The organism is Paraburkholderia sp. SIMBA_030 (assembly GCF_046535245.1).
Lineage (GTDB): Bacteria > Pseudomonadota > Gammaproteobacteria > Burkholderiales > Burkholderiaceae > Paraburkholderia.
This window is the reverse complement of record NZ_JAWRXB010000014.1, coordinates 1-112,683: the sequence shown is the minus strand read 5'-3', so window position 1 is coordinate 112,683 and position 112,683 is coordinate 1. Positions and strand designations below refer to the sequence as shown.

The 112,683-nt window shown below is 62.9% G+C and carries 108 protein-coding genes, 2 pseudogenes and 1 riboswitch (1 of these 111 only partly in view); of the genes and pseudogenes, 64 read left to right on the top strand and 46 right to left on the bottom strand.

The window, feature by feature from the left end; translation table 11 throughout:
- From SB772_RS24020 to fliR, 16 genes are all read left to right on the top strand, one after another.
- Positions 1-524: the 3' portion of a flagellar hook protein FlgE gene (locus SB772_RS24020; RefSeq protein WP_410835700.1), read on the top strand. It extends 988 nt beyond the left edge of the window; only the last 524 of its 1,512 coding nucleotides appear in the window; its start codon lies off the left edge, out of view; its stop codon occupies positions 522-524.
- A gap of 20 nt (positions 525-544) precedes the next feature.
- The gene (flgF, locus tag SB772_RS24015; protein WP_410835699.1) at positions 545-1,303 is read left to right on the top strand and encodes a flagellar basal-body rod protein FlgF; all 759 of its coding nucleotides are present in this window, start codon (positions 545-547) and stop codon (positions 1,301-1,303) included.
- Between the two features lie 42 nt (positions 1,304-1,345).
- Positions 1,346-2,134: a flagellar basal-body rod protein FlgG gene (flgG, locus tag SB772_RS24010; RefSeq protein ID WP_410835698.1), complete on the top strand. Its 789-nt coding sequence runs from the start codon at positions 1,346-1,348 to the stop codon at positions 2,132-2,134.
- A gap of 30 nt (positions 2,135-2,164) precedes the next feature.
- On the top strand, positions 2,165-2,863 hold the full coding sequence (gene flgH, locus SB772_RS24005) for a flagellar basal body L-ring protein FlgH (protein ID WP_410835697.1): 699 nt from the start codon (positions 2,165-2,167) through the stop codon (positions 2,861-2,863).
- Between the two features lie 2 nt (positions 2,864-2,865).
- Complete coding sequence (locus tag SB772_RS24000) at positions 2,866-4,053, top strand: flagellar basal body P-ring protein FlgI (RefSeq protein ID WP_410835696.1); 1,188 nt, start codon at positions 2,866-2,868, stop codon at positions 4,051-4,053.
- A gap of 12 nt (positions 4,054-4,065) precedes the next feature.
- Entirely contained in the window at positions 4,066-5,043 is a 978-nt protein-coding gene (gene flgJ / locus SB772_RS23995; protein ID WP_410835695.1) for a flagellar assembly peptidoglycan hydrolase FlgJ, read from the top strand.
- Positions 5,044-5,297: 254 nt separating this feature from the next.
- Positions 5,298-6,077, top strand: a complete 780-nt coding sequence (locus tag SB772_RS23990; protein WP_410835694.1) for a flagellar brake protein — start codon at positions 5,298-5,300, stop codon at positions 6,075-6,077.
- A gap of 96 nt (positions 6,078-6,173) precedes the next feature.
- The gene (gene flgK, locus SB772_RS23985) at positions 6,174-8,150 is read left to right on the top strand and encodes a flagellar hook-associated protein FlgK (RefSeq protein WP_410835693.1); all 1,977 of its coding nucleotides are present in this window, start codon (positions 6,174-6,176) and stop codon (positions 8,148-8,150) included.
- Positions 8,151-8,160: 10 nt separating this feature from the next.
- The gene (gene flgL / locus SB772_RS23980; protein ID WP_410835692.1) at positions 8,161-9,393 is read left to right on the top strand and encodes a flagellar hook-associated protein FlgL; all 1,233 of its coding nucleotides are present in this window, start codon (positions 8,161-8,163) and stop codon (positions 9,391-9,393) included.
- Between the two features lie 244 nt (positions 9,394-9,637).
- Positions 9,638-10,144 (top strand): flagellar basal body-associated protein FliL, encoded by a 507-nt coding sequence (fliL, locus tag SB772_RS23975; RefSeq protein ID WP_410835803.1) that lies wholly within the window; start codon positions 9,638-9,640, stop codon positions 10,142-10,144.
- A 65-nt stretch (positions 10,145-10,209) separates the two neighbouring features.
- Complete coding sequence (gene fliM, locus SB772_RS23970) at positions 10,210-11,208, top strand: flagellar motor switch protein FliM (protein ID WP_410835691.1); 999 nt, start codon at positions 10,210-10,212, stop codon at positions 11,206-11,208.
- Complete coding sequence (gene fliN, locus SB772_RS23965) at positions 11,201-11,659, top strand: flagellar motor switch protein FliN (protein ID WP_410835690.1); 459 nt, start codon at positions 11,201-11,203, stop codon at positions 11,657-11,659. The genes fliM and fliN overlap by 8 nt, the downstream gene beginning before the upstream one ends.
- Complete coding sequence (gene fliO, locus SB772_RS23960; protein ID WP_410835689.1) at positions 11,656-12,333, top strand: flagellar biosynthetic protein FliO; 678 nt, start codon at positions 11,656-11,658, stop codon at positions 12,331-12,333. Before fliN ends, fliO begins: the two co-directional genes overlap by 4 nt.
- A complete protein-coding gene (gene fliP / locus SB772_RS23955; RefSeq protein WP_410835688.1) occupies positions 12,333-13,178 on the top strand; it encodes a flagellar type III secretion system pore protein FliP in 846 nt (281 codons plus the stop codon). Before fliO ends, fliP begins: the two co-directional genes overlap by 1 nt.
- 83 nt (positions 13,179-13,261) lie before the next feature.
- Entirely contained in the window at positions 13,262-13,531 is a 270-nt protein-coding gene (gene fliQ, locus SB772_RS23950) for a flagellar biosynthesis protein FliQ (RefSeq protein ID WP_410835687.1), read from the top strand.
- 37 nt (positions 13,532-13,568) lie between these two features.
- The gene (fliR, locus tag SB772_RS23945) at positions 13,569-14,351 is read left to right on the top strand and encodes a flagellar biosynthetic protein FliR (RefSeq protein ID WP_410835686.1); all 783 of its coding nucleotides are present in this window, start codon (positions 13,569-13,571) and stop codon (positions 14,349-14,351) included.
- A 54-nt stretch (positions 14,352-14,405) separates the two neighbouring features.
- Here the strand turns inward: fliR and SB772_RS23940 are convergent, their stop codons facing one another.
- The 6 genes from SB772_RS23940 to fliF all read right to left on the bottom strand — a co-directional run bounded on the left by SB772_RS23940 (position 14,406) and on the right by fliF (position 21,565).
- Complete coding sequence (locus SB772_RS23940; protein ID WP_410835685.1) at positions 14,406-15,932, bottom strand: flagellar hook-length control protein FliK; 1,527 nt, start codon at positions 15,930-15,932, stop codon at positions 14,406-14,408.
- A gap of 62 nt (positions 15,933-15,994) precedes the next feature.
- Positions 15,995-16,444: a flagellar export protein FliJ gene (gene fliJ / locus SB772_RS23935; protein WP_410835684.1), complete on the bottom strand. Its 450-nt coding sequence runs from the start codon at positions 16,442-16,444 to the stop codon at positions 15,995-15,997.
- Between the two features lie 2 nt (positions 16,445-16,446).
- On the bottom strand, positions 16,447-18,108 hold the full coding sequence (fliI, locus tag SB772_RS23930; protein ID WP_410835683.1) for a flagellar protein export ATPase FliI: 1,662 nt from the start codon (positions 18,106-18,108) through the stop codon (positions 16,447-16,449).
- Positions 18,102-18,785 carry a flagellar assembly protein FliH gene (gene fliH / locus SB772_RS23925; RefSeq protein ID WP_410835682.1) on the bottom strand — a complete coding sequence of 228 codons (684 nt, stop codon included), beginning with the start codon at positions 18,783-18,785 and terminating at the stop codon, positions 18,102-18,104. Before fliH ends, fliI begins: the two co-directional genes overlap by 7 nt.
- Positions 18,772-19,767, bottom strand: a complete 996-nt coding sequence (gene fliG, locus SB772_RS23920; protein ID WP_410835681.1) for a flagellar motor switch protein FliG — start codon at positions 19,765-19,767, stop codon at positions 18,772-18,774. The genes fliH and fliG overlap by 14 nt, the downstream gene beginning before the upstream one ends.
- A complete protein-coding gene (fliF, locus tag SB772_RS23915; RefSeq protein ID WP_410835680.1) occupies positions 19,757-21,565 on the bottom strand; it encodes a flagellar basal-body MS-ring/collar protein FliF in 1,809 nt (602 codons plus the stop codon). The genes fliG and fliF overlap by 11 nt, the downstream gene beginning before the upstream one ends.
- 237 nt (positions 21,566-21,802) lie before the next feature.
- On the opposite strand from fliF, the gene fliE reads away from it, so the two are divergent.
- The 5 genes from fliE to SB772_RS23890 all read left to right on the top strand — a co-directional run bounded on the left by fliE (position 21,803) and on the right by SB772_RS23890 (position 24,988).
- A complete protein-coding gene (gene fliE / locus SB772_RS23910) occupies positions 21,803-22,150 on the top strand; it encodes a flagellar hook-basal body complex protein FliE (protein WP_410835679.1) in 348 nt (115 codons plus the stop codon).
- 233 nt (positions 22,151-22,383) lie between these two features.
- The gene (gene fliS / locus SB772_RS23905; protein ID WP_410835678.1) at positions 22,384-22,818 is read left to right on the top strand and encodes a flagellar export chaperone FliS; all 435 of its coding nucleotides are present in this window, start codon (positions 22,384-22,386) and stop codon (positions 22,816-22,818) included.
- Entirely contained in the window at positions 22,815-23,141 is a 327-nt protein-coding gene (locus tag SB772_RS23900) for a flagellar protein FliT (RefSeq protein ID WP_410835677.1), read from the top strand. Before fliS ends, SB772_RS23900 begins: the two co-directional genes overlap by 4 nt.
- 81 nt (positions 23,142-23,222) lie before the next feature.
- On the top strand, positions 23,223-24,626 hold the full coding sequence (locus SB772_RS23895) for a flagellar hook-length control protein FliK (protein WP_410835676.1): 1,404 nt from the start codon (positions 23,223-23,225) through the stop codon (positions 24,624-24,626).
- Positions 24,626-24,988, top strand: coding sequence for an EscU/YscU/HrcU family type III secretion system export apparatus switch protein (locus SB772_RS23890; RefSeq protein ID WP_410835675.1), 363 nt, complete (start codon positions 24,626-24,628; stop codon positions 24,986-24,988). The genes SB772_RS23895 and SB772_RS23890 overlap by 1 nt, the downstream gene beginning before the upstream one ends.
- A 160-nt stretch (positions 24,989-25,148) precedes the next feature.
- Here SB772_RS23890 and SB772_RS23885 read toward each other — a convergent pair whose 3' ends face one another.
- Positions 25,149-26,567, bottom strand: a complete 1,419-nt coding sequence (locus SB772_RS23885; RefSeq protein ID WP_410835674.1) for a coniferyl aldehyde dehydrogenase — start codon at positions 26,565-26,567, stop codon at positions 25,149-25,151.
- Positions 26,568-26,642: 75 nt separating this feature from the next.
- Entirely contained in the window at positions 26,643-28,328 is a 1,686-nt protein-coding gene (locus SB772_RS23880) for an isovaleryl-CoA dehydrogenase (protein ID WP_410835673.1), read from the bottom strand.
- Between the two features lie 297 nt (positions 28,329-28,625).
- Here SB772_RS23880 and SB772_RS23875 point away from each other — a divergent pair, with 297 nt between their 5' ends.
- Positions 28,626-30,284, top strand: coding sequence for a GMC family oxidoreductase (locus tag SB772_RS23875; RefSeq protein WP_410835672.1), 1,659 nt, complete (start codon positions 28,626-28,628; stop codon positions 30,282-30,284).
- A gap of 183 nt (positions 30,285-30,467) precedes the next feature.
- Here the strand turns inward: SB772_RS23875 and SB772_RS23870 are convergent, their stop codons facing one another.
- Positions 30,468-31,418 carry a LysR substrate-binding domain-containing protein gene (locus tag SB772_RS23870; protein ID WP_410835671.1) on the bottom strand — a complete coding sequence of 317 codons (951 nt, stop codon included), beginning with the start codon at positions 31,416-31,418 and terminating at the stop codon, positions 30,468-30,470.
- Positions 31,419-31,531: 113 nt separating this feature from the next.
- On the opposite strand from SB772_RS23870, the gene SB772_RS23865 reads away from it, so the two are divergent.
- The 8 genes from SB772_RS23865 to SB772_RS23830 all read left to right on the top strand — a co-directional run bounded on the left by SB772_RS23865 (position 31,532) and on the right by SB772_RS23830 (position 39,848).
- Positions 31,532-31,990: a CidA/LrgA family protein gene (locus SB772_RS23865; RefSeq protein WP_410835670.1), complete on the top strand. Its 459-nt coding sequence runs from the start codon at positions 31,532-31,534 to the stop codon at positions 31,988-31,990.
- A 37-nt stretch (positions 31,991-32,027) separates the two neighbouring features.
- Positions 32,028-32,750: an LrgB family protein gene (locus SB772_RS23860; protein ID WP_410835669.1), complete on the top strand. Its 723-nt coding sequence runs from the start codon at positions 32,028-32,030 to the stop codon at positions 32,748-32,750.
- A gap of 149 nt (positions 32,751-32,899) precedes the next feature.
- Complete coding sequence (locus SB772_RS23855; RefSeq protein ID WP_410835668.1) at positions 32,900-33,691, top strand: glycosyltransferase family 2 protein; 792 nt, start codon at positions 32,900-32,902, stop codon at positions 33,689-33,691.
- 53 nt (positions 33,692-33,744) lie between these two features.
- A riboswitch (S-adenosyl-L-homocysteine riboswitch) is annotated at positions 33,745-33,881 on the top strand.
- 33 nt (positions 33,882-33,914) lie between these two features.
- Positions 33,915-35,336 (top strand): adenosylhomocysteinase, encoded by a 1,422-nt coding sequence (ahcY, locus tag SB772_RS23850; protein WP_410835667.1) that lies wholly within the window; start codon positions 33,915-33,917, stop codon positions 35,334-35,336.
- Positions 35,337-35,456: 120 nt separating this feature from the next.
- Positions 35,457-35,810: a phage holin family protein gene (locus tag SB772_RS23845; protein ID WP_410835666.1), complete on the top strand. Its 354-nt coding sequence runs from the start codon at positions 35,457-35,459 to the stop codon at positions 35,808-35,810.
- Positions 35,811-35,821: 11 nt separating this feature from the next.
- Positions 35,822-36,652, top strand: coding sequence for a methylenetetrahydrofolate reductase [NAD(P)H] (gene metF, locus SB772_RS23840; RefSeq protein WP_410835665.1), 831 nt, complete (start codon positions 35,822-35,824; stop codon positions 36,650-36,652).
- Positions 36,653-37,090: 438 nt separating this feature from the next.
- Positions 37,091-39,451, top strand: coding sequence for a DUF6531 domain-containing protein (locus SB772_RS23835; RefSeq protein WP_410835664.1), 2,361 nt, complete (start codon positions 37,091-37,093; stop codon positions 39,449-39,451).
- A gap of 46 nt (positions 39,452-39,497) precedes the next feature.
- Positions 39,498-39,848, top strand: a complete 351-nt coding sequence (locus SB772_RS23830) for a DUF3658 domain-containing protein (protein ID WP_410835663.1) — start codon at positions 39,498-39,500, stop codon at positions 39,846-39,848.
- A 407-nt stretch (positions 39,849-40,255) separates the two neighbouring features.
- Here the strand turns inward: SB772_RS23830 and SB772_RS23825 are convergent, their stop codons facing one another.
- Positions 40,256-40,888, bottom strand: coding sequence for a class I SAM-dependent methyltransferase (locus tag SB772_RS23825; protein WP_410835662.1), 633 nt, complete (start codon positions 40,886-40,888; stop codon positions 40,256-40,258).
- A gap of 265 nt (positions 40,889-41,153) precedes the next feature.
- Here SB772_RS23825 and SB772_RS23820 point away from each other — a divergent pair.
- From SB772_RS23820 to SB772_RS23785, 8 genes and pseudogenes are all read left to right on the top strand, one after another.
- A pseudogene (locus tag SB772_RS23820) lies at positions 41,154-41,336 on the top strand (methylenetetrahydrofolate reductase); the annotation flags it as partial.
- 150 nt (positions 41,337-41,486) lie between these two features.
- Entirely contained in the window at positions 41,487-43,130 is a 1,644-nt protein-coding gene (locus SB772_RS23815; protein WP_410835661.1) for an ABC transporter substrate-binding protein, read from the top strand.
- A gap of 195 nt (positions 43,131-43,325) precedes the next feature.
- Positions 43,326-44,954 (top strand): ABC transporter substrate-binding protein, encoded by a 1,629-nt coding sequence (locus tag SB772_RS23810; protein WP_410835660.1) that lies wholly within the window; start codon positions 43,326-43,328, stop codon positions 44,952-44,954.
- Between the two features lie 132 nt (positions 44,955-45,086).
- Positions 45,087-46,097 carry an ABC transporter permease subunit gene (locus SB772_RS23805; RefSeq protein ID WP_410835659.1) on the top strand — a complete coding sequence of 337 codons (1,011 nt, stop codon included), beginning with the start codon at positions 45,087-45,089 and terminating at the stop codon, positions 46,095-46,097.
- 8 nt (positions 46,098-46,105) lie between these two features.
- Complete coding sequence (locus SB772_RS23800) at positions 46,106-47,023, top strand: ABC transporter permease subunit (protein WP_410835658.1); 918 nt, start codon at positions 46,106-46,108, stop codon at positions 47,021-47,023.
- A gap of 1 nt (position 47,024) precedes the next feature.
- Entirely contained in the window at positions 47,025-48,029 is a 1,005-nt protein-coding gene (locus tag SB772_RS23795) for an ABC transporter ATP-binding protein (protein WP_410835657.1), read from the top strand.
- Positions 48,026-49,045: a peptide ABC transporter ATP-binding protein gene (locus SB772_RS23790; RefSeq protein ID WP_410835656.1), complete on the top strand. Its 1,020-nt coding sequence runs from the start codon at positions 48,026-48,028 to the stop codon at positions 49,043-49,045. Before SB772_RS23795 ends, SB772_RS23790 begins: the two co-directional genes overlap by 4 nt.
- The gene (locus SB772_RS23785) at positions 49,038-50,186 is read left to right on the top strand and encodes a TraB/GumN family protein (protein ID WP_410835655.1); all 1,149 of its coding nucleotides are present in this window, start codon (positions 49,038-49,040) and stop codon (positions 50,184-50,186) included. The genes SB772_RS23790 and SB772_RS23785 overlap by 8 nt, the downstream gene beginning before the upstream one ends.
- Positions 50,187-50,234: 48 nt before the next feature.
- On the opposite strand, the gene SB772_RS23780 is transcribed toward SB772_RS23785, so the two are convergent.
- On the bottom strand, positions 50,235-52,040 hold the full coding sequence (locus SB772_RS23780) for a tetratricopeptide repeat protein (protein ID WP_410835654.1): 1,806 nt from the start codon (positions 52,038-52,040) through the stop codon (positions 50,235-50,237).
- Between SB772_RS23780 and SB772_RS23775 the strand changes: the two genes are divergently transcribed.
- Positions 52,032-52,478 carry a hypothetical protein gene (locus tag SB772_RS23775; protein ID WP_410835653.1) on the top strand — a complete coding sequence of 149 codons (447 nt, stop codon included), beginning with the start codon at positions 52,032-52,034 and terminating at the stop codon, positions 52,476-52,478. The two genes, SB772_RS23780 and SB772_RS23775, sit on opposite strands and share 9 nt — an antisense overlap.
- Positions 52,479-52,500: 22 nt before the next feature.
- Here SB772_RS23775 and SB772_RS23770 read toward each other — a convergent pair whose 3' ends face one another.
- The 8 genes from SB772_RS23770 to pxpB all read right to left on the bottom strand — a co-directional run bounded on the left by SB772_RS23770 (position 52,501) and on the right by pxpB (position 59,127).
- On the bottom strand, positions 52,501-53,193 hold the full coding sequence (locus tag SB772_RS23770; protein WP_410835652.1) for a hypothetical protein: 693 nt from the start codon (positions 53,191-53,193) through the stop codon (positions 52,501-52,503).
- A 2-nt stretch (positions 53,194-53,195) separates the two neighbouring features.
- On the bottom strand, positions 53,196-53,951 hold the full coding sequence (locus SB772_RS23765; RefSeq protein ID WP_410835651.1) for a glycine zipper family protein: 756 nt from the start codon (positions 53,949-53,951) through the stop codon (positions 53,196-53,198).
- The gene (locus SB772_RS23760; protein ID WP_410835650.1) at positions 53,948-54,499 is read right to left on the bottom strand and encodes a PAAR domain-containing protein; all 552 of its coding nucleotides are present in this window, start codon (positions 54,497-54,499) and stop codon (positions 53,948-53,950) included. The genes SB772_RS23765 and SB772_RS23760 overlap by 4 nt, the downstream gene beginning before the upstream one ends.
- A gap of 176 nt (positions 54,500-54,675) precedes the next feature.
- A complete protein-coding gene (locus SB772_RS23755; RefSeq protein ID WP_410835649.1) occupies positions 54,676-55,632 on the bottom strand; it encodes a DUF979 domain-containing protein in 957 nt (318 codons plus the stop codon).
- Complete coding sequence (locus tag SB772_RS23750) at positions 55,629-56,378, bottom strand: DUF969 domain-containing protein (protein WP_410835648.1); 750 nt, start codon at positions 56,376-56,378, stop codon at positions 55,629-55,631. Before SB772_RS23750 ends, SB772_RS23755 begins: the two co-directional genes overlap by 4 nt.
- Before the next feature lie 274 nt (positions 56,379-56,652).
- Entirely contained in the window at positions 56,653-57,405 is a 753-nt protein-coding gene (gene pxpA / locus SB772_RS23745) for a 5-oxoprolinase subunit PxpA (protein WP_410835647.1), read from the bottom strand.
- Between the two features lie 19 nt (positions 57,406-57,424).
- Positions 57,425-58,477 (bottom strand): biotin-dependent carboxyltransferase family protein, encoded by a 1,053-nt coding sequence (locus SB772_RS23740; protein ID WP_410835646.1) that lies wholly within the window; start codon positions 58,475-58,477, stop codon positions 57,425-57,427.
- Positions 58,474-59,127, bottom strand: a complete 654-nt coding sequence (pxpB, locus tag SB772_RS23735) for a 5-oxoprolinase subunit PxpB (protein WP_410835645.1) — start codon at positions 59,125-59,127, stop codon at positions 58,474-58,476. The genes SB772_RS23740 and pxpB overlap by 4 nt, the downstream gene beginning before the upstream one ends.
- A 205-nt stretch (positions 59,128-59,332) precedes the next feature.
- Between pxpB and SB772_RS23730 the strand changes: the two genes are divergently transcribed.
- Positions 59,333-59,845, top strand: a complete 513-nt coding sequence (locus tag SB772_RS23730) for a winged helix DNA-binding protein (protein WP_410835644.1) — start codon at positions 59,333-59,335, stop codon at positions 59,843-59,845.
- A 60-nt stretch (positions 59,846-59,905) separates the two neighbouring features.
- Here SB772_RS23730 and SB772_RS23725 read toward each other — a convergent pair whose 3' ends face one another.
- Complete coding sequence (locus SB772_RS23725; protein ID WP_410835643.1) at positions 59,906-60,448, bottom strand: 5-formyltetrahydrofolate cyclo-ligase; 543 nt, start codon at positions 60,446-60,448, stop codon at positions 59,906-59,908.
- A 77-nt stretch (positions 60,449-60,525) separates the two neighbouring features.
- Here SB772_RS23725 and SB772_RS23720 point away from each other — a divergent pair, with 77 nt between their 5' ends.
- The 4 genes from SB772_RS23720 (at position 60,526) to SB772_RS23705 (ending at position 65,440) form a co-directional block, all read left to right on the top strand.
- A complete protein-coding gene (locus SB772_RS23720; protein ID WP_410835642.1) occupies positions 60,526-62,493 on the top strand; it encodes a transglycosylase SLT domain-containing protein in 1,968 nt (655 codons plus the stop codon).
- 80 nt (positions 62,494-62,573) lie between these two features.
- Positions 62,574-63,527 carry a complex I NDUFA9 subunit family protein gene (locus tag SB772_RS23715; protein ID WP_410835641.1) on the top strand — a complete coding sequence of 318 codons (954 nt, stop codon included), beginning with the start codon at positions 62,574-62,576 and terminating at the stop codon, positions 63,525-63,527.
- A 30-nt stretch (positions 63,528-63,557) separates the two neighbouring features.
- Complete coding sequence (locus SB772_RS23710; RefSeq protein WP_410835640.1) at positions 63,558-64,211, top strand: glutathione S-transferase family protein; 654 nt, start codon at positions 63,558-63,560, stop codon at positions 64,209-64,211.
- Positions 64,208-65,440, top strand: a complete 1,233-nt coding sequence (locus SB772_RS23705) for a multifunctional CCA addition/repair protein (RefSeq protein WP_410835639.1) — start codon at positions 64,208-64,210, stop codon at positions 65,438-65,440. Before SB772_RS23710 ends, SB772_RS23705 begins: the two co-directional genes overlap by 4 nt.
- Positions 65,441-65,530: 90 nt before the next feature.
- Here SB772_RS23705 and SB772_RS23700 read toward each other — a convergent pair whose 3' ends face one another.
- Together SB772_RS23700 and SB772_RS23695 are read right to left on the bottom strand one after the other, a co-directional pair.
- Positions 65,531-65,725: a DUF2905 domain-containing protein gene (locus tag SB772_RS23700; RefSeq protein WP_410835638.1), complete on the bottom strand. Its 195-nt coding sequence runs from the start codon at positions 65,723-65,725 to the stop codon at positions 65,531-65,533.
- Between the two features lie 22 nt (positions 65,726-65,747).
- Positions 65,748-66,938 carry a class I SAM-dependent methyltransferase gene (locus SB772_RS23695; protein ID WP_410835637.1) on the bottom strand — a complete coding sequence of 397 codons (1,191 nt, stop codon included), beginning with the start codon at positions 66,936-66,938 and terminating at the stop codon, positions 65,748-65,750.
- A 13-nt stretch (positions 66,939-66,951) separates the two neighbouring features.
- Here SB772_RS23695 and SB772_RS23690 point away from each other — a divergent pair, with 13 nt between their 5' ends.
- From SB772_RS23690 to glmS, 5 genes are all read left to right on the top strand, one after another.
- Positions 66,952-67,770: an SDR family oxidoreductase gene (locus SB772_RS23690; RefSeq protein WP_410835636.1), complete on the top strand. Its 819-nt coding sequence runs from the start codon at positions 66,952-66,954 to the stop codon at positions 67,768-67,770.
- 89 nt (positions 67,771-67,859) lie between these two features.
- Positions 67,860-68,255, top strand: a complete 396-nt coding sequence (locus SB772_RS23685) for a dihydroneopterin aldolase (protein ID WP_410835635.1) — start codon at positions 67,860-67,862, stop codon at positions 68,253-68,255.
- A gap of 3 nt (positions 68,256-68,258) precedes the next feature.
- Positions 68,259-69,275 carry a tRNA 2-thiocytidine(32) synthetase TtcA gene (gene ttcA, locus SB772_RS23680; protein ID WP_410835634.1) on the top strand — a complete coding sequence of 339 codons (1,017 nt, stop codon included), beginning with the start codon at positions 68,259-68,261 and terminating at the stop codon, positions 69,273-69,275.
- A 145-nt stretch (positions 69,276-69,420) separates the two neighbouring features.
- Positions 69,421-70,782 carry a bifunctional UDP-N-acetylglucosamine diphosphorylase/glucosamine-1-phosphate N-acetyltransferase GlmU gene (glmU, locus tag SB772_RS23675; RefSeq protein WP_410835633.1) on the top strand — a complete coding sequence of 454 codons (1,362 nt, stop codon included), beginning with the start codon at positions 69,421-69,423 and terminating at the stop codon, positions 70,780-70,782.
- A gap of 59 nt (positions 70,783-70,841) precedes the next feature.
- Positions 70,842-72,659 carry a glutamine--fructose-6-phosphate transaminase (isomerizing) gene (glmS, locus tag SB772_RS23670; RefSeq protein ID WP_410835632.1) on the top strand — a complete coding sequence of 606 codons (1,818 nt, stop codon included), beginning with the start codon at positions 70,842-70,844 and terminating at the stop codon, positions 72,657-72,659.
- Positions 72,660-72,923: 264 nt separating this feature from the next.
- On the opposite strand, the gene SB772_RS23665 is transcribed toward glmS, so the two are convergent.
- The 3 genes from SB772_RS23665 to SB772_RS23655 all read right to left on the bottom strand — a co-directional run bounded on the left by SB772_RS23665 (position 72,924) and on the right by SB772_RS23655 (position 75,556).
- Positions 72,924-73,961: a GSU2403 family nucleotidyltransferase fold protein gene (locus SB772_RS23665; protein ID WP_410835631.1), complete on the bottom strand. Its 1,038-nt coding sequence runs from the start codon at positions 73,959-73,961 to the stop codon at positions 72,924-72,926.
- Positions 73,962-74,493: 532 nt separating this feature from the next.
- Positions 74,494-74,754 carry a DUF6723 family protein gene (locus SB772_RS23660; RefSeq protein ID WP_410835630.1) on the bottom strand — a complete coding sequence of 87 codons (261 nt, stop codon included), beginning with the start codon at positions 74,752-74,754 and terminating at the stop codon, positions 74,494-74,496.
- A gap of 154 nt (positions 74,755-74,908) precedes the next feature.
- Entirely contained in the window at positions 74,909-75,556 is a 648-nt protein-coding gene (locus tag SB772_RS23655; protein WP_410835629.1) for a glutathione S-transferase family protein, read from the bottom strand.
- A gap of 100 nt (positions 75,557-75,656) precedes the next feature.
- On the opposite strand from SB772_RS23655, the gene SB772_RS23650 reads away from it, so the two are divergent.
- The 4 genes from SB772_RS23650 to SB772_RS23635 all read left to right on the top strand — a co-directional run bounded on the left by SB772_RS23650 (position 75,657) and on the right by SB772_RS23635 (position 78,844).
- On the top strand, positions 75,657-76,082 hold the full coding sequence (locus SB772_RS23650) for a transcriptional regulator (RefSeq protein ID WP_410835628.1): 426 nt from the start codon (positions 75,657-75,659) through the stop codon (positions 76,080-76,082).
- Positions 76,083-76,294: 212 nt separating this feature from the next.
- Positions 76,295-76,945, top strand: a complete 651-nt coding sequence (locus SB772_RS23645; protein ID WP_410835627.1) for a lytic transglycosylase domain-containing protein — start codon at positions 76,295-76,297, stop codon at positions 76,943-76,945.
- A gap of 175 nt (positions 76,946-77,120) precedes the next feature.
- Positions 77,121-77,807 carry a DUF2242 domain-containing protein gene (locus tag SB772_RS23640; RefSeq protein ID WP_410835626.1) on the top strand — a complete coding sequence of 229 codons (687 nt, stop codon included), beginning with the start codon at positions 77,121-77,123 and terminating at the stop codon, positions 77,805-77,807.
- A gap of 785 nt (positions 77,808-78,592) precedes the next feature.
- Positions 78,593-78,844, top strand: coding sequence for a hypothetical protein (locus SB772_RS23635; protein ID WP_410835625.1), 252 nt, complete (start codon positions 78,593-78,595; stop codon positions 78,842-78,844).
- Here the strand turns inward: SB772_RS23635 and SB772_RS23630 are convergent.
- Positions 78,841-79,045, bottom strand: a pseudogene (locus SB772_RS23630) (EamA family transporter); the annotation flags it as partial. The gene SB772_RS23635 and the pseudogene SB772_RS23630 sit on opposite strands and share 4 nt — an antisense overlap.
- Positions 79,046-79,188: 143 nt before the next feature.
- Here SB772_RS23630 and SB772_RS23625 point away from each other — a divergent pair.
- On the top strand, positions 79,189-79,941 hold the full coding sequence (locus tag SB772_RS23625; protein ID WP_410835624.1) for an IclR family transcriptional regulator C-terminal domain-containing protein: 753 nt from the start codon (positions 79,189-79,191) through the stop codon (positions 79,939-79,941).
- 227 nt (positions 79,942-80,168) lie between these two features.
- Positions 80,169-80,381, top strand: coding sequence for a hypothetical protein (locus SB772_RS23620; protein WP_410835623.1), 213 nt, complete (start codon positions 80,169-80,171; stop codon positions 80,379-80,381).
- A gap of 193 nt (positions 80,382-80,574) precedes the next feature.
- Here SB772_RS23620 and SB772_RS23615 read toward each other — a convergent pair whose 3' ends face one another.
- Both SB772_RS23615 and SB772_RS23610 read right to left on the bottom strand, forming a co-directional pair.
- Positions 80,575-80,853, bottom strand: coding sequence for a hypothetical protein (locus tag SB772_RS23615; protein WP_410835622.1), 279 nt, complete (start codon positions 80,851-80,853; stop codon positions 80,575-80,577).
- 54 nt (positions 80,854-80,907) lie between these two features.
- On the bottom strand, positions 80,908-81,699 hold the full coding sequence (locus tag SB772_RS23610; RefSeq protein WP_410835621.1) for a Mut7-C RNAse domain-containing protein: 792 nt from the start codon (positions 81,697-81,699) through the stop codon (positions 80,908-80,910).
- 94 nt (positions 81,700-81,793) lie between these two features.
- On the opposite strand from SB772_RS23610, the gene SB772_RS23605 reads away from it, so the two are divergent.
- Both SB772_RS23605 and SB772_RS23600 read left to right on the top strand, forming a co-directional pair.
- Positions 81,794-82,663, top strand: coding sequence for an NAD(P)-dependent oxidoreductase (locus SB772_RS23605; protein ID WP_410835620.1), 870 nt, complete (start codon positions 81,794-81,796; stop codon positions 82,661-82,663).
- Between the two features lie 171 nt (positions 82,664-82,834).
- A complete protein-coding gene (locus SB772_RS23600; RefSeq protein ID WP_410835619.1) occupies positions 82,835-83,470 on the top strand; it encodes a LysE family translocator in 636 nt (211 codons plus the stop codon).
- A gap of 285 nt (positions 83,471-83,755) precedes the next feature.
- On the opposite strand, the gene SB772_RS23595 is transcribed toward SB772_RS23600, so the two are convergent.
- From SB772_RS23595 to SB772_RS23570, 6 genes are all read right to left on the bottom strand, one after another.
- Positions 83,756-84,580: an OmpW/AlkL family protein gene (locus tag SB772_RS23595; protein WP_410835618.1), complete on the bottom strand. Its 825-nt coding sequence runs from the start codon at positions 84,578-84,580 to the stop codon at positions 83,756-83,758.
- A gap of 171 nt (positions 84,581-84,751) precedes the next feature.
- On the bottom strand, positions 84,752-85,999 hold the full coding sequence (locus SB772_RS23590) for a DUF2957 domain-containing protein (RefSeq protein ID WP_410835617.1): 1,248 nt from the start codon (positions 85,997-85,999) through the stop codon (positions 84,752-84,754).
- Between the two features lie 100 nt (positions 86,000-86,099).
- Positions 86,100-87,533, bottom strand: a complete 1,434-nt coding sequence (locus SB772_RS23585; RefSeq protein ID WP_410835616.1) for a DUF2957 domain-containing protein — start codon at positions 87,531-87,533, stop codon at positions 86,100-86,102.
- Positions 87,534-88,020: 487 nt separating this feature from the next.
- A complete protein-coding gene (gene argC, locus SB772_RS23580; RefSeq protein WP_410835615.1) occupies positions 88,021-88,968 on the bottom strand; it encodes an N-acetyl-gamma-glutamyl-phosphate reductase in 948 nt (315 codons plus the stop codon).
- A 296-nt stretch (positions 88,969-89,264) separates the two neighbouring features.
- Positions 89,265-89,834, bottom strand: a complete 570-nt coding sequence (locus SB772_RS23575) for a flavodoxin family protein (RefSeq protein ID WP_341314073.1) — start codon at positions 89,832-89,834, stop codon at positions 89,265-89,267.
- Between the two features lie 220 nt (positions 89,835-90,054).
- Positions 90,055-90,657, bottom strand: coding sequence for a YbhB/YbcL family Raf kinase inhibitor-like protein (locus SB772_RS23570; RefSeq protein WP_410835614.1), 603 nt, complete (start codon positions 90,655-90,657; stop codon positions 90,055-90,057).
- A 267-nt stretch (positions 90,658-90,924) separates the two neighbouring features.
- Between SB772_RS23570 and SB772_RS23565 the strand changes: the two genes are divergently transcribed.
- Positions 90,925-91,614 (top strand): response regulator, encoded by a 690-nt coding sequence (locus SB772_RS23565; RefSeq protein ID WP_410835613.1) that lies wholly within the window; start codon positions 90,925-90,927, stop codon positions 91,612-91,614.
- 106 nt (positions 91,615-91,720) lie between these two features.
- Here SB772_RS23565 and SB772_RS23560 read toward each other — a convergent pair whose 3' ends face one another.
- The gene (locus SB772_RS23560; protein ID WP_410835612.1) at positions 91,721-92,407 is read right to left on the bottom strand and encodes an orotate phosphoribosyltransferase; all 687 of its coding nucleotides are present in this window, start codon (positions 92,405-92,407) and stop codon (positions 91,721-91,723) included.
- Positions 92,408-92,784: 377 nt separating this feature from the next.
- On the opposite strand from SB772_RS23560, the gene SB772_RS23555 reads away from it, so the two are divergent.
- Both SB772_RS23555 and SB772_RS23550 read left to right on the top strand, forming a co-directional pair.
- Complete coding sequence (locus tag SB772_RS23555; protein ID WP_410835611.1) at positions 92,785-94,017, top strand: MFS transporter; 1,233 nt, start codon at positions 92,785-92,787, stop codon at positions 94,015-94,017.
- Positions 94,018-94,308: 291 nt separating this feature from the next.
- Complete coding sequence (locus tag SB772_RS23550; protein WP_410835610.1) at positions 94,309-96,591, top strand: NADP-dependent malic enzyme; 2,283 nt, start codon at positions 94,309-94,311, stop codon at positions 96,589-96,591.
- A gap of 138 nt (positions 96,592-96,729) precedes the next feature.
- Here SB772_RS23550 and SB772_RS23545 read toward each other — a convergent pair whose 3' ends face one another.
- The gene (locus SB772_RS23545; RefSeq protein WP_410835609.1) at positions 96,730-100,326 is read right to left on the bottom strand and encodes an indolepyruvate ferredoxin oxidoreductase family protein; all 3,597 of its coding nucleotides are present in this window, start codon (positions 100,324-100,326) and stop codon (positions 96,730-96,732) included.
- Positions 100,327-100,684: 358 nt separating this feature from the next.
- Between SB772_RS23545 and SB772_RS23540 the strand changes: the two genes are divergently transcribed.
- Positions 100,685-100,882 carry a hypothetical protein gene (locus SB772_RS23540; protein WP_410835608.1) on the top strand — a complete coding sequence of 66 codons (198 nt, stop codon included), beginning with the start codon at positions 100,685-100,687 and terminating at the stop codon, positions 100,880-100,882.
- Between the two features lie 133 nt (positions 100,883-101,015).
- Here SB772_RS23540 and hppD read toward each other — a convergent pair whose 3' ends face one another.
- Positions 101,016-102,113, bottom strand: a complete 1,098-nt coding sequence (gene hppD / locus SB772_RS23535) for a 4-hydroxyphenylpyruvate dioxygenase (protein ID WP_410835607.1) — start codon at positions 102,111-102,113, stop codon at positions 101,016-101,018.
- 152 nt (positions 102,114-102,265) lie between these two features.
- Between hppD and SB772_RS23530 the strand changes: the two genes are divergently transcribed.
- Positions 102,266-102,763 (top strand): Lrp/AsnC family transcriptional regulator, encoded by a 498-nt coding sequence (locus SB772_RS23530; RefSeq protein WP_410835606.1) that lies wholly within the window; start codon positions 102,266-102,268, stop codon positions 102,761-102,763.
- Positions 102,764-102,850: 87 nt separating this feature from the next.
- On the opposite strand, the gene SB772_RS23525 is transcribed toward SB772_RS23530, so the two are convergent.
- From SB772_RS23525 to paaA, 8 genes are all read right to left on the bottom strand, one after another.
- Positions 102,851-103,519: a GNAT family N-acetyltransferase gene (locus SB772_RS23525; protein WP_410835605.1), complete on the bottom strand. Its 669-nt coding sequence runs from the start codon at positions 103,517-103,519 to the stop codon at positions 102,851-102,853.
- A gap of 232 nt (positions 103,520-103,751) precedes the next feature.
- A complete protein-coding gene (locus tag SB772_RS23520; RefSeq protein WP_410835604.1) occupies positions 103,752-104,360 on the bottom strand; it encodes a TetR/AcrR family transcriptional regulator in 609 nt (202 codons plus the stop codon).
- A gap of 14 nt (positions 104,361-104,374) precedes the next feature.
- Positions 104,375-105,187 carry a DUF1835 domain-containing protein gene (locus tag SB772_RS23515; RefSeq protein WP_410835603.1) on the bottom strand — a complete coding sequence of 271 codons (813 nt, stop codon included), beginning with the start codon at positions 105,185-105,187 and terminating at the stop codon, positions 104,375-104,377.
- Positions 105,188-105,337: 150 nt separating this feature from the next.
- Positions 105,338-106,426, bottom strand: a complete 1,089-nt coding sequence (paaE, locus tag SB772_RS23510) for a 1,2-phenylacetyl-CoA epoxidase subunit PaaE (RefSeq protein WP_410835602.1) — start codon at positions 106,424-106,426, stop codon at positions 105,338-105,340.
- Position 106,427: 1 nt separating this feature from the next.
- Positions 106,428-106,970, bottom strand: a complete 543-nt coding sequence (gene paaD / locus SB772_RS23505; RefSeq protein ID WP_410835601.1) for a 1,2-phenylacetyl-CoA epoxidase subunit PaaD — start codon at positions 106,968-106,970, stop codon at positions 106,428-106,430.
- 21 nt (positions 106,971-106,991) lie between these two features.
- Positions 106,992-107,795 carry a 1,2-phenylacetyl-CoA epoxidase subunit PaaC gene (gene paaC / locus SB772_RS23500; protein ID WP_410835600.1) on the bottom strand — a complete coding sequence of 268 codons (804 nt, stop codon included), beginning with the start codon at positions 107,793-107,795 and terminating at the stop codon, positions 106,992-106,994.
- An 8-nt stretch (positions 107,796-107,803) separates the two neighbouring features.
- A complete protein-coding gene (gene paaB / locus SB772_RS23495; RefSeq protein ID WP_007179854.1) occupies positions 107,804-108,088 on the bottom strand; it encodes a 1,2-phenylacetyl-CoA epoxidase subunit PaaB in 285 nt (94 codons plus the stop codon).
- A 93-nt stretch (positions 108,089-108,181) separates the two neighbouring features.
- The gene (gene paaA, locus SB772_RS23490; protein WP_410835599.1) at positions 108,182-109,180 is read right to left on the bottom strand and encodes a 1,2-phenylacetyl-CoA epoxidase subunit PaaA; all 999 of its coding nucleotides are present in this window, start codon (positions 109,178-109,180) and stop codon (positions 108,182-108,184) included.
- 214 nt (positions 109,181-109,394) lie between these two features.
- On the opposite strand from paaA, the gene SB772_RS23485 reads away from it, so the two are divergent.
- Both SB772_RS23485 and SB772_RS23480 read left to right on the top strand, forming a co-directional pair.
- Positions 109,395-111,020: an NAD(P)/FAD-dependent oxidoreductase gene (locus tag SB772_RS23485; RefSeq protein WP_410835598.1), complete on the top strand. Its 1,626-nt coding sequence runs from the start codon at positions 109,395-109,397 to the stop codon at positions 111,018-111,020.
- Positions 111,021-111,093: 73 nt separating this feature from the next.
- Positions 111,094-112,362 (top strand): SGNH/GDSL hydrolase family protein, encoded by a 1,269-nt coding sequence (locus SB772_RS23480; protein WP_410835597.1) that lies wholly within the window; start codon positions 111,094-111,096, stop codon positions 112,360-112,362.
- A 109-nt stretch (positions 112,363-112,471) separates the two neighbouring features.
- On the opposite strand, the gene SB772_RS23475 is transcribed toward SB772_RS23480, so the two are convergent.
- Positions 112,472-112,683: hypothetical protein (locus SB772_RS23475; RefSeq protein ID WP_410835596.1), on the bottom strand; the 212-nt coding region annotated here is incomplete at its 5' end.

The window sequence follows — 112,683 nt, the reverse complement described above, 5'->3', positions numbered from 1 at the left end:
GCACCACCGACACTACCGGCACCGCCACCACCACGCCGTTCGCGTTCAACTTCAGCATTCCGACCACCGACGGTTCGTCGACACCGCAGAATCTGACGCTGAACATCGCCGGCACGACGCAGTTCGGCGGCAAGGACGGCGTGAACTCACTGCAGCCCGACGGCTACGCGGCCGGCACGCTGACGAGCTTCACGATCGGCGCCGACGGCACGCTGACCGGCAACTACTCGAACCAGCAAACCGCGGCGCTCGGCCAGATCGCGCTGGCGAACTTCTCGAATCAGAACGGTCTCGTGAACCTCGGTAACAACGAGTTCCAGCAGACCTCCCAATCGGGCGTCGCGCAGATCTCCGTGCCGGGCGCGACCAACCACGGCACGCTGCAAGGCGGCGCGGTGGAAAACTCGAACGTCGACCTGACGAGCGAACTGGTGAACCTGATCACCGCGCAACGCAACTATCAGGCGAACGCGCAGACGATCAAAACCCAGCAGGCCGTCGACCAAACCCTGATCAACCTGTAAGCGACCGGGACGCACCCATCATGGATCGGCTGATCTACACCGCGATGTCGGGCAGCACACAAGCGCTCGAGCAGCAGGCTATCGTTGCCAACAACCTGGCGAATGCGTCGACCACCGGCTTTCGCGCGCAGCTGGCGACGTTCCGCGCCGTGCCGATGGCGTTCGGCGACGGCAGTTCGATCAACGACAACACCACGCGCACCTTCGTGCTGTCGTCGACGCCGGGGGCCGACTACACACCGGGGCCGATCCAGCAGACCGGCAACCCGCTCGACGTCGCCATTCAGGGACCGGGCTGGCTGGCAGTGCAAACCGCCGACGGCAACGAGGCTTACACGCGCGCCGGCAATCTGCACATCGACGAGAACGGCCAGCTGGTGAACGCCACCAACCAGACGGTGCTCGGCAACGGCGGGCCGGTGTCGGTGCCGCCGGGTGCGCAAATCACCATCGGCAAGGACGGCACGGTGTCGGCATTGACGCCGGGCGATCCGCCCACCGCGGTGGTGACGGTCGATCAGCTGAAGCTGGTGAATCCGGATCCGCAAACCATGACGCGCGGCGACGACGGTCTGTTTCGCACCGCCGACGGCAATCCTGCCGACGCCGATCCGGCCGTCACGCTGGCGCCGGCGTCGCTTGAAGGCAGCAACGTGAATCCGGTCAGCGCGATGGTCTCGATGATCACCAACGCACGGCAGTTCCAGATGCAGACCAAGCTGCTGGAAAGCGCCGACAAGAACGACCAGTCCGCCAACCAGCTGCTCAGCTTTAGCTAACGGGTTGCCCCGGGGGTCGCCCCGACATCCAGGAGAAGAATTGTGAATCGCTCGCTCTACATCGCCGCTACCGGCATGAATGCGCAACAGGCGCAGATGGACGTGATCTCGAACAACCTCGCTAACGTCAGCACCAACGGCTTCAAGGGCTCGCGCGCGGTATTCGAGGATCTGCTGTACCAGACCATCCGCCAGCCCGGCGCGAACTCGACGCAGCAAACCGAACTGCCGTCCGGCATCCAGCTCGGCACCGGCGTGCAGCAGGTCGCCACCGAGCGTCTGTACACGCAGGGCAACCTGCAGCAAACCGGCAACTCGAAAGACGTCGCCATCAACGGCCAGGGATTCTTCCAGGTGCAGATGCCCGACGGCACGACCGCTTACACCCGCGACGGTTCGTTCCAGACCAACGCGCAGGGCCAGCTCGTCACGTCGAGCGGCTACCAGGTGATCCCGGCGATCACGGTCCCGACCAACGCGACCTCGTTGACGATCGGCAGCGACGGTGTGGTGTCGATCACCGTGGCCGGTTCGACCAACAGCCAGCAGCTCGGCTCGATGCAGCTCGCCACCTTCATCAACCCGGCCGGTCTGGACGCGAAGGGCGAAAACCTGTTTTCCGAAACCGCTTCGTCGGGCGCGCCGAACATCGCGCAACCGGGCCTGAACGGCGCCGGCACACTGAATCAGGGTTACGTGGAAGCATCGAACGTGAACGTGGTGCAGGAACTGGTGAACATGATCCAGACGCAGCGCGCGTACGAAATCAACAGCAAGGCCGTGACAACCTCCGACCAGATGCTGCAGACCCTCAGCCAGATGCAGGTTTGAGGGACTGGGAATTAACAGGCGGTAATCAAGATGTCGCACTTCACTCGTAATCCGGTTCATTCGCGCACTGCCGTAGCGCTCGTGCAGCTAACGCTGCTCATGGCGCTCGGCGGTTGCGGCCTCGTGCCGAAGCAGCCGATCACCCAGCAGCCGATGACGGCCATGCCGCCGATTCCGCCCGCGGCGCAATCGCCGGGCTCGATCTTCAACCCGGGTTACGCGGGCCGGCCGCTGTTCGAAGACCAGCGGCCGCGCAATGTCGGCGACATTCTGACGATCGTGATCCAGGAAAACGTCAACGCGACGAAGTCCTCGGGCGCCGCGACCAACCGCAACGGCTCCACCAACTTCGACGTGCCGACCGCTGGCTTTCTCAGTGGCTTCTTCGGCAAGGTCAACCTGAACGCGACTGGCGCCAACAAGTTTACGGCGACCGGCGGCGCGAACGCGTCGAATACGTTCAACGGCACGATCACCGTGACGGTGACAGGCGTGCTGCCGAACGGCAACCTGATGGTGAGCGGCGAGAAGCAGATGCTGATCAACCAGGGTAACGAGTTCGTGCGCTTTTCCGGTGTGGTGAATCCGAACACGATTTCGAACCTGAACGCCGTGTACTCGACCCAGGTGGCCGACGCGAAAATCGAATATTCCGCGAAGGGTTATATCGACGAATCCGAGAACATGGGCTGGCTGCAGCGCTTCTTCCTCAACGTGTCGCCGTGGTGATCATGCGTACCGTCTTCTCCCGCTCCCGCCGCCTCGCGCGTTTCGGCCATTTCGGCCGCGCGCTGGCCTTCATCGCGCTCGTCTGCGCGGCGCTGCCGGCGGCGACGCTCGCCCACGCCGAGCGTCTGAAGGACCTCGTGCAGATCCAGGGCGTGCGCGACAACCCGCTGATCGGCTACGGCCTCGTGGTCGGTCTCGACGGCACGGGCGACCAGACCACGCAAACGCCATTCACCACGCAGACGCTCGCCAACATGCTGGCGAACCTCGGCATTTCGATCAACAACCAGGCTGCCGGGTCGACTAACTCGCAGTCGTCGCTGTCGAACATCCAGTTGAAGAACGTCGCCGCGGTGATGGTGACGGCGGTGCTGCCGCCGTTCGCGCGTCCCGGCGAAGCGATCGACGTTACCGTGTCGTCGCTCGGCAACGCCAAGAGCCTGCGCGGCGGCACGCTGCTGCTTACGCCGCTCAAGGGCGCCGACGGCCAGGTGTACGCGCTCGGCCAGGGCAACCTCGCGGTCGGCGGCGCCGGCGCGAGCGCGAACGGCAGCAAAGTGCAGGTGAACACGCTGGCGGCAGGCCGTATCGCCGGCGGCGCGATCGTCGAACGCGCGGTGCCGACCTCGGTGTCGCAAGCGGGCACCATGCAGCTCGAACTGAATGAAATGGATTACGACACCACGCAACGGGTGGTGGCGGCGGTCAACAACGCGTTCGGCGGCGGCACCGCCATGGCGCTCGACGGCCGCACGATTCAACTGCGTGCGCCGGCCGATCCGGAGCAGCAGGTCGCCTTCATGGCGCAATTGCAGAACCTCGATGTGAAGCCGGCGCAAGCCGCCGCGAAGGTGATCCTGAACGCGCGCACCGGCTCGATCGTGATGAACCAGATGGTCACGCTGCAAAACTGCGCGGTGGCGCACGGCAATCTGTCGGTGGTGATCAATACGCAGCCGGTGGTGAGCCAGCCGGGCGCATTCTCGAACGGCCAGACGGTGGTGGCCAAGCAGTCGCAGATTCAGATGAAGCAGGACAACGGCGCACTGAAGATGGTGACCGCCGGCGCTAACCTCGCCGATGTGGTGAAGGCGCTCAACGCACTGGGTGCGACGCCCGCGGATCTGATGTCGATCCTGCAGGCCATGAAAGCGGCGGGCTCTTTGCGCGCCGACCTGGAAATCATCTAAGGAAGACACAAGATGAATTCGGATACGACCAATTCCGCGAACGCGGCCAATGACCTGACTCAGCGCTTTGCGCTCGACGTGCAGGGTTTCGCGAAGCTGAGCGCGCAGGCCAAGGCTTCGCCGCAAGCCGGCATGAAGATGGCCGCGCAGCAGTTCGACGCGGTGTTCACGCAGATGATGCTCAAGAGCATGCGCGATGCGACGCCGCAGGACGGCCCGTTCGATTCGCACGACAGCGCCACCTTCACGTCGATGATGGATCAGCAGTTGTCGCAGCAGATGTCGCAGAAGGGCATCGGCGTGGCCGATGCGATGCTCAAGCAGATGATGCGCAATCAGGGCATGCAGGTGAGCGGCGGCGCGGCCGGCATGAGCGGCCTGGCCGGCGGCAGCGGCGGCGATGAAGGCCAGACCGCCGCGCTGAACGCGCTCGCCAAGGCTTACGGCAACGCGCAGGCCAACGGCCAGCTGGCGATGGGCAAGGGCTACTCGGCCAACAGCGCGCTGACCCCGCCGTTGCGCGGCGACGGCAGCTCGCCGAAGGTCGACGCGTTCGTCGACAAGCTGGCCGCGCCCGCGCAGGCCGCCAGCGCGGCGACCGGTATTCCGGCGCGCTTCATCATCGGCCAGGCCGCGCTCGAATCGGGCTGGGGCAAGAGCGAGATCAAGAAGGCCGACGGGACGAGCAGCCATAACGTGTTCGGCATCAAGGCGTCGAAGGACTGGACCGGCAAGACCGTCTCGACCGTCACGACGGAATATGTGAACGGCAAGCCGCAGCGCACCGTCGAGAAATTCCGCGCATACGACTCGTATCAGGAAGCGATGACCGACTATGCGAGTCTGCTCAAGGGCAATCCGCGTTATGCGCAGGTCATCAATTCTTCGCACGACGTGAACGGCTTTGCCAACGGCATGCAGCGCGCGGGTTACGCGACCGATCCGCATTACGCGAAAAAACTGATGTCCATCATGCAGAAAATGGCCTGAGCCGCCGTTAATTCAGATTTTGATGCGCCCGGTTTTCACTGGATGCCTATCGGCGTTTTAACGTTTGCGGCAAATATTTCATTACCGGCCCCTAAATTTTGGCCGGGCGCTGCCGCTAATGAGTTAGACCCGATACCGGAAGGCGTTGTAATGTCCGGTTGAATGCGTGTGCCGCGGCCTTAATGAAGACCGCGCGAAAGCCCCGGCAGGAGCCTTGGGCACGCGCCCGCAAGAACAAGCATACCGGCAAGCCCATGGATACTAACCAGTCGAACGGCCAGATCGAAGCGCCCGGCCAGCCGCACGCCGCGCCAGACGAAAGCGAGAGCGCTCACGATTTCGGCCGTCGCAATCCGCTGGAGATCGGCGTTCAGTTACGCAATCTCGTCAATCGCGGCGATTTCCTCACCGTTCAATACGCCGGCGGCCAGCTCGTCACGCGGCTACTCGACGTCGACGTGCGCGGCCGCACGTTCACTTTCGATTGGGGCGCGTTGTCGGAGCAGAACAAAGGCTTGCTGGCGGCGCCGCGTTGCCAGTTCCACGCGTCGCCGGACGGCGTGCGCGTCGAGTTTGCCACCGGCACGCCGCGCGAAACCCGTTACGAGGGACTGCCCGCATTCGAGGCGGACTTCCCGGACGTGCTGTTCTACGTGCAGCGCCGCGAATATTTCCGCGTCGATGCGCCGATTCTCGAACCGTATATGTGCAGTGGCCGCTTGCCCGAAGGCGATACGTTCCGCTTCGAAGTGCACGACCTCTCGCTCGGCGGCGTCGGCATGCGCACCGCGGATGTGCGCGTGGCCGAACTGCCGATGGGCACCAGGCTGCAAGACTGCGAACTGTCGCTCGGCGCGCTCGGCCGCCTGTCGCTCGATCTGCAACTGGTGTCGCACCGCTCGACCGCATTGCCGAACGGCACGCAGCGCTATCAACTCGGCTTCCGTTTTCTGACGCTGCCCGGCAGCGCCGAAAACACGCTGCAGCGGCTGATCACGCAACTCGAAATGAAGCGCCGCTCGCTGGTGCGTTGAGCGAAACGGCCCTCAATTTTTCTCCGCGGGGGCCGTTAAACAGGATGTTCAAGTAACGCGGCGGCAGGTGTCCGATGTCGCCCTTCAGGATGACGCATGTCGAGCTCCCTCATCAATCTCGGCCTCAGTGGACTGAACGCAGCCCAGTGGGGACTCACGACGACCGGTCAGAACATCAGCAACGCCTCGACGCCGGGCTATACGATTGAAACCCCCGTCTACGCCGAAACCGGCGGCCAGTACACCGGCTCGGGTTATCTGCCGCAGGGCGTCTCGACCGTCACCGTGACACGCCAGTACAGCCAGTATCTGACCACTGAACTCAACAATGCGCAGTCGTCGGGCAGTTCGCTGTCGACCTACAACACGCTGATTTCGCAGCTGAACAATCTGATCGGCAGCCCGACCTCCGGCATTGCGAGCGCGATCACCAGCTATTTCACCGGCTTGCAGAACGTCTCGAACGACGCCTCCAGTCTGGCCACCCGCCAGACCGCGATGAGCGGTGCGCAGACGCTCGCCAACCAGATCAACGCCGCGGGCCAGCAGTACGACGCGCTGCGCCAGAGCGTCAACACCCAGCTCACCAATACCGTTTCGCAGATCAACAGCTACACGCAGCAGATCGCCCAGCTGAACGGCCAGATCTCCGCGGCCAGCACGCAAGGGCAACCGCCGAATCAGCTGCTGGATCAGCGCGATCTCGCCGTGTCGAATCTGTCGCAACTGGTCGGCGTGCAGGTCGTGAACAGCAATGGCAGCTACAGCGTGTTCATGGGCAACGGCCAGCCGCTGGTCTCGGGCGGCAACAGCTACAACCTGGGCACGGCGCCTTCGACGGGCGACACCAGCGAACTGTCGGTGCAATACCTCGGCCAGGCCGGCGCGAATCCGGCGGCGGTGCCGCAAAACCTGCCCGACAGCAAGATCACAGGCGGCACGCTCGGCGGCCTCGTCGCATTCCGCAGCCAGACGCTCGATCCGGGCGAAGCGCAACTTGGCGCGATTGCAGTGAGCTTCGCTTCGCAAGTGAACGCGCAGAACTCGCTCGGTATCACGCTCGCCGGCGCCAAGGGCGGTGCGCTGTTCTCGGTGGGCGGCCCGACCGTCTACGCGAACACGCAGAACACCGGCAACGCGTCGCTGAACGTCTCGTTCGCGAATACCGCGCAGCCGACGACCGGCGACTACACACTCGCCTACAACGGCACCACCTACACGCTCACCGACAATTCGACCGGCAGCGTGCTCGGCTCGGCCACCAACCTGACCCAGCCGATCAACGGCCTGCAGTTTTCGACCACCGGCACGATGAACGCCGGCGACTCGTTCACGGTCGAACCGACCCGCGGCGCGCTGAACAGCTTCGCCACCGCGACCACGGACGCTTCGGCGATCGCCGCCGCGGCACCGGTGCTCGGCGCGGCCGCGTCGACCAACACCGGCACCGGCACGATCACGCAGGGCACGGTGACGGCCGGCTACACGATGCCGAACGCGACCACCACGCTGACGTACGACGGCACGGGTCTGTCGGGCTTCCCGGCGGGCTCGACGGTGACGGTGGCAGGCTCGCCCGCCACCACCTACCCGATCGCCAGCGCGGCGACCGTGGTGCCGTATTCGTCGAGCACGGGCGCGGCGCTGACGATCAATAACGCGACCGCCGGCCAGATGAACAACGTGTCGGTGACGATCAGCGGCGCACCGGCCGCCGGCGACAAGTTCACCATCGGCCCGAACACCGGCGCGACCAACGACGGCCGCAATGCGCTGGCCCTGTCGAACCTGTCCACCGCGAAGGCGCTGGCGGGCGGCACGGTCACGCTGACGGGCGCGTATGCGAACTACGTCAACCAGATCGGCAACCAGACCAATCAGATCCAGACTTCGAGCACGGCCCAGACCTCGCTGGTGACGCAGATCACCACCGCGCAGCAATCGGTTTCGGGCGTGAACATCAACGAGGAAGCAGCCAATCTGCTTCAGTATCAGCAGCTCTATCAGGCCAACAGCAAGGTCATCCAGACCGCGCAGACCCTGTTCCAGACGTTGCTTGGCATCTTCCAGTGAGGCGTTGAACATGCGCATCTCCAGCACGCAGTACTTCAGCATGAACGTCGCGACGATGAGCGATCAGCAAGCTCAGTTGTCGCAGTTGTACGCGGAGATTTCGAGCGGCGTGAGCCTTTCCACGCCGTCGGACAATCCGCTCGGCGCGGCGCAGGCAGTGCAACTGAGCTCGACGGCGACGACCCTCGCGCAGTACACGAGCAACCAGAGCACCGCGCTCGCCTCGCTGCAACAGGAAGACTCCACGCTCGGCAGCGTCAACACCGTGCTGCAAAGCATTCACACGCTGGTGCTGCGCGCGGGCGACGGCTCGCTGAACGACGGCGACCGCGGCTCGCTCGCGACACAGCTGCAGAGCATGCGCAGCCAGTTGATCACGCTCGCCAATTCCACCGACCCGCAGGGCAATTACCTGTTCGCCGGCTATCAGGGCACCGCGCAGCCGTACACCACCAATTCGTCCGGCGTCGTGACCTATTCGGGCGACACCGGCACGCCGGCCGTGCAGATCACCGATTCGCGCACCATCCAGACGGCCGACAACGGCCTCTCGATCTTCGGCAGCGTGGCGTCGATCGGCACCAGCGCGGTCCCGGCCGCGGCCACGGGCAACGGCGGCACCGGCGTGATCAGCGGCGTGAGCCTGACGAACCCGACCGATCCGACCAACGCCTACACATACTCGATCGCTTTCGCGGGCGCAGGCGCGGCGACCACCTACACGGTGACTTCGACCGATCCGGCAACCGGCACGGTCACGACGGGCACGCCGCAGACTTTCACGTCGGGCTCGGCGATCACGCTCGGCGGCCAGTCGGTGACGATCACCGGCGCGCCGAACGCGGGCGACAGTTTCACCGTGACGCCGGCCACGCAAGGCAGCACGGACGTGTTCGCGAATCTGAGCCAGTTGATCGCGACGCTGCAATCGCCGGTCGCGGGCGCAGCCGCGACGGCCAGTTTCCAGAGCGCGCTGACCACCAGCATGACCCAACTCGAAAACACGATGAACAACGTCGTGACGGCCCAGGCCGCGGTGGGTGGCCGTGAGCAGGAAGTGCAGGCGTTGCAGACGGTCACGCAGACCAACACGTTGCAGACCGCGAGCAACCTGTCGGATCTGACTTCGACCGACCTGACCAAGACGATCAGCAAGTACACGATGACGCAAGCCTCGCTGCAAGCGGCGCAACAGGCGTTTGTGAAGGTGCAGAGCATGTCGCTGTTCCAGTACCTGAACTAAGCGGGCTGGAGGCGATATGAAGAAGGGCGGAACCGGCGTGAGCCGGTTCCGCCCTTCTTTGTTTCGGCGGCAAAGAAAGTGAGTGCCCCCTGCCCCGCACAGGGGCGTGGCGGCAGGCAATCCCGCGCCTGAAAGGCAAAAACAAGAGATAGCCCGCATTAACCCTTCTTTTCGACCCATCGCGCCGCAGGCAAATCAACAACAATCACCATCACCAGCACTAAAGGCAAGCAAAGCACACCTCATGGCAACCACGACTGCAAACCAGCAAGCCGCGCCCGCCTCCCCGGGCCCCTTGAAGCGCATCATCCTGATCGTCCTCATCGCGATCGTCGCCGCAGGTGCAGCCGGCGCGGGTGTGTGGTTCTTCATGTCCAAACGCGCCCCGGCCTCCGCCTCAGCGGAAACAGCCAGCGCGCCGGCGCCATTGCCGGCGCCCCTCTTCTTCCCGCTTGAATCGATGACGGTCAACCTCCAATCGGACGACGGTCAGCAACACTTCCTGCGTATCGGCCTCACGCTCAAACTGGGCGACCCGAAAACCCAGCAGGAACTCACCGACCATATGCCGGAAGTGCGCAGCCGCATCCTGCTCGCGCTGTCGAACAAACACCCGGAGGAACTCGCGCCGCTCGACGGCAAACGCGCGCTGGCCACCGAACTCCGAACCCTGATCGAACAGCCGACCGAAAAGGGCGCCGCGCCGATCCACGTCCAGGACGTGCTGTTCACCGAATTCGTCGTGCAGTGACGTCCGCAGTGACGTTATTTAGCGCTGCCATCATCAACCGCCACGGGACGCACGAGGAATAAGGAATGGGCCACGAAGAGTTCATGTCCCAGGAGGAGGTCGATGCCCTCCTCAAGGGCGTAACCGGCGAGTCCGACTCGGTCGCCGAGCAGACCGATCGCACGGGCGTCCGCCCGTACAACATCGCGACGCAGGAACGCATCGTCCGTGGCCGGATGCCCGGCCTCGAAATCATCAACGACCGCTTCGCGCGTCTGTTGCGCGTCGGTATCTTCAACTTCATGCGGCGCTCGGCGGAAATCTCCGTCGGTCCGGTGAAAGTGCAGAAGTACAGCGAGTTCACCCGCAACCTGCCGATCCCGACCAACCTGAACCTGGTCCACGTGAAGCCGTTGCGCGGCACGTCGCTGTTCGTGTTCGACCCGAACCTGGTGTTCTTCGTGGTCGATAACGTGTTCGGCGGCGATGGGCGCTTCCATACCCGCGTCGAAGGCCGCGATTTCACGCAGACCGAGCAGCGCATCATCATGAAGCTGCTCAATCTCACGTTCGAGCATTACGCGACGTCGTGGAAGAGCGTGCGCCCGCTGCAGTTCGAATTCGTGCGCTCGGAAATGCACACGCAGTTCGCCAACGTCGCGACACCGAACGAAATCGTCATCGTTACGCAGTTCTCGATCGAGTTCGGCACCACGGGCGGCACGCTGCACATCTGCATGCCGTATTCGATGATCGAACCGATCCGCGACATCCTGTCGTCGCCGATTCAGGGCGAGGCGCTCGAAGTCGACCGCCGCTGGGTCCGCGTGCTGTCGCAGCAGGTGCAGGCCGCTGAAGTCGAGCTGACCGCCGACCTCGCGCAGGTGCCGGTCACGTTCGAACAGATCCTGAATATGCGCAAAGGCGATGTGCTGCCGATCAACATTCCCGAACACATCACGGCGAAAGTCGACGGCGTGCCGGTGATGGAATGCGGCTACGGAATTTTCAATGGTCAGTACGCGTTGCGGGTCCAGAAGATGATCAGCGCAACCGACACGATGAAGGAAGGTGGATATGAGTGACCTGAAAGCAAAGCCCGAGGCGGAATTGCCGGAAGCCGAACAACTGGCTGTCGCGGCATCCGCCGAGGACGACGCGGCGATGGCCGACTGGGCCAGCGCGCTTGCCGAGCAGAACGACAACACGGAAGTCAGCGCCACCACGGCCGGTGTGTTCCAGCCGCTGTCGAAGGTCGAGCCGACCTCGACGCGCAACGACATCGACATGATCCTGGACATTCCCGTCCAGATGACCGTCGAACTCGGCCGCACCAAGATCGCGATCCGCAACCTGCTGCAACTCGCGCAAGGTTCGGTGGTGGAGCTCGACGGCATGGCCGGCGAACCGATGGACGTGCTGGTCAACGGCTGTCTGATCGCACAGGGTGAAGTCGTGGTCGTCAACGACAAGTTCGGTATTCGTCTGACCGACATCATCACGCCGTCCGAACGCATCCGGAAACTGAATCGATGAAACGCGTTACCGGTCGCGCCGCGCTGCATGCGTCGCGCCATGTTCTCCAGCGCGCCGCGCTCACAGCGGCGGCAGCAGCCACTTCGGCGTTAATGGTCACGCTGACGCTCGCACCGTCGGCCGCGCACGCCGCCGACATGAACGCGGTCAACAACGCCGCGAAAATCGCTTCGGGTGTCGGTGCCGGCACGGCCGTTCCGGCGCTCGGCGTCGGCGCGGTGCTGCAAACGGTCGTCGGCCTGCTGGTGGTGATCGGTCTGGTATTCGCCTGTGCGTGGCTCGCGCGGCGCTTCGGCTTGCAGCCGGCGAAGCGCGGCGGCCTGGTGAAGACGATCGGCGGCGCCTCGCTCGGCGGCAAGGAGCGGGTCGCGGTGGTCGAGATCGGCGATACCTGGCTGGTGCTCGGCACGGCGCCCGGCAATGTGCGCCTGCTGCATACGATGCCGGCCGGTTCGGCCGCGGTCGATGCGGTTGCAGGCACGGGCGCGGGCACGGGCACGGGCACGGATACGGGACCGCAAGCGCCCGCCGCCAGCGCACGCGCGCCGTTGCCCGGCACGTTCGGCCAACGCTTTCGCGACGCTTTGAAAGGCGAAGTGGGCAAACGTTTCAAAGCACTCAACGGCGCCAACGCTATCAACGGTATCAACAGGCAAGGCAGCGGGGACCGGTAATGCAGTCCAGTCTTCAATCAGCGCATCGCGCGCCGTCCATTCGCATGTCTTGTGCCGCTTCGAAAGTTGTCCCTGGGCTGCGCCGTATCGCACCGGTGCTGCGCCGTATCGCACCTCTCGCACTGCCGGCGCTGATGCTCGCGCTGCCGACGCTGTCGTTCGCGCAAACCGCCGGCCTGCCGGCCTTCAACACGAGCCCGGGCCCGAACGGCGGCACCACGTACTCGCTGAGCGTGCAGACGATGCTGCTGCTCACGATGCTGTCGTTCCTGCCGGCGATGGTGTTGATGATGACGAGCTTCACGCGCATCATCATCGTATTGTCGCTGCTGCGCCAGGCGCTCGGCACGACCACCACGCCGCCCAACCAGGTGCTGGTCGGTCTGGCGCTGTTCCTCACACTGTTCGTGATGTCGCCGGTGCTCGACAAGGCCTATACCGACGGCTACAAGCCGTTCTCCGAAGGCTCGATGCCAATGGAGCAGGCGGTCTCGCGCGGCCTCGCGCCGTTCAAGACCTTCATGCTGCGCCAGACCCGCGAAAGCGATCTCGCGCTGTTCGCCCGCATTTCGCACGCCGCGCCGATGCAAGGTCCGGAAGACGTGCCGCTGTCGCTGCTGGTGCCGTCGTTCGTCACCAGCGAATTGAAAACCGGCTTCCAGATCGGCTTCACGATTTTCATCCCGTTCCTCATCATCGACATGGTGGTGGCGAGCGTGCTGATGTCGATGGGGATGATGATGGTGTCGCCCGCCACCATCTCGCTGCCGTTCAAGCTGATGCTGTTCGTGCTGGTCGACGGCTGGCAGTTGCTGCTCGGCTCGCTCGCGCAGAGCTTCGTATAACCGCCCGGCTGAGCCTGGCTTAATCTGGCTTAACTTGGGCTGAACGCGTTCGTTCAACCCTTCACGCTTCCGGTCGAATCGCCATGAATCAAGAATCCGTCATGACGCTGGCGCACCAGGCCATGTATGTCGGCCTGCTGCTCGCCGCGCCGCTCCTGTTGGTCGCGCTGGTGGTCGGTCTGGTGGTCAGCCTGTTCCAGGCCGCCACGCAGATCAACGAAAGCACGCTCTCGTTCATTCCGAAGCTGCTCGCGATTGCCGTCACGATGGTGATCGCCGGCCCGTGGATGCTGACGACCATGCTCGACTATCTGCGCCAGACACTCACCAACATTCCGGCGCTCGTCAACTGAGCGTCGCCCCGGCCTCCCCTCACCGGTCCCCGCCGCGATGTTTTCCGTCACCTACGCGCAACTGAACGCCTGGCTCACCGCGTTCCTGTGGCCGTTCGTGCGGATTCTCGCGCTGGTCGCCACCGCGCCGCTGCTCGGCAACCGTTCGCTGCCGACGCGCGTGAAAGTCGGCCTCGCGGCCTTCATCACGATCATCGTTGCGCCGACGCTCGGCGCACTGCCGCAAGTCACGGTGTTTTCCGCCGAAGGCGTGTGGATCATCGTCAACCAGTTCCTGATCGGCATCGCGCTCGGCATGACGATGCAGATCGTGTTCCAGGCGATCAGCGCCACCGGCGATTTTGTCGGATTGGGCATGGGCCTCGGCTTCGCGACTTTCTTCGATGCGCAGGCCAGCAGTTCGAGCCAGGTGCTGTCGAGCTATATGAACACCATCGCGATGCTGGTGTTTCTGGTGATCGACGGACATCTACAGATGATCAGCGCGTTGCTGACGACGTTCCAGTCGGTGCCGGTGTCGGCGAACATCCTGGGCGCACCCGGCTGGCGCACGCTGGCAGGCTTCGGCGGCACGATCTTTTCGGCCGGTTTGCTGTTGTCGCTGCCGGTGGTCGCAGCCCTCCTGATCACCAACCTCGCGCTCGGCATTCTCAACCGCGCCGCGCCGCAAATCGGCGTGTTCCAGATCGGTTTTCCGCTCACGATGCTGATCGGCATGCTGCTGTTGCAGCTGATGATTCCGAACATGATTCCGTTCTTCACGCGCATGTTCGACATCGGCATCGATCAGATGGGGCGCGTCGCGGCGGGTTTGAAGTAGCGCATTGCTCCGCGCCGGCGCACGGACATAAACCGCCGCAAAGACAAAAAAACATCAAGCAAAAGTATCAACCAACCCCACAGCCCGCCGCACGGCAACATTAGCAACAGACGCAACAGAAGAATCCCCAGCGCCGCCGGCAAAAGAACCCGCACCCTTCCCGCCGGATCGGCCAGAATCCGCACTCTGCTGCTGCCCACTGCCCTGACGGGCAAAACCGTCACTAACACTAGCGCTACCAAGCCCAATGCCATTGGACTGCATCGCTTCGCGAAGCTTCGGCAGGGCTACCTCGACAGCCTCCCGCACCTGCTGATGCTGGGAAACAAACAGCGCATGCGCATGGTTATCGGCAACCTGCAACACGACCTGCAACGGTCCCAAATCCTTCGGATTCAAAGTCAGCTCGGCGCTTTGCGAATGCGCATTCGATAAAAACACCACCTTCTGACTCAGTGCGTCTTCCCAGTCAGTCGTGCCCACATGCGGCGCCAACGTATTCGCGACCTCGGCCGCGCCAGCATTGCCAGTCGGCTGCACAGCCGCAGTCGTGCTAGCGGCGCCAGCCGCCGCCTGCGCGGCAGCCAGCGCAGCCGTCGCCGCATCAGCAGCACTCTTGAAGGACGCCGGGTCGTCAGCCTGGACACCGCCGGCAGCCGTCGCCGTCAACGCGTTAGTTGCCATCGTCGCTGCCGCGGACGGATCCGCCACAGTCGTGGCCAACGATGTCAACGAGGTGCCCTTGGCAGCATTCGATCCCTTGCCGTCGCCGAACAAACCGGCTCCCAGCGTCTTGCCGCTTGCCGCGGCGCTCAATCCGCTACTCGCATCGCCAGCGAGACCGCTTGCGCCGTTCGACGCACTCGACACGTTCGCCGCCGCGCCGCTCGCCAGCGCCTGGGCCTGTGCCGGAACAGCGCCCAGGGCGTCCGCCAGCGCGGCCAACGCCGCCTGCAAAGCGTCCTGCGCCGACTTCGGATCGGTTGCGCCGGTCTTTTTGCCTGAGGTGCCGCCAGTCGTGGTGTCCGTGGTCGCGCCGGCCAGCGAGGTCGCGGCGTCGGTCAACGCAGTGGCAGGGTCGGTAGCGGCCGGGACGGCCGCGCCGTTCGCGTTGGCCTGAGCCTGAGCTTGCGCCTGGGCGGCCGCCGCAGCAGCGGCGCCGGTGTCAGCCGGCGTAGCCGTGCCGCCGGACTTCGCCGGCGTCGCGGCAGTCTTGTCCGTGGCGGCCTGTGGCGTATTGCTGGACGCGGCGGACGACGAGGCACCGGACGATGCCGCGCTCGCCGTGTTGCTGTTGCCCTTGTTGCCGCTTGCGGCGTCCGTACTTTGGGTCGACGGATCGGACGGCGGCGGCGCGTCATGCACGCTCGACGAAGCCGGCGACGACGCCGGCGCCGAGGAAGCCGAAGATGCCGATGCCGGCTTGCTCGCGCTTTGCGCGGCTGCATCGTTTTGCGACACGATGCTTTGCTTGAGGGTCTGCGAGAACGGCTGGGCGTTCGCCGCAGCGGCCATCGCCGCACTGCTGGACGTGCTGCTGGCGGAGCCGAGCAGCGAGCCGATCGGTGAAAGTGCTGACATAGATGATCCTGTCAATCCGTCAAAACGGTGTGTTCGTTCAGCCGAAACTGCGCTCGGGCGCGTCAGATGCCCTCGGCGCGCATCCGCAGTATTCGGGCGGCATGTTCGTCGGCGTCGCGCTGGTCGCGCCGCGCCGTTTGTTTGGCTTCGACAGCTTCGCCGCGCGCCTGCAACACTTCATACGAGCCGAGTTTCTGCTTCTGGCGCTGCCAGTCGGGCTTGGCGGCCTCGACGCGCGCGTTGGCCGTCACCAGCAGGTTGCGTTGCTGTTCGATGGCGGTGTCGAGCGTGTCGATGAACGCCTGGAAATTGCGCATGTTGCCGGCGGGCATGCCCGTTTGGGCGGTCGCCGTGAAGCGCGCGTGATATTCGTCGCGGTACTGCACCAGCGAGTCGAACTGCGCCTGCACGTCGCCGCGTTCGCGCTGCGCGCGGCCGAGGCGCTGAGCGGCGGCGTCCACATCGTCCTTTGCCAGGCCAATGAGCGTCTTGATCGGAAAGTGTTTCGCCATCGTCAGCCTCCTTGGGCAAACAGCGCGTCCAGCATCTCGAGACTCGGTTCAAAGTTTGCGCACTCGCGAAAACCTTGCTGCAAAAATGCTTCCATCCGCGGATACAGCGCGATTGCGCGGTCGAGCAGCGCGTCGCGCCCGCTCGAATAGGCGCCGACATTGATCAGATCGCGGTTGCGCTGATAACGCGACAGCATCTGCTTGAACATACGCGTTTTGTCGAGATGGTTTTCGTCGATCAGCGCGGTCATTGCCCGGCTAATCGACGCTTCGATGTCGATCGCCGGATAGTGGCCGGCCTCGGCCAGCGAGCGCGACAGCACGATATGGCCGTCCAGAATCGCCCGCGCCGAGTCGGCGATCGGATCCTGCTGATCGTCGCCTTCGGTCAACACGGTGTAGAAGGCGGTGATCGAGCCGCCGCCTGCCGGGCCGTTGCCGGTCCGCTCGACCAGCGCCGGCAGCTTGGCGAACACCGAAGGCGGATAGCCCTTGGTGGCGGGCGGCTCGCCCACGGCCAGCGCGATTTCGCGCTGTGCCATCGCGTAGCGGGTCAGCGAATCCATCAGCAGCAGCACGTGCTTGCCCTGATCCCGGAAATATTCGGCCAGCGAGGTCGAGTACGCCGCCGCCTGCATCCGCAACAGCGGCGAAACGTCGGCCGGCGCGGCGACGACGACCGAGCGCGCCAGACCTTCTTCGCCAAGAATCTGTTCGATGAATTCCTTCACTTCACGGCCGCGTTCGCCGATCAGGCCGATCACGATCACTTCGGCGCTGGTGTAGCGTGCCATCGTGCCGAGCAGCACCGATTTACCGACGCCGGAACCGGCGAACAGGCCCATCCGCTGCCCGCGACCCACGGTCAGCAGCGCATTGATCGCGCGCACGCCGACGTCGAGCACCTTGTGAATCGGTTCGCGGTTCAGCGGATTGATCACCGGCGCGGACAGCGGCGCGTCGGCGTGCGCGCCGAGCGGGCCGAGGCCGTCGAGCGGACGGCCCGACGCGTCGAGCACGCGCCCCAGCAATTCCCAGCCGACCGGCAAGCGCTTGGCGCCCGCCATCGGATCGGCGATCGGCGCGCTTTCGAGCGGATAAACCCGCGCGCCGGGCAACAGGCCGATCACTTCGGTGGTCGGCATCAGAAACAGTTTGTCGCCGGAGAAGCCCACCACTTCGGCTTCCGCCATCGGCAGCGAACTGCCGGGCGGCAGTTCGATCATCACCTCGGCGCCCACCGACAGGCGCAGGCCGACGGCTTCGAGCACCAGACCGGCGGCGCGCGTCAGGCGTCCGCAGGCGCGCATCGGTTTGGCGATCGCGTTGCGCGCGCGCAGCGCGTCGAGCCGGCCGCGCCAGGCCTGCATGTGCGGGTTGCTGTCGAGCGCGGGATCGTAGGGGGCGGGGAGGGATGCGGGGCTCGAAGCAACACTTGAAGCAGCTAAAGCGGCAGACTCGCGGCTCGCCGCTGTGCCCGTCGCAGGGTGACCCTGGCCCGGATCGCGCAACACGGCCTCGATGGCCGCGACCGCTGCCGCAGCAGGCGTCACCGCCGCCGGCTGGTCCGCCAGTGCCTCGGCACCGAACGACGCCAACGCAAGCTCGCGTTCGAGCGGCGTCAGATCGCTGGCGCGGATCTCTTCGAGCGTCGGCTTCACCATGTGCTCACCTTGCCGAGCGCGGCGGCAACGCGCTGCCAGCGCGTGTCGATGCCGGCATCCACTTCGCCGCTGCCGGCCTGCGCGCGGCAGCCGCCGCGTTCGACCGACGCATCGGTGCGCACCGTCCAGCCGCGCGTTTGCAGTTCTTCCATCAGATAGGCTTCGACGACCGGCAAGTCGGCCGGACTGACGATCAGCGCCGGCGCGCCGACCAGCGCCGGTTCGGTGGCCAGCACCTCACGCGCGGCGGCGATCAGCGCGGTCGGATCGTGCTGCACGTGCTGGCGCACCACCTGCTGCGCGATGTCCAGCGCCAATCCGACCAGCATCTCCGAGATTGCGCCCTGGGCGCCGTCGAGCGCCGCCTTGAACGTCTCGGCGAGCGCGGCGAGGCGCGCCGCTTCTTCGCGCGCTTCGCTTTGGCCTTGCGCGAAACCCTGCGCGTGACCTTGCTCGTAACCGGCCTGGTAGCCGAGCGCCTGCCCGGCCACGTGACCGGACGCGGTGCCCTGTGCATGCGCGGCCTCGCGCAGACGGTCGAGTTCGGCTTCGAATGCGCCGTCGTCGACTTCGGGTTCGGGCGGCGCGGGCCGCACCGGATCGAACGAGGCCATCTCCCAGCGCTGGTAGGCCGAGAGACTCGCCTTCGCCGCGGAGTTCCGATTAGACATAGGCATCTTCCGCCTTGCCGCCTAGAACAACCTGGCCGCTTTCCGCCAGGTTGCGCACGATTTGCAGGATGCGGCGCTGTTGCGTCTCGACTTCGGACACGCGCACCGGACCGCGCGCGTCGAGGTCTTCGGCGAGCAGTTCGGCGGCACGCTGCGACATGTTCGACAGGAACTTCTGGCGCAGTGCGGGTGGCGCGCCCTTCAGCGAAATGATCAACGCCTCGGATTCGACTTCCTTCAGCAGCAGCTGGATCGCGCGGTCTTCCAGATCGAGCAGGTTCTCGAACACGAACATCTGGTCGATGATCTTCTGCGCCAGTTCCGCGTCGTATTGGCGAACGTTCTCGATGACGCCTTCTTCATGGTTGCTCGACATGAAGTTGAGAATTTCGGCCGCCGTGCGGATGCCGCCCATCGGGCTGCGCTTGAGGTTGTCGCTGCCCGACAGCAGGCCCGTCAGCACGTCGTCGAGTTCGCGCAGCGCGGCGGGCTGGATGCCGTCGAGCGTCGCGATCCGCAGCAGCACGTCGTTACGCAGCCGCTCGGTGAAGCAGGCGACGATTTCCGACGCCTGGTCGCGGTCGAGGTGAACGAGGATCGTCGCGATGATCTGCGGATGCTCGTTCTTGATCAGCTCGGCCACCGCCGCGGAATCCATCCACTTGAGACCTTCGATCCCGCTGGTATCGCTGCCCTGCAGAATCCGGTCGATGATCGCGCCGGCCTTGTCGTCGCCGAGCGCCTTGGTCAACACCGAACGGATGTAGTCGCTCGAATCGAGCGACAGCGCCGTGTGCTTTTCGGCCTCGCGCACGAACTCCTGCAGGACATCGTCGATCTGTTCACGCGTGATGTTCTTCAGCGCGGCCATCGCGACGCCGATCTTCTGGACTTCGCGCGGCCCGAGGAACTTGAACACCTGCGCGGCTTCCTCCTCGCCGATCGACATCAGCAGGAGCGCGCTCTTCATTACGCCTTCAGCGCTCATCGGACACCCAATTTTTCACGACGGTTGCGACGATCTTCGGATCCTGGCGCGCGATGTTGCGCGCGAATTCCAGGTTCCGTTCGTACTTGTGTTTCGAGTTTTCCAGCGCAAGCAACTCGTTGTCGCCTTCCAGTTCGGCGACGTCGGCCGCACCGGCGCGCTCGGCGGCCGGGATGCCGTCCAGCAGGATCGGTTCGTCCGGCGACGGCAGCGCCGCGGCGGCGACCGGCTGCGGCGGCGGGAAAGCGCGGCGCAGCGCCGGCTTCACTATCACGAAGTAGAGGAACAGCGCGACGGCGCCGATTCCGAGGTAGGTCGCGAGCTGCCTGGCGAGCGCGATCATGTCCGGCGTGCGCCACCACGGCAGGTCGGCGCTCGGGTCGAGGTCGGCGCTGAACGCGCTGTTGACCACGTTGACCGAGTCGCCGCGCGCAGCGTCGAAGCCCATCGCGTCCTTCACCAGCTGATTGACCTGCGCGAGCTTGTCGACGGTGACCGGCTGCATCGTCGCGTGGCCCTTGGCGTCCACCACCTTCAGATAGTTGACCACCACCGCCACCGACAGACGCTTGATGCCGCCCATCGGCTGCTCCAGATGCTGCACGGTCTTGTTGAGTTCGTAGTTGGTGGTCGAATCCTTGCGGTCGCTGACCGGCGTGGCGGTCACGCCGCTCGCGCCGTTGCCCGCCGTGATCGGCGCGGAAGCCGGCTGCGGCGGCTGGTTCGACAGCGCGCCGGGCACGCCCGAGGCGGCCGCCTGCGACATTTCGGTGGCGGAGCTCGATTGCTGGCTGCGGATCGCCGCCTGTTGCGGGCTGCCGTTCGGGCCGTAGTTTTCCGAGGTCTGCTCGCTGCGCGAGAAGTCGATATCGGCGCTGACCTGCGAATGCGCATTGCCGGCGCCGAATAGGGGCGCGAGGATCGCGTCGATGCGCTGCTGGGTGTTGCGCTCGATCTGCTGGCGATACTTCAGTTGCGAAGCGTCCAGACCGCTGCCGGAGGACGGGTTCGTCAGCAGGTTGCCGTCCTGGTCGAGGATGGTCACGCCGCGCACCGGCATGTCCGGCACCGCCGAGGACACCATATGGGTGATCGCCAGCACCTGGCCTTCGTCGAGCGCGCGGCCCGGATACAGGTCGACCAGCACCGAGGCGGAGGGCGCTTCCTTGTCGCGCACGAACACGGACGGCTTCGGAATCGCCAGATGCACACGGGCCGACTTCACCGACGAAATCGATTCGATCGTGCGCTGCAGTTCGCCTTCCAGGGCGCGCTGATAGTTGATCTGCTCGGCGAACTGGCTGATGCCGAACTTCTGGTTGTCCATCAGTTCGAAGCCGACCGAGCCGCTCTTCGGCAGGCCTTGCGAAGCCAGCCGCAGACGCATTTCATGCACCTGCTCGGCCGGCACGAGGATCGCGCCGCCGGCGTCGGAGAACTTGTAGGGAATGTTGGCCTGCTGGAGCGCGGTGATGATCGCGCCGCCGTCGCGGTCCGACAGGTTGCTGTAGAGCACCTTGTAATCCGGCGCGCGCGACCACAGGAACAGACCGGCCACGATCGCGACCAGCAGCGCGACGGCAAAAATCAGCGGGGCACGCGGGTTGCCGCGCATTTGCGCGAGGCCCGACAGGCGCTGGCCGAAGTTGCCGCTCATGCCGCCAAGGTTGCCGCCCAAGCCGCCGAGGTCCGCCGCGCCGCCGGGCTGGCCGGCGCCGGGCGCACCGGCGCCCGGCTGCGCGCCGGCGAGGCCCATGCGGACGTCGGGGTTGATCAAAGAGTTGGCTGACGAATCCATGCGTCGGGTATCTCCGGGATGCCTTTGCGTTCTGCCGCCCGGCCGCACCGAGGGTCGGCGGGCGCACGAACAGAGACTTTCACCATTGAAATTATCCGCAGGGGCGCTTAACCCGATTGCTTGAATAGAGCCGGGTTTTCCCCCTAGTTTCGGGGCTTTCCCTAAAGGCCCGCTGCTATGCTTTCGCTCAGATCGGTACGGCTTGGGTGCGCCGATCACCATTCCCCTGGAGAGAACATGACTTTGCCCGTGAACGCGCTCTCGTCGGCGCTGCAACAGATGCAGTCGATGGCGGCGCAAGCGGCCGGCAGCAATCCGGCGGCCGGCGTTACGGCGGCCGGCCAGTCCGGCGCGGCGACGGCCGGCGGTTTCGCCTCGGCGCTGAAGGCTTCGCTGGACAAGATCAGCGGCGATCAGACCAAGGCGATCGGCGAATCGCAGGCGTTCGAGCTGGGCGCGTCGAACGTGTCGCTGAACGACGTGATGGTCGATATGCAGAAGGCCAACGTCGGCTTCCAGTTCGGCCTGCAGGTGCGCAACAAACTGGTCACGGCCTATAACGACATCATGCAAATGTCGGTGTGAGCGCGGCTCGGGCGGCGAGTTCAGGCGGCAAGGCGATTGCGCCCGCCTGTGTCCGCACGCCCGGGCAGCGCCTGGCCCGCGTGGCTCGCCCCATTCGCCCCTTAATCCTCCTTACATCGGCCTAAAGCTTTCCCGCTGCCTATCCGATAACCAGGTACAGGCAGAGATCGGCGCGGCAACGCGCCCGGACGGGCTGCCACGACCAACCGCAATGCAAGACAGGAGGAGCGCCGATGTTTTCCCCAGGACACTCTGGAGCCAATGCGTACGCACGCGTGGGTGTCGAGACAGGGGTGATGGGCGCGAGTCCGCATCGTCTGATCGTGATGTTGTATCAGGGCGCCCGGCAAGCCATCGCGCAAGCGCGCATGTACGTGCAGCAAGGCAATGTGCCGGCGCGCGGAGAAGCGATCGGCAAGGCGATTCAGATCGTCGAAAGCGGGCTGCAGCAGTCGCTCAATATCGAGGCGGGCGGCGAGATTGCGGAGCGGTTGAACGCGCTATACGGCTATATGTCGCGCCGGCTGCTCGAAGCCAACATAAAACAAAGCGAGGCGATGCTGGTCGAGGTCGATGGCCTGCTGGCGACGCTCGAAGAAGCCTGGATCGGGATTGCCCCGGAGATCGCGCGGATGGCTGTCCAGCCGGCCGCGGAAAGCATGAGATGACATCGAACACAGAATATTTCGCCCGCTACGAGGCGATTGCAGCGATTTCCCGCCGCATGCTGACGGCTGCGCGGTGCGCCCTGTGGAGCGATCTGGTACGCCTGCAGGAGGAATACCGGGTTCTGGTCGACGCGTTGCGGGATGCGGAAACCGGCGTCAAGCTGGACGAACCCGAGCGCCTGCGCAAATACGCGCTGATCCGGCAGATCCTCGCGGACGATGCGGCGATCCGCGATCTGGCGAATCCGCGCATGGCCAACCTGTCGGCCCTGTTCGCCGGACGGCAGACTCGCGTGCTCAAGGAACTGTACGGGGCGAACTGAGTTTGCCTGCGGGCAACACGCCGCATGAGTCCGACTGACTGTATTTGAGCGCGTCGCTGCCAATGTGACCAAGGAATCGGTATGAACGGAATCGACGCGGTCGTCACGTCGCTACTTGCGAACCGGGTCGACAGTCTGCTCAATCTCGCGCCGGGCAGTGCGACGGCCTCGCAGACTGGCGCGGCGGGTGTCGATACCGCGCCTGCCACCGCCTCACCCGTCACGACACCCATGCCACCGCCGGCTTCTGCGCAAACCGCGCTGTCCGCCGTCGCGCTGACGCTCAATGCGATCGTGAACTCAGGCGGCGAGGCGACGCCTGCCGTGCTCGGCCAGGCACCGATCTGGCCGGCCGCTCCGGCGCTCGACGTCGAGGCCGGCGCTTTGCCGCTCTTCGATACGGCTGCCACGCCCGCTGCTTCGTCTGCGAATCCGAATACCGCCGGTACCGCGGCTACCGCGTCCACCGCGAACGTGGCAGCGGCGCAGGTGCCGGTCGCCGCGCTGGCGGCCGCGCTCGAACAGACGGTCGGCGACAGCGGTTTGTTCTACGAAGCCCATCTCGCGCAATGGCTGGCCGGCCAGCGCCCGCCCGCCGCTCTCGCCGGCGAGGCGCAAAACAAGCTGGTGGCCGCTGCCGCGCAATTGCCGCTCGACTGGGCGAGCGATGCCGAGCCGTCTTCGTCCGCGAATGCCGCGCCGCGTCAGGGTATGGGCGCGCCGCCCAATGGCGCGTCCGACGGCAACGCCGCCGCACACGCCACGCCGGCGATCCAGACGGCGCAGGCGGCGCGCTTCGTGGCCGGCGAAGTGCTGGCGCACTCGCTTGCCGATCTGAACAGCCAGCCCGCGCACACCTTGCACAGCGCCGCGGCGTCTTTGGCCGACGGCGCGCCGCCGCAAAACGCACAATCGATGGCTGCCGCGGTTCATCCCGCGACGGTTCCTTTAGTGCGTCAGCAACTCGATCTGCTCGCGACCGGGCAGTTTCGCTGGACCGGCGAAGCATGGCCGGGCGCCAAACTCGACTGGACGATCGAGCAGGAAGGCGACGAATGGGATCGCAGCGGCGGCGGCGCGGCGAGCGAGGACGATCAGCCGTGGCGCACGCGTCTGACGTTGTCGCTGCCGACGCTCGGCACCGTCGATGCGGAATTGACGCTGACCGGCACGCGGCTGGTGGCGCGCGTGCAGGCGAGTCCGGGCGGCGCGGCGCGACTGGCGATGCAGGGTGAGAGCTTTCGTCAACGGCTGGCGGCGGCGGGTATCGAACTGAACGGACTGACGATTCGCGAGATCGGCGGCGGCATGCCGGCTACCGCGGCGGGCGCTGCGGTAGCCGGGCAGGCGGCGGCTTCGGCGTACGCGCGCTCGGCTTCGGCGGCATCATCGGCCTCTGCGGCTGACAAGGCGGCGGGGCGCCGCGTGGCCCGTGTTACCCGCCCGGGCGCCGCACCGCTCGACGATTTCGATTGGGATATGTGATGAGCCGCAAACATCGCCGCAGCGCGGCCGCGCTCGTCTACGACGCAAACGGCAGCGACCCCGCGCCGCGCGTGGTCGCCAAAGGCTATGGGCTGCTGGCCGAGATGATCGTGCAGCGCGCCAGGGAGGCGGGGCTGTACGTGCACGAGGCGCCGGAAATGGTGTCGCTCCTGATGCAGGTGGACCTCGATACGCGGATTCCGCCGCAGCTTTATCAGGCGGTGGCGGAGTTACTGGCCTGGCTGCATCGGATGGAAAGCGGCGCGGAGAATGAGCCGGCGGACGGCGGCGCCGATGCCGGCAAGCAGGACGTGACCGACGTGGTCGCCACCGAGATCGGCGGCAGCACATCCACGGGCTGAGCGGGCTGGTTTCGCCGAGTTCACCCAGCGCGGTTCCGGCCAACTCCGCCGCGCGCTGCCGGTCCCGCTCGTCGCCGGCTGCCAGTCGCCCGCCAGCTTTCCCCGGTTGCCAGTCACCCGCTGGCCGTCCCCGGCTGGCCGTCTCCGGTTAGCCGTCCCCTCAGAACCGCATCATCAGCTTCAGCAGCGCATTCACCCGCTTGCCATACGGCGGCGAGATCAGTCCGCGCGCGTTCAGACGCGCCTGCGTCAGCACCGGCTTCATCTTCGAGAAGGTGACGAAGCCTTCGTAGCCGTGATAAGCGCCCATCCCGCTCGCACCGACCCCGCCGAACGGCAGGCTTTCGCACGCCAGATGCATCAGCGTTTCGTTGATCGCCATGCCGCCCGCGATGGTTTCGTGCGTGACGCGCTCGACGGTGGCGGCGGCGTCGGCGTACAGATAGAGCGCGAGCGGCCGAGGCCGCGTGTTGATCCACGCGATCGCGTCGTCGAGCGTGTCGTACGGGACGATCGGCAGCAGCGGCCCGAAGATTTCCTCCTGCATCAGCGCGCTGTCATCCGGTGCGTTGGTGACGGCGATCAGCGGGAAGCGGCGGCTGGCCGGATCGGGCGAGGCGTCGGTCAGCGCGTGGAGTTGCGCGCCGGCGGCCCGCGCTTCGTCAGCGAGGCGTTCCAGGCGCGCGAAATGGCGTGCCGAGATGATCGACGTGTAGTCGCGGTTGTGCGCGAAGTCGGGATACATCTTCGCCATCCGCACGCGCGCCCGTTCGATGAATGCCTGCTCCCGGCCGCACGGTACCAGCACGTAATCCGGCGCGATGCAGGTCTGGCCGGCGTTGAGCGTCTTGCCGGCGACGAGGTTGTCGACCGCGTTGTCGAAGCGCGCATGCGTGCCGATGATGGCCGGCGACTTGCCGCCCAGTTCCAGCGTCACCGGCGTCAGATGCCCGGCGGCTGCGTGCATCACTTCGTGGCCGACCTTGGTGGAGCCGGTGAACAGCAGATGGTCGAACGGTTGCGAACTGAACGCGGCGGCCAGCGCCGCATCGCCGTTCACCACGGCAACGTGATCGCGCGCGAAGGTCTGGCCGATCAACTGCTCGAACAGCGCCGAGGTGCGCGGCGTCAATTCGGACATTTTGACGATCGCGCGGTTGCCGGCGGTCAACGCGCTGATCAGCGGGCCGACGGCCAGCAGCACCGGATAATTCCACGGCACGATGATGCCGACCACGCCGAGCGGCTGCGGCACGACTTTCGCGCGCGCCGGCAGCAGCGATTTGTTGGTACTGCGGCGCTGCGCTTTCATCCAGCGCTTGCCGTGTTTCAGCGCGGCGTCGATCTCTTCCTTGAGCAGCAGGAATTCGGCGAGCAGTACTTCCTCTTTCGCGCGGTTGCCGAAATCGGCGTTCATCGCATCGGCGAGCGCGTCGCGGTTGTCTAGCATTGCCGCGCGCAGCGCTTTCAGATGCGCGGCGCGCGTTTCCCACGACGGATACGGCGCACGCAAGTAAGCATGGCGTTGATCGCGGAGCAGCGCTTCGAGCGCGGCGACCTCGGGCAGATCGTTCTTCATCTGTGTCCACTCCCTGATGGATGTCGGTGCGCGTAGGCCGCGCTTATCGGTCTGTTGTTGTCCGGCTGGCCGGTATCAAGCGGCAAACGCCCGCTCGACGATCGCCGCATGGTCGAAGGTGGCGGGCAGCGTGCCGTACACGCGGCCGCTTTCGCCGCAGCCGTCGGCGAGCCGCGTCGCGATGAAGGCGTCGGCGACTTCGGACGGCGCATGCCTGACGAGCAAGCTTGCTTGAGCAATCAGCACGAGTTGCTGCGCGATACGCCGCGCCGATGCTTCCCGCTGTTCGGCCGGTCCGTCGAGCGTGGCGGCGAGCTTGCCGAGCGCGGCGCCCAGCGCCGGGTGGCCCTGCGCATCCGCTTGCCACGCGGCGAACAACGCCTGCGCTGCTTCGGGTTCGCGCTCCATGGCGCGCAGCACGTCGAGGCACATCACGTTGCCCGACCCTTCCCAGATCGAATTCACGGGCGCTTCACGATAAAAACGCGCCATCGGCGCAGTCTCGACGTAGCCATTGCCGCCCCAGACTTCCATTGCCTCGCCGGTGAATTCGAGCGTGCGCTTGCAAACCCAATACTTCGCCGCCGGCGTGACGATGCGCCGCCATGCGCGCTCAGCCGGCGAGGCGTTAGATGAATCGGCCGATTCCTCGAAAGCACGCGCGAGCCGCATGAACAGCACGGTCGCCGCCTCCGACTCCAACGCGAGATCGGCCAGCACGTTGCGCATCAGCGGCTGGTCGGCGAGATGCCGCCCGAACGCGCTGCGATGGCGCGCGTGATGGATCGCCTGCACCAGCGCCGCGCGCATCAACGCCGCGCTGCCGATCACACAATCGAGCCGCGTGTAGTTCGCCATTTCGATGATCGTCGGCACGCCGCGGCCTTCGTCGCCGATCAGGATGCCGAACGCGTCGAAGAATTCGACTTCGCTGCTCACGTTCGAGCGGTTGCCGAGCTTGTCTTTCAGACGCTGGATCTGCACCGCGTTCTTGCTGCCGTCCGGCGCGAAGCGCGGCACGAAGAAGCACGACAGGCCCCCGTGATCGCCGGTGCGGGCGAGCACCAGATGCGCGTCGCATTGCGGCGCGGAGAAAAACCATTTGTGGCCGACGAGGCGGTATTCGGCGCCGCGGCCGCTGCCGTGCGTCGCATAGGCGCGCGTCTGGTTGCTGCGCACGTCGGAGCCGCCTTGCTTCTCGGTCATGCCCATGCCGATCATCGCCGAGCTTTTCTGCGGGAGCGGGACATCGCGCGGATCGTGTTCGCGGGAGTAGAGCTTGTCGCGCAGCGTCTCGAACAGGGCGGGTTCGCGCTGCAACACCGGAATGCTCGCGAAGGTCATCGTCAGCGGGCAAAGCGAACCGGATTCGAGTTGCGCGTGCAGGAAGTAACCGGCGCAGCGCGCGACCATCGCGCCGCGCTGCGGATCGGAGAACGGCAGCGCGTGCAGGCCCTCGCGGCGCAGCAGCGACAGCAGCGTATGCCACGACGGATGAAACTCCAGCGCGTCGATGCGTTCGCCGCGCGGGCTGTGCGTGAACAGTTCAGGCGTGTGGCGGTTCGCCAGTTCGGCAAGCGCGAGCGTTTCCGGGGAGGTGAGCGCGGCGCCGTCGCGCAGCAGCGCGTCGCGATGCCACGCGGCGCCTTCGCGTTCGAGGGCGGCCGATAATGCGGCGTCGCTCGAAAACAGGTTGTAGTCCGCCAGCAGTGGAACCTGGTTTGTCACGTCGTGGGTGTGGCCGATGCTGAACCGTTCCATCTGCTGTCTCCGTTCGCCGGATGCGCTCCGGCGCTGATCGACGGTGTGCTGTTTTATCGCTGCGTGTCGTGCCGCACGCTGACGGGAAGGCGCGCGCGGCGCCGTGTTTGAATGCCGCATTCACCGCCTCGGCAGGCGCATGCGCGTCTTTCATCATAGGGTCGCGGCGCCGTTTTCGTTTAGAGGGATCGCTCTGACCGGAACGCGCCGTGGCGGCGCAACGCTCCCTACAATGCCGAAAAACACACGTAGACAGAGACAGGGTCCGCAAGCAACGCGGCCCATCAGGAGGAGCGGATGCAATACGACTACATCATCGTCGGTGCAGGCTCGGGCGGCTGCTCGCTTGCGAGCCGCCTCGCGGATAGCTGCCCCGACGCGACGATCGCGCTGATCGAAGCCGGCCCGCACACGGACCGCAATCTGTTAGTCAATATGCCGGTCGGCGTGGCGGCCATCGTGCCGCACAAACTCAAGACCAACTACGGCTATCTGACGACACCTCAGTCCGGGCTCGGCGGACGCCAGGGCTATCAGCCGCGCGGCCGCGGTTTCGGCGGCTCGAGCGCGATCAACGCGATGATCTACACACGCGGCCATCCGCTCGATTACGACGAATGGGCGCAGCTCGGCTGTGACGGCTGGTCGTGGGCCGAGGTGCTGCCGTATTTCCGCCGCGCCGAGGGCAACGAGCGCGGCGCCGACGCGTGGCACGGTGCTGACGGTCCGCTGACGGTGTCCGATCTGCGCTATCGCAATCCGTTTTCGAAGCGTTTCGTGCAGGCCGCGATCGAAGCGGGCTACCGGCCGAACAGCGACTTCAACGGCGCGGAACAGGAAGGCATCGGTTTCTATCAGGTGACGCAGCGCGACGGGCGCCGTTGCAGCGTCGCGCGCGCTTATATCTACGACCGCCGGCGGCCGAATCTGCACATGATCGCGGATGCGACCGTGCTGCGCGTGAGCTTCGACGGCAAGCGCGCGAGCGGGGTCGAGATCGTGCGCGGGGGGCGCACCGAACAGCTTGAAGCGCGCGCCGAAGTGGTGCTGGCAGCGGGCGCGTTCAATTCACCGCAACTGCTGATGTGCTCGGGGATCGGGCCGGCCGCGCATCTGCAATCGCTCGGCATTGCGGTGCTGCACGACGCGCCCGAGGTCGGCCAGAATCTGATCGACCACGTCGACTTCACGATCAACAAACGGGTGTCGTCGATCGAACCGACCGGCTTTTCGGTGCGCGCCATCGCGCGGATGCTGCCGCAATTCGTCACCTTCATGCGGCACGGGCGCGGCATGCTGTCGAGCAACGTCGCGGAAGCGGGCGGCTTTCTGAGGAGCCGGCCGACGTTCGAGCGGCCGGATCTGCAACTGCATTTCTGCGCGGCGCTGGTCGACGATCACAACCGCCACATGCACTGGGGTCACGGCTATTCGCTGCACGTGTGCGTGTTGCGGCCGCATAGCCGCGGCACCGTAACGCTGGCGAGCGCCGACGCACGCACGGCGCCGGTGATCGATCCGCGTTTTTTCAGCGATTCGCGCGATCTGGACCTGCTGGTGGAAGGCGCGCGGATGGCGCGGCGCATTCTCGACGCGCCGTCGCTCGCGCTGCACGGCGGCAAGGAGTTGTACACGCATCCCGGTCAGACGGAGGCGGAACTGCGCCGGACCATCGCCGAGCACGCCGACACGATCTATCACCCGGTGGCGACCTGCCGGATGGGCGGCGACGCGCAATCGGTGGTCGATCCGCAACTGCGGGTGCGAGGCGTGACGGGGCTGCGGATCGTCGATGCATCGGTGATGCCGACGCTGATCGGCGGCAACACCAATTCGCCGACCGTGATGATCGGTGAACGCGCGGCCGAACTGATCGTGACAGCGCGGCGCGGAGCGGAAACGGTGCTGTCTACGGCGCCGGCGGGTCGTTCGGGCCTGGCGGCGAGCGCGGCTTGAGTGGGGTGTCGTACTTGCTCGCCGGGCGCCGCAGAGTGCGGCTTGAGCGGGGCCTCGCACTTGCTCGCTGAGCGCCGCATCGAGTTCGTCGCGCAGCAGTAGCGGCGAGCGTCTGCCGCGTTTACCCCCGCGTTCGACCTGCTAATCGAACATACCGCCCGATTTGCACCGGGCGGCATGTTTTCACCTGGAAAGAGGCGCGGCGATACCGGTCATGCCGACGTCCGGCCCCACCATGAACTCGTCGCCGGCTTGGCCCGGCAATGCCTCACGCGCAACCTCGAGCCACGCGCGTGCCGCATGCGACAGATAGCCATTGCGACGCCAGCCGATCGCCATCTCCCACGGAATTTCCGGTTCGACGACCGGCCGGCAAGTGAACTGCGCCGCATCGAGCCGTCGGCAATACGGCGCCGGCAGCAGCGCAATGCCGACCCCGGCCAGCACCAGCGCCGCCATGAAATCCCAATGCCCGCTGCGCCCGACGATAGTCGGCGCAAAGCCGGCCGTGCGGCACGCGTTCAGAACGACGTCATTGAGTGCAAGGCTTTCGCCATAGAACACGAACGGCTCGCTTGCCAACTGGCCGAGCGGCACCTCGTGCAGGTCGTCCCAGCGCGAGCCGGTGCGCGCGACCAGCCAGAGCAATTGCCGTGTCATCGGCAGCACGTCGATATTCTCGGGGTCGACCGGTTGCAGCACGCCGCCCAATTCCAGTTCGCCGCTGATTAGCGCCGCTTCGATCGCGCGCGAACCCTGCTCGAACAGCTTCAGGTCGATTTTCGGGTAGCGCTGGCGGAATGCGGCGATCGCGGGCGTGAAGAGCGAACCGCCCATCGGCGGAATACCGATGGTCAGCTCGCCGCGGCCGAGCGTGTCGAGATCGTTCAGCTCGGCCTGCAACTGCGCATGCGCGGCCAATACGTCCTGGCCGCGCTGATAGACGATCCGGCCGGCGTCGGTCAGCACCATCTGGCGTCCGTCGCGCAGCAGCAGCGGCGAGCCGATTTCGTCTTCCAGCGACTTGACCATTTTGCTGATGGTCGGCTGCGTGACGAACATCTGCTCGGCGGCGGCGGTGAAGCTCTGTTGACGCACCACTTCGACGAAATAGCGCAGCGCACGTAGTTCCACGATCTCAGGCTCCGAAATTCCAAATTGGAATGGTTTTGATAGTAGTAAGTCATTATATTTATGTTGCGTTGCAACCTATACTGACTTCCATCAAAAGTCACCTGGGGATTGCCATGACGACGCAGCTTCTCTCACGATTCGCCCACGCCGGTCGCGCAAGCGGCGCGATGCGCGTTGCGCGGATCGCCGTGCAGAGCGCCGCGCTTGCCGGTCTCTGGCTGGTCGCCGATTTCGTCGTGCGTCGGCTTCACTTGCCGGTGCCCGGCGGTGTGGTCGGCCTGGCCGCGTTGCTCGCGCTGCTGTTTTGCGGCGGTGTCGCGCCGCGCTGGATCAAAGCCGGCGCCGATTGGCTGTTGTCGGACATGCTGCTGTTTTTCATTCCGGCGGCGGTTGCCGCGGTGCAATACGGCGGGCTGTTTCGCGAGGACGGCTGGCGTCTCGCGCTGGTGGTGATCGCCGGCACGTTGATGGTGATGATCGCGGTCGCCGTTGCGGTCGAGCAGGCCGCACGGTTCGAGCGCCGGCTGGCGCTGCGCCGCGTGATGGTCGCGCGGCATGCGGCGCGCGCCTGATTTTTCCTCAACCTCTATTCCAGTCTGAGACCCGCTCATGAACGCGCTCTACACGTCCCTGTTTGCCGACGATGCCTCGCGTCTGATCGCGGCGGGCTGTTTCGTGCTGACGGTGGCGCTGTATTTCGCGTCCAAGGCGCTGTACGCCCGCTTCAAGTCGCCGTGGCTGACGCCGCTGGTCGCCGTGCCGGCCGTGCTCGCGGCGATTGTCGTGCTCGCGCATATTCCGTATCCGGTCTATTTTCAGGACACGCGCTGGTTGATGTGGCTGCTCGGGCCGGCCACGGTCGCCTTCGCCGTGCCTATTTATGAATACCGCGAGTTGCTCAAACGGCACTGGATTTCGCTGACGGTCGGTGTGACGGTAGGCATTGTGGTGGCCGTCGGCGGTTCGCTGATGCTGGCGAAGCTGCTGCATCTGTCGCCGGAATTGCAGCGCAGTCTGATGACCCGCTCGGTATCGACGCCGTTCGCGCTTGCCGTCTCCGACAGGATTCACGCACCGAAGGACCTGACCGCGCTGTTCGTGATCGCGACAGGCGTCTGCGGGATGCTGTTCGGCGAACTGGTGTTGGGGCTCGTGCCGCTGCGCACGCGGCTCGCGCGCGGCGCGCTATTCGGCGCGGCGGCGCACGGCGTGGGCACCGCGAAGGCGCGTGAACTCGGCAGCGAGGAGGGCGTGGTCGCCAGTTTGACGATGATGATCGCCGGCGTGGTGATGGTGCTGCTTGCGCCAATGCTAGGGTCTGTTCACATGTGAACAGGCCTTGGGGTTGTTGGCGATCTGACTGACACGAGCAGTTGGAGGGCGCGGGGCGGCGCGCATGCCGCATTTCAGGATGGGCGCGGCCGGGGGCGGTCTAACATCGAAGGTTTTCTACCGTTCGGCCCGCTTGCCTGTCTCACTCCATGACACCCGTCTCAATCATCATTCCCTGCTACAACGGCGCAGCGACGCTTGCCCGTTCGCTTGAAAGCTGCCTGATTCAGGCCGAAGCCGCGCAGATCATCGTGGTGGACGACGCCTCGACCGACGCGTCGGCCGACGTGGTCGCCCACTATGGACGCCGCGACCCGCGTGTGGGTCTGCTGCGGATGCCGTACAACGGCGGCGCGGCGCGGGCGCGCAACTGGGGCGCCATGCATGCGTCGCATGAACTGCTCGCCTTCCTCGATGCCGACGACGAATACCTGCCCGGCGCATTGGCCGCCGCGAGTGCGTTCCTTACGCAGAACCCGAACGAAGTATCGGTGCGGCTCGACGTCGACTACACGGATTTTCCGGCCGAACTCACCGGTCACGCCGATTTCGATCAGCACGCCGCGACGCTCAGCAATACCGTGCCGAGCAGCCTCATCATTCGCCGCGCGGCCTACGCCGCACTCGGCGGCTTTCCGATGGACGACCTGTTTCGCCGCATTGGCGGAGAGGACGGCGCGTTTTCGTGGGCCTTGCGCGCGATCTTCGGCAACCGGCGTTTGAAAGATGCAAAGCGCGTGCGCATGCATTACCACGCGGGCATCCACGCGGAACGCTATTTCCGCATCGCGCTAGGCATGCAGAAGCCGGATCCCGTCGACCTGGCCGACGCGTTCCGCGTGTCGAAGCAGTTCGTCGAGACCGCGCGCGCGGGCATCGCGCAATTGCGCACGGCAAGCGCCACGGCCGAGGTGGCCGCACCGGCTGTCCCGGCCGGATAGCGCCGCAAACCATCACACCCCGAAGCCATCTCGATTTGCTACAATCGCCGTTCGTCTTCGAGGAGCGTTGCGACGGGTACCGCGAATCAGCATATTCGCCGGCCGCCCGCCAGGCTCGAAGGCTTCAATCGGCAGGCTCGGATGCGCTTTGCGCTTTCCCATCCACCGCATCGAACCGCGCTCACGTCAAATTTCTAGTCAATTTCTTAGAAAGGAGGGCGTGATGAACGCCGCAGTTATCGATTCTCAAGCTTCCAAAGATTTCATCGTTGCCGACATGTCGCTTGCCGACTGGGGCCGCAAGGAACTCAACATCGCCGAGACGGAAATGCCCGGCCTCGTGCAAACGCGCGAAGAATACAAGGCGCAGCAGCCGCTGAAGGGCGCGCGCATTGCAGGTTCGCTGCACATGACGATCCAGACCGGCGTGCTGATCGAGACGCTGACCGCGCTCGGCGCCGACGTCCGCTGGGCCTCGTGCAACATCTTCTCGACGCAGGACCATGCAGCCGCGGCGATCGCCAGGGCCGGCACGCCCGTGTTCGCATTCAAGGGCGAATCGCTCGACGAATACTGGGAATTCTCGCATCGCATTTTCGAATGGCCGAACGGCGAATTCGCCAACATGATCCTCGACGACGGCGGCGACGCCACGTTGCTGCTGATCCTCGGCTCGAAGGCCGAGAAAGACCGCTCGGTGATCTCGAAGCCGACCAATGAAGAAGAAGTCGCACTGTACAAGTCGATCGCGTCGCACCTCGACGCGGACCCGGTCTGGTACTCGACGCGCCTCGCGCACATCAAGGGCGTGACCGAAGAAACCACGACCGGCGTGCACCGTCTGTATCAGATGGAAAAGGAAGGCCGTCTGCCGTTCCCGGCGATCAACGTCAACGATTCGGTCACCAAGTCGAAGTTCGACAACCTGTATGGCTGCCGCGAGTCGCTGGTCGACGGCATCAAGCGCGCGACCGACGTGATGATCGCCGGCAAGATCGCGGTGGTCGCAGGTTACGGCGACGTGGGCAAGGGCTGCGCGCAATCGCTGCGCGGTCTGGGTGCGACGGTGTGGGTCACGGAAATCGATCCGATCTGCGCACTGCAAGCGGCAATGGAAGGCTACCGCGTCGTGACGATGGAATACGCGGCCGACAAGGCCGACATCTTCGTGACGGCGACCGGCAACTACCACGTGATCGGCCACGATCACATGAAGGCGATGCGCCACAACGCGATTGTCTGCAACATCGGTCACTTCGATTCGGAAATCGACGTCGCGTCGACCCGTCAGTACCAGTGGGACAACATCAAGCCGCAAGTCGACCACATCATTTTCCCGGACGGCAAGCGCGTGATCCTGCTGGCCGAAGGGCGTCTCGTGAACCTGGGTTGCGCGACGGGCCACCCGTCGTTCGTGATGTCGAACTCGTTCACCAACCAGACGCTCGCGCAGATCGAACTGTTCACGCAAGGCGACAACTACGAGAACAAGGTGTACGTGCTGCCGAAGCATCTCGACGAGAAGGTCGCGCGCCTGCACCTGGCGCGCATCGGCGCGAATCTGACGGTGTTGTCCGACGCGCAGGCCGGCTACATCGGCGTCGACAAGAACGGTCCGTTCAAGCCGAACCACTATCGCTATTAAGCACGCTTAAGCACGCGGGCGGTCTGACAGCATGAGCCGGGGCGGCGCACAAGGCGCCGCCTGGTTCACCATGGCCGCCTCTTTTCGTTCTACGGACATCCTGCTTACAAGGAGCTCTACATGACCGTGCTGCTGACCTGGCTGATCAACGCGCTTGCGCTTCTGATCATCACCTACCTCGTACCGTCGATTCATATCCGCAGTTTCGGCACCGCATTGATCGTCGCGGTGGTGCTCGGGTTGATCAATACGATCTTGCGACCGGTGCTGATCCTGTTGACGCTGCCTGTGACGATCGTCACGCTCGGACTCTTCATTCTGGTGGTCAATGCGCTGTGCTTCTGGCTGTGCGCGTCGCTGCTGAAGGGCTTCGAGGTGTCGGGTTTCTGGTCGGCGTTCTTCGGCTCGATTCTGTACAGCGTCGTTTCGTGGCTGTTGTCCGCGCTTATTTTCGGCAACCGCAGTATCGGTTGATCTACTGAACCATGAACCCGATCGAACTTTCATTCGAATTCTTCCCGCCGAAGACGCAGGAAGGTGTCGACAAGCTGCGCGCCACGCGTGCGCAGCTCGCGGCGCTCAAACCCAAGTTCGTATCCGTCACGTTCGGTGCGGGCGGCTCGACGCAACAGGGCACGCTCGATACCGTCGTCGAGATGGCGAAGGAAGGGCTCGAGGCAGCGCCGCACCTGTCGTGCATCGGCTCGTCGAAAGAGAGCCTGCGCGCGATTCTCAACGAGTACCGCGCGCACGGCATCCGCCATATCGTCGCGCTGCGCGGCGATCTGCCGTCCGGCATGGGCGAAGTCGGCGAACTGCGCTACGCGTCGGAGCTGGTGAGCTTCATCCGCGCCGAGTTCGGCGACTGGTTCTGGATCGAGGTGGCCGGCTATCCGGAGTACCACCCGCAGTCGCGCTCGCCGCGTCAGGATCTGGAAAACTTCGCCCGCAAGGTGAAGGCCGGCGCCAATTCGGCGATCACGCAGTATTTCTTCAACGCGGACGCATATTTCCGTTTCGTCGAGGACGCAAAGAAGCTCGGCGTCGACGTGCCGATCGTGCCGGGCATCATGCCGATCACGAACTTCTCGCAGCTGATGCGTTTCTCGGAGATGTGCGGAGCGGAAGTGCCGCGCTGGGTCGCGCGCCGTTTGGAGAGCTTCGGCGACGACCGCGAGTCGATTCGTGCGTTCGGGCTGGATGTGGTGAGCGATCTGTGCGGGCGTCTGATCGAAGCGAAAGTGCCGGGACTGCATTTCTATACGCTGAACGGCGCGGCGGCGACCAAGGCGATCTGCGAGCGGCTGGGCGTTTAACGCTTTCAATGTGTTGTATGGAAACCGCGCGGCTTAAACAGCCGCGCGTTTTTTTGCTTGGACTGTACCGTACGGGCAATTGGGAGATGGGGAGGAAGGCGATTCGGTCGGTGATCCGTTCTTCCCTGGTTAGTTCGAGTGAATCGTTGATCGTGTCGTGGTCGATGATGACACCTCCCACGAGGTCGGCTATCCGTTGTAAATGGCCGATCGTATGATTCACCTCACTCCATTAAGTACCCGTGTTCGGGCGTAAGCAGTGTAGTACGCGCCCCGTCAGATTTCCGCCTTCTCAGACAAAGACTACGGCGCTTTACTTGCCGAAATTTCCGGCTTTTCCGCGCGTCTGAATTTTCCACTTTCGTGACCCGTGTTGTCTCCCTACAGTTTCATCGGTCATTACATATGGCTAACGATGAACTAAGTAGAAGGAGAAACATGAAAGCTTCGAGACGTTCCAATGGGCTAACGGGGATGCTGGCCCGTCTTCTTTCCGCGTTCACGCTGCTGTTGGTTGCATTTGGCGTCAACGCCGACATTGATTGCCCTTCACTCTACATGGCGGCAGGCGCGATTCCAGGCGACCGGTGGTGTCAGTTGAATGCGTCGGCGGCGAGTGTCGGCATGGGTTCAAATGTTTGTACTGCGAGCACAGACCTTATCGAGGCTTACTGTTCCTCACCGCCGGATGGGAATCCGGAAGACAGCTGTCCGATTGCAGATCCCGTATACCCGGCGACCGGTTCGACCGTAGTGAAGGAACAGGATTTCATTAGCGGCGGTGACGTACCGTTTGCCTTCGTCCGCACGTACCGTGCGCAATCGCTTGCCCGTAATGATGCTGGTTTCGGGAATCTATGGGGGCATAATTGGCAGCGCAAATTAGGCCTTGCCGCCGCAAACACCAGCACGCCGCAGGTCATCGCTTATAGAGAGGGCGGTGACCGTGTCACTTTTGCCAATTCGGGTGGAGCGTGGCGCAGCACACGCGGAACTGGTCTGGCCTTAGGTCAAAGCGGATCTGGATGGACGGTCACCGATCTAACCAGCGACGATGTCGAATCGTATTCGCCGCAAGGCGTTCTGCTGTCGGTGCGGACTCACAATGGGCGCACCATCACGCTAACCGATAGCGATGCGAACACCCCGAATAGTGTCGCGCCCGCTGCAGGCATGTTGATAGCGGTTACGCAGCATGCCGAAGGTTACAACGCATACAGCGATTTGGTTATCCGCCTCGCCTACGATTCGAAGAGGCGCATAACGCAGATGACCGACCCGACTGACGCAGTTACGCAGTACGTCTACGATTCACGTAGCAACCTCGTGTCTGTTATATGGCCGGACGGCAATGTCAGGCGTTATGTCTACGACAATCCCAAGTTCGCCGCAGCACTGACAGGCGTAATCGATGAGATGGGGTCGCGCATTGCGACATGGTCATATGACGCGAAGGGGCGTGTTACTGCTGTCGACCACCCCGACACGACGCGCAACGTGCAGCTTTCATATGGCGCGGGAACGACGACGGCCACCGATAGCACGGGTTGGACTACGTTGACCTTTTCGTCTATTGATGACGTGCTGCGACTGACTGGAAGCCGTTCAGCGGCAGATGCTACAGTGATCACGCGGGACGCGTCAGCTAACGTAATAGCGAACACGGGCAATAACGCTACCGCTGAATACACTTACGACGATATGGGGCGACCTATAGCGGCCATTACCCGGAATTCGTCGGGCAAGTCGATGACTTCGATACGTTACGCGGACGGAACGACTTTGCACCCGTCGCTGGTGGCGGCGCCCGGCAAGATGCAAGCCTTCGTCTATGACGCGCAAGGCAACCCTGTCGGCGTGAGCGAGTTCACTACGGGCGATCCTACTGGCGAGAACGGTTTCGATGCTTCCACGGCAGAAGGATCTAAAACCACATGGGGCGCGACCTACGACAGTAACAATAACCTTAGCTATCTGGAGGTCCATCAGAACGGTGTATTGACGGCAGCGTGGTCAATCACTCGCGGAATCACCGGCGATTTCCGGTCAGTTACAAACAGGGTGACTGGCGTAAGCTCTTCGGTTTCAAGCCGTGACAAAGCTAATCGGATTATTCGCATTTGGGCCGACGAAGACAGCGTCAATCCGATTTACGATGCGCGTGGTCGTCTGGCGCAATTCCTTGTCTACGAAAGCTCCAGCGCAAGAAATGGGGGCGTCAAGCGCACGTTGAAAGTGACCTACGACTACGCGCCGAACGGCAGGCTGTTGTCGCGGAGCGGAACCGTGGCCACTAATGGCGGAGCGGATACGCCGATCAGTGACGACGATCTAGGCCGCTGGTTGAACAACTACGAATCCGGACGGGTTCCTATTGGACCGCCCGCCAATCTGCTCGGATTGATTAAATCGCAGGGCACGAACTCACAGGCTGACATTGGTCCGGTCTGCGTAGAGTGTTTCGTGTATGCGCAGGCATCGCTCGGATGGACCCCGTACTCCCGTCAGGTCTACTATGCGGCGCGCAGCGGTCAGCTTGAGGGTGGCGCTGTCGATGCCATAGACCAAAAGGGGCTTGCTGTTCTGAATGGATGGGAACAAATTGGCGTTAGGGTTATGGGCGCCACAGTTGGCGAGCAGACTTGTGGCGATGGATGCGCTGGGGAACGGGCATCATGTCGTCAATTGTGTTCGGATTCCCGATACGATCCCGACCGAATTAATGTCTATTACTGGAGGTTTATGAAGTGTATGAAGGGCTGTCTTCCTGCTCGCTGTGCGGGAAACCCAGTGGGCTGATGTCGAGTCCCATTCCTGACAATTTGCAATCTAAGAGGCCAGACAAATGAACGATTCAAACATCGGCGGCAATTATGATTTCGATGACGACGATGATCGCGACGATCCCGCGTTGACTGCCGATGAGTTAGCGTTGGTCAATAGTCTGACCGACGAAGAACTGCGAAACATTGACGCTGTTATCGTCCAAAACGTCAAGCGAGACTACAGGAAGGTGGCGATGGTCGTCGGGCTCGCGATAATGGGCAACAAAAAGCACATCAAGGGCGTTAAAGACATTTTCTACGCTGAACGTGTGAGGCTTATGGTCGAGCAAGGCACGCTCGAGTCGGTCGGCAATTTGCGACGCATGCGATACAGTGAGGTGCGACTACCACAGTCTACCGACGATTCATGATGATAAAAGGCGCGGTGATTTGTGTAATTCGCGCCTTTTTTGGCAGGTGGCACTTACAGCGGATGAGTGGAAAAGCGTGTGGCCAGGTTGCTGGCCACACGCTTTGTCTCAGGTCGCTAACGATTTCGGCTTCAGGTTCTGGAACTGTGTCAATGACTGCGCTGAGAGCCGGAAACGCCCGAGAATATAGTGAGTGGCAGACGAGACGTCTCGAATACTGGTTCCGGATTTATGATACCGTAACGACAGGTGCGAAGAACGTTTTTTGAGGCTAGGAGTTATCAAAAGCGATTGTGGATAAGAAAGTTGCCTTGGAAGTCAGCACGCGTATGCTGCAGATAAGCGGTCTGATCAATGAAGCAATCATTTGGTTTGGTGCAGGAGCGGTGCGGTCCAGGCTAATACAGCTAATCCGACAGCTTTTGAGCGTACAGCTGATAAAGTGGCGCTGAAAGAATCCGAAGCTTTCGGAAATTCAGATTGACGAATGCGTCGATCGCCGGCTTGGGGCATCGAAGCAGATCTTTGCCCGACGGAAGGTCTTCAGACCAAATGTAGTCGTCGAAAGCTATGACCCCTCCTATCTTGAGCAGCTTGAACCCGAGAATGGCATCGCACAGGACATCGGGCGCCTGATGCGACCCATCGACATAGACAAAGTCGAAGTAACCCTTCTTCCCCTCGGCGATCAGGCGCGACAGGCACTCATCCGAATATCCCTTATGCACCACGAGTTCGACGCGATCGGAAGAGTGGCGGGTAGCCAGCCGGACGTTGTGATAAAACCGTGATTCGACAGAACTCATGTCGGCCTCGGCAGTTCCGCCCGCCTGATGCTCTATCCCGCCTTCCCAAGTGTCGACGCAATGTATCTCGATGGCCTGCTCTTTCGCGAGCGTTTCAATCAGATAGCATGCGCTTGCACCTTCATAAGAGCCTATTTCAAGGATTTTTTCCGGTTTAATTTGTGGAATAAGCTGATCCCATACTCCTTTCGCCGCAGCGCCAAACCAGTTGTTCGTGAATTTAAATAGGCTCATGGCAATAATCCGGGTTTATCCTGAGCGAGCCATTATGCCGCGTCGGCGCCGCCTGTAGCACTGCTGCTTCGCTACACTGCGAAAGAACTGTTGCAGAACGTTAATTCGGCAACGATGGTTAGCACGAGTTGAAACGGAGTATTGTGCTGACGATGATCAAAGCGCAGTTGACTCCGCTTCTGTGCGGAGGACGCCATGACAGTCTCAGCCATGCAGTTTGTGGTTCGCCCAGTTTTGCCGTGGCCGTTGCCGCAGCCTCTGTCACGCCAATTCGGCGATCACGCAGTATTTCTTCAACTCGGACGCGTATTTTCGTTTCGTCGAGGACGCAAGGAAGCTCGGCGTCGACGTGCCGATCGTGCCGGGCATCATGCCGATCACGAACTTCTCGCCGCGGATACGTTTCTCGGAGATGTGCGGAGCAGGCATGGCGCGTCCGACCGCGCGGTTTTTTTCGCCCTGCGAAAACCGTTGCTGCATTGCAACGGTACGTGCCCGTGAGCTATCTTGCTTGCGGCGTGTAAGCCCGCATTGAACCCGATTTTTGTGCTGTCTATGATCGAAGTGCAGCTGACGTGGCTGCTGTGCGGAGAACGTTATGACAGTATCCAAGTTGCTGTTTGCGGTTCGCCATGCCTGTCTTCCCGCTTTGAGCGCCTGCGCGGTTCTGGCTGCCTGCTTTTCACCCGCTGCGGTTCAGGCGGCCACACTGCCCGACAAAACCCTCGTGTTCTGCTCCGAGGGCAGCCCGGCGGGCTTCGACACCGCGCAATACACGACCAGCGTCGAATTCAGCGCCGGCTCGTACACGGTCTATAACCGGCTCGTGGAATTTGCGCACGGCAGTACCGATATCGAACCAGGCCTCGCCGAGAAATGGGACGTGTCGCAGGACGGCTTGCAATACACCTTTTATCTGCGCCACGGCGTGAAGTTCCAGACCACCTCGTTCTTCAAGCCGACGCGCGAATTCAATGCCGACGACGTCGTCTTCACCTATCAGCGGATGCTCGATCCGGAGCAGCCGTTCCGCAAGGCCTACCCGGTGCCGTTTCCGTATTTCTCCGATCTCGGCCTCGCGAAGAATATTTCGAAGATCGAGAAGCTCGATCCTTATACGGTGCGTTTCACGCTGAAGGAGGTCGACGCGCCATTTCTGCAGCAGATCGCGATGCCGTTCGCGTCGATTCTGTCGGCGGAATATGCGGATCAGTTGCTGAAAGCCGGCAAGGCCTCCGACATTAATCAATATCCCGTCGGCACCGGCCCGTTCATTTTCCGCAGCTATACAAAAGACGACACGATTCGCTTCGACGGCAATCCGGATTACTGGAAACCGGGCGTCGCCAAAGTCAGCAAACTGATATTCGCGATTACCGTGGATCCGGCGGTACGACTGCAAAAGCTCAAACGTGGCGAATGCCAGGTCATGGCTTATCCGCGTCCCGCCGATATTCCGGCGGTCAAAGCCGACGCGTCGTTGGCGATGCCGAGTCAGGTAGGTTTCAATCTCGGCTATATTGCCTACAACACCACGAAAAAGCCGCTCGACAATGTGATGGTACGTCGCGCACTCGATATGTCGATCAATAAGAAAGCGATTATCGACTCGGTATATCAGGGCGCCGGTCAGGCGGCAACCAATCCCATGCCGCCGACGCAATGGGGTTACGACAAGAATCTGAAGGACGCTCCATATGATGTCGACAAAGCGAAAGCGCTGCTCAAGCAGGCAGGTTATCCGGACGGTTTCGATCTCACCTTATGGGCGATGCCGGTTCAGCGCCCCTATAACCCGAACGCACGTTTGATGGCTGAAATGCTGCAATCCGACTGGGCGAAGATCGGCGTCAAGGTGAAAATCGTCACTTACGAATGGGGTGAATATATTCGCCGTGCCCATTCGGGCGAGCATGAGGCAATGTTGATCGGCTGGACCGGCGATTACGGCGACCCGGATAACTGGTTAGGCGTATTGCTCGGCTGCGACGCGGTGAACGGCAGCAACTTTTCCAAATGGTGCTACAAGCCTTACGACGATTTGATCAAGAAAGGCCGCAGCACCACGGACCTCCCGGAGCGCACCAAGGCGTATACCGAGGCCCAGGAACTCTTCAAACAACAGGTTCCGTTCACGCCGATCGCCCATTCCACGGTCTATCAGCCGATCAGCAAAGACGTCACGGGTTTCAAAATCGACCCGTTCGGCCCGACGCAATTCCTGAGCGTCGGACTGAAATAACGGCAAACGGGCCGTTTTTTTCGAGCCCGCCTTCTAAAGCCGCACGCTCCAACCAGCGCCAGCGTGCGGCTTTCCCTATGCCTGAAAGGTTTCCGATCGTCAACAAAAAGTATTTTCCTCCGCTTGTTGGGGTGAGCCAAGCTCAAGTAAGATCGCGCTACACCGGCGGGAGCCGGCCCCGAACCTGGAGGAAACATGAAGCAAAACAATCTGTTGCGCGCCGCGCGTGTTACGACGCTCGTCGCTGCTGCAGCGGCATCGATGGTGGGCGCAAGTGTCGCGCGCGCCGAGATTCCGAATAAAACCCTGGTCTACTGCTCAGAAGGCAGTCCCGCGGGTTTCGATCCTGCCCAATACACCACGGGCACTGATTTCACTGCTAATACGTTCACCGTCTACAACCGCCTCGTGGAATTCGAGCGTGGCGGCACCAAAGTCGAGCCGGGCCTCGCCGAAAAGTGGGACGCGTCCCCGGACGGCAAGACTTATACGTTCCATCTGCGTCATGGCGTGAAGTTCCAGACCACGTCGTTCTTCAAGCCGACGCGTGAATTCAATGCCGACGACGTCGTGTTCACGTTCCAGCGCATGCTCGACACGAACCAGCCGTTCCGCAAGGCCTACCCGGTGCAGTTTCCGTACTTCACCGACATGGGCCTCGACAAGCTGATCACCAGCGTCGAAAAGGTCGATCCGTACACCGTCAAGTTCACGCTGAAGGAAGTCAACGCGCCGTTCATCCAGAACATGGCGATGGAATACGCGTCGATCCTGTCGGGCGAATACGGCGATCAACTGCTGAAGGCCGGCAAGGCAGCCGACATCAACCAGAATCCGGTCGGCACGGGCCCGTTCATTTTCCGCAGCTATACGAAGGACGCGACGATCCGCTTCGACGGCAATCCGGATTACTGGAAGCCGAACACCGTGAAGATCTCGAAGCTGATCTTCTCGATCACGCCGGATGCCGGCGTACGCGTGCAGAAGATCAAGCGCGACGAATGCCAGGTGATGAGCTATCCGCGTCCGGCCGACATCGCGCCGCTGAAGGCTGAAGCGAACATTACGATGCCGTCGCAGCCGGGCTTCAACCTCGGCTACCTCGCGTACAACGTGTCGCACAAGCCGGTCGACAAGCTCGAAGTGCGCCAGGCGCTCGACATGGCGATCAACAAGAAGGCGATCATCGAGTCGGTGTACCAGGGCGCAGGCCAGGCCGCGACGAATCCGATGCCGCCGACGCAATGGTCGTACGACAAGAACCTGAAGAGCGCATCCTTCGACACGGACAAGGCCAAAGCGCTGCTGGCGAAGGCCGGTTACCCGAACGGCTTCGACATCACGCTGTGGGCGATGCCGGTGCAACGAGCGTACAACCCGAACGCCCGTCTGATGGCGGAAATGATCCAGGCCGACTGGGCCAAGATCGGCGTGAAGGCGAAGATCGTCACGTATGAATGGGGCGAGTACATCAAGCGCGCGCACGCAGGCGAAGACGACACGATGCTGATCGGCTGGACCGGCGACAACGGCGATCCGGACAACTGGCTCGGCACGCTGCTCGGCTGCGAAGCGGTGAATGGCAACAACTTCTCGAAGTGGTGCTACAAACCGTTCGACGATCTGATCCAGAAGGGTCGCGTCACGTCCGATCAGGGCGCGCGCACGACGGCTTACATGCAAGCTCAGCAGATCTTCGCGCAACAGCTGCCGTTCTCGGCGATCGCTCACTCGACGGTGTACCAGCCTGTCAGCAAGAAGGTGGTCGACATGCGTATCGAGCCGCTCGGCTACGCGCGTTTCGACGGTGTTAGCGTCAAGTAAAGGTAATACAGTCAAGCTTACGCAGTAGCTTTTCGCACGGTTAGAAAACTGGTCGAAATGGTCCGGCGACCGGGGTCATGAGCCCTCGTCGCCGGTTGCGTTTTTTCTTCATCAAGACCATAGGGACAAACCATGTTCCGCTTCGTTTTGCGCCGCGTCGGCATGGTGATACCGACATTCATCGGCATCACCATCCTCGCGTTTGCGCTGATTCACCTGATACCGGGCGACCCCATCGAAGTGATGATGGGCGAGCGCGGCGTCGATCCGGCAATGCATGCCGCCGCGATGCACCGGCTGGGGCTCGACGAGCCGCTGCCGATGCAATACATCCACTACGTCGGCCGCGCCCTTCACGGCAACCTCGGCACCTCGATCATCACCAACACCAGCGTGATGGGCGAATTCCTCGCACGCTTTCCCGCCACCGTCGAACTGTCGATGTGCGCGATGCTGTTCGCGCTGATCGTCGGCTTGCCGGCGGGCGTGTTCGCGGCGCTCAGGCGCGGCACGGTGGTCGACCACGGCGTGATGGGCACGGCCCTGACCGGCTACTCGATGCCGATCTTCTGGTGGGGTTTGATCCTCATCATGATGTTTTCGGTGAAGCTCGGCTGGACCCCGGTGTCCGGCCGCATCGCGGTCGAATATGACATTCCGCACGTGACCGGCTTCATGCTGATCGACGCGATGATGTCTACCGACGAAGGCGCGTTCAAATCCGCGCTAAGCCATCTGATCCTGCCCGCGATCGTGCTAGGCACGATTCCGCTGGCGGTCGTCGCGCGGATGACGCGTTCGTCGATGCTCGAAGTGCTGCGCGAAGACTACATTCGCACCGCGCGCGCGAAGGGCTTGTCGCCCGGGCGCGTGATCGTCGTGCATGCGTTGCGTAACGCGCTGATTCCGGTGGTGACCGTGATCGGCTTGCAGGTCGGCACGCTGCTGGCAGGTGCCGTGCTCACGGAGACACTGTTCTCGTGGCCGGGTATCGGCAAATGGCTGATCGATGCGATCGGCCGGCGCGACTATCCGGTCGTGCAGGGCGGTATCCTGATGATCGCCACGCTGGTGATCGTCGTGAACCTCGTCGTCGATCTGTTGTACGGCGTGCTGAATCCGCGCATTCGCCATACGAGGTAATTACGACCATGGCAGACATTCAAAATACAGTCCCCCAGGCCGTCACTCCTCCGAGTGGCCGCGCCATCGCCGCCCGCGAATTCTGGGCGAATTTCTCGCGCAACCGTGGCGCTGTCAGCGCCGGCATCGTCGTGCTGGTGCTGATCTTCGTCGCGATCTTCGCGCCGCTGATCGCGCCGCACAGTCCGATCGAACAGTACCGCGACTTCGTGAAGATTCCGCCAGCGTGGCTCGACGGCGGCAACTGGAAGTTCATTCTCGGCACCGACGAAGCGGGCCGCGACATCCTCTCGCGCCTGATGTACGGCGCGCGGCTGTCGTTCTGGATCGGTTTCGTCTCGGTGGTGCTCGCGCTGATTCCGGGCGTCGTGCTCGGTCTGATCGCGGCGTTCTTCGAGAAGTGGGCCGATACGCCGATCATGCGCATCATGGACGTGCTGCTTGCGTTGCCGTCGCTGCTGCTGGCAGTCGCGGTGGTCGCGATCATCGGTCCGGGTCTCGTCAATACGATGCTGGCGATCGCGATCGTCGCGTTGCCGGGCTATGTGCGTCTCACGCGTGCTTCGGCGCTGGGCGAGTTGCAGAAAGAGTATGTGACGGCCTCGCGCGTCGCGGGCGCCGGCACGCTGCGCCTGATGTTCTCGCAAGTGCTGCCGAACTGCACCGCGCCGCTGATCGTGCAGGCCACGCTCGGCTTTTCGTCGGCGATTCTCGATGCGGCCGCGCTCGGCTTCCTCGGGCTCGGCGTGCAGCCGCCATCGGCGGAGTGGGGTGCGATGCTGGCCTCGGCGCGCGACTACATCGACAGCGCCTGGTGGATCGTCACGATGCCGGGTCTGTCCATCCTGATCTCGGTGCTCGCGATCAATCTGCTCGGCGACGGGCTGCGCGACGCACTCGATCCCAAACTGAAACGGATGGCATGACATGAGCAACTTATTGACCATCCGCAATCTGGCGGTGAATTTCAGCGGACTGCCCGCAGTCGACCGGATCAACCTCGATGTCGCGCCGGGCGAAGTAGTCGGCGTGGTCGGCGAATCGGGCTCGGGCAAGAGCGTGACGATGATGGCGCTGATGGGCCTGATCGACGCACCCGGCAAGGTCACTGCGGATGAAATCACTTTCAACGGCAAGAACCTGCTGAAGGCATCGGCGAAGGAACGCCGCAAGATCATCGGCAAAGAGATCGCGATGGTGTTCCAGGACGCGCTCACCAGTCTGAATCCGAGCTACACGGTCGGCTATCAGATCAAGGAAGTGCTGAAGCTGCACGAAGGACTGCGCGGCGGCGAGCTGGACAGGCGCGCGCTCGAATTGCTCGACCAGGTCGGCATTCCAGACCCGAAAGGCCGCATAGGCTCGTTCCCGCATCAGATGTCGGGCGGGATGAACCAGCGCGTGATGATCGCCATGGCGATTGCCTGCAATCCGAAGCTGCTGATCGCCGACGAGCCGACCACCGCGCTCGACGTGACGATCCAGGCGCAGATCATGGAGCTGCTGATCAAGCTGCAGAAGGAGCGCGGCATGGCGCTCGTGCTGATCTCGCACGATCTTGCCGTGGTGTCGGAAGTCGCGCAGCGCGTCGCGGTCATGTACGCTGGCGAAGTGATCGAAACCAACCGCGTGCCCGATATCTTCGCCGCGCCGCACCATCCGTACACGGAAGCGTTGCTGGCGGCGATTCCCGAGCACAATGTGGGCGCAGTGCGGCTTGCTGCGTTGCCCGGCATGGTGCCCGGGCGTGACGACCGGCCGAAAGGCTGCCTGTTCGCCCCGCGCTGCAAGTATGTGGTCGACGACTGCATGAAGGCGCGGCCGGCACTGGCGCCGATGCAAGGTCACGCTGAAGTAGCGCGCGTGCGCTGCATCAAACCCCTGAACCTGAGCGGCGACGCCAACGTTCACACCCATGGAGGCGCACGATGAACGCAGTACTCGAAACGCGGCGCCAGTCGGACCATGCGGGCGATCACGTGCTGGTCGCCGACAAGCTGGCGCGTTACTACACGGTGAAGCGCGGCATGTTCGCTCAGGGAACGGTGAAGGCGCTCAACGGCGTGTCGTTCGCGCTCGAACGCGGCAAGACGCTGGCGGTGGTCGGTGAATCCGGCTGCGGCAAATCGACGCTCGCACGTCAGCTGACGATGATCGAAACGCCCACCGCGGGCCGCTTGCTGATCGACGGCGAAGATGTGGCCGGCGCCGATCACGCGAAGATCGCGGCGCTGCGCCGGCGCGTTCAGATGGTGTTCCAGAACCCGTTCGCATCGCTCAATCCGCGCAAGACCGTCGAGCAGACGCTCGGCGAACCGCTGGCGATCAACACGCAGTTGAGCCCGATTGAACGCGCCGAACGGATCGCGCAGATGATGCGCACTGTCGGCCTGCGTCCGGAACATGCGAAGCGCTATCCGCATATGTTCTCCGGCGGCCAGCGGCAGCGGGTGGCGATTGCGCGCGCGATGATTCTCGATCCGCAGATCGTCGTCGCCGATGAACCGGTGTCCGCGCTCGACGTGTCGATCCAGGCGCAGATTCTGAATCTGTTCATGGACCTGCAGGAGCAGTTCAAGACCAGCTACGTGTTCATCTCGCACAACCTGTCGGTGGTCGAGCATATCGCCGACGACGTGATGGTGATGTACTTCGGCGGCGTGGCGGAGCTCGGCGACAAGAAGCGGATTTTCTCGAAGCCGCGGCATCCATACACGCGTGCGCTGATGTCGGCAACGCCGTCGATCTTCGAAGCGGATCGCAGCATCAAGATCAAGCTGCAAGGCGAGATGCCGTCGCCGCTGAATCCGCCGCCGGGTTGCACCTTCCATCAGCGTTGTCCGTATGCGATCGACCGGTGCCGCAGCGAAGAACCGAAGCTGCGCGAAGTGGATGGCCGTCAGGTGTCGTGTCACCGCGCCGAGGAGGTGGGGGACGTGGATGCCTGATGGGGTGGCGGCGCGTCGTATTACGCGCCGCTCGCGTGACGGCGGCTACGCCGCTTTCGCGCGGCGCTGGAGGGCGCGTGCACTGACGGGTGCCGCGCTCTTCGGCGTTTGTTCTGTTTTTAATCTGGCCGGTGGGCCGATCGTCGCGGCGCACGCCGCGGGGGCCGCCGCTAACTCGCCCGCTCAGGCGGCGCGCCCGGCATTGCCGGTGCCCAATCTGCCGGCGCCGCCGCGCGCGACCTTGCCCGGCTTCAAACCGCCGCCCGCCGCGCCAGGTACCACGGCCAGCGGCCCGGTACGCACGCAGCCGGCACGCATGCCGTTCTATGTCGCCACGCGCGGCACCACCACGATCTATGTGCTCGGCACGTTGCACGTAGGCGACCCCGCCGACTATCCTCCCGGGCAACCCTTCCGCCCGCCGATCCTCGGCGCACTCGCCGCCTCAGGAACGCTCGCGCTCGAACTGTCGCCCGACGAACTGCTGGTCTCGCAAGACGACGTGTCGAAATACGGCGTATGCCGGCGTGACTGCCTGCCCGGCTTATTGCCCGATCCGCTGTGGCGCAAGCTTGCCTTTCGTTTGCGCGGCAATCCTGCCGCGCGGGATGAAATCAAGAAGATGCGGCCGTGGCTCGCATCCTTGCTGATCGAAACCTACGATTCGTTGAGTGCCGGCTTGCAGACCGAGTACGGCACGGAAGCGCAATTGCAGAACGTCTATATCAGGACGCGCGGCAAGATCGTGGGACTGGAGACCTTGTCACAGCAGATGCGCGCGTTCACCGGGCTGTCGCTTGCGCAGCAGCGCGAAATGCTCGCGCAGGACCTGGTGCAGACGCCCGCGGAAAACATCGACGACGTGCGGACTTTGCATCGGCTGTGGAGAGTGGGCGATGCCGACGCGATCGCGGCATGGCAGACGGCGAAGTCGGAAAAGCTGGCGCGCGACAAGCGGATCTCCGCTTCGATCGACAACAAGATCGTGTACGAGCGCAACCGGCGCTTCGTCTCGCGGATGCTGCTGATTGCCGCGCCGAACAAGCCGGTGTTCGTGGCGATTGGCGCATTGCATCTGGGTGGGCGTAAAGGCGTGCTGCAGCTTTTGCGGCAGCACGGGTTTGTGGTTCAGGCGGGGTGAAAGCGGCGACGCAGGACGCGTGCGTTGACGAATCGATCTTCGCGGATCTTATACGCCGCCGTCGTGAAGTGCCTCGGACACGCGTTCGACCACCGGCGCCCAGCCCCCCAACACCGTTTGCCGGAATAGCTTCATGGTCGGATACCACGGCGAGTCGCTGCGGTGTTCGAGCCAGCGCCAGTCGGCGTTGGCGGGCAGCAGCACCCACACCGGCTTGCCAAGCGCGCCTGCCAGGTGCGCTGTAGCCGTATCCACGGCAAGCACCAGATCGAGATTCATGATGAGCGCGGCGGTGTCGTCGAAGCTATTCAGATCGGCGGTGAAATCATGTGCACGGAAAGCTTGCGGCCCGTCGGCCAGCTGTGCGTGCGCGGGGCCTTTCTGCAGCGAATACCAGGCTACGTCCTTTACCTCGCTGAGCGCGGACAGGTCCGCCAGAGCCGCCGAACGATAGCGGTCGTTGCCAAACGTCGGACTGCCGGCCCACACCAGACCCACTTTGCGTTTCGATTTGCCGCCAGCGTCCACCCGTTTGCGCCATGCCTTGATCTTCGCTTTGTCGGCGAACAGATACGGCCCTTCAGCCGGAATCGTCGTCAGGTTCGTGCCGACGCAGGATGGCACGCTCGTCATCGGCACCCAGAAATCGTACTCGCCGGCAGGCTTGCCGCTGAACGCCCGGCGCACGCCCGGTACGCGTTCAGCCAGTGGCAACAGCGGCTCCCGCACGCAGGTGTCGACGGTCGCGCCGAGTTGCTCGAGCACGCGCGCAAAGCGCAGGAACTGGAACTGGTCGCCGAAACCCTGTTCGCCGACCAGCAACACGCGGCGTGAGTCGAGCGGCTCGCCGCGCCATTCGGCAACGCCCGGAAGGGCGATCGCCTCATAGTCGCTCGTGCGCCAACGCTTCGCATGCTCCGCCCAGCCTTGCTTGTAATCGCCGCGCTTGAGCAGGTGCCACGCGAGATTCTGGTGCGCGTCCGCGTACCCGGGATCGAGCGCCAATGCGTGACGGTAGAAGCCTTCCTCTTCGTCGAGGCGGCCTTGCGCGCCGAGCGATCCGCCGAGGCAAACCAGATGGGTCGGGTTCGGCTTGAGGGCGACGGCCTGCCGATAGTGGGTTTCGGCGCCGGCGTAGTCGCCGAGCTTGCCGATCAGGCTGCCGAGGTTGACATGCGCTTCGGCGTAATTGGGGCGCAACAACAGCGCTTGCTGAAAGCTGGCGATGGCGGCGTCGTGGTTGCGCTGCGCGTTGTGCGCATTGCCTGCGTTGAAGTGTGCTTCCGCCGATTGCGGATCGAGTGCCAGCACCTCTTGATAGCGCGCCAGTGCTTCGTCGTAGCGGTCGAGCTTGCTTAACGCGGTGCCGAGGTTCAGAAGCGCGTCGATGAACAACGGATTCACCGCCAGCGCCAGACGATATTGCCCGATCGCTTCGTCGAACGAGCCTTGCGTTTGCAGCGCGACACCGAAGTTGTTGCGCGCGTCGGCGAAATCCGGCTGCAATTGCAACGCCTGGTCGTAGCAGATCATGGCTTCGTGAGGATGGCCGAGGGCGGCGGCCACGAGGCCGCGGTTGCTCCAGCAGGCGGCATCGGTGCGATCGAGTTTGAGTGCTTCGCTCATCAGCTCGGCGGCGAAGCGATGGTTGCCGCGCTGATGTTGCAGCACGCCGAAGTAGTGCAGCGCTTTCGGATGCGCGGGATCGAGCGCGAGGGCCTCGCAGTAGAAGGGCTCGGCGACATCGAGCCGGCCAGCCTGGTGTGCTTCGAGTGCGGTGTCGACCAGCGAGGCGAGGTAGGTGGAGGGCGGCGCATCGGCGCGCGCGGTGTCGAGATGGGAGGGTTGTTCCATGAGAACCTGCTGGAGAGCGCCGGCGGTGCGCGTTGCGCGCGCCGGCGCGTGTGGATGGGAGACGATCCACCAGCTTATGTTCAGATACTCAACCTGACGATCGGACGCTTCCGAATTCGGTGGCGTTCATTTGCTCTTCCCGCCTCTTACTCGGATTTCAATTCATGTGCTATTGAGAGTCCGGCCGTATTCCGGTGCGTCGTCTACCCGGCACCGCTTGATATGCATGGCGACCGCGCGAAAAGCGGGGCTGTACTGCAAGGCTCCTTTTTGTACGTCGTCATGACCGAACCGCTTCCTTATCCCTTCTCAGACGCGATCGAGGCAATCCTCGTCGACAAGACCGGCAAGCGCGCGCTGCTCCTCGACGTGCTCGCGTCGACTGTTCACCCGGACATGGTGTGCATGTCTGTTTGCCTTACGCGCGAGCCACAATGATAAAGGAGCGATATATTGCGTTTTATTCTTCGCGCCGATATTCCTGCTTCAGTTGCTCTCGATATCTCGGATCACGGGTTCTGATAGCTTCGACCCAATCGTCCCAATCACCTATGCTTTCCGGCTTCTTTTTCGTGAGGAAGTCTGACTGTTCAGTCATGCTCAGGCTTTCCCAATATGGGTCCCAAACCTGTTCGTACCAGTATTGGGCATCGCCTTGCAGATCGAAAACCAACGGGCCGCTCTCGGGGCAAGCGACCCATGGGGCAGGCGGATTGAAGCGAGCCGCCGCCAACGTATTCAGTAGTTCCACGTCATTGGTAAGGAGACGTACCATGTCGCCCGAGAACTCTGGCTTCGTCGACACCAGCACGTGGCGGAGATAGGTGTCATGTAGTTTGGAGATAAAGTGGCCGGGACCGGCAGACTGCCGGCCGGCCTGTATCAGCTCCATGTAGGCACGAAGCTGATGAGGCTCAATGGCTTGGGTCTGCACAAATGCCCTGATACCAACGTCCCCGAGCCAGACAGCACCCGGATAGCCTGGCAAGCTCGCCTCTTTCATGCGGTCCGGAGTGCCCTCAAATACTTCCTTGAGGTGCGTCAGATCGACGCCAAACGCACTCTCCAAAGCGGCAACACGCGCCTTGTCAAAGCTGGCTTGAGCCTCTTTTTCCTGCTTTTCCTGACGATGGCTGCGAAGAAATGAAAACATGATTATCTGTTCGGGATCTCGTTAGCGACAACCCTACCACCGAAATAGCCGACCGCGCCGCCCATAATGCCGCCAATCGCCCCTGTGATGACGGATCCGGGTCCTGTCTCGATGCCAACCAGGGCACCGGCTGAGGCACCGATTCTTGCTCCCATGATTGCGCCACCCCAGCCACCTGTTTGACGGACTACTTCCTTTTCTATCGGGCGAATGCTCTTTGCCTTGAATGATCTGGTCCCTGAAAAGTGGACGCCATAAGGTTGATAATCAGCCTTGTGGAGGATGCGATTCTTCAGGTGCGGATTCTCCTGTGCATACTGCTGGAGGGACTGCTTGATTTCCTGTGTGGTAACGAGTTTGGCACCTGCACGTTTGGCTTGGGCGATATCCACATAGATAACCTTGCCCTGCATGCGGCCGGCGCCCTCGGGGAATTCGGAACTGGTGGAGGCATACCGTGTGATTTTCTCGTATCCCATCACATGCTCTGCAACGCTGGCCGTCGAGTTTGGACCCTTGCCCCAAAGCCCATACTTTTCCGGGAATACTTCTCGCTCCAGTTGCAGCGGATCGAGCTGGAGTTTCTGAAGATACGGATCCTCAATGGAGGTGTAGCAGCGACGGACCAGATAGCCGTCACGCCCCGGCTCTTCCACCACCACAAAAAAGAAGATTCGGGCAGGCATGAGATGCCCGAGAACATCGTATCGTGAGTCTGGCTTGTTGTTTGTCGGGGTCTGATAGACATAGGTGCTCATTTGGTCCACCGTTCCAATGCCTTCATGCCAACGGCAATATTCAGTTGTTGTGCGTCCTTGGTATAGACACGCGGACAGTAGCCGGACAGATCCGTGAGGCCCTTGAATGTGGCGCCGCTTGCTGTCTTGATATGGTAGGGAACTCCACAGAGCGGCCGGCCTTCTTCGTCAAGAATCCGTACCCGCTCATCAAAGGCCCCTTTATAGTCGTCCACGAGCGGATTGCCAGTCGGACCAAATCCCTTCTCTTTGAGTTCGTGAGATTCAAATGAATGAAAGGCGGTGTCTTGACTCGCAACCATGACGGGAGTCGGATGGCATTTGCAAAGACATAGATCGCCTTCCAGCGCAGCTTCCTTGCCCATCATCGTATCGATCCACCGCGGGCCTTGGGCGACGATACGACCAGTTGAGCCACACGCAGAGCAGGAGACCAGAGCACCAACAAAGGTCAAGGGCGTTCCGTGATGGGTGCACGTTTCGATACCTTCAGTGACGACTCCACCCGTCGAGGATTTGTCGCCCTTCTTTAGCTTGTTGCGTCGCATGCTTCATCGCGCCCCACTGTTCATGAAGCTAGATAAGTAGCACGATCAAAGCGGGATCGACAATCAGATTGATCCGGTTTTTTGTCAAAGAGTGTCTCCATGCGTCTCCACGTCACCGACGCAACGCAGAAATCCTGCGTTACGCCGGTGTCCGCCACGCAGCAACGGCAACACACCTACATGAACATCAGGAAATTCAACAGGAAGATGTTCACGATCAGCAAGGTCAGCGCGGTCGGCACCTGCACCTTGATCACCGCATTCTTATCCGGCAACTCCAGCAGCGCAGCCGGCACCATGTTGAAGTTCGCGGCCATCGGCGTCATCAGCGTGCCGCAGTAGCCCGAGAACATGCCGATCGCGACCATCACCGCCGGATTGCCGTGAAACACGCCGACCAGAATCGGCACGCCGACGCCGCCGGTCATCACCGGAAACGCGGCGAAGCCGTTGCCCATCACCATCGTGAACAGCGCCATGCCGATGCAGTACACGGCCACTGCGACAAACCGGTAGTCGAGGCTGATGTAGGCCGTGGTCACGTGAGCGACGGCCTTGCCGACGCCGGCATCCGAGAACACGAGGCCGAGCATGCCGAGCATCTGCGGCAGCACCGCGGCCCACGACAACGCATCGACCAGCCGACGCGCTTCCTTCATCGATTGACCGACGGTGTCGCGCGTCAGCACGCAGGCAATCGCGAGCGCGATCACGCAGCCGATCCCGAAGCCGATCAGCGTGACGTTGGCCTTTTCGATCAGCGGCATGCCACCGAAGATCAGATGGCTGGCCGACAACGTGATGATCACGGTGATAACCGGAATCGTCAGCGCGGGCACGAACAGCTTGTTGCCCAGGCGCGCGGCGCTGGCCTTGCGCGCTTCGAGCGACAGCAGTTTCGGCCTCGCCGCGGTCACGCCGCCGAAGCCGGCGATCAGCGCCATCACGATCACCAGTACACCGACCACGGCGGGCGGCAGCTTGTCGCCGATCAGGAAGATCAGCGCGTAGAGAATCCAGAAGCCGCCGGCGGTGAAGCGGCGCGGGTGCGCCTTGTCCGTGACGATCATGCCGCCGACAACGAGCAACACCACGCCCAGCAGCCAGAAGAGATAGGTAATCGTGAGCGTCATGCTTGGTCTCCTGCGGCGGGTTGCGCCGGCGTAACGGCAGCGGCGCTGGCGGCTGCATTGCCGCGTAACTCGCGTTCGAGTTTGCGGTCGAGCAGATACAGGCGGAAGCCGTGAATGATGAACGCGCAGATCGCGGTCGGAATGCCCCAGACAGCCACGTGAATCGGTTCGACGACGATGCCCGCTTCTTTCAGGAAGGTCGTCATCAGCACGATTGCGCCGAAGGCGACGAAAATGTCCTCGCCGAAGAACAGGCCGACGTTGTCGGTCGCCGCGGAGAATGCGCGCAGCTTGAAACGCACCGCATCGCTGATTTTGCCGAAGCGGGTTTCGGTCGCGCCTTCGGCCATCGGCGCGATCAGCGGACGCACCATCTGCGGATGGCCGCCGAGACCGGTCAGGCCGACGGCGGCGGTCAGTTCGCGCACCAGCAGATAGACGATCAGCAAACGCCCCGCGGTGGCGGCCTTGATGCCGCCGATCCACGCTTGCGCGCGTTCGCGCAGGCCATGCCGTTCGAGCAGACCGATCACGGCGAGCGGCAGCAGGATGATCAGTGGGATATTGCGCGTCTTGATAAAGCCGGTGCCGATTTCAGCGAGGATCTTTTCAGGCGGAAAGTGCGCGGCCAGACCCGTGACGATCGCGGCGGCCGCCACGATCAGCATCGGATTGAACCGTAATAAGAAACCGGCGATGATGACGGCCACGCCAATGAGCGGCCATAGACTGACAGTTGTCTGCATCTGGATCTCCAAACAGGGTTTCAACCTCGCCGCTCGTGGCGGCTAACGTGGGCCGGCGCCGGGTGTGATCCATGCGCCGTCATGCTGCCGCGGCTCTTGATGGCCGCGTTGCTTCGACTACACCTGCACCTGCACCTGCGCTTACACCTGCTGCTTTACCGCGGGTACTACGACGTGAGTCCTGCGCCTGGCAAACGCCCCGCGTGGAGCGGGGCGTTCGGGGCTGCGCAAGGGGGCTATTCGCGCTGCCTGTCTGGTTCGCGTTGGCCGACGCTCAGACGCGGGCGGCGCCGGCCGCGTGAACTTCAATGCCGGCGTCTTCCAGCGCGCGGCGGATGCGCCGCGCAAACGCCAGCGCGTGCGGACCGTCGCCGTGCAGGCAGATGGTTTGCGCGTTGAGCGGCACCCAGTGTCCGTCGACGGCCTGCACGCGGCGCTCGCGCACCATCGCGAGCGTGCGGTTCAGCACCAGTTCTTCGTCGTCGAGCAGCGCGCCTGGCTCCTTGCGCGGCACCAGCGAGCCGTCGGCGCGATAGCCGCGGTCGGCGAATACTTCTTCGATTGCGGTCAACCCCGCGTTGCGCGCGGCCGTCACGAGGCCACTGTTGGCGAGCGCGAACACCGCCACCGACGGGTCGAAATCGTGGACCGCGGATACGATCGCGTCGGCGATCTTCGCGTCGCGCGCGGCCTGGTTGTAGAGCGCGCCATGCGGTTTGACGTGCGCGATGCGCCCGCCTTCGGCCTGCGCGATCGCCGACAGCGCGCCGAGCTGATACAGCACGCCTGCGTAAATGTCGCTGGCCGGCAAGTCCATTTCCTTGCGGCCGAAATTCTCCGGATCGTTAAAGCTTGGATGCGCGCCGATCGACACGCCTTTTTCCACCGCCCAGCGCACGCAGTCGCGCATGGCGTTGGCGCCGCCCGCGTGCCAGCCGCACGCGATGTTTGCCGAACTGACGAGGTCGAGCAGCGCCTCGTCGGAGCCGCAGCCTTCGCCGAGATCGGCGTTCAAATCGATTTCCATGGTGTTCCTCTGCTCCGTATTACAGCGCTGCGACGGCCAACTGGCGCGCGCAGCGTTCTTCATGCATGGCGATCGCGGCGTCGATCTGCCGCAGATACGTGCGTTCTTCCAATAGCGCCTGACGCGCCTCATACGGCGTTGTCGGGATGAAACGAACGGCGGCGTTCAGGCGCACCTGGGCGAGCTTCCACAGATCGGCCTGGATCACCGCGCCGATCTTCGGATAACCGCCGGTGGTTTGCGCGTCGCTCATCAGCACGATCGGCTGGCCGTTGGGCGGGACCTGGATCGTGCCCGGCAGCACCGCGTGCGACAGCAGATCGGTTTTGCGGGTGCGCTTCAGTTCAGTGCCCGCGAGGCGGTAGCCCATGCGGTTGCTGTTCGGCGTGACGAGCCATTCGGTGGACCAGAAGCTTTCCTGAGCGTCGGGCGTGAAGCTGTCGTATTCCGGTCCTTGCAGCACGCGGATCGGCACGGCCCACGGCACGCCCGACGGATGCCGGCCGCGCCGCGCCGGCTCGTGAACCAGTGCGAACTTGCACCATGCGGGCGCCTTCACGCCGAACTCCGGCGCCTCGGGGCTGAAGCCGAGCTGGCCGCGCTGCGGCGGCGCGCCGACCGGCAGACGATCGCCGTCACGCAGCGCCCGGCCGCCGAGTCCGCCGAAATGGCTGGTGAGATCGGTGCTGCGCGAGCCGAGCACCGGCAAAACGTCGATGCCGCCGGCAATGCAGACATAGCCGCGCATGCCGCGCCTGGCCGCGTGCAGCACCAGCTCCTGGCCTGCTTGCGCCGGCAGGCTCCACCACGAGTAAACCGGCTTGCCGTCGAGCGTCGCGCCGAATTCCGTGCCGGTGATCGCCACCCGTGTGGCGCGCAGAAAACGCAGCACGGTGGGGCCAAAGGTGATTTCCAGGCCGGCGGCATCGGGCCGGTTGCCGACCAGCCGGTTGCCGACTTCGAGCGCCAGGCGGTCGAGCGCACCACCCATCGCGACACCGAGATGCCGGTGGCCGTGACGGCCGAGATCCTGAATCGTAGTCAGCAGACCCGCGCGAATCACATCGATCATGCGTGTATCCCCGCGATGGTGAAGCGCACCCGGTCGCCCGGTTGCAACAGCGTGGCCGGGCGGCGCGCCGGATCGAACAGCGGCAATTCGGTGCGGCCGATCAACTGCCAGCCGCCGGGCGAGGTGGCCGGATAGATGCCGGTCTGCTCGCCGCCGATGCCGACCGAACCCGCCGGCACTTCGAGCCGCGGCGACGAACGGCGCGGCGTGTGCAGCGCCGCATCGAGCCCGCCCAGATAGGCGAAACCCGGTTGGAAGCCGAGGAAGAACACCACGTATTCGCCTGCCGAATGACGCTGCACGACGTCCCGCACCGTCAAGCCGGTGTGATTGGCGACCACTTGCAGATCGGGGCCGAATTCACCGCCGTACTGCACCGGGATCTCGACTTCGCGGCCCGGCGCGGGCGCATCGCCTACCGCCTCCCAGGCGGCTCGCAACTGGCCGGCGAGCGTCTCGGGGTCGGCTTCGAGCGGATCGAAGACGAGCGTCAGGTTGTTCATACCCGGCACGACCTCCAGCACATGCGGCCAGTCGCGCGCAGCCTCGGCGGCCGCCCACACGCGCCGCTGGCATTCCAGTGTCGCAGGCGGCAACGCCTCGCAGACGAGCGCGGTATCGCCGAGCGGAAAGATTCTTGGTTGGCTCATCGGTTGCCGGCCCAGGTCGAGTTGGAGAATTCGGGCACGTCGCCCCTATGGATAGTTATCGGCATCGGGTGCACGATGTTTGAAGCGTACATTATCAATAAAATATCAACAATTTCTCAATAAGAGTTTTTGCCAGGCTCCCGGGAATCGGCGGCTCGTCGTACACTCCCGACACCTTCCCATCCTGTTTTCGAGAATCTTCACCATGTCGCGCCACCCCACCAAGATCGTCTCCTCGGAACACCTCGTGTCCGAGACGAGCGCGGAACTGTCCGAGCTGGAGTACGCGCTCATCATGGCGGGCAATGCATTCAACCGCTGGATGGTGCGCTGCATGTCGGCCGCCGGCGATAAGGACATGACCGCCATCGAAGTTTCGCTGCTGCACCACGTCAGCCATCGCGAGCGCCGCAAGAAACTGGCGGACATCTGCTTCGTGCTGAACATCGAAGACACGCACGTCGCCACCTACGCGTTGAAGAAGCTCGTAGCTAGAGGGTATGTAAAAAGCGAAAAGACCGGCAAGGAAGTGTTTTTCTCGGCGACCGGTGTGGGCCGCGAACTCTGCCTGAAGTATCGTGAAGTGCGCGAAAGCTGCCTGATCTCGACGCTGAAGGAAAGCGGCTTGACCAATGAGCAGATCGGCGAGGCTGCGCAGTTGATGCGCAACGCGTCAGGGCTGTACGACACGGCCGCGCGGGCGGCGGCGTCTTTATAACGGTTTTCGCTGCTGCGTCTGGGCGCGGGTGCGGGGGGCGCACGGCGAACGCTTGACCGTTTAATTCGCCGCGCGTGCATAGAGGCCCGCTTCGGTCACGACCAGATCGAGCGGGATGTCATGGGCCTCGCGTTGCAGCGCTTCGGTGCGGCACGCTTCATAGGCGATGCCGACCGTGACCGGCTTCGTCGGACCCGGCCACGCGGCCAGCGTGCGGTCGTAATAGCCAGCGCCGTAACCCAACCGGTAACCGGCTTCGTCGAAGCCGACGCAAGGAACGAACAGCAGATCGGGAATCACGACACGCCCCGAAGTCGGCTCAGCGATCTTGTGATGGCCGATTTTCATCGGCGTATCGGGCGTCCATGCGTGGAATTCGAGTGGCGCGCCGCGGTCTTTGACGACCGGCAAACTCGCTTCGCGTGGTGCGCCCGCCGCAAGCCAGACCGCGATCGCGGCGCGTGCGTCGAACTCGCCCGCCAGCGGCCAGTAAAACCCCACGCCGTTCACGTTGTAGCGTTTGAGCGCATCGAGTACGCGGCGGCTCAGCGCGACATTGCGCGCGGGCTCGGAAGCCGCTTGCAGCCTTGCTTCCAATAGCATTCGACGCAGCGCCTTTTTCGATTGCGCGACAGGGTTGCATGCTATGCTTGGGTTCAATTCGCGCTCCAGAAACAACGATGTCAAAACGCCTTTACCGAGTATATCGCGCGGCCGGTCTGGCGCTTGCCGCCGCGGCGCTCGTCGCGTGCAGCACAGCTTCCGCCGTCAAGCCCGTTCCCCTTTCGCAACTCTCGAACGACGACCAGATCTTCGTCCAGCTTCGCGAGGCCGCCCGCAATAACGATGCGGCGCGCGCAGCGCAGTTGGCGAGCATGATCCCGAGCTATCCGGCGCCGTCATATCTGGAGTATTTCCAGATCAAGCCGCAGCTGTTCGATTCCACCGGCCATGCGCGAGTCGACGCGTCCGATGAGCCGGTGCTGGCATTCTTGCAGAAGTACGACGGCCAGGCGATCGCCGACCGCCTGCGCAACGACTACCTCACCGTGCTCGGCACGCGCCACGACTGGCGCAACTTCGATCAGCAATACGCGCGCTTCGTGCTGAACGACGACACGCAAGTGAAGTGCTACGCGCTCGAATCGCGCGCCTCGCGTGGCGAGAATGTCGCCGAGGCGGCGCGTGCGCTGCTGGTCGATCCGAAAGTGTATGGCGACGGCTGCGTCGATCTGATCACGGCGCTGGCAGCCAACCAGCAATTCAATGCTGACGACGTGTGGCAGCAGATCCGTCTCGCCTACGAGCAGAACTACACGAATACCGGCAGCAAGCTCGTCGACGCGCTCGGCAATCAGGCGCCCGATCCGGTGCTGTTCGGTCAGGCCACGAGCACGCCGCCGCTGTTGCTGGCGCGCGGTGTCGGCCCCGATTCGCAGTCGCATCAACTCGCGTTGCTGGCGATCACGCGGATGGCGCGCAACGACCCGGCCATGGCGGCGGCCACATTCGCGTCGGTGGCGCCGTCGCTGAGTTCGCCCGAGCGTGCGATCGGCTGGGGCACGATTGCCTATCAGGCTGCTGCGAGGCAGATGCCGGGCGCGGTCGACTGGTATCGGCTGTCGGCGAATGCGCCGCTGTCGAATCCCGCGTACGAATGGCGCACCCGTACCGCGCTGCTCGCGGGCGACTGGACGATGGTGCGCTGGTCGACGGAACAGATGCCGGCGCCGCTGCGCAATCAGCCGTCGTGGGTGTATTGGCATGCGCGGGCGCTGAAGCAGGGCGGCGACACGACACAGGCAAACCAGGAATTCGAATCGATTTCTCAGGGCTTCAATTTCTACGGCCAGCTTGCCGCGGAAGAACTTGGCCAGAAGATCACGGTGCCGCCGAAAACCGGCGTGACCGATGCCGAAGTCCAGCAGGCGGGCACTACGTCGGGTTTCGATCTGGCGCAGCGTTTCTATGGGCTGAATCTGCGGCTCGAAGGCAATCGTGAATGGAACTGGCCGCTGCGCAATATGAGCGACCGGCAACTGCTCGCCGTCGCCGAATACGCGCGCCGTATCCAGCTGTATGACCGCACCGTCAACACGGCGGACCGCACGAAGAGCGAACACGATTTCTCGCTGCGCTATCTGTCGCCGTTCCGCGATATCGTCGAGCGCGATTCGCAGTCGAATGGGCTCGATATCGAATGGGCGTATGGGCTGATTCGCCAGGAATCGCGCTTCATCATGAACGCGCGCTCGGAAGTCGGCGCGAGCGGCTTGATGCAGTTGATGCCGGGCACCGCGCAACTGGTCGCGAAGAAGATCGGCCTCGGTCCGATTTCGCACGAGCAGATGAACGATATCAACACCAACATCCTGCTCGGCACCAACTATTTGTCGATGATCTACAATCAGTTCGACGGATCCGCCGTGCTGGCAACCGCCGGCTACAACGCCGGGCCGGGCCGTCCGCGCAACTGGCGGGAGTCGTTGCAGCGCCCGGTGGAAGGCGCGATTTTCGCCGAGGCGATTCCATTCCAGGAAACGCGCGACTACGTTAAGAATGTGCTGTCCAACACGGTCTACTACGCGGCATTGTTCGAAGGCCGTCCGCAATCGCTGAAGGCGCGTCTGGGTTACATCGCACCGTAAGCGCCGTGCCGCCGCCGCATCCTTCGATGCGGCGGCGCGCCACGCCAGCCGTTGCCGCGGCTTCCACCAGGGAGTCGAAAATGCGACATCAAGCCATTGCGATCATCGGCGGCTCCGGTTTTATCGGCAGCCATCTCGTCAACGCCCTAGTCGAAATGGGCAAAGACGTGCGCATCGCCACCCGTCGGCGCTACAACGCCCGCCATCTCACACTGCTGCCCATCGATGTGATCGAAACCGACGTGTTCGATCCGGTGCAACTCGCGCGTTTTGTCGAGAATGCCGATGCCGTGATCAACCTGGTCGGCACGTTGCATGGCAAACGCGGCAAGCCGTACGGCCCTGAGTTCGCGAGGGCGCACGTCGAGCTGCCGACCAGAATCGTCGCGGCCTGTGAAGGCAAAGGCGTGCATCGGCTGATTCATCTCAGCGCGCTCGGCGCCGACATGAATGGGCCGAGCATGTACTCGCGTTCGAAGGGCGACGGCGAAAAGGCCGTGCATGCGGCCAACGTGGCGTGGACGATTTTCCGGCCATCCGTGGTGTTCGGCCCGGAAGACGAATTCCTCAACAAGTTCGCCTTCCTGCAGCGCGTCTTTCCGATCATTCCGCTTGCGATGCCCGATGCGAAGTTCCAGCCGGTGTACGTCGGCGACGTTGCCCAAGCGATCGTCAATGTGCTCGATCTCGATGCGGCCGGCGGCCGTACCTACGAGCTGGGCGGCCCCACCGTCTACGCGCTCGAAGACCTTGTCAAGTTTTGCGGCGACGCGATCGGCCGCCATGCGCGAATCATCCGTCTGCCGGACGCACTCGCGCGCTTGCAGGCGTTGACGTTTGAAATGGCACCCGGCGAACCGGTCATCTCGCGCGACAATCTCGATTCGATGAAAGTCGATAATGTGATGAGCGGGCCGATTGCGCCTGAACTGGGCATCGAGCCGGCCAGCATCGAGACGATCGCGCCGGTGTATTTGACTGGCGCGTCGGCGCGCTCGCGCTTCAACTCGTTTCGCGCGAACGCGGGACGTTGAACCTTTTTCCCCTTTCCATTGATGCCAGGCATGAAACTGATTATCGGTGACAAGAACTATTCGTCATGGTCGATGCGTCCGTGGCTGCTGCTGAAGCATTTCGGCATTCCCTTTGAAGAAGTGTTGATCCACCTGGGCGAGCCTGGCACGAAGGCCGCCATTCTGGCTCACGCGCCGACCGGTGCGGGCAAGGTGCCGTGTCTGGTCGATGATGACGGGCTGCCCATCTGGGACTCGCTCGCGATCGCCGAGGCGCTGGCTGAGCGCTTCCCCCAGCACGCACTATGGCCTCGCGATGCGGCGGCGCGGGCACGCGCACGCAGCATCAGCGCCGAGATGCATTCGGGCTTCGGTGAATTGCGCTCGAACATGTGGATGAACATTCGCGCGTCGTTTCCGGGCAAGAATGCGACGCCGGGCGCGCTGGCCGACATCGCCCGCATCGACGCGCTCTGGCGCGAGTGCCTCGACGCACACGGCGGCCCGTTCCTGTTCGGCGAATTCAGCATTGCGGACGCGATGTACGCACCGGTCGTGATGCGCTTTAACACGTGGCAACCGGCGCTATCGGAAGCCGCCGCGGCTTATGTCCGTCGAATCACGACGTTGCCGGCCGTGAAGGCGTGGATCGGCGACGCGCTATGCGAAACGCACGCTATTCCCTATCAAGACGTATGCCCATGAAAATCTACGCGGTAGGTGGGGCGATTCGCGACGAGTTGTTGGGCGTACCCGTGCAGGACCGCGATTACGTGGTGGTCGGCGCGACGCCCGAGCAGATGGCGGCGCAAGGCTATCGGCCGGTCGGCAAGGACTTCCCGGTGTTTTTGCATCCGCAGACGCACGAGGAATACGCGCTCGCGCGCACCGAGCGCAAGACGGCGGCGGGCTATCACGGCTTCCAGTTCTTCTACGCGCCCGACGTCACGCTTGAAGAAGACCTTGCACGCCGCGACTTGACGATCAACGCGATGGCGCGCGAGGTGCGGCCGGACGGCGAGTTGACCGGACCGGTGATCGACCCGTTCAACGGCCAGGCCGATTTGCAGGCGCGGCTGTTCCGTCATGTCAGCGATGCGTTTCTTGAGGATCCTGTGCGGATTTTGCGGATCGCGCGGTTCGCGGCGCGGTTTGTCGATTTCACCGTGGCGCCCGAGACGATGGCACTGATGCGCAAGATGGTCGCCGATGGTGAAGTGGATGCGCTGGTGGCCGAGCGCGTGTGGCAGGAAGTGTCGCGCGGCTTGATGGAGAAGAAGCCTTCGCGGATGTTCGACGTGCTGCGCGAGTGCGGTGCGTTGGCGCGGATTCTGCCGGAGATCGACGCGTTGTTCGGCGTGCCGCAGCGGGCCGATTATCACCCTGAGATCGATACGGGCGTGCACGTGATGATGGTGGTCGATCATGCTGCGCAGCAGGGATATGCGTTGACGGTCCGGTTTGCTGCGCTTACACACGATCTGGGTAAGGCGACGACGCCGGAAGATGTGTTGCCGCGGCATATCGGGCATGAGGGGCGCAGTGTGGATTTACTGAAGCCTTTATGCGAGCGGCTGCGGGTGCCCAATGAGTGTCGCGATCTGGCGCTGCTGGTCGCGCGGGAGCATGGGAATATCCATCGTGTGACGGAGATGAGCGCGGCCGCGCTGGTGAGGTTGCTCGAGCGCAGCGATGCTATTCGGAAACCTGCGAGGTTCGCGGAAGCCTTGCAGGCTTGTGAGGCCGATGCCCGTGGCAGGCTGGGGTTCGAGATGCGGGCGTATCCGCAGGCTGAGCGATTGCGAATTGCGCTTCTGGCTGCGCGTGCGGTTGATGCCGGCGCCGTGGCCAAGCGGCTTGTTGACTCGCCGGCCGGGATTAAAGATGCCGTGCATCAGGAGAGAGTTCGGGCTGTTGAAATGGCCATTACCTGAATTTTTTTGCCCTTCTGGCGGTTCTGCTTTTTGCCTGCGCGACCAACGCCGCAGGCATAACAACCCATACCGCCGCCCAAGCCAAAGCCCCTACAAAACCTTGGCAAGAAGCGACAAAACAATCGACAAAACAAGCGTAGACATAAAAGGAAAAGGATACTCGCGCCCGAATAATCGCAAAGTCACATCACCGGGCATCCGCCCAATCCCGATCTTCCTGAGCCACGGCCAGCAGGCCGACAACACCGCCACGGCAATAAACGTAGTCAACAGCCAGCGGATCATCGCGAATCCTCAAGCAAAAAAATCAAAGCGTATGTGACCGGTCGCCACTCGAAAAAGCCATCAGCGTGTCATCCAGCCCACGCGAAAACGCAATCACCTTGAACAGCTCCCCCATCTCCGCCTCGGACAGCAACTTCTGCACCGCATTCGCCGCAGGCAAAAAACGCGTCGTATCTGAAGGATCGATCTCCGATAACGCCTCGGTAATCCCGGCATTCAACAAAAACCGTGCTTGCGAAGTAAACCCCAGCAAATCCGCCCCAGCTTCAACCCCGGCTTCGGCGATTCCGGTAAATTCCACGTGCGCGGTAATGTCCTGCAAGCCAGGATAAACAAACGGATCACCATGCGCCCGGTGCCGGTAATGACACATCAACGTGCCCTGCGCACGCTGTGCATGGTAGTACTCGTGACGCGGAAATCCATAATCGATGAAAAAGGCCGCGCCGCGCGTCAGCATCGTGCAAATGGTTCGCGTGAAAGCCGACGCCGCTTCGTGCGTCTCTGTCACGTAATCGTCGCCGGCAGTTTCGATCCCGGCGAGAAACGCGACGTCCGTAGCCGCGGAAACAGGACGGTCGCCGAAGGCAAAAGCCTCATCGCGCCAAACCACGCCGCGCTCGTGCCAGGCGCCGCCGGTAAAAGCAAACAGCCGCACCGGCATCGCGTCCAGCACCTCGTTGCCGATCACCACGCCCTCGAACCGCTCAGGCAACGCGTCGAGCCAGCGCACCTTCGCGGCCAGCGCCGGCGCGACGGCTTCGATCGTTTCGCGTTGGCGCTCACGCAATTCGCCCGACAGGTCCACGATCGAGTAGCGATCGAACGCGACGCCCAGCGCGTCGAACGCGTTCAGCAACCCGGCGGCCAGTTTGCCCGTACCGGCGCCGAATTCCATCACGTCACGCGTGCCGCTCGCCTGCAAGGCTTCGGCGAGCGGGCGTGCCAAAGTCGTTGCAAACAGCGGCGACAGTTCCGGCGCGGTGACGAAGTCGCTGCCATCGTCGGCGCGGCGGCCGAATTTGCGGGCGCCGCCGCTGTAATAACCGAGCCCCGGCGCGTACAGCGCGCGCTCCATGTAGCGGTCGAACGGCAGCCAGCCGCCGGCGGCTTCGAGTTCCGCGCGGATCTGCGCGACCAGCGCTTCGGACTGCGCAAGCGCGCTCGTGCCGGGAGCAGGTAAACTATCAGGTTGGTGAGCTTTCGGATTCATCCCCGCATTGTAAATGACCGCCTCTTTCGACACCGCCGCCGCCCGCGCGCCTGAAACGCCGCGCGTCGTGCTGATTACCGGCGCCGCCCGGCGCATCGGCCGGGCGCTCGCGCTCGGCTTTGCCGCGCGCGGCTGGGACGTGGCGGTCCACTACGGCGCGTCGCGCGTGGAGGCCGACGAAGTGGTCGCGGAAATCGTCGCGCAGGGCCGGCGGGCGGTCGCATTGCACGCGGAACTGGCCGACGAGGCTCAGGTCGAGCGGCTGCTGCCGGACTGTATCGCCGCGCTGGGCCGCCCGATGTGTATCGTCAACAATGCGTCGAGCTTCGAAGAAGACACGGCGCAGGACGTCGGCTACGAGCGTCTCCTGAAGCTGACGGCGATCAATCTCGGCGCGCCGCTCGTGCTGGCGCGTATGCTGTTCGAGGCGACGCCCGAGGCGGCGCGCGCCGACGAAAGCCAGCGCGGCGTCGTGATCAATGTGCTGGATCAGAAGCTGTACAACATGAACCCGGATTACCTGTCGTACACGCTGTCGAAGGCGGCGTTGCAGACGGCGACGGTTGCGCTCGCGCAGGCGTTGGCGCCGAAACTGCGTGTGGTCGGGCTCGCGCCCGGCCTGACAATGCAATCCGGCGATCAGACCCCGGCCAGTTTTGCAGAAGCTCACCGTACGACGCCTTTGGGCCGTGCGTCGCGGCCGGAGGATATTGTCGCCGCCGCGCTGTATCTCGCCGATGCAGCGGGCGTCACCGGAACGACGCTGGTGGTCGACGGCGGGCAGCACCTCGTGTCGCTGCCGCGCGACGTAATGTTTTTGACGGGCGCCTGAAGCGTGCGCAGCCTGCCGATAATGGCGGTTGCCCCGCTGTGAAGCATCCCCCTTGCGTGCCCCGCACGCTTTTTTCGACTGGAACGAACATGTTTGCCGCTCTTTCGCATCCCCGGCTCGCCGATTGCCGCCGGCTCTTTCTGCGCAATTACGAAGTGCACATCAACATCGGCGTGCACGACTTCGAAAAGCGCGGCGAACAGCGCGTCGTGATCAACGTCGAACTGTTCGTGCCGCTCGCGCTGTCCACGCCGCTCGAAGACAAGCTGCGCGAAGTCGTCGACTACGATTTCATGCGTTCGACCATCGCGCGCCGCGTCGAGCAAGGGCATATCCACTTGCAGGAAACGCTCTGCGACGACCTCGTCAAGACGATGCTCGACCATCCGCAAGTGCGAGCGGCGCGTGTATCGACCGAAAAGCCGGACGTCTATCCTGACTGCGACGCGGTGGGCGTCGAAGTCTTCCGTATCAAAGAGGATTGAGCCATGAATGCTCAGGAACTCCTGAACGACAACGACAGCGCGGCGGCACAAGCCACTGACGTTGCGCAAGCCGCCGCGCACGCCCCGGCGGGCAAAACGCCGCTCACGCGCCGCGAGCAGAAAGAAGCGTACGAGAACAACAAGCTGTTCAAGCGGTTAGCGCGCCAGGTCGGCGAGGCGATCGGCGACTTCAACATGATCGAGGATGGCGACAAGGTGATGGTCTGCCTGTCGGGCGGCAAGGATAGCTACGCAATGCTCGACATCCTGATGCGGCTGCGCGAACGCGCGCCGATCAACTTCGACATCGTCGCGGTGAATCTCGACCAGAAGCAGCCCGGCTTTCCGGAGCATGTGCTGCCAGAGTACCTGAAGCAACTCGACATTCCGTTTCACATCGAGAACCAGGACACGTACAGCATCGTCAAACGGCTGGTGCCGGAGGGCAAGACCACCTGTTCGCTGTGTTCGCGGCTGCGCCGCGGCATCCTGTACCGCGTCGCCGGCGAGCTCGGGGCGACCAAGATCGCGCTCGGCCATCATCGCGACGACATCCTGCAAACGCTGCTGCTCAACCTGTTCTACGGCGGCAAGCTGAAGGGCATGCCGCCCAAGCTGCAATCGGACGACGGCAAGAACATCGTGATCCGGCCGCTTGCCTACGTGAAAGAGACCGATCTGGAAAAGTACGCGGAGCTGCGCGAATTTCCGATCATTCCGTGCAATCTGTGCGGCAGCCAGCCGAACCTGAAGCGCGCGGAAATGAAGGCGCTGATTCGCGATTGGGAGAAGCGTTTCCCGGGCCGCGTCGAGAACATGTTCAATGCGTTGTCGAACATCGTGCCGTCGCATCTGATGGATCACAAGCTGTTCCCGTTTGCCGGTCTGCGCGCGAGCGGCGAGGCCGACCCGCAAGGCGATATCGCGTTCGACGAAGAACCGTGCTCGACCGATACCGGCGACGGCGCAACACTCAACAGCGCGAAGCCGATCTCGATCGTCCAGTTCGACGATCTTTGAGCGGCTCGCAATAGCTCGGAAACCGCAGCCCGGAAACCGCGTGTTTCCGGCTATTTCAGCCTGTAACAAGGCCCTGCCGGCGGCCTTGCCGTCAGAAGCTGCATGATAGAATTGCCGGCTCCAAACTCGTCTCTTTGCCGACGCCATGAACATCGTGATTTTGGCGGCAGGCACCGGTAAGCGCATGCGGTCCGCGCTTCCCAAGGTGCTCCATCCTCTGGCTGGCCGGCCACTCCTCGCTCACGTTATCGATACCGCTCGCACGCTCAAGCCCACGCGTCTGGTCGTGGTGATCGGCCATGGCGCCGAAGCGGTGCGTCAAGCCGTGGCGGCGCCGGACGTCCAGTTCGCCGTGCAGGAGCAACAGCTCGGCACCGGCCACGCGGTGCAGCAGGCGCTGCCGCTACTCGATCCTGCCTTGCCCACGCTCGTGCTGTACGGCGACGTGCCGCTGACCCGCGCCAGCACGCTGCAGGCGCTGACCGACCGTGCGAGGCAGGGCGGCTATGGCGTTCTCACCGTGACGCTCGACGACCCGAGCGGCTATGGCCGTATCGTGCGCGACGCGCAGGGCAAGGTCTCGCGCATCGTCGAACAGAAAGATGCGACGCCTGAACAACTGGGCATCGCCGAAATCAACACCGGCATCATCGTCGCGCCGACCGGGCGCCTCGGCGGCTGGCTCGCTTCGCTGAAGAACGACAACGCGCAAGGCGAGTTCTACCTGACCGATGCTGTCGAACTGGCAATCGAGGCAGGGCTTGAAGTCGTGACCACGCAGCCGGACGAAGCGTGGGAAACGCTCGGCGTGAACAGCAAGCAGCAGCTTGCCGAACTCGAACGGATTCATCAGCACAACGTCGCCGATGCGTTGCTGGTCGCGGGCGTCACGCTTGCCGATCCGGCGCGGCTCGACGTGCGCGGCACGCTCGAATGCGGGCGCGACGTGTCGATCGACGTCAACTGCGTGTTCGAAGGCCGCGTGACGCTGGCCGACAACGTGACGATCGGGCCCAACTGCGTGATCCGCAACGCGACCATCGGAGCCGGGACGCGCGTCGATGCGTTCACGCATATAGAGGGCGCCGAAGTCGGCGCGAACGTCGTGCTCGGGCCGTATGCGCGGCTGCGTCCTGGCGCGTCGTTGCAGGACGAATCGCACGTCGGCAATTTCGTCGAGGTGAAAAACGCGGTGCTCGGTCACGGTTCGAAGGCGAATCACCTGACCTACATCGGCGACGCGGATATCGGCGCGCGCGTGAATATTGGCGCAGGGACCATCACCTGTAATTACGACGGCGCAAATAAATTCCGCACGATCATCGAAGACGACGTGTTCGTCGGCTCCGATACGCAACTCGTCGCGCCGGTGCGCGTGAAGCGTGGCGTGACGATCGCTGCGGGCACGACCGTCTGGAAGGACGTCGAAGAAGACATGCTGGTCCTGAACGACAAGACGCAAACAAGCAAGACGGGCTATGCACGCCCGACTAAAAAGAAAAGCTGATGGGCATGCCGCGCGTGAGGCGCGCTCCTTGAAACCCAGCACTGAAAAGGAATTAAGCCATGTGTGGCATTGTCGGCGCGGTTGCGCAACGTAATATCGTTCCTGTCCTGATCGAAGGGCTGCGTCGCCTCGAGTATCGCGGCTACGACTCGTGCGGCGTCGCCGTGCTCGGCAACGACGGGCCGCGCCGCGCACGCAGCGTTGCGCGCGTGGCGGATCTCGACGAGCAGGTGCGCGAAAGCCGTCTTGAAGGCATCACCGGGATCGCGCACACGCGCTGGGCGACGCACGGCGCGCCGGTGACGGACAACGCGCACCCGATCTTCTCGAAAGATGCGCTAGCGTTGGTACACAACGGCATCATCGAGAACTACGAGTCATTGCGCGAAATGCTGCGGGGCAAGGGTTACGCGTTCGTGTCGCAGACCGATACAGAGGTTATTGCGCACCTGATCCACAGCCTGTATCGCGGCGACCTGTTCGCCGCCGTGCGCGAGGCCGTCGGGCAGTTGCACGGCGCGTACGCGATCGCGGTGCTGCACAAGGATCAGCCGCATACGGTGGTCGGCGCGCGGCAAGGTTCGCCGCTAGTCGTGGGTCTGGGTAACGGCGAGAACTTCCTCGCTTCGGATGCGTTGGCGCTGGCCGGCAGCACCGAACGCTTCATTTTCCTCGAGGAAGGCGACGTTTGCGAACTGTCGCTCGACGGCGTTCGCATCGCCGATCGTGACGGCAACGAAGTGCAGCGCGACGTGCGTCAGGTTGCTGCGTATGGCGGCGCGGTCGAGCTCGGCCCGTATCGCCACTTCATGCAAAAGGAAATTTTTGAGCAGCCGCGCGCGATCACCGACACGATCCCGCCAGCCGATTCGTTCGACGCTTCGCTATTCGGCGAGGGCGCGGACAAGGTGTTCGCGGACATCGATAGTCTGCTGATTCTGGCGTGCGGAACAAGCTACTACTCGGGGCTGACCGCGAAATACTGGCTCGAATCGATCGCGAAGATTCCGACCCAGGTTGAGATTGCGAGCGAGTATCGCTATCGGGAGTCGGTGCCGAATCCGAAATCGCTGGTAGTGGTGATTTCGCAGTCGGGAGAGACGGCGGATACGCTGGCCGCGCTGAAGCATGCTCAGTCGCTCGGGCATAAACATACGCTGGCGGTGTGCAACGTGGGCACGAGCGCGATGGTGCGCCAGACCGAGTTGTCGTTCCTGACGCATGCGGGGCGCGAGATCGGTGTGGCGTCGACCAAGGCGTTCACGACGCAACTGGTTGCGCTGTTCGTGCTGGCCGTGACGCTCGCGAAGCTGCGCGGGCATGTGAATGCGGCGCAGGAGGCGAACTATTTCAAGCAGTTGCGCCACTTGCCGGCCGCGTTGAATAGCGTGCTGGCGTTGGAGCCGCAGATCATCGCATGGTCGGAAGAGTTTTCGCGCAAGGAGCATGCATTGTTCCTCGGGCGTGGGTTGCATTACCCGATCGCACTTGAAGGCGCGTTGAAGCTCAAGGAGATTTCCTATATTCACGCGGAAGCGTATCCGGCCGGTGAGCTGAAGCATGGGCCGTTGGCGCTCGTGACGGAAGCGATGCCGGTGGTGACGGTGGCGCCGAATGACGCGCTGCTGGAAAAGCTGAAGTCGAATATTCAGGAAGTGCGGGCGCGCGGCGGTCAGCTTTATGTGTTCGCGGATGCGGATACGAAGATCGTCAATGACGAAGGCCTGCATGTGATCCGGATGCCGGAGCACTATGGCTTGCTGTCGCCGATTCTGCATGTGGTGCCGTTGCAGTTGCTGGCTTATCACACGGCTTGTGCGAGGGGCACGGATGTGGATAAGCCCAGGAATCTGGCTAAGTCGGTTACGGTGGAGTGAGGGGCGGGGCGCTGGGCGCCTGTTTCCATGTGCATAAAAGTCTGTAACTGTGCATAAAAGTTCGTATTAAACCCGACTTGTATATAAAAGTTTGTACCAACGGTGCACGGGTATAGGTAGCTGAAAAACTCTTCACCGTGCCCTGCTGCAAGAGGCTATCGACGGACACGGCGCTTTGTCTATTTGCCAGATGCGTGGCAACTGACATTGCGCCACCGCTGCTTGCCGTTTCGCAGGTCAAGTTTCTCGCGTGAATCACCCAAGCTACGCGCGAGCGCCCAAATCAGCCAGAAAATCTCGGGCGCGCTCCGACAAGCTGGGGGCAAGATTCAGGACCCGGGTGGCCGCCATGGCAACCCGGGGACGCGCGCTCTCCTCCAGATCGTTGGCAGCTGTCGTCAACCAGTCTGGAAACTTGTCTGTCAGCGCGTCAACCAGCACTGCGGCCTGCCGTCGGTCCTTATCCGCTTTGAGTGCGCGCGACGGGTCGCGAAGCGTGCTGACGATTAGCTTGTGAAGAGCAAACCTCGCGGGGTCCGGCAGCATCACTGGGACGACGTGTTCCTTGCCGAGGATAAAACCGCGCGCCGGGCTTGATACCAGATACTTAAAGTACGGAAGCCCCGTTGCGTGTGCGCGCAACTGGGGCAAGGCCTTCGTCTCGTACGCCTCGGTACCCGGCACGAGCAGGTCCACCTTGAGGGGCTGTCCTCGAGCCTTGAACGAGGTTGGGGGCTTTCGTGAGTCCAGCTCCGGCACCTCTAGAAAGGGGATACTGCTGTCACGCAGGATGTCGAGAAAGCTACGGTCTTCCGGGATGGCCACCGAAATTGTCCCCGTGCTGCCGTTGTCGATATCCTCGGTCCTGTAGTTTGCAGGCAGACGAACGCCGAGGCTGTTCAGGAGCGCGCCAAATGCGTGGGAGCCGACGAGCACTCCGCCGTGGCTGAAGATGCTGGCGTTAAAGAGCGTTGCGAGGGTTAGCGCCGAAGAATTGTCGGCAGCAGCAAAACCCGCCTTGCGCAGAACCTGGACATCGGTGGCAAGCACGCGCATCTCCGTGCTCTCCAGTAGTTTCGCCTCGAGCGCAGCGTCGGTGGCAGCTTCTCCCGCGCGGCCCAGTGAGGTTTCCTTGTGCTTTCCTGACGCCAGATAAACCCGCCAGTAGATGTACGTTTTCCCGTCGACGGTCTTCCGCGCAGCGGAGCCCGGAGAATGCAGCGGGATGTGTGGTTGCGTGCTGGCGCGCTCGGTGACAGAGGAATACAGCGTTTGCAGTGCGTCGTTATGGAAGCTGGCCATGGCTAAGAACCCTTTATACCCTATGATTACATATTAGGGTATAAAGGCCGCGCCCGTCAAATTTATACCTTGATATCGCATTGCGAGGGATAATTTCACCCGGCTTGCGAGTCAGGAGATGCCTTCGGCGGCGTGTGACTATCGCGAGCGGGGTGAGGTTCGCGCCAAGCCAACCAAATCAGAGAAAATATGTTGATGTCCGCATCGGAAGGCTACAGAAAGCAATTCCTGTTCAGTCTGTGGCACGCGACCGACGCATGCCCGGAATGCCCGCGAGCGCGGGCATCGGTGCGGGCAGCTACTGTACGGGTTGAGTACTTCGACTGGAACTCGCCGCGCACGAGCTGCGCATCGGTTGCCTATACGCATGCGCGATTCCGCATCGAGGCATTCGACAAGCTCGGCAACGCAGTCATGGTTCGCGCACCATCGGTGAGTGCGAAGTCGACCTGTTCCAGCGATTATTTCAATGTGTCGGCGAGCAACGGCAAAGCAACCTTGATCGGCGGTCCGATGCAATCCGCTTCAGCGCCTACAACTCCGGACGCGCCAGATCGCTGCTCACGATATGTTCGCCATACACTTGCGCCGCCGCGACCGCTTCCAGTTTGGTCGCGAACGGCCCAAGTTCCGGCGCGCCGTCGAATGGGAACAGCACGCGGCCGTCGGTGGTTCGAACCACTTTCAACACGCCGAAGAAGCGCCGATAGCCAGCCAGTTTCGACGTCGCCGAAACTTCAAAGTCGTCCTCGGACGTCGCGGGTACGCTGGGAATAAATGCGGTCTTGCTCATAACTGAAAACATCTCTTGTTCGATGGAGCTGCACCTGCCCGGAAGGCGAGCGCTTCACCCGGTTGTCCCGGGGAAGGCAATTCGCCGGCGGCGTTCATTGTCTCAAATCTCAACGGATTCAACCCGAGAAGCAACACGCCGGCTGCTCGCCTCATCACGCGCCCTTGAGCGCCGCCTCATGTTCGGCCGCGAGCGCCACGTCCATCTCGCTCACTTTCACGAAACTCGGCCGCGAGCAAATGCGCCTGGCGTACTCGAGCACTACCGGCGTTTCCGGCACCAGCTTGAACCTCATCCCCCAATGCAGCGCGATGCCCCACAAGATATCCGCGGCGGAAATCCTGTCTCCGAGCAAATAGGGGGACGCTTGCAACTGGCTGGCCACGGTCCCGATCATCGAATCGAAATCGCCGTAAGGTGAGGTGGCCAACGGCGCCGGTTCACGCTTCATCGCCTTGTCGACCAGCGCCGGCTCGTAGCACGCCGCGTAGTACACCAGCCATCGAAGATACGGCCCGCGCGACGGATCGTCGAACGCCGGCGCGAGGCCGGCTTCGGGAAACAGGTCGGCCAGATAGATAAAGATGGCGACCTGCTCGGTGACCAGCGCGTCACCGTGATATATCGCCGGCACCTTGCCAAGCGGGTTGATCGCGAGATACGGCGCCTTGCGCTGCTCGCCGGCCTTCATGTTCAGCACCCTCAACTGATACGGGGCGCGGAGTTCTTCAAGCAGCGTGAGCGCGCTGACGGAGCGGCATTGCGGTGAATGGAACAGCGTGATCGTGCGGTCTGTGGTCATGGCGAGGCCCCTGGTTAAACGTCTTAAGGAACGGCAACGGTGATACGGCGCCGGGTCCACTCATCCTAAGCGCCCATACCTGTCAGTTGGACTTGCCCGCATGCGAGCCAGCCGCCTACTTTCCATTCTGATGACGCTGCAAGCGCGCGGGCAGGTCACTGCCCAGTCGCTCGCCGACGAATGCGCGGTCTCGCTGCGCACCATCTATCGCGACGTCGATGCATTGAGCGCCGCTGGCGTGCCCGTGCATAGCGAGCGCGGCGCGGAAGGCGGCTACCGTTTGCTCGACGGCTACCGGACGCGGCTCAACGGTTTGTCGTCGCCATTCGCGCGCGCCGCGGCCACGATAAGCGAGCCGGATGCCGAGGACGGCTGGTGCACCATTACGCTGCCGGTCGGCTCGGTGAGGCAGGCCTGTGCGGCGTTGTTGCGCTTCGGCACCGAAGCCGAAGTGCTGGCACCGCCCGAATTGCGCGCGCTGATGGCGGAGGTTGCTGCCGCGTTGCATCGTCGCTACGGGCAATGACGCTGCCGCTTGGCTTTCTCAACGGACGATGCGCGGCACGCTTCAAGGAAGCATTTGGCCAGAACATCTTCGCGGATCGCACCAAGGCGTTCACGCAAGCAATGTCCGCGCTAAAACCTGAAACATTGGCCCGGCCCGCTTTGGTCAGACGAATTTTGGGGCAGCGCTATAATGCGCCAATCATTTTCCTTCTCCGCCCTCCGCCCTCCGCCATGAGCCGGCTTCTTTGCCTGATCGTGCTTTCGCTCGGCCTGATGCAAGCCGCAATGGCCGAGGAAAATGCTGACCGAATTTCCGCGTATCTGACGCACAAATTCGGTCTGACGAAGGACAAGGCTCAAAAGATTTCGGACGCAGTGCAATCCGCCGCTTCGAAGTATTCACTCCCGCCGGCACTGCTGCTGGCGATCATCTCGATCGAATCCCGCTTCAAGGAAAAGGCCAAGGGCGCCAATGGCGCAACCGGGTTGATGCAGGTCGTGCCGGGCGCCCACAGAGGGCTGCTGAGAAACGTCAAGGACCTCACCGAGCCGACCGCCAACATCGAAGTCGGTTCGGCGATCCTGTACGGCTACATGCGCTCGGCCAATGGCGACCTGAACGCGGCGCTCAAGAGCTACGGCGGGTCGCGGGCATACGCGCAGAAGGTGAGCTTGCGCGTCGAAGACTTCGCTGAAGTAGCCGGCTCGCAGGACGCAGCGCAGCACCCGGACGCGCAGGCCGGCATGTGCGAGGCTCGGTCGGCCGATCGCTGTGCGGCGCCGGGCAACTGGGCCAACTACTTTGCGATGCCGACCGGCAACGCTGCCGGGGCAATCGGCGCGCCGGGGTCGTCGAACGGATTGCCCGCGGCGTCGAACTGAGCGCCTGCTTCTTTTCTCTTTTTCCATTTACGTTGCGACGGACCTCGGCGCTGTAACGGGCGATCACGTCGTGTAAGGCGACGCGAGGCGCGGCTGCGCGCCTTTTACGCAGCTTGCGCAACGGCTCTACAATGCCTCTCCATTCGAGTTCACGTAGCGCCCCTTCCGATCGACCATGTTCACCTCGTTTTTCAAAACCACCACCGCCTCGCTGTTTGGGTTGCTCATGCTTGCGGCTTGCAGCAGCGCTCCGCAGCCGAAATTTCAGCAGGAATTGTTCGAAACGGGTGCGAGTCCGTACGCACGCAACTTCAACTCGAATACCACCGATACCTGCGAGGCCGCGCGCCGCGCCTTGCTGAGCCAGGGCTATCTGACGACCATGACGCGCACCGACACCGTCGACGGTACAAAGAATTTCCAGCCCACCGGAGATTCGCACGTCGTCGTGGAGTTTCATGTCGTCTGTACGCCGGGTGAAGAGGCGAGCGATACGAGCATCGTCTACGTGAACGCCGTGCAAAACGGCTTTGCTCTGAAGAAAAGCGATACGTCGGCGAGCGTTGGCCTGAGCGTACTGGGATCGTTGTCGCTGCCGATCCGTTCGAACAGCGACGCGATGGTCAAGATTTCAAGTGAGACCATTCCGTCGGGCAAGTTCTACGACCGCTTCTTTGGACTCGTCGATCACTATCTGCAGACGGTGGTGCGCACTCAGCCGGTGGCTAACAGCTGCATCGAGACGCGCATATTGCCGATGCCTGTCGAAGCTACGGTACCAGCGCCAGCCGTGGCGCTGCCCGATGCGGTGGTGGGGCAGGCTGCTTCCGCACAACCTGCACATGGGAGCGTGGCGCCCTGATCGCCTTCAGCTGCGGTTGCTTCGTGGCTGTGTTCAGCGCACGCTTAGCCTTTGATTTCAGCGTGCAGCGGTACTTGTCCTATGTCTTTTTACTTCATGCGTATATATATGTAGTAATAGTTAACAAGGGTTAACCCCTTCTGTGGATAAGTCTCAAATTCCCCGCCGCATCAGCAGCATGCGAAAACGATAACCTTGCGGAACACATCTGTAGAAAAACTACAAAGGCGGGATAACTTTGGCGGTGCTCGCGAACTGTCACGCATTATCAAGATTCCGCGCACAGGCTGTCCGACGCCCTATCCCGAAGTTATCCATAGGCAGATGTGGATAACTCAAGCGCTTCGCAGTGCCTCGGCATTCCGCTTTCCACCGGCTTTTCATCCACGCCATCCGCTCGCCACCGTACATACTTCGGCGCCCGGATGCGCGCACATTGAAGACGGACGGTACGAAGATTGCGTCTCTCTTTTTGCAAGCGCAACTGTTGCTATTTAGTCAAAACCATTTCAGCGACGGCCGATCCAGGCATAGAGTTAAAGTGTTTTCTGAAGTTATTGGTGCAGTGCGGGGGGTGCGATGAAACGCAGAACAGCACGACAGCTAGTCCGTCTTCTTTCGGATATCAGACATGCCGCTCACTGCAGCACGCTGCGGGCGGCGGCGACCAACCGGGCCATCGCCCTCGCATCCGCCGAAGACGACGCGGACGCAGCCGGCGAGAGTGACGAAAGCACCGAGGCCGCGCGCGAATCGCGTCACGACAAACCGGCCCGGAGCGAATCATGAGATCCGCGAGCGAACAATCGCTGCGTTTCCTTGTCGAGAAATGGCTGGCGCCCGGGCCGTCAAGTCCGGTTCACGTTACCGAATTCAGCCGTACCCGCCTGGGTGGCAGGCGTTATGTACGCGTCGAGGCGTCATTGGAAACCGGCTCGCGTGGTTTGTTTTTCTTTCGTCACGACGACGGCTGCTGGTGCGTGTTTCCACCCACCGCGGACAACCCAAAAATTTTTATACAGCCGCGCGCGGCTTAGTGTCGAAGCGCGCGGAGATCGACCCGCGCGCGTCCGCGACGCCACGCCGGCATCGCCTGAAACACGATCAAACCCGCCAGCAAGCGCACATCCGAACAGTGCCCGCGCCGATAGCATCTCGCCGAGCACGAGCCATCCCGCCAGCGCGGCGAACACACCTTCCATGCTGAAGATCACCGTGGCATGCGCCGGTGCCGCATGCATCGTCGGATGCGTTGGGACTTCAAATGAGCCGACGTCGGATCCCACGCTGGGGCGGCTCCTGCGCGATAATCGCGCAACGGCCATGATACGGTCCACGAGACGACAGCGCAGCCGAGCCAACCGATTTTCAGGCAAGCACAATGGATGAGAAAGACTGGATCGCCGGTGCTGCGAAGGCGCTTGCGATCATCGAGGCATTCGACGAAGAGCACGCGCGCATGACGCCGACCATGGTAGCCTCGCGCGCCGCGCTGTCGCGCACGGCGGCGCGCCGCTACTTGTTGACACTGCGCGAACTCGGCTACGTGGATACCGACGGCAAGTTGTTCTGGCTGGCGCCGCGGGTGCTGCGGCTCGGCCAGTCCTATCTGGATTCGGCGCGCTTGCCGCGCACCGTGCAGCCGTTCCTGCAGCGCATTACGGCGACCGTGCAGGAAACCGCGCTGGTCGCGATTCTCGACGAGCACGACGTGGTCTACGTCGCGCGCAATGGCGTGAACCGGGCGATGGCCGTCGGTTTCGTGCTCGGCTCGCGGGCGCCCGCGCCGTTGTCGTCGGCGGGCCTGGTTCTGCTGGCGTTTCGCGCGCCGGATGACATCGAGCAGTGGCTCGCCTCGTATCCGATCAAGGTGTTCACGCCGCACACGTATTCGACCATCGAGAAGTTACGCGAGGTGCTCGGCGAAATCCGCCGCAATGGCTATGTCGTCACCGACCAGCAACTGGAATTGGGTATGCGCGGCGTCGCCGTGCCGCTGCGTGACCGGCACGGCTCGGTGGTGGCGGCGATCAGTGTCAGCATGCCGATCGGCCTGGAGTCGGCGAACGCCGCGCTGCACCGGGTGCTGCCGACCTTGCAGGAAACTGCCAGCCTGTTGCGTAATCTGGTCTAAAGCGACGCTCCAGGTCATTGCCCTAATACGGCATGCTTAATGAGTGAAAGCATCACGAAAGCAACGTGTCTCCCGGAAAATACAGATCGAGTTTTGGGCATGACAAACCGCCTACACTGCGTAATACTCTCCCGCGGGGAGCGGGAAGGCGCCTCAAGCCATGTCTGCTTCACCGTGCAGCTATTTCATTCACATTGACTCAGTCGTCCAGGTTTGGGGAACAACACATGAAGAAAGTTATCATCTCGCTCGCAGCCGCATCGATCGCTCTGGTTTCGGTTCAAGCTTTCGCACAAGCTTCTGACGCTGCTCCGGCAATGGCAGCACCGGCTAGCGCCACGAAGCATCACACCAAGAAGCTGAAGACGCACGGCAAGCACGCTTCGGTTTCGGCAGCAGCTTCGGCAGCTGGCACGAACGACAAGGGCACGGCGAACTAAGCTGACGCTTGGGTTCGTCGGGCGAGCTTCGCCGGTTCGCGTCTGTGCGCCGCTAGTCGGCCAGTGCAGGGCGGTTCCGGTTCGGCGTCACCAGCAAAAAGGCCAGAGTTTATGCTCTGGCCTTTTTGCATTTGGGCCGCGGTTTGCCGGCCGTGATGCGGACAAAACGCTGCAACGGCGCGCTCGACTGCGCTTAGCCAGCGAGGCCGCGCTTGATGACCTCGTTCAGCAGGCCGCTCATGCCTTCCGGATGCGTGGCAGCCCGCTCCTTCAGTTCAGCGACCAGGTCGCCGTTCAGCTTGCAGGCAAACGCGACCAGGCCCTGTGCCTGATCGAGCTTGCGCTGCTCGCGGCGGTCGAGCTTCGGCTCGGCAGCCGCGGCTTTGCCGAAACGGTCGGCGGTAGACCGCTTCATTGCGTTGTTCAGCTTGAGTGCCTTGTTCTTTTCAAGGTCGGTTTTTTTCATCGCCATACGGAAGGCCTCTGCCAGATAGGTAATCCCGCATTGTACGCATCGCGCCGCACGTTACGTGAGCGGCGGCACTCGCGGCTCAGACGGGAGGTAAGCGGACCGGCTTTGCGCACCGGCCACGCTGTCCATCAACGCGCGCATTCTTTGCCAGTGCGTGCCTTCCCAGAACACGCGCCGGCAGACGTCGCAGGTGACGAATTGCGTATGCCGTTCCAGCACGCCTTCGGGCGCGCGGCCGGCGACATCTTCTTTGGCGATACGCCGCAGCGGCGCATTGCACATCAGGCACAAACGAAACGGCTGCGCGCTGCCGGCCAGATCGAGCCGTTCAAACACTTCGCGCAATTGCTCGCGGGGCCGCAAGGTGCGCACATAGCAGCCGTGCGTGATGGTGCGGCGTTTTAATAACTCACGGTCGCGTGTCAAAACGATGCGCTGTTGTTCGGCGGCGAGCGCTTCGATATCGGCGTCGGGATAATGGTTGTCGTAGAGCGTATCGAAGCCGGCCAGCCGCAACAGCGGTGCGAGACCGCCCAGATGCGCGTCGGCGATGAAGCGCATGACGCGCAGCGGCCGTTCGCGCACGCGTAACAGCGGCTGGATGTCGAGCGCTTCAAACTTCGGATAAACGGCAATGCGGTCGCCGTCCGACAGCGGGTGATTGAAACCGACCGATTCTCCGTTCACCAGAATCAGCTCGACTTCGGTATGCGGTACGCCGAGCGCCTCGATCATGTGCTTCGCGGTGGCGCCGCGCGCGCACGCGCAACTGAACGCGCGCCGGCGCAGCGGCCGGGCGAGAAAATCGTTCAGCTCCTCATAGAAGCGGAAAGTCGCGGTGACCATCGTATCAGTATCGCACCGTGTTTCGATGCGCGCTGTCCTGCACGTGTAGCGCGGGTGTGCTTTACTTCCAGTTCTTTAGAAGATGGAGCGACAGATGGACATCGGTTTTATCGGTCTCGGCGAGATGGGCGCCGCGATGGTTGCAAACATTTTGAAAGCCGGGCATCAGGTGCGCGTGTGGAACCGCTCGCCGGAACGCGCGCGGCCACTTGCGGACGCAGGCGCGCGGATCGTCTCGACGCCGGCCGAAGCGTTTGCGGGCGACGCCGTGTTCTCGATGCTCGCCGACGATGCCGCGCTGCGCGAAGTCATCACTGCGTCGCTGCTGGAACACGCGCCGCGCGGGTTGATCCACGTGAACATGGCAACCATCTCGGTGGCGCTGGCCGAGGAACTGGCGACGGCGCACGCGTCGCGCGGCGTCAACTATGTCGCCGCGCCGGTGATGGGGCGGCCGGATGTCGCGGCGGCGGGCAAGCTGACGATCGTCGCCGGCGGTCCCGCCGAGGCGATTGACCGCGTGCAGCCGATTTTCGATGCCATCGGCCAGAAAACGTGGCGCATCGGTTCACTGCCGCAGCAGGCGAACGTGATGAAGCTGGCCGCGAACTTCATGCTGGCCGCGGCCGTCGAGACGCTCGGCGAGGCGGCCACGCTGGTGACCGGTCACGGCCTCGCCATGCAGGATTTCCTCGATGTGATCACGAGTGGCATTTTCCCGGGGCCGGTTTATCAGGGCTACGGCAAGATGATCGCCGAGCAGCGCTACGAGCCGGCCCTATTCAAGGCGCGCCTCGGGCTGAAGGACGTGCGCCTTGCGCTGGCAGCCGCCGACGCGGTGACGACCCCGCTGCCGATCGCAAGCGTCGTGCGCGACAGCCTGCTGGAAGCGGTGGCTCATGGCGACGGCGAGAAAGATTTCGCGGTGCTGGGCGAGGTGGCGGCGCGGCGGGCAGGGCGCTGAGCATCGGCGTGTGGGCGTAGCGCGAAGGCGCGCCCGCGGGCGTGTGCCAGGCTTCGTACCCGGGTGCTGTGCCGCCCGGGCTTCCCGCTGCGAAGCGGCAGCACGGCAGTGCCGTGGATCCGCGCGGGCGGGCATAATAGCCGCCCGATCCTCTTTCCCGCGTTGATCCACATGAGTCTGCATACCTGGTGGCTGTTCGCCGCCACCGTCTTCGTCGTTTCCGCGATTCCCGGTCCGAACATGCTGCTGGTCATGACACACGGCGCCCAGCATGGCTTGCGCCGCTCCAGCGCGACCATGGCCGGCTGCCTGTCGGCGCTGGTGCTGATGCTGGCGGTGTCGGCGGCGGGCCTTGGCGTGTTTCTCGAAGCATGGCCGGCGATGTTCAACGCGCTGCGCATGATCGGTGCGGCGTACCTCGTCTATCTGGGCATCAAGGCATGGCGCGCACCAGCCGACGAAGCCGCCGCGGGCGTTGCCGACGAGTTGGCCGCAAAACCCGCGCGTTCGCGCATCGCGCTGTTTCGCAACGGCTTCCTGGTGGCTGGCAGCAACCCGAAAGCCATCCTGTTCGCCGCCGCGCTGCTGCCGCAATTCATCGACGCCGCGCAGCCAAAACTGCCGCAGTTCGGCGTGCTCGTTGCCACCTTCGCGACGATCGAGGTGAGCTGGTATCTGGTGTATGCCGGATTCGGCGTGCGGATCGGCGCCAAATTGAAAAGCCGCAGCGTCGCGAAGGTGTTCAATCGTCTGACGGGTGGTGTGTTTGTCGGCTTCGGCGCAATGATGGCGCTGGTGCGCCATTAGGCGCAGGGTGCCGGCTCGAATTCAATCGACAAAATGTTGCGGATAAGCAACGTTGAGGGTCAACCCTAATTCTGATGTTGCGCCGCACCAAACCATTTGCTATAGTTTGCCTTGTCTCCTCCATGTCTCCTCTGATATGGATTCAGCCCGCCAACTTAGGTGGGCTTTTTTTTGCCTTGAATTTCGCGCTTTCGCACATCGCCCAAACCAGAAAACACAAAGCCGGCGAGCCCCGTGAACGGGCCGCCGGCTTTGTCGCATCTGCGTTTGCGTCGAACCTGGAACTTAGAACTTGTACGAGACCGCCAGGAACGAAATGATCGGATCGGCTTTTAGCTCCGCCCTGGAGACACTCAGTTCCGTGCCGTCCGCCGCCTTGACGATGACCGACGAGGTCGTTTTCAGCGGAATGTACGTGACCGAAGCCACCATGCCCCAGTGATCGGTGATGTTGTACGACAGACCCGCATTGAATACCGGCTGCCATGACGACGAAGCCTTCGCCGACACCTGCGTCTGCCCCGGCTTGCCCGCGCCTGCTGCCAGCACAGCGCCGAGGTTGTTCTGCGTCGAGGTCACGAAGTTCGGACTCAACTGGACATCGGAGAACCAGTTGTACGACACGCCGATACCGACGAACGGCCTGAATTTCGCGGTCGGCGCATTGAAGTAGTACTGGAACAGCAGCGCCGGGCTCCACTGGCGCACGCTCTTCACGATCGGATTGGCCTGCGGATCGCCGAGATTCTGCTGGCCGAGCGCGCCTGCCGGTCCCGGCGGCTTGATGGTGCCGTGCCCGTAGATCTTGAAGACCGGCGGCACGCCCGCCACCGTCGATACCGCGATGTGATCGGTGAGGTAATGGCTGAACACGAGGCCGGCGGTATCGGCGTTATTGGACGACAACCCCGTGCCGGACGACGTGAAGGAGCTCGGCAGACGCAGCGGGGTGTTGATTGGCGTCGGCGCGACGTTGGTGGTCAGCGGCGTGCTCGAATTCTGCGGCATCACGTGGAACCAGCCGAGCACGGCGACGTTGTCGCCCGCATGTTGCGCGTGAGCACTGGCGGACAGGCAAGCGGCCAGTATCGCGAGATAGATTTTTTTCATGTTGTTCCTCCTCCTGAAGCGTGCCTCGCAAGACGCGCGGCGACGGCCCGGTTACCCGGCCGTTGCGCTGAATACGCTGTGCCCTGTAGACACCGGCTGCCGCGTCGATGTATACGCAGCAGCCGGGACGCGAACGCCTCGGTGCGTGTCGACGACGCGTGGCTTCACCCGTTACTGGACGAAGGCGCCGATCGTGAAGTACGGCGAAGCCGCGTTGGTCAGATCGAGGTAGCCGAATACGCCGCCCGTGAAGATCATCTTTCCGGTCGGTGTGGCGCCGGTCGAAGCGCCCACTTGCGTCGTCGTCACCACACCCGGTACGGCTTGCGTGAAGTCCAGATTCAGTGCCGTCGCGAGCGATGCCTGCGACGCGTTGAACGGATCGAGCAGCGTCGCCTGCGTGCCTTCCAGAGCGGTGGTGCGATAGTTGAACTGGCTATCCACGCCGATGTACTCGCCGTTTTGCGAGTTCACCGCGATCGAGCTTTGCGGCGCCAGAATCGAGATGCCCGATTCGTCGTCCGCATACGGTCCGAGTTCGCCGTTCTGCGGCACGGTGACCGACGAGTTCGCCGCGCCGGCGCGAACCAGGATCGGCACCAGCTGATTGCGCAGCTTGCCGACGATCATGTAGCCCCTGGCTTTCGGCGTCGTGGCGAGCGTGGGCTTTGCCTGACCCTGGAACTTGTCGGTTTCGAACGCGCCGCTGCCGTCGGGCGACTGCACGAAGTTCGTGCCCGGCTGCTGGCACTTGCCCGCGTTGACCCCGGAGTTGTCGCACTCGATCCACGTGCCGTCCGCGTTGATCGTGATCTTCGTATCGACCGCGACCGGCGCGAAGTTCTGCGACGGAACCTGGTGATAACCGAGCTGGTTGTAGGTGCCGACTACGTTCGCGAGATTCGTTTCAATCGACGAGAAGGCGATGAACGGGTAGTACGGGAACTTGGTATCGGGCACCGCGCCAACGCCGAGAATGCCGCCGAACGAAATTTCCGCACCCGGAATCGTGCCGCCCGCCACGCCTTCGCCGACGAAAATACGCGCCGGGCGATTCGGGTCGAGGCTCGCGCCGTTCAGACGGAAGGCGCACTGGTTGAGCTTGTTCGTCGGCAGCAGGGTTTCCTGAGTCAGCGTGCCGCTCGCGCTCTGGCCTGCACGCGTCGGTACGACGGTGCCGGTGGTCGCCGGAATCGGCGATTCGATGTAATTGACCTGCCAGGTCATCTTGGTCGTATCGAGCTGCAGCTTGACCAGTTCGCCGTCACCGCCGCCGCCCGTAAACACCGTGCCGTAGTCGAGCGACCCAGGGCACAGGCGAACTTCAGTCACCGGTCCATCGCCGTTACCACCGCCGCCACCGCACGCCCCCAGCAACGGCGCCGCAAGAGCAAGCACCGAAAGGAATTTCCATTTCATACATCCTCCTGAATTTTCTCGTTGTGAGTGGCCGGCTCCCAGTTCAGCCACCTTTTGCACTATTTATTTCTGTTGCTGCGAACCGCTGACCGGCCGTCCGTCATTTGCTGATCTGCGCGCCGACGCCGAAGTACGGCGCGCTGGAGGCCGTGCTGTCGAGCTGCGAAGTCGGTGCGATGCCGCCATTCATCGTGTCCTGAATGGCGATCGCATACAGGCCGCCGGAGGCAATCGCGAAGCCGGTCTTGCCGTTCTTGTCCTGCACACCGATTAACCCCGGGCTCGGCAGGCCATAGCCCAAGCCGAAGCCGTCTTCCGCAGTAGAAGTCGTCGGGTTGATGAAGGTGCCCACACCGCCCTGGATCAACGTTGCGGTGTACTTGAAGTTCGAATCCGCGCCGACATAGCCGCCGTCGAAGCCGCCAGATGCAAGCGGCGTGGCCGCGGCGAGCATGGCGATGCCGGATTCGTCGTCGACCTTGGCGTCGAGATGCAACGGCGCGGTGCCGAGGTTGACCGAGCCCGTGCGGATGACGAGCGGCACAGTCGCGCCGTTGATCTGGCCGAGAATCATGTGTGCCTGAGCCGACTTGCCGCTCGGCTGATTCAGCGGCGGCAGCTTCAACTGCGCACCGATCTGCGGCGCCTGCTGACTGTCGAAATAGCCGCTGCTGTTGACGGTCCACGCCGTACCGGTCGACAGGCATCCGCTCGTACTCGGATTGAAGGCGGCGTTTGCCGGGTTGGAGCCGGTGCAGTTGCCGCTTACGTCGAAGGTTTCAATCGTGTTGGTGGCCGTTGCCGCGTAAGAGCCCGAGGGCACGATGTGGTAGAGCAGGCCATTGTAGGTGCCTGCCAGCTTGGCGAGGTCCGTTGTCGTGCTGGCAAACCCGAGGAACGGATAGAAGTCGAAATGCCGCTTGGGTACGGCACCGATGTTCTCCAGGCCCGGCACCGGCGCAATGGTCAGCCCGGCGTACTCGACCGTCGCGCCCGGGATGCCGCCGCCGGCCACGCCCAGGCCGACCAGGATCATCGGTGGGTTCGGATTGTTGACGAAGTCCGGTGTCGTGTAAGTCGTGCCGTCGGCAGCCGCGGTGCCGGTGCCTTTGCCGAGGATGAACGCGCAACGCGTTTGTTCCGCGGTCGGCAGCATCCCGGTCGGCGGATGGATCACCGCGCCGGTGATCTGCGTGCCTTCACGTGTCACCGTGACGTCGGCGCTGGTCAACGGGATCGGCGACTTGAGCCACTTCAGCGTATAGGTCATCGCGGTGGCGTCGATGTTCAACTGCACCACTTCGCCGCTGCCCGCGCCACCGAGGAACGTGCTCTTGACGATGTCGGCGGTGGCCGGACACAGCGGGGCAGCGCCCGCGCCCTGGGCCGGCGGACCCTGGACGCCGCAGCTCGAACCCGAGCATTGCGCCGAATTGATCGGGCCGGGATTGTCGGCTTTGCCGCCGCCGCAAGCGATGAGAAATGGGACCGCGGCAATGGCCATTGCCAAGCCTCGAGTTATGGCGTCCGACATGCTGCTGTCTCCCTTCATGTAATTGTGCGAAGTAATTTCGCTGCGCTGTTAATGCCTGTCAATTGAAAGAACCGTCTAAAAAGACTGATTCAAACAGCGCTGTTTTTGCGGGACGCATGCAGGGTGGACGCAGGCGGTCCTTTTAAACAAAAAAGGAAATTTCGCTGCGGCGGCGGGACCGTTGCTTCGCCGCACACGCTTACCAGGCAAGCGTCACAGCAAAATGGCTCTATCATGTTCGAACGACCGTTCGCGAAAAAATCAGGAGTTTCCCCAGGCGGAAAACTATGCTGTGCGGGTCGATTGCGGGAATGATTTACCGGTCGATGATGAGCAGTCCGATTTTTATTTTTAAAGTAATGCGGGCTACTAGCGATTAACTGCGGAAGATGGATTCGACGTGCGGATTTTTAAAACAGAAAAGCCGGTCTTTGCAAACCGGCTTTTCTGTGGATTGACGGTCGATGCCGTCAGGATGGTGGACGTATCAGCGTTTCAATCCGCTTTCTTCAGCGGCGCCGATCGCGAGATTCATACACTGGATCGCCGCGCCCGATGCACCTTTACCCAGGTTGTCCAGCCGCGCGACGGTCACGAAGCGCTCAGCGTTGCCGAACACGAACAGGTCGACGCGGTTGGTGTCGTTGTTCGCCTGCACGTCGAGGAAGCCGCTGTCGAGGTTGGCGTCTGCATCGAACGGCGCAACGTGAACGAACGCCTCGCCCGCGTAGTACTCGGCGAACAGTGCCTGCACGTCTTGCGGCGTTGCGTGCTTGGCCAACTGATTCGGCGAGAAGAAGGTAGTGACCGCCAGACCCTTGTAGAAGTCGCCGACGATCGGCGTGAACACCGGTGCCGACTTCAGGCCGGTATGCGCGGCCATTTCCGGCAGATGCTTGTGCGTGAGACCGAGCGCGTAAGGACGCGGGCTCTTGAGCTTGTCGTTGCCGCCTGCCTCGTAGTCGGCGATCATTTTTTTGCCGCCGCCGCTGTAGCCGGTGATCGAGTATGCGTGTGCGGCGAAGTCCGGCGTCACGACGCCTGCTTCGACGAGCGGACGCATCGCCAGCACGAAGGCCGACGCATGGCAGCCCGGCACGGCGATGCGTTTCGCGGTGCGCAGACGCTCGCGTTGCGAGCGAGCCAGTTCGGGCAGACCGTAAGCCCAGTCGGCGGAAGTACGGAACGCCGTGCTGGCGTCGATCAGCACGGTGCGATCGTTGTCCACCAGCGAGGCGGATTCGCGCGAGGCGACATCCGGCAGGCACAGGAAGGTGACGTCCGACGTGTTGATGAGACGACGGCGCTCGTCGAGGTCTTTGCGCTTCGCTTCTTCGATACGCAGGATCTCCACGTCGGCGCGTTGCGACAGGTATTCGAAAATCTTCAGGCCGGTCGTGCCTTCCTGTCCGTCGACAAAAACTTTCGTGCTCATCTCGATCTCACTGACTTGCTTGCTGGAAATGGGGCGCGACACCGCACCGGAACGTTATTTTAAGACGTGATGGCAGCGGCTGTGCAAAACGGGGTGAAAAAACGACGATCCGCGCCGAACATGGCATCGGAGTGACTGGTTATGCGCCAGATGCATGCCGTTGACGGTGGGTTCGGAGCAGATTGGAGGGCGGCGTGTGCGGGTGCGTCGCTCGCCCGTCGAAGCGCGCGGCGTCTTCGGCAAAGGCCTGCCGCAGACGCCGCAGCTTCGGGACGCAAGCTGCTCGAATTGACGCACTAGCGGGCAGCAATCCATCTCGCCGTGACCCCGGCGATGCGGGCGCCGAACATCCGCGCGGTTTCCAGATCGCCCGCGGGCGGCGCTTCTTCCGGCGAAGCATCCGCCGGCGATTGCGCCAGCAGACCGGTGAATCCGCCCACATAGTTCAGATCGTTGCGGGTCGCGGCCTTGGTGTTCGACGGCATCATGCCGGTGCCTGCCCAGATCATGCTGTGTTGCATGGCCAGTGTGACGAAATACTGGATGGTCGAGAACTTGTCGCCGTTCATGGTCGCCGAGTTGGTGAAGCCAGCGGCGATTTTGTCCTTCCACGTCTGGCCGAACCACGGTTTCGAGCTGGCGTCGGCGAATTTCTTGAAGTCGGCGGAAGGGCCGCCCATGTAGGTCGGTGCACCGAAGATGATCGCGTCGGCCGCAGCCAGCTCGGCCCAGCCTGCGTCGTCGATTTCTCCGACGGGCATCAGCCGGCCGTCCGCGCCGGCTTCGACGGTGCCCGCCAGCACGGCCTCGGCGACTTTTTTCGTATGGCCGTAGCCGCTGTGATAAACGATGACGATCTTCGACATGGCACCCTCCGGCAAGGTGAAAAAGGGAATGGGTCAAGCACGGCAACGGTGCGCGCATGCATCGGCGCGACGTCGACAAGCATCGCGTACATCGGTCTGCTGCACATTAGCGTGCGCGGATGACAGAATTTCCGCCCGGGTGGCAATCCGATGCAAGCCGTGCGCCCGTTCGCGCACCGGCTCGACGATCCGTGCAACCCGAGCATGATGACGGCCGGCGCTACCGCCCGTAATTGACCACCATCCGCGCACTGCCGAGCGTCGCGGTGCTGATCTCGTGATCGAACATCAGCGCTGGGCGGCCTTGCGCGAGCCGCAGGTCGGCGGTGCTCAGCGCGTAAACGGTGATCACATAGCGATGTGGCTTGCCGGGCGGCGGGCAAGGGCCGCCGTAACCGTCGATGTCGAAGTCGTTGCGCGCTTCGACCGCGCCGAGCTTCTTGAGGAAGCCGGACGAGCTGGCGTTCTCCGGCAAGCGGTCGACGGTGGCGGGAATGCCCGCGACCGCCCAGTGCCACCAGCCGCGGCCGGGCGCATCCTCATCGAATATCGTGACCGCGAAGCTGCGCGTGCCGGTTGGGGCGTCGTGCCACGTCAATTGAGGCGAGCGGTTGCCGCCTTTGCAGTCGTCCTGATTGAAAACCTGCGCGGCATCCACCGTGCCGCCCGCATGGAAGCTGGCACTGGTGAGCGCAAATGCGCCTTCGGCAAGCGCGTGAGGGCCATGCGCCGCGAGTAGCGCGAGACTCAGCATCGCGCAGGTGAAGGACGGTAGACGGCGGTGGGGCGAAGCAAGCGAAACAACCAGGCAACGCGAGCGCATATGCCGGTTCTCCTGTCAGGGCGCGAGGCGGTCGTCCTCGCCGTCATTATTGTCCCTATTTTGTGCCCCAAGGTCGAATCAAGTCTAACATTTGCCCCGTTCATCGTTGGGTCACCCAGTTCGCGGGCGTGGTTTGGGGGAAATCGGCTATAGTCGGAGGAAATTGTCTGCGTGGATAAAGACAGCGCACCCGAATAGTCCGAATACACAGAATAGAAAGACATGGCGGAAGTGTTGGAGAGTGGTTTATCAGTTGAGAGGAAGGCAATGCCTGATTTAATCAGGGTCGTGGTGGCCGATGACCATCCGGTGATTCTGTTCGCCGCCGAACAAGCTCTGCTCAAGATTCCCGGGATGCAGGTGGTCGCGCGTGCGCGCCAGTCAACCGAGTTGGTGAAGGTGCTGCAGACGCTTGCCTGCGACGTGCTCGTGACGGATCTGGCGATGCCAGGCGGCCAATACGGCGACGGTCTGCCGTTGATCGGCTATTTGCGCCGCAATTTCCCCAACGTTCCCATCGTCGTGCTGACGATGCTTGAGAACGCCGCGTTGCTCAAGCGGCTGAGCGAACTCGGCGTGACCTCGGTCGTCAACAAATCGGACGATCTGACCCATATCGGGCTCGCAGTGCAGCACGTCAGCCGTAACCTCGAATACATGAGCCCGTCGGTCAAGGCGGCGCTCGATACGCTGCGCATGAACGCTGGCGGCAAGAGCGACGAGGTCATGCTGTCGAGGCGTGAGCTCGAGGTGGTGCGCCTGTTCGTATCCGGCATGACGATCAAGGAGATCTCGGCGCAGCTCAATCGCAGCATCAAGACGATCAGCACGCAGAAGAACACGGCGATGCGCAAGCTCGGCATCGATCGCGATTCGGAGTTGTTCCAGTATGCGCAGAGCAACGGCTTGCTGAATCTGTCGTCGCGCTCGGTGGAGGGGACTGGCGGCGCGTTCTAGCTGCTGTGCTTCTGTCCCGCGGGGCGAGGCCAATGAAAAAAGGCCGCCTGTCTTTCCGACTGGCGGCCTTTTTTATTCCATCCGCGCCGAGCGGCTACGCTGCAGCTTACTGCGGCGTCGAGGTCGCGCCGCCGTGCGCCGCCGACCATTCAGCCGGAGCGTGAAGGAATTTTTCCACTTCGTCGAGCGTCTTGGCGTCGAAGTAACCCGCTTGCTTGGCGACGCGCAGGACGTCCCACCACGTGGCAAGCGCGTGCAGATCGACGTCGATGTCTTTCAGCACCGACACGCTTTCCTTGAAGATGTTGTAGTGGAACAGCACGAAGCAGTGGTTCACCGTGGCGCCGGCAGTGCGCAGCGCGTTGATGAAGTTGATCTTGCTGCGGCTGTCGGTGGTCAGGTCTTCGACCAGCAGCACGCGTTGGCCTTCGGTCAGCAAACCTTCGATCTGCGCGTTGCGGCCGAAACCCTTCGGCTTCTTGCGCACGTATTGCATCGGCACCATCAGGCGGTCGGAGAGCCATGCCGCGAACGGGATGCCGGCGGTTTCGCCACCGGCGACCGCGTCGATCTGCTCATAGCCGACGTCGCGCAGGATGGTGGCTTCGGCCATTTCCATCAGACCGCGGCGCACGCGCGGATACGAGATCAGCTTGCGGCAGTCGATATAAACCGGGCTCGCCCAGCCGGACGTGAAAATGTACGGTTTCTCCGCGTTGAAGTGCACTGCTTGCACTTCCAGCAGCATCTTGGCGGTGGTGTCGGAGATCGTCTGGCGATCGAAGCCTGTCATGGGCGGATCCTTGGGTATGAGCGGGGGAAGGCGGGCGCGAAGCCCGGTGGCGCAGCAAGCGGCGTATGCCGCGCCGTTGTGACCGAAATGCCGGGCGGAATACGCAACCGGTCAGTGGAGTGCGGGCCGGTGTTTGCTGCGCGCGTAGCCCGTCATTTTACCCGAATTGCACCCTTCCGAGGAGGCCGTCGTGCGTGCCGGCGGCGAATGGCGGCCATAACGGTCCCGCTGAACGAGCCTTCAATCTTCTTGTTGAGCCCGCTTCGCCGCTCGCTTTTTGGCTGGCTTGTGAGCGGCCAGCCCCGCCTTTACACTCACGCGAATTTCCCGGGCGGCCGTGCGCCGATGCCGCCCCTATGGCCTACGGAACGCTTTCAATGACAGCCGCATCTTCTGCCGCCGACACCCGTGCACCCGTCAAAAGCGGCTATGCTGGCCGCGCGCTGATCGCCTCAGTGCTCGGTTACGCGATGGACGGCTTCGATTTGCTGATCCTCGGTTTCATGCTGCCGGTGATTGCCGCCGATCTGCATCTGTCGTCCGCGCAGGCCGGCTCGCTCGTCACGTGGACGCTGATCGGCGCCGTGGCCGGTGGGCTGATCTTCGGCGTATTGAGCGACTATTTCGGCCGCGTGCGTATGCTCACGTGGACGATCCTGATCTTCGCCGTGTTCACCGGCTTGTGCGCCGTGGCGCAAGGCTACGCCGACTTGCTTGCCTACAGGACGATTGCCGGGATCGGCCTCGGCGGTGAGTTCGGTATCGGTATGACGCTGGTGGCCGAAGCGTGGCCGGCTTCGCAGCGGGCGCGCGTGTCGTCGTATGTCGGGCTCGGCTGGCAACTCGGGGTGCTGGCGGCCGCGTTGTTGACGCCGCTGCTGTTGCCGGTGATCGGCTGGCGCGGCATGTTCGCGCTCGGTCTGCTGCCAGCGGTGGTGTCGTTTTTTGTGCGGCGGCGCGTCGAGGAGCCGGCGCTGTTCGCCGAGCGCGTGGCGCGCGGAATGCACAAGCTGCCGCTGAAACTGCTGGTGACGGATGCCCGCACGGCGCGCGCCAGCATCGGCGTGGCGATTCTTTGTTCGGTGCAAAACTTCGGCTATTACGGCCTGATGATCTGGCTGCCGAGCTATCTGTCGAAGACCTTCGGCTATTCGCTGACGAAGTCCGGACTGTGGACGTCCGCGACGGTTCTTGGCATGGCCTGCGGCATCTGGCTGTTCGGCATCGCCGCCGACCGCTTCGGTCGCAAGCCGACGTTCCTGTTCTACCAGGCGGGCGCCGTCGCGATGGTGTTCGTCTACGCACATCTGACGACGCCGATGGCGTTGCTGATCGGCGGCGCGGCAATGGGCGTGTTCGTCAACGGGATGATCGGCGGCTATGGCGCGCTGATCTCCGAGCTTTATCCGACCGACGCGCGCGCCACCGCACAGAACGTGCTGTTCAACGTCGGACGGGCGGTAGGCGGCTTCGGTCCGGTTGTCGTGGGCGCGCTGGCGGCACGCTATTCGTTCGGCGCCGCGCTCGTGCTGCTCGCGTCGATCTATCTGCTCGACATCTTCGCTACGCTGTTCCTGATCCCCGAACGACGCGGCGCCGCGCTCGAATGACACGCGCGCGGCAGCGGGCAAAACGCCCGCCGGATGCGGCGCTGCAGCATGGCGGCGCCCTGTTTCGCCGATGGTGAGCCGTATTAACCACTCAGTGCATCGACGCATCCGGGGTGTACACTAACCGCCCCGCGTAGCACTTTGCACCGTCTTGTCCTCCGCCGAGGTTCGACGCCGCGCCCAACCGGCGCATGCGAAAACCGCCGCAGTCGATTATCCATTCGATAGACGCAAGCGACGCCTGCGGTGCAGTGTGCCGGGCCCAATTTCTTACGTCTCGCAGGCCAAAAAATGGACGAACAACTTAAGCAAAGCGCTCTCGCATACCACCAGAATCCGAAACCCGGCAAGATTTCGGTCACGCCCACCAAGCCGCTGTCGAACCAGCTCGACCTGTCGCTCGCGTACTCGCCGGGCGTCGCCGCGGCTTGCATGGCGATCTACGATGAACCGCTCGACGCGCAGAAGTACACCTCGCGCGGCAACCTCGTCGGCGTGATCACGAACGGCACGGCCGTGCTCGGCCTCGGCAACATCGGTCCGCTCGCCGCGAAGCCGGTGATGGAAGGCAAGGGCTGTCTCTTCAAGAAGTTCGCCGGCATCGACGTGTTCGACATCGAACTCAGCGAATCCGATCCGGACAAGCTGGTCGAAGCGATCGCCATGCTCGAGCCGACTTTGGGCGGCATCAACCTCGAAGACATCAAGGCGCCGGAATGCTTCTACATCGAGAAGAAGCTCCGTGAGCGCATGAAGATTCCGGTCTTCCACGACGATCAGCACGGCACCGCGATCATCGCTTCGGCGGCGATCCTGAACGGCCTGAAAGTGGTCGGCAAGAAGCTCGACGAAGTGAAGCTGGTGTGTTCGGGCGCGGGCGCTGCGGCGATCGCATGTCTGGATCTGCTGGTGAACCTCGGCCTGTCGAAGAAGAACGTGCTCGTCGCGGATTCGAAGGGCGTCATCTACGAAGGCCGCGGCAACCTCGATCCGTCGAAGGAACGCTACGCGGCGAACACCGATGCGCGCTCGCTGGCTGACGCGATCCGCGGCGCCGACGTGTTCCTCGGCTGCTCGAGCGCCGGCGTGCTGAAGCCGGAAATGGTCGCCGAAATGGGTATGCAGCCGCTGATTCTCGCGCTGGCGAATCCGGAACCGGAAATCCGCCCGGAAGACGCGAAGAAAGTGCGTCCGGACTGCATCATCGCGACTGGCCGTTCGGACTACCCGAACCAGGTCAACAACGTGCTGTGCTTCCCGTTCATCTTCCGTGGCGCGCTGGATGTCGGCGCGACCACCATCACCGAAGAAATGAAGCTCGCGTGCGTGCGCGCCATTGCACAGCTGGCCGAAGAAACCGATCAGGGCGATGAAGTCGCCAAGGCTTACGAAGGTCACTCGCTCGAATTCGGTCCTGAATACCTGATTCCGAAGCCGTTCGATCCGCGCCTGATCATCAAGATCGCGCCGGCTGTCGCGCAAGCCGCGATGGATTCGGGTGTCGCGACTCGTCCGATCAAGGACATGGACGCGTACCGTGAAGAACTCGGCACGACCGTGTACCGCACCGGCATGGTGATGCGTCCGGTGTTCGCCGCGGCGAAGTCGGAGCCGGCGCGCATCGTGTTCGCCGAAGGTGAAGATGAGCGCGTGCTGCGTGCCGCGCAATTCGTGCTGCTGGAAAAGATCGCCAAGCCGATTCTGGTCGGCCGTCCGTCGGTGATCGAGATGCGTCTGAAGAAGATGGGCTCGAAGCTCAAGTGTGGCGAAGATTTCGAGATCGTCGATCCGGAAGACGATCCGCGCTATCAGCAATGCTGGCAGGCATACCACGAACTCGGCGCACGCGAAGGCGTGACGCCGGACGTCGCGAAGGCCGCGATGCGCAAGTTCAACACGCTTATCGGCGCGATCCTCGTGCGCCTCGGCGAAGCGGACGGCATGATCTGCGGGATGATCGGCCAGTACCACACGCATCTGAAGTTCATCGAGCAAGTGCTGGGCAAGGCGGAAAACGTGGAGAACTTCGCCGCGATGAATCTGCTGATGCTGCCGGGCCGCAATCTGTTCATCTGCGACACGTACGTGAATGAAACGCCAACCGCCGAACAGCTCGCCGACATGACGATGCTGGCATCGCGCGAGATCGAGAAGTTCGGCATCACGCCGAAGGTCGCGTTGCTGTCGAATTCGAACTTCGGCAGCACGCCGTCCGCGTCGTCGCAACGCATGGCGGCGGCGCGCAAGCTGATCACCGAACGTGCACCTTCGCTCGAGATCGACGGTGAAATGCACGGCGATGCGGCGTTGTCGGAAGTGGTCCGCAAGGCCGCGTTCCCGGGCACGACGCTGACCGGCGAAGCTAACCTGCTGATCATGCCGAACGTCGAAGCGGCGAACATCGCGTACAACCTGCTGAAGATGGTCGGCGGCGAAGGCGTGACGGTTGGCCCGTTCCTGCTGGGCGCGGAAAAGCCGGTGCACGTCCTGACGCCGGCTGCAACCGTGCGACGCATCATCAACATGACGGCAGTGGCTTCGGCCAATGCACGTAAGCGGGTGAACGCACAGTAACGCGGATGGGTTGATGGGTGAAGCGACGCCGCATCGCGGCGTTCGCAGCAAGCCTGCAAGAGAGAGGAGAGCGCCACGGAAGCGGATTCCGTGGCGTTTTTTATTTCAGACTCATGCAAGCCGATTGAGTCGGCGCGATCACGCCGCGTGTTGAGCCTTTCCTGCTTCCGGCGAGCGCCAGCGCGTCAGCAACTCGTTCCACTTGACCCGCACGCCCTTCAGATTGTTTTCCTTAACGTGGCCATAGCCGCGGATGCCGTCCGGCAGATTCGCCAGTTCGATGGCCAGTTCCCGCGTCGCCGCCGTCAGGCCGCCGATCAGTTCGCGCACCAGTGCCTCATATTCGACGATCAGCGCGCGTTCGGTGCGACGTTCCTCCGTCTTGCCGAACGGGTCGAGCGCCGTACCGCGCAGGAACTTGAGCCTGGCCAGCACGTGCATTGCGTTGAACACCCACGGACCGTACTTCTTCTTCACCAGGTGGCCATGTGCATCCTTCTTCGAGAATGTTGGCGGCGCGAGGTGGATGTGCAGCTTCCAGTCGCCTTCGAAATTCGCCTTCAGTTTTTCGATGAACGCCGGATCGCTGTACAGACGCGCCACTTCATACTCGTCCTTGTACGCCATCAGCTTATGCAGGTTCTTCGCGACGGCTTCGGTCAACGGCAACTGGCCATCGATCGAATCGAGCGCTGATTCCGCCACGCGCACTTGCGACACCAATACGCGATAACGCTCTGCGTACGCAGCGTTTTGCCATGCGGCGAGGTAGTCGGCGCGTTTGTCGATCAGCGTGCCGAGCGCCTTCGGCGTGTGCAGCGAGATGATCTTACTGCTCGCCGTTTCCGCTGCACCACGTCCTTGCGACTGCGCGAGCTTGCGCACAGCAGCCAGATCGTGCGCGGCGCGACGGCCCCATTCGAACGCCGCACGATTCTTCTCGACCTGCACGTTGTTCAGTTCGATCGCGCGCATCAACGACTGATACGTCAGCGGTACCCAGCCGCGTTGCCATGCGTAACCGAGCACGAACGGGTTCGTATAGATTGCGTCGCCGAGCAGCGCGACGGCGAAGTGATTTGCGTCGACCGTATCGACACCCTCGTCGCCGGCGCCGGCGCGCACATCCGCTTCCGTGCTGCTGCCCGGGAAGCGCCAGTCCGGGTTCTTGATGAGCTCGGCCGTCGGCGTGTGTGCGCTATTCAGCACGACGCGCGTGCGGCCCATTTGCATCCGCGAGACGCATTCGTCGCTGGCGGTGACAATTGCATCGCAGCCGATCACGAGACTGGCTTCGCCCATCGCGATGCGTGTCGCGTGGATGTCGGCCGGCTGGTTGGCGATCTGCACGTGGCTCATCACGGCGCCGCCTTTTTGCGCGAGGCCGGTGACGTCGAGTACCGTGACGCCCTTATTCTCCAGATGCGCGGCCATGCCGAGCAGCGCGCCGATCGTGACGACGCCGGTGCCGCCGACGCCCGTCACCAGTACCCCGTAAGGACGTGCAATCGACGGCAGTTCGGGTTCCGGCACCGGTGGCATCGCATCGCCGACAATGCCTGAGGCTGCCTTCGGCTTACGCAGTTGCCCGCCTTCCACCGACACAAAGCTCGGGCAAAACCCGTTTACACACGAAAAGTCTTTGTTGCAGGTCGACTGATTGATCTGGCGCTTGGTGCCGAACTCGGTATCGAGCGGCTCGACCGACAGGCAATTCGACTTCACCGAGCAATCGCCGCAGCCTTCACACACGGCCTCGTTGATCACGACGCGGCGCGCCGGATCCGGATACGTGCCGCGTTTCCTGCGACGGCGCTTTTCAGTCGCGCAAGTCTGGTCGTAGATCAGGATGGTCGTGCCGGAAATCTCGCGAAGCTGGCGCTGCACCTCATCGAGTTTGTCGCGATGATGGATGTCGATGCCCGGCGCGAGGCCGACGTTCGCGCTGTACTTCTCCGGTTCGTCCGTGACGATCACGATCTTCGTCGCGCCCTCGGCGGCAAGTTGATGCGTGATTTGCGGCACGGTCAGCACGCCGTCGACCGGCTGGCCGCCCGTCATGGCGACCGCGTCGTTATAGAGAATCTTGTAGGTGATGTTCGCTTTCGACGCGATTGCCGCGCGAATCGCGAGCAGGCCCGAGTGGAAGTAGGTGCCGTCGCCGAGGTTGGCGAACACATGCTTGTCGTTGGTGAACGGCGCCTGGCCGACCCACGCGACGCCTTCGCCGCCCATCTGGCTGAAGGTGCTGGTGCTGCGGTCCATCCACACGGTCATATAGTGACAGCCGATGCCGGCCATCGCGCGTGAGCCTTCCGGCACATTGGTCGACGTGTTGTGCGGGCAACCCGAGCAGAACCAGGGCTTGCGCTCGGCTTCGACGCGCGGCCGCGCCAGGGCTTTTTCCTTCGCTTCGATCACGGCGATACGCGTGGCGATGCGAGCGCGCACATCGGACGGCAGGTCGAATTTGTCGAGCCGCGTGGCGATCGCCTTGGCGATGATCGCGGGCGACAACTCGTAATGCGCCGGCAGCAGCCAGTTGCCCATCGGCACCGACCATTCGCCGCCCGCGCCGTCTTTTTCGTCGAACTTGCCGAACACTCGCGGACGTTGCGTATCGGGCCAGTTGTACAGCTCTTCCTTGATCGCGTACTCGAGAATCTGACGCTTTTCTTCGACCACCAGAATTTCGTCGAGGCCGCGTGCGAAGGCGTGAGCGCCTTGCGCTTCGAGCGGCCATACGCAACCGACCTTGTATAGACGGATGCCGATACGCGAACAGGTGTCGTCGTCGAGACCGAGATCGGTCAGCGCCTGACGTACGTCGAGATAGGCCTTGCCGCCCGTCATGATGCCGAAGCGCGCATGCGGCGAATCGATTTCGATGCGATCCAGTTTGTTCGCACGCACGTAGGCGAGCGCCGCGTACCACTTGTAGTCGAGAAGGCGCGCTTCCTGGACCAGCGGCGGATCCGGCCAACGGATGTTGAGGCCGCCCTCGGGCATCGCGAAGTCGTCCGGCAGAATGATTTTCGTGCGGTGCGGATCGATATCGACCGAGGCCGACGATTCGACCACGTCGGTTACGCACTTCATCGCGACCCACAGGCCGGAATAGCGGCTCATCGCCCAGCCGTGCAGGCCGAAGTCGAGATATTCCTGCACGTTCGACGGGAACAGCACCGGCAGACCGCAAGCTTTGAAGATGTGTTCGGACTGGTGCGCGAGTGTCGAGGATTTTGCCGCGTGGTCGTCGCCTGCCAGTACGAGAACGCCGCCGTGCTGTGAGGAGCCCGCCGAGTTGCCGTGCTTGAAAACGTCGCCGCTGCGGTCGACGCCCGGGCCTTTGCCGTACCACATCGAGAACACGCCATCGTATTTGGCGCTCGGGTACAGATTGACCTGCTGCGAGCCCCACACGGCGGTCGCGGCCAGGTCTTCGTTGACGCCGGGCTGGAACACGACCTGGTGTGCGGCGAGATGCTTTTGTGCCTTCCACAACGACTGGTCGAGTCCGCCGAGCGGCGATCCGCGATAACCGGAGATGAAGCCGGCGGTATTGAGTCCCGCAGTCCGGTCGCGTTCCTGCTGCAGCATCGGCAGACGCACCAGCGCCTGGATGCCGCTCATGTAGGCGCGGCCGCGTTCGAGGGTGTATTTGTCGTCGAGCGTGACGGAAGACAACGCGGCTTCGAGCGAGGCTCGCTGACCTGCGTCTAGCGGGGCATTCATTATGTGTACTCCTCCACCGAGTTTGGGATCACCAAAACTTTTTTGGACCGCCGCATCTTGTGAATGCGTAAGGCCGGGGTCGCCATATTGACGTGTTTTAAGCGATGGTAGCACTGGTGAAAACCCGCCGCTTTGGGGCAAAAATGCGGCGCTGCAACTCGATTTACGAGGCGTTGCGCCGGAATGCCTTCACCGCCGGCTAAGTGGATCTCGCCGCTGTAACAAGCTGTAAAACCTTCAAAACTGCGGAACCGAGGTTGAAATGTCTGTCTAATCCCCCACCTGTGAGCAATGTCCGCGCAACGCTCCGCATTCGGTGGAGCTTCACGGCAGCAGGGCAGTCAGAAAAGGAGTACGCATGAACAGTAGAAATATCCAGACGTTCCTGATGGTCTCGGCCGCATTCTTCGCAATGAGCGCACCAGTGCGCTCGGGCAGCGCAGGGACGCTGTCGTCGAACGCAGTCACCCGCCTAGCTCAGGTGGCGCCGGCACGCATTGCGGGGGAGCGGGTAAGGCCATCTACGAAGGCCGACGAGGAAGAGCAGAATTCGTGATGCGTCGCCGATGCGGCGTGTCGGTTGAAAATCCGGCCGTTGTCTGGATGCGAACAACGGCTTAAACGACAAAGGGCGAAGATCTTGCGATCTTCGCCCTTTTTGTCAGCAGACCGACCTTGCTAGAGAGACGTTAAGTCTTGTCCTGCACCACGCCGCGGCGGATCTGATCCAGTTCGATCGATTCGAACAACGCCTTGAAGTTGCCCTCGCCGAAGCCCTGGTTGCCCTTGCGCTGGATGATCTCGAAGAAGATCGGGCCGATCTGGTTTTCGGTGAAGATCTGCAGCAGCAGGTCATCCGGTGCGCCGTCGATCAGGATCTTGCGCTTGCGCAATTCGTCGAGCGGCTCGCCGTGGTTCGGCACGCGGCGGTCGACCAGTTCATAGTACGTGTCGATTGTATCGAGCAGCGAGATGTTCGCCGCGCGCAAGCCGTCCACCGTACGATAGATGTCGTTGCTGCCGAGCGCGATGTGCTGGATACCTTCGCCGTGATACGCGTCGAGGTATTCCTGGATCTGGCCGGCCGTCTCCGACCCTTCTTCGTTGATCGGAATGCGGATCTTGCCGCACGGCGAGGTCATTGCCTTCGACTTCACGCCCGTCACCTTCCCTTCAATGTCGAAGTAACGCACTTCGCGGAAGTTGAACAAACGCTCGTAGAACTCCGCCCATTCCTGCATGCGGCCGCGGTGGACATTGTGCGTCAGATGGTCGATATAAGTGAGGCCATGGCCGACCGGATTCGGGTTCGCGCCCGCAATCGGCTCGAAGTCGACGTCGTAAATGTCGATGTTGCCGATGCTGTTCGGCTCAGCGCCATTCTTGCCGCGCCAGCGGTCGACGAAATAGATCAGCGAGTCGCCGATGCCCTTGATCGCCGGGATGTTCAGTTCCATCGGGCCGGTTTTGTTGTCGAAGCCCCAGGCGCCTTTTTCCAGGGCCAGCTTGTAGGCCTTAGCGGCGTCCTGTACGCGGAACGCAATCGCGCAGATCGACGGGCCGTGCAGCCGCGTGAAACGCTGCGCGAACGAATCCGGTTCTGCGTTGACGATGAAGTTGATTTCGCCCTGGCGATACAGCGTCACATCTTTATGACGATGCCGCGCGACGGCCGTGAAGCCCATCTGTTCGAACAGCTTGCCGAGCGCCTTCGGATCTGGCGCGGTGTATTCGATGAATTCGAAGCCGTCGGTACCGACCGGGTTGTCCCAAGTTGAAACCTGCATTGTCTGTCTCCTAATTGCGGGGCGGCGCGCATATGGCGCGACTGAATGACGCAAGTGTAAAGGCGGACCTGCAGCGAAAACTTGCGAACTTAATCGCACGTCGATACGCTGACGCTATTTTCTAGCTCAATTTCTCGTGCGGACGGCAGAAAATGGCCAAAATAGAGATCGACGCTATCGACCGGCGTATTCTGGCGATCCTTCAGGAGAATGGCCGTTTATCGAATCAGGAGATCGCGGAGCGCGTCAACCTGTCGCCTAGCCCATGTTTGCGGCGTATTCGCAGGCTGGAGGAGAGCGGGGTGATTCGCGGTTATGTCGCGCTGCTCGATGCGCAAAAGCTTGGACTCGATCTGCTCGCCTACGTCAACGTGCGGCTGGAAAAGCGCAGCGGTCCGGCGCTCAGTCCGCGCGGCGACGCCACGCATGCCGATCTGTTCCGCGCAGCGGTGCAGACGTGGCCGGAAGTGGTCGCATGTCACGCGATGACTGGCGACATGGATTACCTGCTGCGTGTGCAGGTTGAGGATATGGCGCACTTTTCACGTTTCGTGCAGGACCAGTTGCTGCACCATCCATCTGTCATCGACGTGAAGACCAGCTTTTTGCTCGAGAAGTTCAAGGAGACGACGGCGCTGCCGATTTTGTAAGTGCCGGGCGCCACGCGCGGCAGGAAAACAAAAAGGGCGGCCTTGGCCGCCCTCTCTTTGTCATTTCCGCCCGAATTAGGCCGCCGCTTATGCTGCGGCTTCTGCCGGCAAAAACGATTCGAAAAGCTTCGATGTCTGACGTGCCTGACGCTTGAGCGCGTAGTCGAACACAGCAGCTTGCTCCTGCAGCATTTCCGCGATGATGCTCGATTGATCCGCCGGCGGCAGCGTCAGATAGGCGTCGGCTTCACCGTACGCGTATTCGATCTTCATGCCGGCCTTCTTCGCGATGTGCATCATGGTCGAATTGCGCGACAGGCAATGCATATAGAGCGTGGTGACATGCGTATTGCGGCTGCGAATGGCGGCGCGCTCGAAGAGCTTGGAGCCGATACCTTGACCGCGCACGCTTTCCAGCACCGACACGCCGAACTCGGCCGTGCGCTTATCGCCTTCGGCTGGCAGGTACGCCAGATGGCCGACGCCGGTCAGTTGCAACTGACCATTGAACACGCCGAAGACAGTGTCGCGCGTGAAATCGATTGCGCGGACGTAGTTTTCGATGACATGGTCCGGCACGATCTGACCGAAGCGCAGCAAGCGATCGTCTTCGTCGAGTGCGAGGAAGTGGGTGAGTAGCCGTTCGCGGTCGACGGCGGTGAGTTCCCGAACCAGAGCAGGCGCGCGACCAGCTGGCTGCAACGGGCAATCGTGTGCAACGATCGGCTCAGCGGCACGGGGTGTAAGCATGTTCATAGTCAGGTTCTCCTTGTGATCAAGCGGTTTGCTGCACCGCAAAAGCGATTTTAGCGGAAACGCATAGTGCGCACTAGGGAAAACCCGTATCTAAATACGAGCAGATTGCCTAAAAAGTTTGCTCCCTATTTTTATGTAATTGATTTTTATAGAAAAACAAATTGAACGAGCGTTCGTGACGAAGTGTCGCTTATCGGCGACTATTTCGTCGTAACAATGTTGCCGTGCGCAATCACGTCTGTGCTGCGCTCAATCCGTGGTCCACCATGCCGACCACCTGCTCGGCAAATTCCCGATAGCCCATCCGCCCGCCTGGCTTGAGCCAGGTGAAGGTCCAGTTGATCATGCCGAACACCATCATCGTGAGGGCGGTCTGGTTTTCGCGCGTTGCGCGCTCCGGATAGGCGCGGGCCAGTTGCCGCGCGAAAGCCGCGACCACGTCGCGCTGGCGGTTCAAAATGACCTCGCGCTGGGTGTCGACCAGATATTTGACGTCATTCAGGAGCGCGACGTGCCGGCTGTGCGACGTCTCGTACTCCGACAGAAACGCGCGGATCAATTCGGCGAATGTTTCCCGTTCCGTCAATCCACGGCGTTGGCTCGCGCCTTCTACCTCGGCGATGATCAGCATCAGCCGCTTCGTGTAACGGTCCAGCAGATCGAACAGGATCGCTTCCTTGCTGGCGTAGTAGTGATACAGGCGTGCTTTCGACGTGCCGCTCGCGGCGGCGAGGTCGGCCATCGACGTGCTCGGATAGCTGGTTTGGGCGAATTTCGCTGCGGCTAATTCGAGAATCTGGTCGCGCTGGGTTTCGTGATCGGGGGCTCGGGTGCGGGCCATAGTCGTTGATTTTATTAATGTGGGCAGGGAGTCAGGGCGGCGCACAGTTCCAGCGTGCGCCACGCGGTCGCGTCGCCGCGCAGCTTGATGCGCCGGGTCGCGGCCAGTTCGCGCAAGCGCCACAGCACAACGCTGTCGCTGACCAGAAACCAGAGTTCGGCGGTCATCAATTCGGCGGCAATCCGTGCGGCCGGCTGCCAGGTGTCGCTCGCGTGTTCGAGAATCAGCGCGTCGAGGTCGGCGAAGCTGCCACTCGTGAACGTGTTGTCGCGCCAGCGCCGCGTCTCGCCGTTCGCCTGTTTGACTTCCTGCCATTCGAGCGCGAGCCGGCTGATCCGTAGTACCGAAATCGGCGCGGCATCTGGCAGACGGGCTTGCAGCACGGTCGGCGGGAACATGCCGACGGACGTCGCGCGGTCCCTGCGGCTGTGCGCCCATGCGCCCGGATCGGTGAGGTCGCGAATCGACAGGCGCACATCGTTGACCCGCTGCGGGTTGTTACGCAAGTGATAGCAGACGCGGCGCAGCATCAGTTGATCGGACGCGCTCTCGCCGTGCCAGACCACCAGATTCGCGTCGCCGGCCGTGATCGTTTCCAGCGCCGCCGTCTGCTCGCGGAATTCTCGAAGGAAATCACGCCTTGTGTCAGCGCTGACGCGATCCCAGAAGTTTGCCCGCACGTCTGGCGCGTCGTCGATGCCGCGTAGCGGGCCGACTGCCAGATCGTCACGCAGCGCGTGCACGCGTTCGTCGCGGCCCGCCTCGTGCAGCGCAGTGCGCAGTGACTCGGCGGCGACATCGCCGTTGGTGAGGTGGATCGTGCTCATCGGCTGTGGCTTGGGCTGGCAGATAACAAAAAAGGGGCCACTCGTCGATGCGGACGATTGTCCGATCAATGAGCGGCCCCTAGTGTAAGCGGATCGCGGACCTGCTGAAAGCACTACGGCCGTCACACGTCAGCCGCGCTGTGCCCCGATTCAACGCTCGTCGTAGCTCACCACGACGCGATCGCTGATCGGATGGCATTGGCAGGTGAGCACGAAACCATCGCGAATTTCGTGTTCTTCCAATGTGTAGTTCTTTTCCATCTTGACCTCGCCTTCCAGCACCTTTGCGCGGCAAGTACAGCAGACGCCGCCCTTGCATGCATAAGGCAATGCGAGACCGGCACGCAAGCCGACGTCGAGCACGCTCACGCCCTGATACGGCAGACGCAGTTTGCGCTTCTTGCCGTCGAGGACGATTTCGAGGTCCGCGGCGGGTGTGTCGTCGGTGATGTCGACCGGCGGCACGCCGGCTTGCGGCAGCGGCGAGCCGAAGCGTTCGACGTGCACCTTCTCGGGCGGTACGCCGGCGGCTTTCAATGCGGCTTCGGCGGCATCCATCATCGGGGCGGGGCCGCAGATGAAGGCTTCGTCGATCGCATCCGCCGGCAACAGGTTCTCGATGAAGGCCGCGCATTTTTCCTGATCGAGCACGCCGTTAAACAGCTCGACGTCCTGCAGGTCGTCGGACAGCACGTGGTAAAGCACGAAGCGGTTCATGAAGCGATTCTTCAGATCTTCAAGCTCTTCCGCGAACATGATCTGATCGACGCTACGGTTGCCATATACCAGCGTGAACGTGCTGCGCGGCTCGATCTCCAGGGTCGTCTTGATGATCGCGAGCACCGGCGTGATGCCCGAGCCGCCGGAAAACGCGATGTACTGCTGGCCCTGGTCCGCGTTCAGATGCGTGAAAAAGCGGCCGTCCGGCGTCATGACGTCGATCGTGTGGCCGGGCTGCAGTGTGTCGAACGCGAAGTTCGAGAAACGCCCGCCGCGCACGCGTTTGATGCCGATGCGCAGTTCGCCGTCGCGATCGTAATCGGTGACGCCGACGCAGATCGAATACGAACGGCGCATTTCCTCGCCGTCGACGTGCGTTTTCAGCGTGACGAACTGCCCCTGCGTAAAGCGGTATTGATCGCGCAGTTCGACAGGAACTTCGAAAGCGACCGAGACGGCGTCAGCGGTTTCGGGCCGCACCTCGCGGATTCGCAGCGGGTGAAATTGCGGTGTAGCCATATCAGTATGGTTTGAAGTAGTCGAAGGGTTCGCGGCAGTCGAGGCAGCGGTACAACGCCTTGCAGGCCGTCGAGCCGAATTGCGCGAGGCGTTCGGTATGGGCCGAGCCGCAACGCGGGCAGCAGGGCGCCGGCAGGGCGCGCGGCACGAAGCGGACCACCTTTTCCCGGGACGGCGCGGTGCTGCCGCAGTTGCCGGTAGGCGGAGCGATGCCGTAGGCGCGCAGTTTTTCGCGCGCGTCCGCGGTCATCCAGTCGGTGGTCCATGCCGGCGCGAGCACAGTGGCGACCCGGTAGGGCCTGAGCTCTGCCACTTCGAGCGCATGGGCGACATCTTCCGCGATCTGCGACATGGCCGGGCAGCCGGAGTAGGTCGGGGTGATGACGACTTCCAGCGCGCCGTCGGCGGCGTGGCGCACGTCGCGCAGAATGCCGAGCTCACGAATCGACACCACCGGGATTTCCGGATCAGGCACCGTTTCGAGCACGGCCCATGCGCGTTCAAGCGCGGCGTCGGCGGTGGATATGGCGGTCGAAGTCATCATCGTCAGGTTCCGTTGAAGCGCTTACCAGGTGGCGCCGGGATGCTGGCGCGCGAGGCTCTGCATTTCGGCCAGCACGAAGCCCATGTGCTCCGAATGCTCGCCGTGCTTGCCGGTCGTGACGTGCTTCACCGCTTCGGGCAGTGTCAGCGTGGCTTCTTCGAGCGTGGCGCGCACGTCGTCGAGCCATGCCGCCTCGAGTTCCGACGTTCGCGGGCCGATCCCGGCGGCGGCGATGGTCTCCTCCACGGCGTCCACGCTGAAAAATTCACGCGTGTACGGCAGCAGATAATCGAGCGCGGCTTGTGCGCGGCGATGCGATTCGTCGGTGCCGTCGCCGAAACGGATCAGCCATTCGCCGGCGTGATGCACGTGATAGCTGGTTTCCTTGATCGATTTGGACGCGATCGCCGCGAGCTGCTCGTCCGTCGACGTGGTGAGCGCCGTCCACAGATGTGCCATCAGCGTCGAGTACAGAAAATTGCGCACGATCGTGACCGCGTAGTCCTTCTCCGCTTGCGCGGTCCCGGCGAGCGGGCCGTAATGCGGCAACTCGGCCAGCGTGTAGTTGGCGAACTCGCGTTCGGCGCGGAAGTACGCGTAGTCGTCTTCAGTGCGGCTTTTGCCGGTAAGCTGTTGCTCCAGCGAGGCGGCGTGTGTGTACAGCAGGCGCGCCTGGCCGATCAGATCGAGGCTCATGTTCGACAGCGCGATGTCTTCTTCGAGGACCGGGCCGTGGCCGCACCATTCGGAATTGCGCTGGCCGAGGATCAGCGCGGTATCCGCGAGGCGCAGCACGTATGACAGATGTTGGGGCGTGATGTCCATGGCCGCGCTTACATGTGGTTGACTTCATCGGGGAGCGTGTAGAACGTCGGGTGGCGGTAAATCTTGTCGCCAGCCGGTTCAAACAGCTCCGCCTTGTCTTCCGGCGCGGACGCCGTAATCGCCGACGACGGCACCACCCAGATGCTCACGCCTTCCTGGCGGCGCGTGTAGACGTCGCGCGCCATGCGCAGCGCCATCGGCGCGTCGGCGGCGTGCAGACTGCCGCAATGTTTGTGGTCGAGTCCCTGCTTGCTGCGCACGAAGACTTCCCAAATCGGCCATTCCTTGTTCATGCTGATCTCCTGTGTCGACCGGAGTTAGCGCTTTAGCGCTTACTCCGGTCCCATGAAAGATGGTTGCTGTTTTTTCCTGACGCGCTCGGGTTGTCAGGCGGCGTGCTGCTGCGCACGCTGGCGCTGCTTTTCGGCGTGGGCGAGGGCTGCTTCGCGCACCCAGGCGCCGTCGCCGTGTGCTTTCACGCGGGTGGCGAGGCGTTCGCGATTACATGGGCCGTCGCCATTCACGACGCGCCAGAATTCTTCCCAGTCGATGTCGCCGTAGTCGTAGTGGCCGCGTGCTTCGTTCCACTTCAGGTCCGGGTCCGGCAGCGTGACGCCGAGCACCTTGGCCTGGTCGACGGTGGCGTCGACGAATTTTTGGCGCAGATCGTCGTTGGAAATGCGCTTGATGCCCCATTGCGACGACTGATTGCTATGGATCGAGTCTTTGTCGCTCGGGCCGAACATCATCAGCACCGGCCACCACCAGCGGTTCACGGCCTGCTGGACCAGCTCGCGTTGTGTTTCGGTGCCGCTCATCATCGACATCAACGCGTCGAAACCCTGGCGCTGATGAAACGACTCCTCCTTGCAGATGCGGATCATCGCGCGGGCGTAGGGGCCGTAGGTGCAGCGGCACAGTGGAATCTGGTTCATGATCGCGGCGCCGTCGACCAGCCAGCCGATCACGCCGACGTCCGCCCACGTGGGCGTCGGGTAATTGAAGATGCTCGAATATTTGGCTTTGCCCGAGTGCAGTGCGGCGATCAACTGATCGCGCGACACGCCGAGCGTTTCGGCCGCGCTATATAGATAGAGGCCGTGGCCGCTTTCGTCCTGCACTTTGGCGAGCAGGATCGCCTTGCGCTTCAGGCTGGGCGCGCGCGTGATCCAGTTGCCTTCCGGCAGCATGCCGACGATCTCGGAATGCGCGTGCTGCGAGATTTGCCGCACCAGCGTTTTGCGGTAGGCCTCAGGCATCCAGTCCTGCGGCTCGATCTTGCCGTCGGCGGCCATGACGGCATCGAACTGAGCCTGCTCGGGCGCGCTCGCGCCCGCATCGAGCGGGGCGACATTGCCGGGGATATCCAGGGATTGCGTGTACATGGGGACGCTCTCAGCGGAAGTTGTCTGTGTTTGCGCAGTATAAGCCAACCGACCGGTCGGTTAATAAATTTTTTAAGATGAAGTGCGTGCCTCGATAGAGGATGGCGGGTTTCACACGACGCGTTTAGCGACGGCCGCCGCCCCGCGCCGGCGCATAACCTATAAAATTGCGAATTGGCCGCGATTTGCGGCCTTCCTGCATCTCCCGGTACTCATGCTACGTCTAAGCGAAATCAAACTCCCGCTCGACCATCCCGAAAGCGATCTCGAAGCAGCGATCCTCGCGCGCCTCGCAGAACTCGGCGTGGCTGCGGACGGCCTCCTCCGATACACCGTGTTTCGCCGTGCGCACGATGCGCGCAAGCGCGCCGACATCAAGCTGACGTATATCGTCGATGTCGAGGTGAACGATGAGGCGGCCGCGCTGAAGCGGCTCACCGCCGTCCCGCACTGCGGCGTGACGCCGGATATGACGTACCATTTCGTCGCCAAAGCGCCGACACAATTGACCACGCTGCGCCCTGTCGTGATCGGCATGGGCCCGTGTGGCCTGTTTGCCGGCTTGATCCTCGCGCAAATGGGTTTCCGGCCGCTCATCCTGGAGCGCGGCAAGGCCGTGCGCGAGCGCACCAAGGATACTTTCGGCCTGTGGCGCAAATCGGTGCTGAATCCCGAATCGAACGTGCAGTTCGGCGAAGGCGGCGCGGGGACGTTTTCGGACGGCAAGCTTTATAGCCAGATCAAGGATACGAAGCACTACGGCCGTAAGGTGCTCGAAGAATTCGTCCGGGCGGGCGCGCCGGAGGACATCCTTTATCTGAGCCGGCCGCATATCGGCACGTTCCGGCTCGTCAGCATGGTCGAAAAGATGCGCGCGACCATCCATGGACTCGGCGGAGAGGTTCGATTCGAGACGCGGGTCGACGATATCGAGATCGATCAGGGCAAAGTGCGCGGGCTGAAGTTGTCGACCGGCGAAACCTTGCGCTGCGATCACGTGGTGCTGGCGGTCGGCCATAGCGCGCGGGACACCTTCCAGATGCTGCACGATCGCGACGTCTATCTTGAAGCGAAGCCGTTTTCGCTTGGTTTCCGGATCGAGCATCCGCAGGGTTTGATCGATCGCAGCCGTTTCGGCAAGTTCGCCGGCCACAAGCAGCTGGGCGCCGCCGACTATAAGGTGGTGCATCACTGTAGCAACGGGCGCACGGTCTATAGCTTCTGTATGTGCCCGGGCGGCACTGTCGTGGCGGCGACTTCCGAGCCTGGCCGCGTGGTCACTAATGGCATGAGCCAGTACTCGCGGGCGGAGCGCAATGCAAACGCGGGGATCGTTGTCGGCATTACGCCGGACGATTATCCGGGCGGCCCGCTCGCCGGCATCGCCTTTCAGCGTAAGTGGGAAGAGCGGGCGTTCGAGTTGGGCGGCGGGAATTATCAGGCGCCGGGTCAACTGGTCGGCGACTTTATCGCTGGCCGGCCGTCCAAATCGCTGGGTTCGGTGGTGCCGTCATACAAGCCTGGCGTACATCCGACCGATCTCAGCACCGCGTTGCCCGATTACGTGATCGATGCGATTCGCGAAGCGCTGCCGCAGATGGACAAGAAGATTGCCGGATTTGCAATGCATGACGCCGTGCTCACGGGCGTTGAGACGAGGACGTCGTCGCCGATTCGGGTGCGTCGCCGGGACGATTATCAGAGTATGAATGTCGAGGGGCTGTATCCGGCCGGGGAAGGCGCGGGGTATGCCGGCGGAATCTACTCGGCAGCGATCGACGGGATCGAGGTGGCCGAAGCATTGGCGTTGAAGATGACCGGGGCGCAGGCCGCCGCCTGAGCGGGGCGAGGCGACCGCGCTGACCGGGGGTGATCGGGCACAATGCACGTTTTGCCTCGAACCGACCACCCGAATGACCATTCGCATCCTGGCCGCCGCATGTGGCGCGGCGCTGCTGTCCCAATTTGCTGTTTCCCCGACTGCTTTCGCCGCCGACGCCCCAGCGCACTGGGTCACCACCTGGGCGACGGCGCTGCAACCGATTCCCCAGCGAGCGGATTTGTCGCCGTTGTACCTGGCACCGGAGGTGGCGGGGCGTACGGTTCGCCAGATCGTCTACCCGACGCTGTCGGGAAAATCCGCACGAATCCATCTCAGCAACGAGTACGGTAAGACGCCGCTGGTCATCGACGATCTGCGGATCGCGCGCTCGACTGGCGGTGCAGCGGCGCAAGGCAATGGCGGCGCGCGCGTGACATTTGGCGGCAGGGCCGCAGTGAGTATCCCGGCCGGCGGCGAGTTGGATAGCGATCCGGTGGCGATCGACATCGCTGAAGGCGCGCCATATGCGATCAGCGCGTTCATGGGGCCGGAGCAGCGAATCGTTGCATGGCATAGGGTATCCAGCCAGGTGAACTACGTTTCTGCACCGGGCAATCACACCGCCGACCCTTCCGCCGATTCATTTCGTGGCCGTTTTACGCACTACGTCTGGATGACCGGCTTGTCGGTAGAGGCGCCTGCATCGGCTACCGTTGCGGCGATCGGCGATTCGATTACCGACGGCATGCGCTCCAGCGTCAATCAGAATCGTCGCTGGCCGGACGCGCTGGCACGCCGGGTCGCCAGCACCAGTGATCGGTCGACTGCGATCGTCAATCTCGGTATCAGCGGCAACCGTTTGCTTAGCGACTCCCCTTGCTACGGCGACGCGCTCGTCAAGCGCTTCGATCGCGACGTACTCGAACACCCGGGCGTCAAGACGGCGATTCTGCTGATCGGCATCAACGACATTAACTTTGCAGAGATGCCTGCTCACCGTGGTCTCGACTGCGATTTCCCGCATACCTCAGTGACGGCCGCTGATCTGATTGCCGGCTATCAAAGGGTGATCGCCGCCGCACGGCAACGCGGCGTGAAAGTATTCGGCGCGACGCTAACGCCGGCATCCTTGCCGGCGCCGCGCGAAAGTATTCGGCTTGCCGTCAACCAGTGGATCCGAACCAGCCGCGCGTTCGACGGCGTGGTGGATTTCGACGCCGCGCTGCGCGACGCGGCACAGCCGGAACGTCTGCAACGAGCCTACGATAGCGGCGACCATATCCATCCCAGCGATACAGGCTACGCAGCAATGGCTCAGGCGGTCCCGCTGGACGCCGTGGTGAATTCAACCCGGAAATGACTCGCCAAAAAATATCTTCGTCAAACCCTTGTCACATTGCTGATATTCGCCTATTATTCGGCTCCTCGTTTGCGAACGAGCGCCGTTGCAGAAACCAGCGGCCGTAGCGTCAACAAGGTTTTAAGCGAAAGCGGAAAAAGTTGTTGACGAAACGAAAAAGAGTCTTCATAATCTCGTTTCTCTGCTGCAGATGCAGCGACGCAGAACGAAGCGGTGCCGGGTTGTGAAGTTGATGCAGCGCGGCGCGGGTTCGGTAGTGAATGCGGAACCGATCTTTAAAAATTAACAGCCGATAAGTGTGGGCGCTTGATGCGCGACGCG

Excerpts from the sequence above, each read along its gene's own strand:
- flgF (WP_410835699.1), top strand. The coding sequence starts at position 545 with ATGGATCGGCTGATCTACACCGCGATGTCGGGCAGCACACAAGCGCTC.
- flgH (WP_410835697.1), top strand. The coding sequence starts at position 2,165 with ATGTCGCACTTCACTCGTAATCCGGTTCATTCGCGCACTGCCGTAGCG.
- SB772_RS24000 (WP_410835696.1), top strand. The coding sequence starts at position 2,866 with ATGCGTACCGTCTTCTCCCGCTCCCGCCGCCTCGCGCGTTTCGGCCAT.
- flgJ (WP_410835695.1), top strand. The coding sequence starts at position 4,066 with ATGAATTCGGATACGACCAATTCCGCGAACGCGGCCAATGACCTGACT.
- SB772_RS23990 (WP_410835694.1), top strand. The coding sequence starts at position 5,298 with ATGGATACTAACCAGTCGAACGGCCAGATCGAAGCGCCCGGCCAGCCG.
- flgK (WP_410835693.1), top strand. The coding sequence starts at position 6,174 with ATGTCGAGCTCCCTCATCAATCTCGGCCTCAGTGGACTGAACGCAGCC.
- flgL (WP_410835692.1), top strand. The coding sequence starts at position 8,161 with ATGCGCATCTCCAGCACGCAGTACTTCAGCATGAACGTCGCGACGATG.
- fliL (WP_410835803.1), top strand. The coding sequence starts at position 9,638 with ATGGCAACCACGACTGCAAACCAGCAAGCCGCGCCCGCCTCCCCGGGC.
- fliM (WP_410835691.1), top strand. The coding sequence starts at position 10,210 with ATGGGCCACGAAGAGTTCATGTCCCAGGAGGAGGTCGATGCCCTCCTC.
- fliN (WP_410835690.1), top strand. The coding sequence starts at position 11,201 with ATGAGTGACCTGAAAGCAAAGCCCGAGGCGGAATTGCCGGAAGCCGAA.
- fliO (WP_410835689.1), top strand. The coding sequence starts at position 11,656 with ATGAAACGCGTTACCGGTCGCGCCGCGCTGCATGCGTCGCGCCATGTT.
- fliP (WP_410835688.1), top strand. The coding sequence starts at position 12,333 with ATGCAGTCCAGTCTTCAATCAGCGCATCGCGCGCCGTCCATTCGCATG.
- fliQ (WP_410835687.1), top strand. The coding sequence starts at position 13,262 with ATGAATCAAGAATCCGTCATGACGCTGGCGCACCAGGCCATGTATGTC.
- fliR (WP_410835686.1), top strand. The coding sequence starts at position 13,569 with ATGTTTTCCGTCACCTACGCGCAACTGAACGCCTGGCTCACCGCGTTC.
- SB772_RS23940 (WP_410835685.1), bottom strand. The coding sequence starts at position 15,932 with ATGTCAGCACTTTCACCGATCGGCTCGCTGCTCGGCTCCGCCAGCAGC.
- fliJ (WP_410835684.1), bottom strand. The coding sequence starts at position 16,444 with ATGGCGAAACACTTTCCGATCAAGACGCTCATTGGCCTGGCAAAGGAC.
- fliI (WP_410835683.1), bottom strand. The coding sequence starts at position 18,108 with ATGGTGAAGCCGACGCTCGAAGAGATCCGCGCCAGCGATCTGACGCCG.
- fliH (WP_410835682.1), bottom strand. The coding sequence starts at position 18,785 with ATGCCTATGTCTAATCGGAACTCCGCGGCGAAGGCGAGTCTCTCGGCC.
- fliG (WP_410835681.1), bottom strand. The coding sequence starts at position 19,767 with ATGAGCGCTGAAGGCGTAATGAAGAGCGCGCTCCTGCTGATGTCGATC.
- fliF (WP_410835680.1), bottom strand. The coding sequence starts at position 21,565 with ATGGATTCGTCAGCCAACTCTTTGATCAACCCCGACGTCCGCATGGGC.
- fliE (WP_410835679.1), top strand. The coding sequence starts at position 21,803 with ATGACTTTGCCCGTGAACGCGCTCTCGTCGGCGCTGCAACAGATGCAG.
- fliS (WP_410835678.1), top strand. The coding sequence starts at position 22,384 with ATGTTTTCCCCAGGACACTCTGGAGCCAATGCGTACGCACGCGTGGGT.
- SB772_RS23900 (WP_410835677.1), top strand. The coding sequence starts at position 22,815 with ATGACATCGAACACAGAATATTTCGCCCGCTACGAGGCGATTGCAGCG.
- SB772_RS23895 (WP_410835676.1), top strand. The coding sequence starts at position 23,223 with ATGAACGGAATCGACGCGGTCGTCACGTCGCTACTTGCGAACCGGGTC.
- SB772_RS23890 (WP_410835675.1), top strand. The coding sequence starts at position 24,626 with ATGAGCCGCAAACATCGCCGCAGCGCGGCCGCGCTCGTCTACGACGCA.
- SB772_RS23885 (WP_410835674.1), bottom strand. The coding sequence starts at position 26,567 with ATGAAGAACGATCTGCCCGAGGTCGCCGCGCTCGAAGCGCTGCTCCGC.
- SB772_RS23880 (WP_410835673.1), bottom strand. The coding sequence starts at position 28,328 with ATGGAACGGTTCAGCATCGGCCACACCCACGACGTGACAAACCAGGTT.
- SB772_RS23875 (WP_410835672.1), top strand. The coding sequence starts at position 28,626 with ATGCAATACGACTACATCATCGTCGGTGCAGGCTCGGGCGGCTGCTCG.
- SB772_RS23865 (WP_410835670.1), top strand. The coding sequence starts at position 31,532 with ATGACGACGCAGCTTCTCTCACGATTCGCCCACGCCGGTCGCGCAAGC.
- SB772_RS23860 (WP_410835669.1), top strand. The coding sequence starts at position 32,028 with ATGAACGCGCTCTACACGTCCCTGTTTGCCGACGATGCCTCGCGTCTG.
- SB772_RS23855 (WP_410835668.1), top strand. The coding sequence starts at position 32,900 with ATGACACCCGTCTCAATCATCATTCCCTGCTACAACGGCGCAGCGACG.
- ahcY (WP_410835667.1), top strand. The coding sequence starts at position 33,915 with ATGAACGCCGCAGTTATCGATTCTCAAGCTTCCAAAGATTTCATCGTT.
- SB772_RS23845 (WP_410835666.1), top strand. The coding sequence starts at position 35,457 with ATGACCGTGCTGCTGACCTGGCTGATCAACGCGCTTGCGCTTCTGATC.
- metF (WP_410835665.1), top strand. The coding sequence starts at position 35,822 with ATGAACCCGATCGAACTTTCATTCGAATTCTTCCCGCCGAAGACGCAG.
- SB772_RS23835 (WP_410835664.1), top strand. The coding sequence starts at position 37,091 with ATGAAAGCTTCGAGACGTTCCAATGGGCTAACGGGGATGCTGGCCCGT.
- SB772_RS23830 (WP_410835663.1), top strand. The coding sequence starts at position 39,498 with ATGAACGATTCAAACATCGGCGGCAATTATGATTTCGATGACGACGAT.
- SB772_RS23825 (WP_410835662.1), bottom strand. The coding sequence starts at position 40,888 with ATGAGCCTATTTAAATTCACGAACAACTGGTTTGGCGCTGCGGCGAAA.
- SB772_RS23815 (WP_410835661.1), top strand. The coding sequence starts at position 41,487 with ATGACAGTATCCAAGTTGCTGTTTGCGGTTCGCCATGCCTGTCTTCCC.
- SB772_RS23810 (WP_410835660.1), top strand. The coding sequence starts at position 43,326 with ATGAAGCAAAACAATCTGTTGCGCGCCGCGCGTGTTACGACGCTCGTC.
- SB772_RS23805 (WP_410835659.1), top strand. The coding sequence starts at position 45,087 with ATGTTCCGCTTCGTTTTGCGCCGCGTCGGCATGGTGATACCGACATTC.
- SB772_RS23800 (WP_410835658.1), top strand. The coding sequence starts at position 46,106 with ATGGCAGACATTCAAAATACAGTCCCCCAGGCCGTCACTCCTCCGAGT.
- SB772_RS23795 (WP_410835657.1), top strand. The coding sequence starts at position 47,025 with ATGAGCAACTTATTGACCATCCGCAATCTGGCGGTGAATTTCAGCGGA.
- SB772_RS23790 (WP_410835656.1), top strand. The coding sequence starts at position 48,026 with ATGAACGCAGTACTCGAAACGCGGCGCCAGTCGGACCATGCGGGCGAT.
- SB772_RS23785 (WP_410835655.1), top strand. The coding sequence starts at position 49,038 with ATGCCTGATGGGGTGGCGGCGCGTCGTATTACGCGCCGCTCGCGTGAC.
- SB772_RS23780 (WP_410835654.1), bottom strand. The coding sequence starts at position 52,040 with ATGGAACAACCCTCCCATCTCGACACCGCGCGCGCCGATGCGCCGCCC.
- SB772_RS23770 (WP_410835652.1), bottom strand. The coding sequence starts at position 53,193 with ATGTTTTCATTTCTTCGCAGCCATCGTCAGGAAAAGCAGGAAAAAGAG.
- SB772_RS23765 (WP_410835651.1), bottom strand. The coding sequence starts at position 53,951 with ATGAGCACCTATGTCTATCAGACCCCGACAAACAACAAGCCAGACTCA.
- SB772_RS23760 (WP_410835650.1), bottom strand. The coding sequence starts at position 54,499 with ATGCGACGCAACAAGCTAAAGAAGGGCGACAAATCCTCGACGGGTGGA.
- SB772_RS23755 (WP_410835649.1), bottom strand. The coding sequence starts at position 55,632 with ATGACGCTCACGATTACCTATCTCTTCTGGCTGCTGGGCGTGGTGTTG.
- SB772_RS23750 (WP_410835648.1), bottom strand. The coding sequence starts at position 56,378 with ATGCAGACAACTGTCAGTCTATGGCCGCTCATTGGCGTGGCCGTCATC.
- pxpA (WP_410835647.1), bottom strand. The coding sequence starts at position 57,405 with ATGGAAATCGATTTGAACGCCGATCTCGGCGAAGGCTGCGGCTCCGAC.
- SB772_RS23740 (WP_410835646.1), bottom strand. The coding sequence starts at position 58,477 with ATGATCGATGTGATTCGCGCGGGTCTGCTGACTACGATTCAGGATCTC.
- pxpB (WP_410835645.1), bottom strand. The coding sequence starts at position 59,127 with ATGAGCCAACCAAGAATCTTTCCGCTCGGCGATACCGCGCTCGTCTGC.
- SB772_RS23730 (WP_410835644.1), top strand. The coding sequence starts at position 59,333 with ATGTCGCGCCACCCCACCAAGATCGTCTCCTCGGAACACCTCGTGTCC.
- SB772_RS23725 (WP_410835643.1), bottom strand. The coding sequence starts at position 60,448 with ATGCTATTGGAAGCAAGGCTGCAAGCGGCTTCCGAGCCCGCGCGCAAT.
- SB772_RS23720 (WP_410835642.1), top strand. The coding sequence starts at position 60,526 with ATGTCAAAACGCCTTTACCGAGTATATCGCGCGGCCGGTCTGGCGCTT.
- SB772_RS23715 (WP_410835641.1), top strand. The coding sequence starts at position 62,574 with ATGCGACATCAAGCCATTGCGATCATCGGCGGCTCCGGTTTTATCGGC.
- SB772_RS23710 (WP_410835640.1), top strand. The coding sequence starts at position 63,558 with ATGAAACTGATTATCGGTGACAAGAACTATTCGTCATGGTCGATGCGT.
- SB772_RS23705 (WP_410835639.1), top strand. The coding sequence starts at position 64,208 with ATGAAAATCTACGCGGTAGGTGGGGCGATTCGCGACGAGTTGTTGGGC.
- SB772_RS23700 (WP_410835638.1), bottom strand. The coding sequence starts at position 65,725 with ATGATCCGCTGGCTGTTGACTACGTTTATTGCCGTGGCGGTGTTGTCG.
- SB772_RS23695 (WP_410835637.1), bottom strand. The coding sequence starts at position 66,938 with ATGAATCCGAAAGCTCACCAACCTGATAGTTTACCTGCTCCCGGCACG.
- SB772_RS23690 (WP_410835636.1), top strand. The coding sequence starts at position 66,952 with ATGACCGCCTCTTTCGACACCGCCGCCGCCCGCGCGCCTGAAACGCCG.
- SB772_RS23685 (WP_410835635.1), top strand. The coding sequence starts at position 67,860 with ATGTTTGCCGCTCTTTCGCATCCCCGGCTCGCCGATTGCCGCCGGCTC.
- ttcA (WP_410835634.1), top strand. The coding sequence starts at position 68,259 with ATGAATGCTCAGGAACTCCTGAACGACAACGACAGCGCGGCGGCACAA.
- glmU (WP_410835633.1), top strand. The coding sequence starts at position 69,421 with ATGAACATCGTGATTTTGGCGGCAGGCACCGGTAAGCGCATGCGGTCC.
- glmS (WP_410835632.1), top strand. The coding sequence starts at position 70,842 with ATGTGTGGCATTGTCGGCGCGGTTGCGCAACGTAATATCGTTCCTGTC.
- SB772_RS23665 (WP_410835631.1), bottom strand. The coding sequence starts at position 73,961 with ATGGCCAGCTTCCATAACGACGCACTGCAAACGCTGTATTCCTCTGTC.
- SB772_RS23660 (WP_410835630.1), bottom strand. The coding sequence starts at position 74,754 with ATGAGCAAGACCGCATTTATTCCCAGCGTACCCGCGACGTCCGAGGAC.
- SB772_RS23655 (WP_410835629.1), bottom strand. The coding sequence starts at position 75,556 with ATGACCACAGACCGCACGATCACGCTGTTCCATTCACCGCAATGCCGC.
- SB772_RS23650 (WP_410835628.1), top strand. The coding sequence starts at position 75,657 with ATGCGAGCCAGCCGCCTACTTTCCATTCTGATGACGCTGCAAGCGCGC.
- SB772_RS23645 (WP_410835627.1), top strand. The coding sequence starts at position 76,295 with ATGAGCCGGCTTCTTTGCCTGATCGTGCTTTCGCTCGGCCTGATGCAA.
- SB772_RS23640 (WP_410835626.1), top strand. The coding sequence starts at position 77,121 with ATGTTCACCTCGTTTTTCAAAACCACCACCGCCTCGCTGTTTGGGTTG.
- SB772_RS23635 (WP_410835625.1), top strand. The coding sequence starts at position 78,593 with ATGAGATCCGCGAGCGAACAATCGCTGCGTTTCCTTGTCGAGAAATGG.
- SB772_RS23625 (WP_410835624.1), top strand. The coding sequence starts at position 79,189 with ATGGATGAGAAAGACTGGATCGCCGGTGCTGCGAAGGCGCTTGCGATC.
- SB772_RS23620 (WP_410835623.1), top strand. The coding sequence starts at position 80,169 with ATGAAGAAAGTTATCATCTCGCTCGCAGCCGCATCGATCGCTCTGGTT.
- SB772_RS23615 (WP_410835622.1), bottom strand. The coding sequence starts at position 80,853 with ATGGCGATGAAAAAAACCGACCTTGAAAAGAACAAGGCACTCAAGCTG.
- SB772_RS23610 (WP_410835621.1), bottom strand. The coding sequence starts at position 81,699 with ATGGTCACCGCGACTTTCCGCTTCTATGAGGAGCTGAACGATTTTCTC.
- SB772_RS23605 (WP_410835620.1), top strand. The coding sequence starts at position 81,794 with ATGGACATCGGTTTTATCGGTCTCGGCGAGATGGGCGCCGCGATGGTT.
- SB772_RS23600 (WP_410835619.1), top strand. The coding sequence starts at position 82,835 with ATGAGTCTGCATACCTGGTGGCTGTTCGCCGCCACCGTCTTCGTCGTT.
- SB772_RS23595 (WP_410835618.1), bottom strand. The coding sequence starts at position 84,580 with ATGAAAAAAATCTATCTCGCGATACTGGCCGCTTGCCTGTCCGCCAGT.
- SB772_RS23590 (WP_410835617.1), bottom strand. The coding sequence starts at position 85,999 with ATGAAATGGAAATTCCTTTCGGTGCTTGCTCTTGCGGCGCCGTTGCTG.
- SB772_RS23585 (WP_410835616.1), bottom strand. The coding sequence starts at position 87,533 with ATGTCGGACGCCATAACTCGAGGCTTGGCAATGGCCATTGCCGCGGTC.
- argC (WP_410835615.1), bottom strand. The coding sequence starts at position 88,968 with ATGAGCACGAAAGTTTTTGTCGACGGACAGGAAGGCACGACCGGCCTG.
- SB772_RS23575 (WP_341314073.1), bottom strand. The coding sequence starts at position 89,834 with ATGTCGAAGATCGTCATCGTTTATCACAGCGGCTACGGCCATACGAAA.
- SB772_RS23570 (WP_410835614.1), bottom strand. The coding sequence starts at position 90,657 with ATGCGCTCGCGTTGCCTGGTTGTTTCGCTTGCTTCGCCCCACCGCCGT.
- SB772_RS23565 (WP_410835613.1), top strand. The coding sequence starts at position 90,925 with ATGCCTGATTTAATCAGGGTCGTGGTGGCCGATGACCATCCGGTGATT.
- SB772_RS23560 (WP_410835612.1), bottom strand. The coding sequence starts at position 92,407 with ATGACAGGCTTCGATCGCCAGACGATCTCCGACACCACCGCCAAGATG.
- SB772_RS23555 (WP_410835611.1), top strand. The coding sequence starts at position 92,785 with ATGACAGCCGCATCTTCTGCCGCCGACACCCGTGCACCCGTCAAAAGC.
- SB772_RS23550 (WP_410835610.1), top strand. The coding sequence starts at position 94,309 with ATGGACGAACAACTTAAGCAAAGCGCTCTCGCATACCACCAGAATCCG.
- SB772_RS23545 (WP_410835609.1), bottom strand. The coding sequence starts at position 100,326 with ATGAATGCCCCGCTAGACGCAGGTCAGCGAGCCTCGCTCGAAGCCGCG.
- SB772_RS23540 (WP_410835608.1), top strand. The coding sequence starts at position 100,685 with ATGAACAGTAGAAATATCCAGACGTTCCTGATGGTCTCGGCCGCATTC.
- hppD (WP_410835607.1), bottom strand. The coding sequence starts at position 102,113 with ATGCAGGTTTCAACTTGGGACAACCCGGTCGGTACCGACGGCTTCGAA.
- SB772_RS23530 (WP_410835606.1), top strand. The coding sequence starts at position 102,266 with ATGGCCAAAATAGAGATCGACGCTATCGACCGGCGTATTCTGGCGATC.
- SB772_RS23525 (WP_410835605.1), bottom strand. The coding sequence starts at position 103,519 with ATGAACATGCTTACACCCCGTGCCGCTGAGCCGATCGTTGCACACGAT.
- SB772_RS23520 (WP_410835604.1), bottom strand. The coding sequence starts at position 104,360 with ATGGCCCGCACCCGAGCCCCCGATCACGAAACCCAGCGCGACCAGATT.
- SB772_RS23515 (WP_410835603.1), bottom strand. The coding sequence starts at position 105,187 with ATGAGCACGATCCACCTCACCAACGGCGATGTCGCCGCCGAGTCACTG.
- paaE (WP_410835602.1), bottom strand. The coding sequence starts at position 106,426 with ATGGCTACACCGCAATTTCACCCGCTGCGAATCCGCGAGGTGCGGCCC.
- paaD (WP_410835601.1), bottom strand. The coding sequence starts at position 106,970 with ATGATGACTTCGACCGCCATATCCACCGCCGACGCCGCGCTTGAACGC.
- paaC (WP_410835600.1), bottom strand. The coding sequence starts at position 107,795 with ATGGACATCACGCCCCAACATCTGTCATACGTGCTGCGCCTCGCGGAT.
- paaB (WP_007179854.1), bottom strand. The coding sequence starts at position 108,088 with ATGAACAAGGAATGGCCGATTTGGGAAGTCTTCGTGCGCAGCAAGCAG.
- paaA (WP_410835599.1), bottom strand. The coding sequence starts at position 109,180 with ATGTACACGCAATCCCTGGATATCCCCGGCAATGTCGCCCCGCTCGAT.
- SB772_RS23485 (WP_410835598.1), top strand. The coding sequence starts at position 109,395 with ATGCTACGTCTAAGCGAAATCAAACTCCCGCTCGACCATCCCGAAAGC.
- SB772_RS23480 (WP_410835597.1), top strand. The coding sequence starts at position 111,094 with ATGACCATTCGCATCCTGGCCGCCGCATGTGGCGCGGCGCTGCTGTCC.